Raw genomic sequence first — 111,409 nt, forward strand, 5'->3', positions numbered from 1 at the left:
AGAGATGCGGATCGCCCTGTGGACGGCGAGGTGCACCATCTCGGCGGAGTTCGCGACGGGCCGTCGACCCTCGATCTCGGCGGCGAGGACCGGGGGAAACGTGTCAGGCACGTCGTACTGGGCGACCACGATGCCGCGGCCGCTGCGCCGTCCGTTCCGGCGCAGCAGTCCGATGCCGAGGATCGGGCCACCGATCGCGAGCAGCACGGCGAGACCCGCGACGGGATACGGCGCGACGTCGGTCATCGGATCCGGCTGGCGTGCTGGAGCCTGGGCGAAGGTTCCCGCCTTCATCGGGAAGGCGACGGTGACACCGGATCCGGCGGGGACGTTCTCCTGCGTCACGGCGAACCCGGTCCCAGAGGCGGGGGAGAGCGTGCAGCGGGTGGTGGAGTCGACGGGCCCGGCGTAGCAGGAGGGGGCGCCGATCATGGCGGCATCGACGTCCGGGGCGAAGGAGAGCTCGGCGGAGAAGTGCGCGATCGGCTGCGCGGAGTTCAACGGGAGCAGGTTCCAATACCACTCGTCGATTGCCCGGTCGGTGGGCCGATGCACGACATCGCGCATCGTGTAGCGGATCACATAGGTGTTGCGTCCGTGCGCGAACCTGTCAGGATCGCCGATCTTCAGTTGCCGCTCGCCGTCGTCGGTCTCGCTGTCGTCGTACGGCACCGCCTTGCCTGCGCCGTCGGTGATCGAGACGACGTGCAGCCCGAGTGGCGCGCCCTCGTACCAGGTGGGCAGGCCTCGGAGGATGCCGTGGTTCTGGTCGAAGTCGGGGAACTCCGCGACGAGCGTCTCGGTCACCGCCAGCATCGCGCGGCCGTCGGCGTCGCGGCTGAGCAGATACCGCGCGTCCCAGGACGCGTAGGAGAAGTCGTTCGTGTCGGCGTGCGCGGCGGGTGCCGCCAGCAGTGGGGCCAGCACGAGGGCGAGGGCGCCGAGCAGGGTGAGCAGCCGGGCGCGCAGTCGAGCCGTCATGCCAGCCAGACTATCCGTCTCACCCGTCGCCCCGAGGTCGTCCGCGAGCGGGCGCGCTGTGCGCGTGCCCGCTCCCGCACGCGAGGATCAGTGCAGCGCACTCGTCTCGATGATCGTGCGCAGCGCCGCCTCGTCGTTCGCGATCTCGGTGACGCGCTGCGGGGCCGCGAGCAGGGCCTGCAGCTCGTCCGACAGCGGCAGCTCGATCCCGAGCGCTTCGGTGATGGTCTCGCCGAACTTCTCCGGCTTGGCGGTCTCGAGCACGAGCATGGGCACGCCGTCCTCGATGAACGTGCTCGCGACCTTCACGCCGTCGGCGGTGTGCGGGTCGATGATCGTTCCGCTCGCGTCGTGCACGGCGCGGATCGTGGCGAGCCGGTCTTCGTGCGTGCTGGTGCCGCTCACGATCCCGAACTCGTCGGCGAAGCGCGGCAGATCCGCGGTGAAGTCGAAGACGCCGGTGCGGGCGAGGTCGTCCCAGGCCCCGACGACGCGCTGCGGGTCGCGGCCGACGAGGTCGTAGATGAAGCGCTCCAGGTTCGATGCCTTGGAGATGTCCATCGACGGGCTCGACGTCGCGAGCGTCTGTGCCGCGCTGCGCGGACGGTAGAGCCCGGTGCGGAAGAACTCGTCCAGCACGTTGTTCTCGTTCGCGGCGAGCACGAGACGGCGGATCGGCAGGCCCATGCCGCGCGCGAAGAAGCCGGAGAGAATGTTGCCGAAGTTCCCGGACGGCACCGCGAAGGACACCTCGAAGCCGTCCCGCTCGGCAGCGGCGAGGCCGTCGGTCGCGCGCAGCCACGCCCAGAAGTAGTAGACGACCTGCGCGGTGATGCGGGCGAGGTTGATCGAGTTGACCGCGCCCAGGTGCTGCGCGTTCTTGAAGTCGAGGTCGCCGGCGAGGTCCTTGACCAGGTTCTGGCAGTCGTCGAAGACGCCGTCCACGGCGATGTTGTGCACGTTCGCGTCCTGCAGCGAGTACATCTGCGCGCGCTGGAACGGGCTCATCCGTCCCTGCGGCGAGAGCATGAAGACGCTGATCCGGTCCTTGCCGCGGAGGGCGTGCTCGGCCGCCGAACCGGTGTCGCCCGAGGTGGCGCCGACGATGTTCAGCACGCCGCCCGTGCGCTCGAGGGCGTACTCGAGCGCCTGCCCGAGGAACTGCATCGCCATGTCCTTGAACGCCAGCGTCGGCCCTTCGGAGAGCCCGACGAGCGTGATCCCGCCGCCGATCGGCGTCAGCGGCACGGGCTCGGCGAACACCGCGGGGGAGTACGCCGCCGCGCACAGCTCCGCCAGATCCTCGCGCGGGATGTCGGTCGCGAACAGGCCGAGCACCTCGGTCGCCAGCTCCGCGTAGTCGAGTGCCCGCCAGGACTCGAGGGTCGCCGCGTCGACCTCGGGCAGCCGCTCCGGGACGAGCAGGCCGCCATCGACGGCCAGGCCCTCCAGGAGCGCCTCGCTGTAGGTCTTCGGCTCCCCGCCACCGCGGGTGGAGATGTACTGCACGAGTTGCTCCTCGATTCTCGGGCGTCTCGGATCCGCTCGTAGGGGGTGCGGATCCGCGTGCATCGATTCTCGCAGGTCCGTCACAGCCCTGACGCCCCTGTGTCGCCGTGCTAGCATGACGGCATGCGCGCAGGCGGTCTGCTCCTTCTTATCTGCCGCGACGAGTCCCGTCTCTGAGGGCCCCACTCGTCGCGGTGTTCGTGTTGGCCCGCTCCCACACTTGAAGCGACGAGAAGAGCAACCCTCATGAAGAACAACCAGCGCCCCACCTCGATGCCGGTCCACAAGTACCGGCCGTACCACGAGCAGATCGCCGTCGATCTGCCCGACCGCACCTGGCCCTCGGCCCGCATCACGAAGGCGCCGCGCTGGTGCGCGGTCGACCTGCGCGACGGCAACCAGGCCCTCATCGACCCGATGTCCCCTGAGCGCAAGCGCGTCATGTTCGAGCTGCTCGTCGGCATGGGCTACAAGGAGATCGAGGTCGGCTTCCCGTCCGCGAGCCAGACCGACTTCGACTTCGTGCGCCAGCTCATCGAAGAGGACCTGATCCCGGACGACGTCACGATCCAGGTCCTGACGCAGTGCCGCGAGCACCTCATCGAGCGCACCTACGAGGCGATCGCCGGCGCCAAGCAGGCCATCGTGCACTTCTACAACTCCACCAGCGTGCTGCAGCGCGAGGTCGTGTTCCGTTCCGACCGCGAGGGTGTCAAGCAGATCGCGCTCGAGGGCGCGCGCCTGTGCCGCGAGTTCGAGAAGCGGATCCCCGACACCGAGGTCTACTACGAGTACTCGCCGGAGAGCTACACCGGCACCGAGCTGGAGTACGCCGTCGAGGTCTGCAACGAGGTGCTGGAGATCCTGCAGCCGAGCCCCGGTCGCAAGGTCATCATCAACCTGCCGGCCACCGTCGAGATGGCGACCCCCAACGTCTACGCCGACTCGATCGAGTGGATGAGCCGTCACCTGAACCACCGCGAGAACGTGATCCTCTCGCTGCACCCGCACAACGATCGCGGCACCGCCATCGCCGCCGCGGAGCTCGGCTACATGGCCGGCGCGGACCGCATCGAGGGATGCCTGTTCGGCAACGGCGAGCGCACCGGCAACGTCGACCTCGTCGCGCTGGGCATCAACCTGTTCACGCAGGGCATCGACCCCGAGATCGACTTCAGCGACATCGACCAGGTCAAGCGCACCGCCGAGTACTGCAACCAGCTGCCCGTGCCCGAGCGCAGCCCCTGGGCCGGCGATCTCGTCTTCACCGCGTTCAGCGGATCCCACCAGGATGCGATCAAGAAGGGCTTCGAGGCCATGGCCGCGAAGGCCGAGGCTCAGGGCGTCACGGTCGACGACATCGAGTGGGGCGTGCCCTACCTGCCGGTCGATCCCAAGGACCTGGGCCGGTCGTACGAGGCAGTCATCCGGGTCAACTCGCAGTCCGGCAAGGGCGGCGTCGCCTATCTGCTGAAGACGGACCACGCGCTCGACCTGCCGCGCAAGCTGCAGATCGAATTCTCCGGCGTCGTGCAGGGCAAGACCGACGCCGAGGGCGGCGAGGTCACCAGCGAGCAGATCTGGGAGATCTTCACCGACGAGTACCTGCCCGCGTCGGCCGACGACGCCAAGTGGGGCCGGTTCGAGCTGCTCGGCACCCGCACGAACAGCGACATGTCCGGCGAGGTCACCCTCGACGTCGTGCTGCGCGACGACGAGGAGCGCGTAGAGGCCGAAGGCCGGGGCAACGGTCCGGTTGCGGCGTTCATCGAGGTGCTGCGCGAGCGCGGCTTCGACATCGCCCTGTACGACTACGTCGAGCACACTCTGTCGACCGGTGGCGACGCCCAGGCGGCCGCCTACGTCGAGCTGCAGGTCGGCGACCAGCGCCTGTGGGGCGTCGGCATCGACGGTGACATCTCCACGGCGTCGCTCAAGGCGATCGTGTCCTGCGTGAACCGTTCCATCCGTGCGCGGGCCGCCGCCGAGGCGGACCTCGTCAGCGCCTGAGCGCCCGCGCGAAGCTTCTCCGCACCGTCACCCCGTGTGCGGAGGATCCGTCCGCGGCGCAACCGTCCGCGTGACTGCGCCTGCGCCGCGAGTCCGGCAGAACCTGCCGAGCCCGGGGCGCAGGCGTGTCTCAGGGGCGGATGATCGGGATCATCCCGGTCTCGGCGGCGACGCGCCGGCGATACAGGGCGCGCTGCTCGGGCAGCGACAGGTCGAAGACCACGGCGAGCACGCGGATGATCGCGGTCAGGACGATGCCGATGATCGCGGCCGGCACGATGCCCATGCCGAGTGCGTGCGCGACCACGATGAAGGCGCAGCCCGCGCCGGCGGCGACCGCGTAGAGGGAGCCGACGTGCATGATCGACACCGGCAGGCCCATGAGCATGTCGCGGAGGACACCTCCGCCGGCGGCGGCGCAGACGCCGATGAACACAGCGGGGACCTCGGGCAGGCCGAACGCGATCGCCTTGCTCGTGCCGAAGGCGCCGAACATGCCGATCACCACGGCGTCGAGGCCGACGACCACGGCGTTCAGGCGCTGGAAGAGGCCAGCGAGCAGCATGCCGATGAGCGCCGCGCCTCCGGCGGTGAGCAGGTACCAGTTGCTGTGCAGCGATGCGGGCGGCTGGCCCAGCAGGATGTCGCGGATGAGACCGCCGCCCATGCCGATCATGATCCCGATGATGGCCACGCCCAGCAGATCCAGGCGGCGTTCACCCCGGAAGCCGCTCGCGAACATGGCGCCCTGCACGCCGCCCAGGCCCACGCCCAGCAGATCGGCCCACAGCGGGATGGTGAAGGTCGGTTCGGTCACAGCTCTATTGTCCCCGGGAGTGGGATGATCGAGGAATGCCCACCTACCGAGACGAAGCGGTGATCCTGCGCACCCACAAGCTCGGTGAGGCGGACCGGATCGTCACGATGCTCTCGCGTGCACACGGCAAGGTCCGGGCCGTGGCGAAGGGGGTGCGCCGCACCTCGTCGAAGTTCGGCTCGCGTCTCGAGCCGTTCATGGTCGCGGACGTGCAGCTGTACCAGGGGCGTTCGCTCGATATCGTGCAGCAGGCGGAGTCGCTCGGATCCTACGGCGCCGACATCGCCCTGCACTACGACCGCTACACGGCGGCGAACGCCATGGTCGAGACGGCCGATCGGCTGAACGACGCCGAAGCGACGCCCGAGCAGTATCTGCTGCTCGTGGGCGGGCTGCGGGCTCTCGCGCGCGGCGAGCACGCCTCCCGCAGCATCCTGGACTCCTACCTGTTGCGCGTCATGGCGCTGTCGGGCTGGGCGCCGTCGTTCGACGACTGCGCGCGCTGTGCGAAGCCCGGATCGCACACGGTGTTCGTCGCCCAGATGGGCGGCATCGTCTGCGATGAGTGCGCACCCGCGGGCAGCCCGCGCATCCCCGCCACGGCGCTCGATGTGCTGCGCGCCCTGATCGCGGGGGACTGGGAGCGGGTCGACTCCGCCTCCGTCCGCGACACAGCCGCCGCATCCGGCCTCATCGCCGCATACGCCCAGTGGCATCTCGAGCGGGGGATCCGCTCGCTTTCGCTCGTGGAGGGAACCCGTTGAGCCCCAAGCCGTACACGCATAAGGACGCCGTCCCGTACCGTCCCCTGGACTGGACCGGAGTGCAACCGCCCGCGTTCCCGGCCGTGCCGAACCATGTCGCGATCGTCATGGACGGCAACGGCCGCTGGGCGAACCGCCGCGGACTCAACCGTATCGAGGGGCACAAGGCGGGGGAGGAGGTGCTGCTCGATGTCGTCGCCGGCGCCATCCAGGCCGGCGTCAAGCACCTCAGCGTGTACGCGTTCTCCACCGAGAACTGGGCGCGTTCTCCCGAGGAGGTGCGCTTCCTCATGGGCTACAACCGCGACGTGCTGCACCGTCGCCGCGACCAGCTCAACGAATGGGGCGTGCGGATCCGCTGGGCGGGGCGCAAGCCGCGCCTGTGGGGCTCCGTCATCAAGGAGCTGGAGTACGCGTCCGAACTGACGCGCGGCAACGACACCCTCACGCTCACGATGTGCATCAACTACGGCGGACGCGTGGAGCTCGTGGACGCGATGCGCGCGATCGCCGAGGACGTGAAGGCAGGGCGGATGCGCCCGAGCGCGATCACCGAGAAGGCGATCCGCCGGCACCTGTACATCCCGGACATGCCGGATGTGGACCTGTTCCTGCGCAGCTCGGGAGAGCAGCGCACCTCGAACTTCCTGCTGTGGCAGTCGGCCTACGCCGAGATGGTGTTCCTCGACACGCTGTGGCCGGACTTCTCCCGCGAAGAGCTGTGGCGTGCGATCGGGATCTACCTCGCCCGGGACCGTCGTTTCGGCGGTGCTGTCGACACGCCGGATGAGGTCGTTTCCGGTCGGTGAACCGGGGAGGGGAGCGCCGTCGCGAACCGTGCTCGGTCGGGATCCGGTAGAATAGACCCTGCGAAGGGGAGTATTCCGACTTCACGCGATCGTCATCACGAGGCCCGCCGCCGGGCCTCCGGGCGCGTGACCGCCGTTCGGCGGGGAAGAGACTTTCGGCCGTTGACCGACCCCCTCGAAAGGCCCTTGTGGACGTTCCCGTCTGGTTCGAAGTCGTCTCGCTCGCCGTCCTGCTGCTGATCCTGATCGGCGACCTGCTGATCGTGCGCTGGCGCCCGCACATCCCCTCCACCAAGGAGTCCACGCTCTGGGTGGTGTTCTACGTCGCGTTGGCGCTCGGTTTCGCGGGGCTCCTGCTCGCGGTCGCGGGCGGCCAGCATTCGGGGGAGTTCCTCACCGGCTGGGCGCTGGAGTACAGCCTCTCGATCGACAACCTCTTCGTGTTCGTGCTGATCATGGCCCAGTTCTCGGTGCCGCGGAAGCTGCAGCAGGAAGTGCTGATGGTGGGCATCATCATCGCCCTGGTGCTGCGCGGCGTCTTCATCCTGCTCGGCGTCACGATCATCGAAAACTTCGCTCCGGTCTTCTACCTCTTCGGCGCCTTCCTCATTTGGACCGCGATCCGTCAGGCGATGCCGGAGAAGGCACAGGAGGACGAGACAGCCGCGAAGGAGAGCTTCGCCGTCCGCCTGGTGCGCCGCATCGTTCCCGTCAGCGATGAGTTCGACGGTCCGAAGCTGCGCACTATGGTCGACGGCAAGCGGGTCTGGACGCCGATGATCATCGTCTTCGTCACGATCGGCGTGACGGATCTGATGTTCGCGATCGACTCGATCCCGGCGATCTTCAGCATCACGCAGAACAGCTTCCTGGTGTTCACCGCGAACATCTTCGCCCTGATGGGGCTGCGCCAGCTCTACTTCCTGCTCGGCGACCTGCTCGACCGGCTGCGCTACCTGCACTACGGCATCGCCGTGATCCTCGCCTTCATCGGCGTGAAGCTCGTGCTGCATGCGATGCACGAGAACACCGTCCCGTTCATCAACGGCGGCCAGCACATCGAGTGGGCGCCCGACGTGCCGATCTGGCTGTCGCTCACCGTCATCGTCGTCGCGATGCTCGGCGCGACCGGAGCGAGCCTGATCGCGTCGGGGCGCGAGAAGCGTCAGGAGCGCGCGCTCGCGGAGTGACCCGTCCGGTGCTTCGCCCGGCTCAGGGTGGGTGGGAAACACCCACCCTGACCGGGGGTAAACTCGTTGCCATGCAGGCGGTGCAGCTTCTCCTTAGCAGCCGCGGCGAGACCTCGATCTAGGCCTCTCTCGCCGCGGAGTCTCGCGTGGGCCGCACCTTGACCCTCTGGAGAAGCAACGCATGAATGACGCAGCCCCCCGCCCCCGGACGCTGGCCGAGAAGGTCTGGGACGACCACCTCGTGGTGAAGGGCGAGAACGGCGAGCCCGACCTCATCTACATCGACCTGCACCTGGTGCACGAGGTCACCAGCCCTCAGGCCTTCGACGGGCTGCGGGCCGAAGGGCGCCCGCTGCGCCGGCTCGACCTGACGATCGCCACGGAGGACCACAACACTCCGACGCTGGCCATCGACAAGCCGATCGCCGACCTCACCAGCCGCACGCAGATCGAGACGCTGCGCCGCAACGCTGCGGAGTTCGGTGTCCGCTTGCACTCGCTGGGCGACGCGGAGCAGGGCATCGTGCACGTGGTCGGACCGCAGCTGGGGCTGACCATGCCCGGCATCACCGTGGTCTGTGGCGACTCGCACACCTCCACGCATGGAGCATTCGGCGCCATGGCGTTCGGCATCGGCACCAGCGAGGTGGAGCACGTCATGGCCACCCAGACGCTGCCTCTCAAGCCTTTCAAGACCATGGCGATCACCGTCGAGGGAACGCTGCGCCCCGGCGTCACCGCGAAGGACATCATCCTCGCCGTGATCGCCAAGATCGGCACGGGCGGCGGACAGGGCTATGTGCTCGAGTTCCGCGGCAGCGCCATCCGCGCCCTCTCCATGGAGGGGCGCATGACGATCTGCAACATGTCGATCGAGGCCGGCGCCCGCGCGGGCATGGTCGCCCCGGACGAGACCACCTTCGCGTACGTGCAGGGCAAGCCTCACGCGCCGCAGGGGCAGGACTGGGATGACGCGGTCGCGTATTGGCGCACGCTCCCGACCGATGAGGGGGCGACGTTCGACGCCGAGGTGTTCATCGATGCCGACGAGCTGGAACCGTTCGTGACCTGGGGCACCAACCCGGGCCAGGGCAGCTCGCTGTCCTCCGCGGTTCCGGACCCCGCGCAGATCGCCGATGCCAACGAGCGCAGCGCGGCCGAGCGGGCTCTCGAGTACATGGATCTGACGCCGGGTACTCCGCTGAAGGACGTGAAGGTCGACGCCGTGTTCATGGGATCCTGCACGAACAGCCGGATCGAGGATCTGCGCGCCTTCGCGTCGGTCATCAAGGGCAAGAAGAAGGCCGAGGGCGTGCGCGTCATGGTCGTGCCCGGATCCGCCCGTGTTCGCCTGGAGGCCGAGGCGGAGGGTCTGGACAAGGTCTTCACCGAGTTCGGCGCCGAATGGCGGTTCGCGGGCTGCTCGATGTGCCTGGGCATGAACCCCGACCAGCTCGCGCCCGGTGAGCGCTGCGCGTCGACGAGCAACCGCAACTTCGAGGGCCGCCAGGGTAAGGGCGGGCGCACTCACCTCGTCTCGCCCCTCGTCGCGGCAGCCACCGCCGTGCGCGGCACGTTGTCCAGCCCGAGCGACCTGGAGGTCGCCGGATCAGTCGAAGCGCCCGTCGCGGCCGGATCGGAGGCCTGAGCATGGAGAAGTTCACCACCCACACCGGTGTCGCAGCGCCGCTGAAGCGATCCAACGTCGACACCGACCAGATCATCCCGGCGGTCTTCCTCAAGCGGGTCACCAAGACCGGCTTCGAGGACGCGCTCTTCCACGCCTGGCGTCAGGACCCCGGGTTCGTGCTCAACCAGGAGCCGTTCCGGAACGCGTCCGTGCTCGTCGCAGGCCCCGACTTCGGCACCGGATCCAGCCGTGAGCACGCCGTCTGGGCGCTGCGCGACTACGGATTCAAGGTCGTGCTGAGCCCCCGTTTCGCGGACATCTTCCGCGGCAACTCGGGAAAGCAGGGTCTGCTCGCCGCGACCGTCGACGAGGCCGACATCGAGCGGATCTGGGCGCTGATCGACGAGGATCCCGGGAAGGAGATCACGGTCGATCTGGAGGCGCGCACCGCCACGATCGGCGACTTCCAGACCTCCATCGGGATCGACGATTACACTAGATGGCGGCTCCTCGAAGGGCTCGATGACATCGGGCTCACGCTGCGCAACGAAGACAAGATCGCGCAGTTCGAGGCCCGTCGCGAGTCGTGGCGGCCACGTACGCTTCCTGTTCTCTGAATCGGACGCGGCCGTGAGCCTAGGGCATCCGCCCGGCGGCTCCGGCCGCGCTCGTTCCACAAGAAGAGGCCCTGAATGACGACACCGCTGCACGAGACCACGCTCGCTTCGAAGCCTTCGGGCGATGTCCTGGCAATCCGCGGCGGACGTCCACTGCACGGCAGGGTGGACGTGAAGGGCGCGAAGAATCTCGCGACCAAGGCGATGGTGGCCACCCTCCTCGGCGAGACCGCGAGCACCCTGCGAGACGTCCCCGACCTCTCCGACGTCGCCGTTGTCCGCTCGCTGCTCGAGGTGCACGGCGTGCGCGTCACCGAGGGCGACGAGCCCGGCGCGCTGATCTTCGACCCGAGCGACGTCGAGTCGGCGCACTTCGAGGAGATCGACGCCCACGCGGGCGCCTCCCGGATCCCGATCCTGTTCTGCGGCCCGCTGCTGCACCGCCTGGGCCAGGCGTTCATCCCCGACCTCGGCGGCTGCCGCATCGGCGACCGCCCGATCGACTTCCACCTCGACGCGCTGCGCAAGTTCGGCGCGACCGTCGAGAAGCTGCCCAGTGGCATCCGCCTGTCCACGGGCGGCAGCCGTCTGCACGGCGCCAACATCCATCTGCCGTACCCGAGCGTCGGAGCGACCGAGCAGGTCCTCCTGACCGCGGTGCGCGCGGAAGGCACGACGGAGCTGCGCAACGCGGCCATCGAGCCGGAGATCATGGACCTGATCGCGGTGCTGCAGAAGATGGGCGCGATCATCTCCTACGAGCCCAACCGGGTGATTCTCATCGAGGGCGTGGAGAAGCTGCGCGGTTACGATCACCGCTCGATCTTCGACCGCAACGAGGCTGCGTCCTGGGCGTCGGCGGCGCTCGCGACCGACGGCGAGATCTTCGTCGGCGGCGCCAAGCAGCAGGAGATGCTGACGTTCCTCAACGTCTTCCGCAAGGCCGGCGGCTGGTTCGACGTACGCGAGGACGGAATCCTGTTCCGCCGCGACGGAGAGCTCAAGCCGGTGATCGTCGAGACCGACGTGCACCCGGGCTTCATGACCGACTGGCAGCAGCCTCTCGTCGTCGCGCTCACGCAGGCGAACGGTCGTTCGGTGGTGCACGAGACGGTGTACGAGAACCGGATGGGCTTCACCGGCGCACTGATCAAGATGGGCGCAGACATCGTCGTGCACCCGCACGGCCTGCAGGACGGCCCGCGACGCGTTGCGCGCCGCGACCTCGAGCAGGCGGCGGTCATCACCGGCCCGACCCCGCTGCACGGCGCAGACATCGTGGTGCCGGACCTGCGCGGCGGCTACAGCCACGTCATCGCCGCGCTCACCGCGACCGGCGAGTCGAGGGTCTCCGGCGTCGACATCCTCAGCCGCGGCTACGAGAAGTTCCTCGACAAGCTCACCGCACTGGGCGCCGACTTCGACGTGATCGGCTGACATGCGCGCGACCGCCGAGAAGACACGCCCGAGCCTGTTCTGGTTCCTCGGGGTCTTCGTGGTGCCGTTCGTCTCGTTCCTGGCGAAGATCCGAATCCGCGGCGCCGAGAGGCTGCCCCCCGAAGGCGCCTTCGTGCTGGCGCCGAACCACTACTCGGAGTTCGACCCGCTGATCGTCGCGGTCGCCGTGTGGCGGCTCGGCCGCGCGCCCCGTTTCATGGCGAAGGAGAGCCTGTTCCGCGTGCCGGTCCTGGGCTGGGCGCTGCGCGGCACGGGGATGATCCCCGTGGCCCGGGCCTCGTCCGCAGCGGCGGCGAAGCAGACGCTGGTGCAGTCCGAGGAGCTCGTGAAGCACGGACGCGGGGTCATCGTCTACCCGGAGGGCACGCTCACCCGGGATCCGGAGCTGTGGCCGATGCGCGGCAAGACCGGTGCCGTCCGTCTCGCCCTCGCCGGCGAGATCCCGCTGATCCCGATGGCGCAGTGGGGCACGCAGAACATCATGGGCCGCTACCAGAAGGGCCTCCGCTTCTGGCCGCCGCGCAAGAAGGTCGACGTGCTCATCGGGGATCCGGTCGACGTCTCCGACCTGTACGGTCGAGGAGGCGAGCGTGCCGCGCTCGTGGAAGCGAACGACCGGCTCATGGCCGCCATCACGGTGCTCCTGGAGGAGCTCCGCGGCGAGAAGGCTCCCGCCGAGCGGTGGAATCCGACCGAGCACGGCCAGAAGGAGACGGGGCGTCTTGACTCCTAGGAACGCGGCCCCGCGCACCGCCTCGATCCCGCTCGGGCCGCGCGTGACGGTGATCGGTGCCGGGAGCTGGGGGACCACCTTCGGAAAGATCCTGGCCGACGGCGGCGCGCAGGTGACGATGTGGGCGCGCCGACAGGAGCTGGCCCACGAGATCGCCGAGGCGAAGCGCAACTCGCAATACCTCTCTGGCATCAACCTGCCACGATCGATGACGGCCACGCATCACCTGGCCGAGGCGATCCAGGGCGCCGAGCAGGTGTACCTCTCGGTGCCGAGCCAGACGCTGCGGGAGAACCTCAAGGCACTGCGTCCGCTGTTGCAGAACTCCGACGTCCCCGTGGTCAGCCTCATGAAAGGCGTCGAGAAGCGCACCGGCCTGCGGATGAGCCAGGTCATCGAGCAGGAGCTGCGCTGCGACCCCGACCGGATCGCGGTCGCGAGCGGCCCCAACCTGGCGCTCGAGATCGCGCGCGAGCAGCCCACCGCGGCCGTCATCGCCTCCAACAGCCAGGAGACGGCCGACATCGTGGCGCGCACCGCGCGCAACCACTACTTCCGCAGCTTCGTGAACACCGACGTGATCGGCACCGAGTTCGGCGGCGTGCTGAAGAACCTCATCGCCGTCGCCATCGGCATCGTCGACGGCGTCGGCTACGGCGAGAACACCAAGGCGTCGATCATCACGCGGGGTCTGGTCGAGATGACCGACTTCGCGGTGGCGAACGGCGCACAGCCGGGGACCCTGCAGGGTCTGGCCGGCCTCGGCGATCTGATCGCGACGTGCCAGTCGCCGCTCAGCCGCAACAACACCGCCGGGCGCCTGCTCGGTCAGGGATACAGCTTCCAAGACGTGGTCAAGCAGATGCAGCAGACAGCCGAGGGACTCGCGTCCGTCGCGCCGATCCTGCAGCTGGCCCGCGCCGCCGGCGTGGAGATGCCGATCGTCGAGCAGGTGAAGATGGTGCTGGACGGCACCATGGATCCGCGCGACATCGCCCCCCATCTGACCACCGACGACGACACCCCGCAGGGGGAAGGGACGGGCAATGGACAAGCAGACGGTGGTGGTGCTCTTCGGAGGGCGCTCCAGCGAGCATTCGATCAGCTCCGCCACGGCGGGAGGGGTGCTGCGCGCCCTTGACCGGGAACGCTACGACGTCATCCCCGTCGGGATCACCCGTGAAGGAGCGTTCGTCCTGGAGGACGACGAGCCGGACAAGTTCCCGCTCGACGCCGCGCATCTGCCCGAGGTCGTGGACAACGGCACTCGGATCCAGTGGCCGGAGCCCGGCGGGATCCGCACGCTGCGCGTGACGCGCGCCGACGGCACGATCGAGGACCTCGGTGCGATCGATGTGGTGCTGCCCCTGCTGCACGGTCCGCACGGCGAGGACGGCACGCTGCAGGGCTACTTCGACACGCTCGAGGTGCCGTACGCCGGCGGCGGGGTGCTGGATTCCGCGCTGTGCATGGACAAGCACTTCATGAAGGTCGCGCTGCAGGCCGCTGGCATCGCCGTGGCGCCCTGGATCACCGTGCGCGCGCGGCAGTGGGCGCAGGATCCCGAGAGCGTGCGCGCTGCCGCGGCCGGGCTCGGATCGCCGCTGTTCGTGAAGCCGGCCCGTGCCGGGTCGAGCGTCGGTGTCTCGAAGGTGACGGATCCCGCGGAGTTCGACGAGGCCATGCGGATCGCTCTGGCCGAGGACGACAAGGTGCTCGTGGAGACCGGAGTGGTCGGCCGCGAGATCGAGGTGGCGATCCTCGAGGGCGCGGAAGGGCCGCGCGCTTCGGTGCCGGGCGAGATCGTGCTGACGTCCCGGGGCTTCTACGACTTCGAGGGCAAGTACCTCGGCGGCGACGGTGTGGACGTGGTCTGCCCGGCGGAGCTGGACGAGGCCGAGATCGTGGCGATCCAGGACGCCGGCGTCAGCGCGTTCGAGGCGGTCGACGGACGCGGTCTCGCCCGCGTCGATATGTTCCTCACCGCCGATGGCGCGCTCGTGGTGAACGAGCTGAACACGATGCCCGGTTTCACGCCGATCTCGATGTTCCCGAAGTGCTGGATCGCCTCGGGGCTCAGCTATCGCGACCTCATCACGGAGCTGATCGAGGCGGGTCTGCGGCGCTGAGCCGCCCTCTTGCGCGCTCCTCGGCGCGGGGGGCATCCTGGCATTCTGCGACGCCCGTGCTGAGGGGAGGATGCGGTGGACATCATCGCGCTGACCTCCTTCCTCGCGGTGGTCCGTCATCGCCATTTCGGGCGCGCGGCGGCGGAACTCGGGGTGTCGATCTCGGCCGTGACCAAACGGGTGCAACGGCTGGAGGCGGAACTCGGGATCCCGCTCATCGAGCGGGACTCCGGGGGCGTGTTCGGGCTCACCGCGGCAGGGCGCCGGTTCCTCCAGTTCGCGCCGCGGGTGCTGGAGGCTGCTCAGGCCGCGCAGCTCGCGGCCGTCGCGGAGCCGGCAGAGCGATTGCGCGTGGCGTTCCCCGCTGGCGTGGATGCGGTGGCCCCGCTGATGCCGGCTGCACTCGCGACGCTCGAACTCGCCCTCTCGCACGCCTATCCCGGCGTCGGGGTCGTGCTCGTGCCGACAGCATTCGAACGGCTGGATCCTGACCTGGCCGACGGCACCGTCGACGCCGCGCTCACGTTCGGCGTCTCGGAGTCCGAAGAGGTGTCCTCGACACGGCTCGGGGAACTGCGGCGCGTCGGCCTGATCCCGACCGGACACCCCTACACCCATCGACGCAGCGTGCCGGTGGCGGAGTTCGCCCGGCAGCCGCTGCTGTACTCTCCGGAGCTGCCGGCGAGCTACATGGATCCGTTCGTCCTCGCGGACGTCCGACCGCTCGCCGACGCGGCGCTGGTCCGGCTGCCGGCGTCGCGAACGTCGGACGTCGCCGGGCAGCTGCTCGTGGGGCCCGGGATCACTGTGGTTCCTGCTGCCCTGGTCGCGGCCCTGCCGCCCGCGTTGAAATGGGTCGAGCTCGACGGTGTTCCCGCGTGCTGGTACTACATGCATCGTCGGTCAGCGGACGTCAGACCCGAGCTCCTGGCGATGATCGCGCTGTTCGCAGACTTCACCGAGGCGATCACCCGGGCCGCACCGTCCGCGCGACGCTGACCGATGCCGGGCGTTCGTCCGCTGTTTCCGCAGAGGAAACGATCCCGCGGACCACCGGCTGCCCTGATAGAACGTCAGCATGATCCGGCCGCGATGTGCGGCGCGGCGTCGTGGGGCGCGAGAAGGAGCGGTCATGAACGCGACGAGGCGAACAGGAGTGGTGCTGCCGATCGCGATCGGCGCGGTCGGGGGCCTCGGCTGGGCCGCCTCCATGCGCGGCATGATGGCGCAGCTCGCCGGCTTCGAGTCGGAGTTCCATTGGCTCGGAACGTTCGGCTTCATCCTGGTGCCGGGGACGATCATGGGCGCTCTGTTCGGCTGGGCCTTCGCCCGCCGGATCGTGGGCCGCCGGCGTAGAGCAGCCTGGCTGACGCTCGCGCCGTTCGTCATGCTCGCGGATCCGGCGACCCTGCCGCTGCTGGCGGCGTTCATCGGCGCCGGCTTCCTGTTCTCCGACCGAAGCCGGCCGTGGGTGCGCCGGCTCGCCGGGACCTCCTCGTTCGTGTTCCTGGCCGCGGTGCCGATCGGTGCGGCGTTCGTCATCGGCGTCACGACGCCGCACGGCGCATGGCTGACGATTCAGCTCGCCACGCTGATCTGGATCCCGGCGCTCGCCGAGATCCTCCTGCAGCACCGGCGCGATGACGATCATCCCGCGGTCGATCCGGTACCGACGGCGTCGTTGACGGGAGTGGCGGGCGCGCCCGACTGAACCGTCCTGAGCGCTCGCGTCAGCCGGCCGGAGTCGGAGCCGGTGTCGCCGTGTCCGCCCCGGGCCGATCGGTGCAGGCGTGCGTGGCGGGGATGGTCGCGATCGCCGCAGCGAGGCTCTTATTGCCGATCACGTCATTGGCGCTGACACCCTTGCCCGGTGCATCGGGCTTGCTGTTGATGTAGAGCTGCACGGCGGGCTTGCGGCCGTAGGTGGTCAGCGTGAGATAGGGGCTCTTGGAGTCGTCCACGAGCCAGTCGATGCCCTGCAGGGAGATGCACTGCAGAGCGCTCGTCGGCTCCGCCTCCGGCAGGCCGCAGGTGAGCAGCACCACGGAGGGGTCGCCCCACGCCGCGGTGGCCTGGGCATCCGTCCAGCGCCGGTCGTGCCCGTCGATCGACGGGACGTTGCTCAGCCGCACCGACACGTCCGCGCAGCGCGGGTCGTTCGCGTCGTCCGCGGGGTTCAGATGCACCGTCGAGCTGCACCCGGCCAGCAGCGCCGTCGCGAGCACGAGGACGGTGGCGACGGAGAGACGGCGGGGCATCCCTCCAGGCTACCGTTGAGAGCATGGTGGACCTTTCAGCTCCCGGATCCGATGCGGCCGCGGAGGCTCCGGTGTCCGACGATCCCATGATCGGCGAGGTGAGCGAGGGGCGCGTGCTGCGCACGATCCTGGCGCGCACGCCCGTGGGTCGGGACACCCTGCTCGGCCCGGGAGACGACGCCGCCGTGATCGCGGCGCCCTCGGGGTCCGTCGTCGCGACCACCGACACGCTCGTGGAAGGGCCGGACTTCCGCGCGGCCTGGTCGAGCGGTTACGACCTGGGGTGGAAGTCGGCGGCCGTGAATCTCGCGGACATCGCCGCGATGGGGGCGCGCCCGACGGCGCTGCTCGTGGCGCTCGCGGTGCCGAAGGATCGTCGGCTCTCCTTCGTCGCCGCGATCGCCGACGGCTTCCGCGAGGCGTGCGCCGCGCTCGCTCCGGGATGCGCGGTCGTCGGCGGCGATCTGACCGTGTCGGCGACGCTGATGATCGCCGTGACGGCGCTCGGGGACTTGGAAGGGCGTGCGGCTGTCACCCGGGCCGGCGCCCGAGAGGGGGATGTTCTCGCGATCGCGGGCGAGATGGGCCTCGCCGGGCATGGCCTGTCTGTGCTGTTCCGGCGCTTCCACCCCGACGGCGTGGCGGTGCCGGTGGTCGCCGCCGCCCTGACGGAGGGCGAGGCCGATGCGATCGCCGCCCAGTTGCGCCCCGCGCCGCCGATCGGACTCGGCCCGATGGCCGCGATCGCCGGAGCCACCGCGATGATGGACGTCTCCGATGGCCTGGCCTTGGATGCGGGCCGCATGGCCGAGGCCTCCGGCGTGACGCTCGCTCTGGAGCGGTCTGCCCTGGGGGCGCATCCGCACCGGGCGCTCGCCGGCGGCGAGGACCACGCCCTGCTCGCCACGTTCCCTCCGGGGATGCTGCCGCCGGGCTTCCGGCGGATCGGATCCGTGGTCGCGGCCGTGACCGACGCTCCGGTGCTGTGCGACGGCGAGCCGGTCGGCCCGCTCGGCTGGGACCCTTACCGCGATGCGGGAGCCGACGCTCCGCACTGATCGACGGTCAGGACGCGCCCGGCTCCGCCCACCACAACGCGGTGTCTCCGTAGGCCTTCTCGCGGATGAGGGCGAGGCCGGCGGCGGCGAGATCCGGCGGAGTGGAGCGCTTCGCGCGCTCGATGACGACGACGGCGTCGGGGGAGAGCAGGGGAGCGAGCGCTACCAGGTCGGCGTTCATCTCGGCGTCGGTCAGATCATAGGGCGGGTCGGAGAAGACCAGGTCGAACAGTCCCGTGGCGCGGACGAGGTATGCATGCACGGAGGACTCCTGCACGGTCGTCCTCCCCGCGGCGTCCCCGCCCAGCGCCCTGGAGACGGCAGCCGCATTGCGGCGGATCACGGCTGCGGCGCCGCGTCCTCGTTCGACGAGCACGGTGCTGCGGGCGCCGCGACTGAGCGCTTCCAGGCCCAGGGCGCCGGATCCGGCGTACAGGTCGAGCACGCGCGCATCGGCGATCGCGTCCATGGAGGCGAGAGCGCCGAACAGCGACTCGCGCACCCGATCGCTCGTCGGCCGCGTCCCCTGTCCCGGCACTTCCAGGCGGGTGCCGCCGGCGGATCCGGCGATGATTCTCGTCACCTGTTCACCTTATGCGCCGCGACTCATTCGCCGCGGAGGGCACGGAAGGGAGCAGGATAGGAGCGTGCCCGAGAGCCTCGCCGATCTGACCCGCATGCCGCAGCCGCAGTTCATCGAAGCGGGGGAGGGCGTCGCGATCGCCACCTACGTCTGGGGAGAGCTCGAGGGCCCTGTGGTGCTCATCGTGCACGGCTTCGCCTCCAGCACGCGCGACAACTGGGTGCTCACCGGGTGGATCCGGATGCTGCAGCAGGCAGGCTACGGCGTGCTCGGTGTCGACCAGCGCGGGCACGGCGCGAGCGAGAAGCCGCACGATGCCGTCGGCTACAACGTGCGCACGCTCGCATCGGACGTCGAGCAGGTCCTGGACACCTACCTCGTCGACGACGCATTCTACGTCGGCTATTCGCTGGGAGCGCGGGTGGGCTGGCAGGTCCTTCAAGACCTCGGCGACCGGATCCCGCGGGCGGTGCTCGGCGGCGTGCCGGACGGGATCCCGCTCGGCCGGCTCGATCTGGACCAGGTGCGCCGCTTCATCGACGAGGGCACGCCGGTCACGGATCGGGTCACGCAGAACTACATCGCGCTGACGGAGCGCGTCCCCGGCAACGACCTGAGCGCGCTGATCGCGCTCGCCCAGGGCATGCGGGAATCGGGATCGATGGATCCGGACCCCGCGACGGCGCCGACGCAGCCGGTGCTCTTCGCGACCGGGTCCGAGGACGCCGTGATCGCTGGTTCCGTGCGACTCGCGGAGGCGACGCCGCAGGGACGGTTCTTCGAGATCCCCGGCCGGCATCACTTCAACGCACCGGGGTCGAAGGCGTTCCGGGAGGCAGCCCTGGAGTTCCTGCAGGAGAACTGACCAGGCGCTGCCCCGGGTCGTGGACGAGGGCGGTGTCCGCGCGCCGTTCTAGACTTCTGAGCATGCCGCTCCGTCTCGACTCGCCGCTCGCTGTCGCGGTCGGCGACGGGAATGCGAAGACGCTGCAGAAGGCCTTCGGCATGAGCACGGTGTGGGATCTGCTCTCGCACTACCCGCGCCGGTACGCCAACCGAGGCGAGCTCACGCCGATCCTCGATCTCCCGAAGGGTGAGACGGTCACGATCGTCGCCGAGGTGATGAAGGTCGACGTCCGCGACATGAAGAATCGCCGCGGGGCGATGATGACGGTCGACATCGGCGACGGCGTCGGCCGCATGGTGCTGACGTTCTTCGCCAAGTTCCGCGGACAGCTCGAATGGCGCGAGAAGGAGCTGCGGGTCGGCAGGCGCGGGGTGTTCACCGGCAAGGTCGGCGACTACCGCGGCGTGACGCAGTTCGCGCACCCGCAGTACGAGATGTTCGACGATGAGCTGCGCGCGCGCACTCAGGCCGATGTGCTGGTGACCACGCCGCTGCCGATCTACCCGGCCACGGCGGCCCTCACCACGTGGCAGATCGAGAAGATGATCGGCACGGTGCTGGACGAGCTCGGGCCGGTGCCGGAACCGGTCCCCGATGCGGTGCGCCTCCAGGAGGGGCTCCTCGACGCCCGCGCTGCGCTGGAGCGCATCCACCGGCCGAGCACCAAGGACGAGATCGCTCCGGCGATCCGCACGCTGCGGATGCACGAGGCGCTCACTCTTCAGACGGCGCTCATGCAGCAGCGCTATCTCGTGCGCATGCTCGACGCCACCGCTCGCCCGGCGAAGCCGGGCGGGCTGCTGGAGCGCTTCGACGCCGCGCTGCCGTTCGAGCTCACGCCCGACCAGGAGTCGGTGGGCGAGACGATCGCCGCGGATTTGGTCGGCGGCGCGCCCATGAACCGGCTGGTGCAGGGAGAGGTCGGATCCGGAAAGACGCTGGTCGCGCTGCGCGCCATGCTTCAGGTCGCTGAGACGGGCGGTCAGGCGGCGCTGATCGCGCCGACCGAGGTGCTCGCGGCTCAGCACCTGCGTTCGATCACGAAGATGCTCGGGCCGAAGCTCGCCCCCCTGGTGATGCCGACGCTGCTCACGGGGCAGATGTCCGCGCCCGAACGGCGCAAGGTTGCGCTGCGCGTCGCGGCGGGCCAGGCACTCATCGTGGTGGGCACGCATGCACTGCTCGGGGAGAAGACGACCTTCGCCGATCTGGGGCTCGTGGTGGTCGACGAACAGCATCGCTTCGGCGTCGAGCAGCGGGAAGCGCTGCGCGCCAAGGGCACCAGCCCGCACGCGCTGGTGCTGACCGCCACCCCGATCCCGCGCACGGTCGCGATGACCGTGTTCGGCGATCTCGACATCTCAGTGATCCGCACGATGCCGAGCGGGCGCGCGGGCATCGAGACCTTCGTCGCGCCCCTCGCCGACCACCCCGGCTGGTTCACCCGGGTGTGGGAGCGCGCCGCGGAGGAGATCGAGAAGGGGCGCCAGGTGTTCGCCGTGTGCGCCGCGATCGATACCGATGACGGCGCGGAGGAGGCGGACCAGGAGCACTTCGCGGATGAGGAGCAGGAGAGCCGCGGACCGCGCTGGGGGGTGGTGCAGCTGCTGGCCGCGCTCAGCACGCACCCGAAGCTGGGCGCGGTGCGCATCGCCGGTCTGCACGGCCGTATGGCCGCGGACGAGAAGGACGCGATCATGCAGGCCTTCGCCCGTGGCGAGATCGACCTCCTCGTCGCGACCACCGTGATCGAGGTCGGTGTCGACGTGCCGAATGCCTCGACCATGATCGTGCTCGAGGCCGACCGTTTCGGTGTCTCCCAACTGCACCAGCTGCGCGGCCGCATCGGTCGCGGCGGGGTGCCCGGCCTGTGCCTGCTGGTCACCGAGGCCGAGCAGGGCACGCCGGCCCGCGACCGGGTCGATGCGGTGGCCGCGACGCTCGACGGCTTCGTCCTCGCCGAGGTCGACCTCGACCTGCGCGGCGAGGGCGACGTGCTCGGAGCGCGCCAGTCGGGTGCGAAGTCGTCGCTGAAGCTGCTGCGGGTCATCAAGGACGCGGATCTGATCGCCCAGGCCCGTGCGATCGCCGAGGAGATCATCGAGGCGGATCCCGCGCTGCAGCAGCACGACGGGCTGCGCGCGGCGATGGCGCAGCGCCTCAGCATCGACGATCGTGCCGCCCTCGCCAAGAACTGACTCCTCCCGCGCGGCCCCCTGAGCGCGTCGGAGGGCGCTCGTCGAACGGCGCATGCGGCTGACGCAGAGATCCGCGCCGCTAGGCTGGGCGCATGAGCGCTCGGATCGCCGTCGTCCCCGGTTCCTTCGACCCGCCGACCCTCGGCCACCTGGACGTCATCCGACGCGCCGCCGCCCTCTACGACGAGCTGCACGTGCTGGTGGTGCACAACCCCGACAAGCAGGCCATGCTGCCGGTGGCGCAGCGACTCGCACTGCTGGAGGAGTCGATCGCAGAAGCCGGCGTGACGGGCACCGTCATCGTCGGATCCTGGAGCATGGGTCTGCTCGTCGACTACGCCCGCGATGTGAACGCGGGTGTGCTGATCAAGGGCATCCGCTCGCAGGTCGACGTGGCGTACGAGTCGCCGATGGCGATCGTGAACCGCCACCTCGCCGACATCGAGACCGTGTTCCTGCTGCCGGATCCGGCGCACGCCCTGGTCTCCAGCTCGCTCGTGCGGCAGGTCGCCGCGCTCGGCGGTGACGTGTCCCCGTTCGTGCCGCCGGCCGTCGCGCGCTTCCTCGACACCGGTGCCCGCGGTATCTGAACGGCAGCCCGCCGGTCCCTGAGCCATCGGAGGGCCCGGCCTCCGCCCAGGTGCGCCCAGTAGACTGAACCGGTGAAGACCCGACGCAAAGGACCATTCTCGCTGTCCGCGCACGACATCGTTCGTCGACCCGGTGAGATGCGAGAGTTCCGGATGACGATTCCTCTGCCTGAGCAGTGGGGCGAGGGTCTCGTCTCCGTCGAGAAGGGCGAGGGACTCGATCTCGACGTCCGGCTGGAGTCCGTGCACGAGGGGATCCTTGTCACCGGCGAGGTCGATTCGACGTACCGCGGAGAGTGCGGTCGATGCCTGAATCCGATCGAAGAGCCTGTCGAAGTCGAGTTTCAAGAGCTTTTCGCGTACCCTGGAGAGGAAGCGAACGACTTCGAGGTTCAAGACGACCACGTGGATCTTGAAACTCTGGTCAGGGACGCGGTGGTTTTGGCGCTCCCGTTTCAGCCGGTGTGTCAGCCGGATTGCCCTGGACTCGACCCCGAGACCGGCGAGCGGCTGACCGGAAGCGCCGGGAAAGAGCAGGACGCTCCTGTCGATCCTCGATGGGCCGCGCTCCAGCAGATCACAGACCACGACGGCACCGTCGAAAAGCAAGCAGCGGAATAGCTGCGCGCCCAGAGCACAGAAAGTAGCAAACCATGGCCGGTAACCCCCCGAAGCGCAAGGTCTCCCGTTCGAACACCCGCTCGCGTCGCGCGCAGTGGAAGGCGGAGGTTCCTGCCCTCGTCAAGACCATCGAGAACGGCAAGGTCGTCTACAGCCGTCCTCACCAGGCGAAGGTCGTCACGGACTCGCAGGGCACCGAGCTGTTCCTCGAGTACAAGGGCCGCAAGGTCGCCGACGTCTGATCGATCCGTCGATCATGGCAGAAGTCCCCGTGGGGACGCGCCCGCTTTCTGAGCAGCTCGGGGTCGACATCGACCCCGAGCTGCTTCAGCTTGCGCTCACGCATCGCTCGTACGCGTACGAGAACGGCGCCATCCCGCACAACGAGCGTCTCGAGTTCCTCGGCGACTCCGTGCTCGGCCAGGCTGTGACCGTCATGCTCTACACGACGCTCCCGGACCTCGACGAGGGGTCCCTGGCGAAGCGGCGGGCGAGTGTGGTGTCGACCGTCGCGCTGGCAGAGGTCGCCCGTGGCATCGGCCTCGGCGCGCACATCCTGCTCGGAAACGGCGAGGAGCGCACCGGCGGTCGCGACAAGGACTCGATCCTCGCCGACACGATGGAGGCGGTGTTCGGGGCCACCTACCTGTCCGCAGGTCCCGAGGCGGCGACGGCGCTCGTGCTGCGGCTCATCGAGCCGCTCTTCGCCGACCCGGAGCGGTACGGCGCGGCGATGGATCCGAAGACCGCGCTGCAGGAGCTGTCCGCGCATCGCGGTCTCAGCGCTCCCGTGTACGAGGTGGTCTCGACCGGTCCCGATCACGACCGTCGCTTCACCGCGACTGTGACGACGGGCGACCTGGCCAGCACAGGCACGGGCACGAGCAAGAAGACGGCCGAGATGGCCGCGGCGCTGGCCGCCTGGCACGCGCTCAGCGACCGTGCCTGAGCTCCCCGAGGTCGAGGTCGTCCGCGCCGGCCTCGCTCCGGCGATGACCGGCGCACGCATCGTCTCGGTCGCCGTACACGACGAGCGTGCCCTCACGCGGCACGTCGCAGGCGCCGCCGACTTCGTCGCGCGGCTGGAGGGTACCGAGGTCGCGACGGTGGCTCGCCGGGGGAAGTTCCTCTGGATGCCGCTGACGACCGACGGCACCGACGGACGCTCGGCGATCGTCGGGCATCTCGGCATGTCGGGACAGCTGCTGCTGCGCCGTCCGGACGCGGCCGCCGAGCGGCACGAGCGGATCCGGCTGTTCATCGAACATCCGCAGCACGGCGAGCTGGCCGTCGTCTTCGCCGATCAGCGCACCTTCGGATCTCTCGCCGTGGATGAGCTGGTGGCGACGGCCGATGGACGAGCCGCGGGCTGGGGGAGTGACGCAACGCTCCTTCCGTCGCAGGTCGCGCATATCGCGCGGGACCCCATGGATCAGGCGTTCCAGGGTCAGGTGTTCCGCAGCGCGCTGCGGACGCGATCGAGCGCGATCAAGCGTGTGCTGCTGGACCAGAACCTCATCAGCGGTGTCGGCAACATCTATGCCGACGAGTCGCTCTGGGCTGCCCGTATCCATCCCGAGACCCCGGCCTCCGCACTGTCCACTGTGGCGGTGAACCGCCTGTTGGCCGAGGTGCGCGCAGTGCTGGGGAAGGCGCTGGCCGAGGGCGGCACCAGTTTCGACGCCCAGTACGTCAACGTCAACGGCCAGGCCGGTTACTTCGCGCACTCGCTGAACGCCTACGGTCGTACGGGTCAGCCGTGCCCGCGCTGCGGGGGCCCGATCCGCCGCGACGCCTTCATGAACCGCTCGAGTCATTTCTGCCCGCGATGCCAGAGGAAAGCTCCCACCCCGAGCGCCTGACGCGCGCGGGGTTCCCTCGCTGAGGTGCTCGAGTCTGTGGATGCGGGTCAAGCGCGTCGAGCGCCGGGGCGTCGCGCATCGGGCTCTCTCTGATTTCCTCTATCGACTCCCGATATAGCAGAATAATCCTCGAAATTCGTTGTGCTCCGCACCAAGCTCCAACCCAGATCGAAAGGTTCACGCTCATGCGGTCCATCAAGAATTCCGGATCTCGCGCCGGCAGCCGGCTCTCCCGCACGGCATTTCGCGCTGCTCCCGCTCTCGCCCTGGTCGCCGTGTGCACGCTGGGTATCGCTGCGCCCGCGAACGCAGTTCCGGCCTCGGGGTCTGCGCAACTGACGGCATCCGTGCACACGGGGAAAGGCCCGTCCAAGCCGGGTGGAGGAACCACGACCTCAGCGGTGAAGGCTTCTCTCTTCGCGACGAACAGCGATGCGAAGGCAGTCCCGAGCTGGGTCGGGACGCAGAGCACGTTCCACTCGGGGATCCACGACCTGGCCGTCGCCGATGGCAAGGTCTTCGCCGGCTACGGCGATTACAACATCAACACCGGGCCGGTGAGCCTGAACTCGTACTCGATCGCGACCGGAGCCGAGAAGCACGAGGTCACGGGCATGCCGGCCGAGGAGATCCACACCCTGCGGGTGTGGGACGGCAGGGTCTACGCCCCGAACATGGACCCGCGGGTCAGCTGGACGTCGCCGGCGAACTACGGCCTCTACGACTCGGCGACGCATCTCGGCAGCTATGTGGCGAACACCCCGTTCGTGCACGTGTTCGACTCCGCCGAACTCGGAGGCGAGCTGTTCCTGGCCGGTTCGATTCAGAACCCGGACAAGGCCGAGTACGGGCCGACGAACACGATCGCCGCGATCAAGAAGTCCGTCGACGGCGGCGCGACCTGGACCATCGAGCGCACCGCGGCGGACGATCCCACGGTACTGGCGACCTATCCCGGTGACGGCGAGTACGCCCGCTACTACTGGATGTCCGTCGTGGGCGGGAAGCTCTACACGCGGGCGAGCACGATGTCGGCCACGGGTGCCGCTTCGCTGGCGTTCCAATACCCCGGCAAGGACGGCGTGCAGCACACGGCGTACAACAACACGGGGCTCGACGTCTACACGCCCGGATCCGGCTGGAGCACGGTGGACCCGGGCCCGGTCATCGCCACGCTGCCGCACCCCTACCACGCGGATGCAGTGGGCTCGAAGATCGTCTTCTCCAAGTCGACGCTCCGCGGCGACGTGGTCTCAGTGAACGGCTCGGCCGGCCTCGCGGCCTTCGACACGACCACGGGGAAGTACACCACCATCTCGGGCCCCGGACTCAGCGCCGTCCTGGACACCTACCAGGATGGCGGCACCACGTACATGCTGGCGAACTCGCTGACGGCTCCGGCCGTCTACTCGTCCACGGATGGGTCGACCTGGACGAAGCGGGCGGATGTGAGTGGGATCACCGGCAATGCCGAGAGCATCGCCGTCTCTGGAAGCACGGTGTTCATCGGTACGGGGGCGGCGACCATCTACAAGGCGACTCTGCCGAACTGAGGGTCCTGAGACAGATCCAGAACCGTGGTCAGCGGAGAAGAGCGCTCCTGGGACAGCTAGTGCGTGCCCTTGATGACGAAGTAGGAACCGCGGATCTCGCCCGCGAGCTTCGACCGCTGCCGGGCGAACTTGAAAGCCGACAGCTCTTCGGGGATCTCCATGCCGAGCGACAGCTTGAAGCCGACCGCGCGCTTGCCTCCGTCGGCGATCGTGTACATCACGTTGATCGCGAGCCCCGAGGCGTAGAAGACGTAGCCGAATCGGATCCCGTCCGCCTCGAAGCCGCTGACCTCGAGTGCGGGACTCGCGATCACGATGCCGCGCTCGTCACGCAGGATCTCGGTGACCCAGTGGAGCGTGTCCGGATCCTCCTCCGGCGTGCTCACGGTGAAGGGCGTGCCGTACTTATTGGTGATGTACCGCGCCTCGTTCGCGCGCAGGCCGGCCAGCGCCTCGGCGATGGGCGAGGACTCGAGGCCCGCGGTCGAGACGCTGACGAAGTCGACGATGCTGCTCATGGGGTGCTCCTCGGGTCGCTGGCGGGACGGATCCATTCTGGGCCCCATCCGCATCGCGTGCATCCGGTGCCGGTGCCGGTGCCGGAGCGGGGAGCGGGGGAGCGCTCCCCATCGTCATCGTGGCACTCGTCGCCTAGCGTCGAGGTATGACGCGGAACAAGACCTGGATCCTGTTCGACATCGGCGGAGTGCTCGAACTCGTCGACGACGGACCCTGGCAGGAAGAGCTCAAGAACAGGTGGGGCGGCCCGGGCGGACCTCACCCGGCCGGAGTACGACGAGCGTCTCGCCGCCGCCGGGCTTCCGCGCATCGACATCGAGCAGGGCCGGGCTGCAGAGTACTGGGACGGCTTCGCGCGAACGCTGGGGTTCACTCCTGCACAGCAGGAAGTCGCGCTCGCTGAGATGTGGGACGCCTACTGCGGGGAGGCGAACACGGCGCTGATCGACTACGCGCGCGGGCTGCGCGGCCGCGCCGGAGTCGCGATCCTCTCGAACTCGGCGGACGGCGCTCGCGAAGAGGAGGAGCGCCGCCATCGCTTCTCCGCCGTCTTCGACTCGATCTGCTACAGCCACGAGATCGGCGCCAACAAGCCGGATCCCGAGGCCTACACCGCGGCGCTGACCGCCATGGGCGCCGACCCGGCCGACGTCTTCTTCATCGACGACCGCCGGCAGCAGATCGACGGCGCCGCCCGCATGGGCATCCGCGGCATCGTGCATGTCGACAACGCGACGACGATCGCGGCCATCGAGGACTTCCTGACGGCCGCGACCGGATCCTGAGATCAGAGTGCTCAGCCCACGAATGCCCGCATGAGCAGCGGTCGGGTGAGCCTGGTCGCGATCCACACCAGGGCGATGCCGGCGGTCAGGACCGCGGCGATCGTCGCGATGGACAGCGGTGCCGTGATCAGCGCCATCCCGAGCAGCGGGAAGATGAGCACGGCCGCGCAGAGGGCGGAGCCCAGGGTCGTGATCAGCAGCGGCGACATCACGGCGCGGCGTCGTGCGGCGTCAACCGTGTCGGCCGGTACACCGAGGTAGTGCAGACTGCGGTGCAGATCGCGCTGGTCGAGGATGTCGGAGGCCTGCGTCACGGCGACGGAGCAGCCGACCATGAGGAACGACGCGACCAGGGTGATGACGAGGCCCGTGCGCATGTCCGTGACCAGCATCAGCTGTTGTTCCGACGGGTCGCCCGAGCTGATCACATCCATCAGGGCGACCCCGGTACCGGCGAACACGGCCATGAAGCTGGCCATCGCCACCCCGCTGACCTGACGCCATGCCCCCTTCGGTTCATCCAGCACGATGCGCGCCGCGAGCAGCCGCGACGGGGTCTTCGCCCCGCGCAGCTGCACCCGGGCGCCGACTTTCAACACCCACGGACCGATGAGGTTCAGCACCAGCAGCCCGGCGCCGAAGATCGCGACGAGACCGGTGATCATGGCGATCGCGCCGCCGATCCCGGGGACGATCCGGCCGGCGACGAATCCTGCCGCGACGACGGCGATCGCGATGACGGCGCGCACCCCGTGCGGCGTCGGCGGTGTGGTCCTGGTGCGCACGCCGAGCGGTGAGATCACCACGCGGCGCAGCCCGACGATCGCGCTCACCGTCGCGAGCAGCACCGTGCCGGCCGCGATCGCCGCCATCAGCCCCGGCGACAGCAGCACAGCCGAGCCCAGTGGCGCGCCGCGGAACGGGATGAAGCCGACGAGCGGCGCGAGACCGAGGGCCAGCACCACGCCGCCGAGAACGCCGATCACCGCGACCAGGGTCGACTCGACCACGGCGACGACGCCGACGCCGAACCCCGTGACGCCGAGCAGGCGCAGCGTGGAAAGTCGCTCGTCACGGCGCCGGGCGGAGAGCCGGGCCGCGGCACCGCCCAGGGTGGCGAGCGGCAGCACTAGCAGCACGAGGGCGACCGCTGCAAGGATCTGGTAGATCGTCGCGTCCTGGTCGGTCCACCGCCAGAACGCCTGCGCGCCGCCGACAACGGTCAGCACGAGCGCGGACACGACGGCGAATGCGATGGCGGGGATCACCACGACCGCGGCGGAACCCGGAGCGGGCCGCAGCAGCAAACGCAGCGTCGCGGCGTTCATGCGTTCACCACCGAGCCCAGCACTCGCCCGTCGCGGACGGCGATCGTGCGCGAGCAGCGCGCCGCGACCTGGGGATCGTGCGTGACGACGATGAGCGTGCGCCCCTGCCCCGTCGTCGACCAGAGCAGCGCGTCCATGACCTCCGCCGAGGTCGCTGAGTCCAACGCGCCGGTCGGCTCGTCCGCGAACACCACGCTCGCTCCGGTGACCTGGGCGCGGGCGATGGCGACGCGCTGCGCCTGCCCGCCCGAGAGCTCGCCGATGCGGCGGTCCTTCATGCCCTGCAGCCCGAGCGCTGCGAGCCACCCCGCCGCGCGCTGTGTCGCCTCCGCACGCGAGACCCCCGTGATCATCGCCGCGAGCGCGACGTTCTCCACCGCGGAGAGCTCGGGCATCAGCAGCCCCTGCTGAAACACGAATCCGAACGACTCGCGACGCAGGCGGGATCGCGCGGACTCGCCCAGCGCACTCACCTCGACGGAGCCACCGGCGGGCGGCAGGAACATCACTCGGCCCCCGTCGGGCCGGGTGATCCCGGCGAGCGCATGCAGGAGAGTCGTCTTGCCCGATCCGGATGCCCCCATGATCGCGACGGATTCCCCGGAGGAGATCCGCAGGTCCACTCCGGCCAGGGCGCGAGTGGATCCGAACGACTTGATCAGGCCATGTGCTTCGATGACTGCTGTGCTCATGCCTCCAGCCTGGTCGGCGAGACCCGATGGATCATCGGCCCCCGGAGTGAGGATCGCGATGCGACGTCATCCTCCGGGATGATCCTGGACCGAGGATCAGTCCAGGACCTTCTTCCACGCACCGCCGTGGGCGATCGGGACGAATCCGAGCTGCTCGTTGATGGACAGCATCGGGCGGTTCTCCTCCGCGTTGTAGGTGACCACGCGGGCCGACCTCGGAAAGCGCTCATGCCAGGAGAGCAGGCCCGCCGTCTTCACGAGCAGGCCGAGCCGATGGCCGCGGTGCGCGGCGAGCACGAGGGTGTCGTTCTGCTGCGTGACGCTGTCCTCCGGCCCCTTGAGGGAGAGCTCGTTGTATGCGCAGAGCTCACCAGTCGCGATGTGCTCGGCCACCGTCACCTGCACAGTGTGACCCATGTCGAGCCAGCGGGTGTCCTGTTCGCGGACGCGATCCGCGTCCCAGGTCTCTTCGGGCGAGCCCATCGCCGCGTCCGGCGCGTCGGTCGACATGCGGGACTTCATCCACGCGTACCCGTCGAGCCGTTCGTCTGGGGTCGGCAGCAGCCACTGCACGACGCGGTATCCGGATGCGGCCTCCTCGGCGGCGGCGCGCAGTGCCGGCAGGTGGTCGTCTTCGCCCCAGCGATACTCGCTGACGCGATCGACCTGCTCCAGGGTCCAGCCCTGTGCGAGCAGGAAGCGTGCGGTGTGGTCGCGCGGGACGCTGCCGAATCCGGTCGGCGATACCAGCGCAGGCTCGTCCGCCGGGAGATGCTCCGTCCACACCTGCAGCGTGTGGACGCCGTCGGCGCGGGCGAGCTGCTCCAGGTGAGCGGCGACCGCGGTGGCGAGGCCTCGGCCCTGCTCCTCGGGGAGCACGCTGATCGCCATCGTGGCGGTGTCGCCTTCGCCGTCGCGCGAGATGTTCAGGAGAGCCACGCCGACCGTGCGCGGCCCGATGACGATCCGCCATTGGCGTCGCTGCGAGTACGCGTCCGAGGTGAGCAGCGGCAGCAGCTCCTCCGGGGTGAAGCTGTCGTCATCCCGGCCCGATGCCGCTTCGAGGCAGCGATTGCGCACCTCGGCGTAGTCGCGGAACGGGCCGGGCGAGCCCGCATCCGCCCGTGCGGGGAGCACGAGCGGATGCAGGGTCGCACCGGCGGGCAGGGAGATGATCGGGTCGTCGATCCGAGAGCCGGTCATCAGAGGACCTGCCGAGTCGCCGTGCGAGCCAGGCGGTCGGCCTCGTACTGCTCCAGCATGCGGAGGCGACGTGCCTCGGCCTGGGCGGCGTGAGCCCGGTCCTGCATCGACGGCCGTGACCGCACGATGAGGTGCAGGGCGACGCGCAGGGCCACACGCTGGGTGAGCGACAGGTTGCGCAGCTCCTCCTCGCGGGGGAGCTGGATGGACAGGTCACGCTCGGGGAGAGCGCGCTGCTTCGACTCGGTGGGAGGCGAAGCGTGCAATGCGGTATTCACGGTGATTCGCTTTCGTTGGTCGTGCCGGAAAGGCGGTTTCGCTCCACGGCAGGGTCGTCCGGTGGGACGCCGCGACGTGTCACGGGTGAGGGGACGGATCCGAGACGAAATGTCCGGATCTGCACGGATCCAAGGACACGGTGTCCCGGATCGGGTGGGCGATCGAAGATCGACGCGGAAATCGCGGATCGGATCGCAGACGCACGGAGCGTCAGGCCGGCCTGTGGCCGGGGCGAGGGGAGAGGCGCCTACTACGCGGCGAAACGCTCGCGGAGGCCGGCGGAAGTCGCCGAGGACGCATCGATCCCACGTGCTGGGTTGATATCAGTGCGAGTAATCATGTCGGCAACCTCCTTTCTCGGCTCGGGTTGTCACGCTAGCGGAGCTTCACAGAAGACGTCAAGCCGACACTCAGAAATCCCTGGACCTCGGGCGTTTCCCGCGCGGCCGCAGGGAGCACCGCGATAGCGTAGACGCCGTGAACTCCGCCGATCCCCGAGCGTGCCCATGCACCTGAAGAGCCTGACCCTCAAGGGGTTCAAGTCCTTCGCGCAGCCGACCACGTTCGCCTTCGAGCCGGGCGTCACCTGCATCGTCGGGCCGAACGGATCCGGCAAGTCGAACGTCGTCGACGCGCTTGCGTGGGTCATGGGGGAGCAGGGGGCGAAGACTCTCCGCGGCGGCAAGATGGAGGACGTCATCTTCGCCGGCACGTCTACGCGTGGTCCGCTCGGACGCGCGGAGGTGCAGCTCACGATCGACAACAGCGATGGGGCTCTGCCGATCGAGTACGCCGAGGTGACGATCAGTCGCGCCCTGTTCCGCAATGGATCGAGCGACTATGCGATCAACGGCGAGAACTGCCGCCTGCTCGACGTGCAGGAGCTGCTCAGCGACTCGGGGCTCGGCCGGGAGATGCACGTCATCGTCGGTCAGGGGCGCCTGGACACGGTGCTGCAGGCCTCGCCCGAGGATCGGCGCGGCTTCATCGAGGAGGCCGCGGGCATCCTCAAGCACCGGCGCCGCAAGGAGAAGACCCTCCGCAAGCTCGACGCGATGGAGACCAACCTGACCCGGCTCAGCGACCTGGCGGGGGAGATCCGTCGCCAGCTGAAGCCGCTCGGTCGTCAGGCCGAGATCGCTCGCGAGGCGCAGACCATCGCGGCGGTCGTGCGCGACGCCAAGGCACGGATCTTCGCCGACGATGTGGTGACGCTGCGCACGGCGCTCGCCGACCATACCCGCAACGAACACGAGCGCCATGCCGAGCGCGTGGTGCTGAGCGAGCAGGGTGACCGCGTCCGGGCCGAGATCACCCGGCTCGAGGCCGTGCAGAACTCCGTGGCGGTCGACGAGGCGCGGCGGATCTCGTTCGGTCTGGAGCAGGTGCAGGAGCGCATGCGCGGTCTGTTCACCCTCGCGAATCAGAGACTCGCGCTGCTCGGATCCGACGACGATGATGCCGCAGTCACGGCCGTCACCGTCACCCAGGCCACGATCGACGAGGCGAAGCACGAGGCCGAGGAGATCTCGTCGAACATCGGCCGCGCGCAGGACGCCGTGCACGAGGCGACCCGCGAGGTCGCGAATGCGCGGGCGGAGCTGGACGCGCTCGATGTCGACATCGCAGAGCAGAGCGCGCTGGTCTCTGCGCACGACATGCGTCTGACCACCCTGCGCGGGCAGGCGGAGGCCGCCGCGTCCGCTTTGGCCGCCGTCCGCGGCGCGGTGCTCCGGCAGGAGAACGCGCTGGAGGCCGCGCACGAACGCCGTCGCGAAGCCGCAGAGGCACGTGAGCGGATCGAGGAAGGTGAGGCGCCCGAGGGCACGGCCTCGGAGCACGCCGAGACCTATGAGCGAGCGCAGGCCCGGGCTGTCGCGGCCGAGACCGCGCTCGGCGAACTGCGCGAGCGGCTGCACGCCGCCGAACGCGAGTCCGAGGCGCTGACGGCGAAGGCCGCCGCGCTGAGCAGCGCCATCGCGGTCACGGGCGGCGCCGCGGAGATCGTCGCCGCGGGATTCGCCGGCGTGCGAGGGGTCGTCGGCGACGCGGTGCAGGTCAAACCGGGGTTCGAGGCCGCGATCGCCGCAGTGCTCGGTCCGCTCGCCGAGGGCGTGCTCGTGGACGACGTGGCGGCGGCCTTCGCCCTCGCCGGGGACGACGCGACGGCCGGCGTCTACGACTTCGTCATCGCCGAAGGAGCAGCCGTATCCGTCGTCGACGCGGGGATCGCGGGGGCGACGCCCGCGGTGCAGGTCGTGACCGCTCCGGCCGGCATCATCGGCGTCCTCTCGCACGTCGTCGTCGTGGAGGATCTGGCGTCCGCCCGTGCCGCGCATGCGGCCGCCACGGCCGCCGCCGGCGTGCCGCTCACGATCGTCACCCGCGCCGGCGAAGTGCTCACGGCGCACACCCTGCACACCGGATCCGGAGGGGAGCGCTCCCGGCTGGAGCTCGTCGCGGAGCGCGATGCGGCCGTGGAGCGCCTCGACGAGGTACGGGTTGTCGTCGACTCGTTGCGCGAAGCTCGCGAGGATGCGACCGAGACGCTGGAGACCGCGCGACGTACGTCCCGCGACGCGTTGCGCACGCTGCGCGAGCACGATGCGGCGCTGGCCGCGCACACCGAGCAGGTCAACAGGGTGGCCGTGCAACACGAGTCGGCCATCGCCGAGTGCGAGCGCCTCGAGTCGGGGCTCGCTCAGGCGCAGTCGGCTGTCGCCGACGCGGAGTCGAACGCGGATGCGGCGAAGAACGCGCTCGCGGCGGCCGAGGCTGCACCGCGCCCCGTCCTCGACGCTTCGGCACGAGACGGCCTGCTGGAAGCGCTCGAGGCCGCGCGGGAAGCGGAGATCGAGGCGCGCCTCGGTGTCGAGACGATGCGTGAACGCGTGCGCGCCGCCGAGGCGCGGGTCGCGTCGCTGGAACGGCAGCGCGAGCGGGAGCGCGAGGCAGCGGCGGAGGCCGCACGACGCGCCGTGGTGCGTCGTGCCCAGCGCGAGACGGCCTCCGGGGTCGCCGCCGAGCTGCCGCGCATCATGGACTCCGTGGATCGCTCGGTCGCGGAGGCGCGTCTGGCGCTCGCGGCCGCGGAGTCCGCCCGTTCCGCCCAGAACGAGGAGCTGGGCGAGCTGCGCCGGCAGGATTCCTCGATCCGGGAGCGCCTGGCGGGCCTCACCGAGAGCGTGCACGGCCTCGAGCTGCAGATCCACGAGAAGAAGCTGCACCTGTCCAGCCTGCTCGAGCGCGTGCAGTCCGAACTCGCTCTCGACGAAGATATTCTGATTGCGGAATATGGTCCTGATCAGTTGGTTCCGCGCGATTCAGGTGCGGCGGGCGATGCCAAGAGTCTGCTCGCGGCCGCCGTGGCCGAAGAGGCAGCGCAAGGCGCCGAAGGAGATGAGATCGGCGACGAATCCGTCCGCGACGTGAGCGCGCCGACCGCGAGCGGCATCCCGTTCGACCGTCGTATCCAGCAGCGCCGGCTGCAGGAAGCGGAACGCAAGCTCGCCCAGCTCGGCCGGGTGAATCCGCTCGCCCTCGAGGAGTTCGCGGCGCTCGAGCAGCGGCACGCCTTCCTCACCGAACAGCTCGCCGACCTCACCAAGACCCGGCAGGATCTGCTCACGATCATCACCGAGCTCGACGAGCGGATGCAGACGATCTTCGCCTCTGCGTTCGAGGACACGCGGCAGGCGTTCGGCGAGGTCTTCCCTTTGCTGTTCCCGGGCGGCGCGGGGAGCATCTCGCTCACGAATCCCGACGATCTGCTGAACACCGGCATCGAGGTCGCGGTCCGCCCGGTCGGCAAGAAGATCGAGCGGCTCTCGCTGCTCTCCGGCGGGGAACGGTCGCTCGCCGCCGTCGCTCTGCTCGTGGCGATCTTCAAGGCCCGCCCCAGCCCGTTCTACATCCTGGACGAGGTCGAGGCGGCGCTCGATGACGCCAACCTCGGTCGGCTGCTGACGGTGTTCGAGCAGCTCCGCGCCAGCTCGCAGCTGCTCGTGATCACGCACCAGAAGCGCACCATGGAGATCGCCGACGCGCTGTACGGCGTCTCGATGCGCCAGGACGGTGTGTCGGCGGTGGTCGGACAGCGCGTCGGGGATCGCGCGGCCGCTGCCGTCTGAGCCGAGACGCTGAACAGCGGGCCGCGCCCTCGGCGAACACGCCGCGTTCGCCGGGTCGCTCCCCGTAGGCTGGAGCCATGGCGGAGAAGTCCTGGTCCCTCGGTCGCGCATTGCGCGGCATGTTCGTCAAGCCCACGATCGACGAGGAGACCTGGGACGATCTTGAGACCGCGCTGCTGACCGCCGACTTCGGCCCGGACATCACCGAGCGACTGGTCGACGAGTTGCGCGCCAAGGTCGAGAAGTACCGCACCACGGATCCGAAGGATCTGCAGCGCATGCTGCGGGAGACGCTCGAGGAGCATTTCGCGAAGTTCGACACCACGCTCAAGCTCACGGAGCGGCCGGCGGTCGTGCTCGTCGTCGGCGTGAACGGCGTGGGCAAGACCACCACGATCGGCAAGTTCACGAAGTTCCTGCGGGGCTACCAGCGCTCGGTCGTCGTGGGCGCCGCCGACACCTTCCGAGCGGCGGCCGTCGAGCAGCTGGCCACCTGGGCGCAGCGCGCAGGCGCCGCGATCGTGCGACCGCAGCAGCACGGGCAGGATCCGGCTTCCGTCGCGTTCCAGACCGTGGACTACGCCAAGCGCGAGGGCACGGAGATCGTCATCATCGACACCGCGGGGCGGCTGCACACGAAGGGCGGGCTGATGGACGAGCTGTCCAAGATCCGCCGTGTCGTGGAGAAGCAGGCGCCGATCAGCGAGGTGCTGCTCGTGCTGGATGCGACGACGGGCCAGAACGGGGTCATGCAGGCGGAGGCCTTCCTCGAGCACGCCGGTGTCACAGGGCTCGTGCTCACCAAACTCGACGGCTCCGCGAAGGGTGGATTCGTGCTGGCGGTGCAGGAGCGCACAGGCATCCCGGTCAAGCTCCTCGGCCAGGGCGAGGGCATCGACGACCTCACCGGCTTCACCCCGCACGTGTTCGTGCAGGCGCTCGTCGGGTCCTGATTCCACGATGGCGAAGAACCTGTCGGCGGCACGCGCGCCACGGACTACCGCCCCGCGCACAAGGCTGGTTTTATAGCGGTATGGCGATCGAACACGACTTCTTCGGACTGCTGTCCTCAGGACCGGACGGATCGATCTTCTGGTCCGAGACGGTGGAGTTCGGCGACCATGCCCTCACCGTAGACCTGACCGCGCCCGATCAGGAGGATGTGTCCCCGGAGTCCCTCGACATCGCGGCCGCGTTCGTGTCGGGCCTGGAGGCGATCGACGACAAGGCCCGCCGCGGCATGCTCGCCGAGGTCGACGACCGCACCAGCGAGGTCACCGAGTACATCCTGCAGCAGCAGGAGGAGTACGGCGACGAGCTCACCGACTATCTCGTCGATGTGAGCGGCGACGCCGCCGTCGACATCATCCGCTCGCTCCGATTGATGAGCATGACGCTGCTGGTCGACGAGCACGGCGGGAGTGAGCCGTTCGCTGTGCTCGAATACGCCCTCGACGCGGACGGCGCGGACGACGTGCTGCTGGTGAACTTCGGATCCGACGGCTCGGTGCTGTCGGTCATGAGCGCCGACTGAGCCCGAGCGCCGGCCGGGCCGGTCGCCCTCCGAAGGGGGGAAGTACGGACCGCCGGACGGGAGTGGCCCCCCTGCTCCCCGCCCGGCGATCCGCGTCTCAGACGGCCTGCGCGAAGCCGAGGTCTGCGCTGGCGGCGATGTGAGCCAGGTGCGGCGGGATCTCGCGGCCCTTGGACACCATGGACTGCGCCCAGAGCCGTCCCGCGCGGTAGGACGAACGCACCAGCGGGCCGGCGAGCACGCCGAGGAAGCCGATCCGCTCCGCCTCCTCCTTGAAGGCGACGAACTCGTCGGGCTTCACCCACCGCGACACCGGAAGGTGGCGGGGAGTGGGGCGCAGGTACTGGGTGATCGTGATGATGTCGCAGCCGGCGTCATGCAGGTCCTGCAGCGCCTGCACGACCTCCTCCGGCTCCTCGCCCATGCCGAGGATCAGGTTCGACTTCGTGATGAGACCGGCCTCATGTCCCTGCGTGATGACGTTGAGGGAGCGCTCGTACTTGAACGCCGGGCGGATCCGCTTGAAGATGCGCGGCACCGTCTCGACGTTGTGCGCGAACACCTCGGGACGCGCGTCGAAGATCTGCCCGAGGAAGGCCGGATCCGCGTTGTGCTCGTTCGCGAGCAGCTCGACACCGGTGTTCGGGTTGAGTTCGTGGATCTTGCGCACCGTCTCGGCGTTGAGCCACGCGCCCGTGTCGGGCAGATCATCGCGGGCGACACTCGTGACCGTGGCGTAGCGCAGACCCATCTGCTGCACGCTCTCGGCCACGCGGCGCGGCTCGTCGGTGTCGTAATCGGCGGGCTTGCCGGTGTCGATCTGGCAGAAGTCGCAGCGCCGCGTGCATTGCGAGCCACCGATGAGGAAGGTGGCCTCCTTGTCCTCCCAGCACTCGAAGATGTTGGGGCAGCCGGCCTCCTGGCACACGGTGTGCAGGCCCTCGTCCTTCACGAGCGAGTGCAGGGCCTTGTACTCCGGCCCCATCCTCGCCTTGGTCTTGATCCACTCCGGCTTGCGCTCGATCGGGGTCTCCGCGTTGCGGATCTCCAGGCGCAACAGCTTGCGGCCCTCGGGAGTGGCGCTCATGCTGCCACCTCCGTCGCATACTCCGCAGCGAACGCCATGGCGACCGCGTCGGCGATGTCCGCCGGCGCGATCTCCCGCCCCACCACCTCGCTGACCGTGGTGACGCCGGCATCGGTGATGCCGCACGGGATGATGCCGCGGAAGCCCGCGAGCGTGTTGTCGCAGTTGATGGCGAAGCCGTGCATGGTCACGCCCTGCTGCACGCGCACGCCGATCGCCGCCACCTTGTCCTCACTGAGCGGCCGGCGCACCCACACGCCGCTGCGACCATCGACCTGGTATCCGTCCACGCCGAGCGGGCGCAGCACGTCGATGAGCAGGCGCTCCAGGCGGCGGACGTGGGCGACCACGTCCATGGGCTCCGGCAGGCGGACGATCGGATAGCCCACCAGCTGGCCGGGGCCGTGCCAGGTGATCTTGCCGCCGCGGTCGACATCGACCACGGGAGTGCCGTCCTGAGGTCGCTCCTGGGGCTCGGTGCGCTTGCCGGCCGTGTAGACGGCCTCGTGCTCGAGCAGCAGCAGCGTGTCGGGGCGGGTGCCGGCGACGACCTCGGCATGGATCCGGCGCTGTAGATCCCAGCCGTCGAGGTAGGGGACGAACGCGGGGGCGAGGCCCACCGTCTGGATGTCGAGCATGGCCGATCCTTCTGATCGAGTTGTTGTATGCGGTTCAATAATAGGGGTGAATGGTCGGATGAGCGCATCGCGATACGGTGTGGTGGTGACCACCCCTGCCCGCGGCGTCGGCCGCCCCCGGGTCTCCTCACGCGAGACGATCGCCGAGGCGGCCTGCGAGCTGTTCCTGGAGTCCGGGTACGAGGGGACCTCGATCGCCGGCATCGCACAGCGCGCAGGCGTGAGCCGGTCGAGCTTCTTCAACTACTTCTCCTCGAAGAGCGATGTGCTCTGGTCGGGTTTCGACGAGCGCCTGGATCGGGCCGTCGCGGCGCTCGCGGAGCCGGATGCGGGAGCGGACTCGGCCCGGATCGAGACGATCCTGACCGCGATCCTGCAGAGTCTCGAGCCGGATCCGCTGGCGCTCGCGTTCGGCAACGCACAGGCCATGGGTCTCGGCGATGAGCTGCAGCGCGAATCCGCGCTGCGTCAGGGCCGGCTCGCCGCCGCGCTCTCCGAAGCCGCGCGTGGTGCCGGCGTCGAGCGGATCCGCGCCGACGTGCTCGGCGCCGCCTACGCGGTCGTCGTGCTGTCGTCTCTGCGCGTCTGGGCAGAGGGTGGCGCGGGCCACGGATCGCCGCTCGCGCAGCTGCAGCACGCGCTGCCGCGCATCGCCGACCTGCACTGGGGCTGACGCGCCGCGGACGGGGGATCCGCTCGCGTAGAATCGGAGCACCATGGCTACATTTGGCACGCTCTCCGATCGGCTGACCGAGACCTTCCGCAACCTGCGCACGAAGGGCAAGCTGTCCGCCGCCGATGTCGACGGCACCGTCCGCGAGATCCGTCGCGCTCTGCTCGACGCCGACGTCGCGCTTCCCGTCGTGAAGGACTTCACGGTCAAGGTGCGCGAGCGGGCGCTGGGCGACGAGGTCAACAAGGCGCTGAACCCCGCGCAGCAGGTGGTGCAGATCGTCAATGAGGAGCTCATCGCGATCCTCGGCGGTCAGCAGCGCCGTCTCGAGTTCGCGAAGAACCCGCCGACTGTGATCATGCTCGCCGGCCTCCAGGGATCCGGAAAGACCACGTTCGCCGGAAAGCTCGCCAAGCAGCTGCAGGGCGAGGGGCACACGCCATTGCTCGTCGCCGCCGACCTGCAGCGTCCGAACGCGGTGACCCAGCTCACCGTCGTCGCGGAGCAGGCGGGCGCCACCATCTACGCCCCGGAGCCCGGCAACGGCGTCGGCGACCCCGTGCGCGTGTCGCGCGACGGCGTCGAGCACGCACGCCGCCAGCAGCACGACATCGTCATCATCGACACCGCCGGACGCCTCGGCGTCGACGCCGAGCTCATGAAGCAGGCCGCCGACATCCGCGCCGCGGTGAACCCCGACGAGGTGCTGTTCGTCATCGACGCGATGATCGGTCAGGATGCGGTCAACACCGCCAAGGCGTTCCAGGACGGCGTGGACTTCACCGGCGTCGTGCTCTCCAAGCTCGATGGCGATGCCCGCGGTGGTGCCGCGCTTTCGGTCGCCTCGATCACGGGCCGGCCGATCATGTTCGCGTCGACGGGCGAGGGTCTCGACGACCTCGAGCCGTTCCATCCCGACCGCATGGCGAGCCGGATTCTCGACCTCGGCGACATCCTCACCCTCATCGAGCAGGCTCAGAGTGCGTTCGATGAAGCTGAAGCGCTCAAGGTCGCTGAGAAGCTTGCGACCGAGACCTTCACGCTCGAGGACTTCCTCGAGCAGATGCAGCAGCTCAAGAAGATGGGCTCGATGAAGAAGATGCTCGGGATGCTCCCGGGCATGGGCCAGATGAAGCAGCAGCTCGAGGACTTCGACGAGCGCGAGATCGACCGCACCGAGGCGATCATCCGCTCCATGACGCCGGGGGAGCGCCGCAACCCCAAGGTCCTCAACGGCTCCCGGCGCCTGCGCATCGCGCGCGGTTCGGGCATGACCGTGACCGACGTGAACCAGCTCGTGCAGCGGTTCGAGCAGGCCGCGAAGATGATGAAGACCGTCGCCCGCGGAGGCACCCCGAACATCCCCGGCATGGGCCCGGTGCCCGGCATGGGGCGCCCCGGCGCCTCTTCGAAGCGCGGCAAGAAGGGCAAGGGATCCGGATCCCGCTCCGGCAACCCGGCCAAGCGCGCGGCAGAGAACGCGGGCATCGCCACCGGCGAAGCCGGGACCGGATCGGGATTCGGTCTGGGTGGCCGGCCGGCGCCGAGCGAGGCCGACATGGCTGAGATCCAGAAGCTCTTCGGCAAGAACTGACGTCGACGCTCGCGGGCGCCGTGGCCGATGCGGCCCGGCGCCCGCGGCGTGTCCGGCGACGGCGGCGGATACCCAGAACCTCGCATCGTTGTGCGCCGCGACCACCGACGCGCCGGATTCGAGCTTCGCATCCGAACACTAAAGCGTTATAGCCTGGACGCGGCTTCGCGTCTCCAGTGACGGGACGCGGATCCGCCACGCAACGGAGCGCAACCTGGAGGGTGCATATGGCTGACCTGAACCGCAGAACATTCCTGACCGTCGGAGGTGTCGGGCTGGCAGCGCTGCTCGCCGGGGCGCCGGGGATCGCCCACGCGGCGGCGCGTCCGGCCGCGGGAACCGATGCCGCCGCACCTGTGCCGGCATCCGGGGGAACGCCGCCCGGGCCCTATACGTTCGGCTGGGCCGCTGATGATCTGCTCGCCTTCGACCCCGGCACGACGCCGTGGGCGCGGCACCTGCGCTGTCTGATCCCACGGGCCACGCGCATCGCGCCCTTCGCCGCCACGCAGGCGCATCCGGATCTCGACCCCGCCGTGCAGCTGTCCACGCTCACGATCGACGACGCGGGGAGCATCTACGAGGGCCACAACCAGGCGATCGGCCTGGAGGCGCAGGTGTACACCCAGCGGTACTGGTCGTACATCGACATCTGGGGCACCTGGCACGGACAGGTCAAGGGGCCGGCACCCATCGAGATGATCGATGGGCAGCGTGCCCCCGGACGTCCGTACGGCGTGATCGACATCCCGAATCCCGGCTGGACCGAGGCCGCGCATAAGAACGGCGCGCGCTCCATCGGTGGCTGGTTCTGGCCGCGCCCCGTCGACTTCGACGCATTCCTCGTGCAGTCCGGCGACGGATCCTTCCCCGTCGCGGACAAGATGATCGAGATCCGGAAATACTTCGGATTCGACGGCCTGTTCCTCAATCAGGAGGGCAGCGTCAGCGCGGCGCAGATCAAGAAGTTCCAGGACTTCCTGCGTTACCTCAAGCGCGCGGATCCCGATTTCTATCTGCAGGGCTATGACTCGGCGGACTTCGACAGCGGCGAGGTCAGTTATGAGAACAGGCTGAGCGAGAACAACCTGCGCTGGCTGGGCACGCCGGACGCGCCCATCTACGATTCCCTGTTCATGAACTACTGGTGGCAGGCGACCACCGGCGGCGCAGACCGCGATCTCAGCAAGAGCGCCGCATCAGCCGTCGCCGCGGGCTACGACCCTCGCATGGTGGGCTTCGCCGGCGTCGAACACCAGAAGGGCGGGTTCCGGCCCGAAGAGGACTTCGGCAGCGTGGCGGGCCCGGGTCGTCCTGCGCCGACCTCGGTCGCGCTCTTCGTGGACTCCCAGATCTGGCTGAACGGATCGTGGGACGGCACCACGTCCACCGCGGAGGGGCGCGCGACGTACCGCGACTTGGAGCAGCGGTTCTGGTCCGGCCCGACAGGGAACCCGGGGACGTCCGGACGGCTCGAGCCCCGCACGCCCCCGTATCGCACCGACACCCTCGACTACCGGCAGTGGGATGGCATCGCGCACTGGATCACGGAGCGTTCGCCGTACGGCAGCCTGCCGATCGCCACCGACTTCAACGTGGGCGCCGGATCCGCATTCTTCCTCGACGGAACGAAGGTGCGTGACGGCGGCTGGGACAACATGGGCTGCGCGGATCGGGCGCTGACCTGGCAGTACTGGACCGAGGGTGACCTCGTCGTCACGCTGGACGAGTCGGCCAGCTACGGCAGCGGGCACAGCCTCGCTCTGCGCGGCGGGGGCGTGATCCACCTGTTCAAGACCGACCTGACGGCCGCGAAGGCGATGTCGGTCGACGTCCGCGCGCAGGGGTTGCAGACCATCGACATCGGGATCACGTGGCAGGATGCACCGTCCGAGATCGACTGGCAGTCGCTGGCGAAATCGGCGTCCGCGGACTGGGGCGGCTGGACCGGCGGGATCGAGATGCACGGGAGACGCGTCGCGCGGATCTCGCTGCGCACCAGTGGCGATGGCCGTCTCGGACGCGTGTCGCTGCGGGAGGCCGGCAAACCGCTGAAGCCATTGACGCCGACCGGCTTCCAGGTCGCCGACGCGGGGGATGCCGGAGACGGGCGACGGCATCTGAGCTTCGCCTGGGATCTCCAGGCCGATGCCGTCGGCTACGACGTGCTGCAGATCGGGGACGGCGGCACCACCTGGCTGGGCCGCGTGCACCGCGACGTGTTCTTCGCCGAGGCGGTGGATCTCGCCGGAGGGCGGCAGTTCCAGCTCGTCGCATTCGGCGGCGACCTGCACCGCAGTGCTCCCGTGAAGGCCGCGTTGACCCCCTGATCCATCCCGTTGGAGACATGAGAAAGGCGGGCCCGGAGGATCGTTCCTCCGGGCCCGCCTTTCTTCGTGCGTCAGATCACTTCACGTCGTCGTCGACCCAGTCCATCGACTTGGTGACGGCCTTGCGCCACAGCCGGAGCTGTCGGTCGCGCTCCGCGGCGTCCATGCTCGGCTCCCAGCGACGGTCCTCCTGCCAGTTGGCGGAGAGGTCGTCCAGGCCGCTCCAGAACCCGACCGCGAGGCCGGCCGCGTAGGCGGCGCCCAGCGCGGTCGTCTCGGCGACCACGGGGCGGACCACCGGGACGCCCAGCACGTCGGCCTGGAACTGCATGAGCGCGTCGTTCGCGACCATGCCGCCGTCGACCTTGAGCTCGGTGAGGTCCACTCCGGCGTCGGCGTTGACCGCGTCGAGCACGTCGCGGGTCTGGAACGCCACCGCCTCGAGCGCGGCGCGCGCGATGTGGTTCTTGTTCGCGTAGCGGGTCAGACCCACGATCGCGCCACGGGCATCCGGACGCCAGTACGGCGCGAACAGACCCGAGAACGCCGGCACGATGTACACGCCGCCGTTGTCCTCGACCTGGCGGGCCAGCTCCTCCACCTCGGGGGCGGAGTCGATGATCCCGAGCTGGTCGCGCAGCCACTGGATGAGGGATCCGGTGACCGCGATCGAGCCCTCCAGCGCGTAGTGCGTCGGGCCGTCGCCGAGCTTGTAGCCGACGGTCGTGAGCAGCCCGTTCTTCGAGTGGACGATCTCCTCGCCCGTGTTGAAGATCAGGAAGCAGCCCGTGCCGTAGGTGTTCTTGCTCTCGCCCGTGTTGAACGCCGCTTGTCCGAACGTCGCCGCCTGCTGGTCGCCCAGGATGCCCGCGATCGGGGTCTCGCGCAGCAGCGACGAGTCCTCGGCAGCGCCGTACACCTCGGAGGACGAGCGGATCGACGGCATCATCGACTTCGGCACGCCGAAGGCCTCCAGGATGTCGTCGCGCCACTGCAGCGTCTCCAGGTCCATGAACATGGTCCGTGACGCGTTGGTGACGTCGGTCGCGTGCACGCCGCCGTTCACACCGCCGGTGAGGTTCCACAGCACCCAGGAGTCGGTCGTGCCGAAGAGCAGGTCGCCGGCCTCGGCCTTCGCACGTGCGCCCTCGACGTTCTCCAGGATCCAGGCGATCTTGGTGCCGGAGAAGTAGGTCGCCAGCGGCAGACCGACGATCTGCTTGAATCGCTCGACGCCGCCGTCGGCCGCGAGGCGGTCGACGATGGGCTGCGTGCGGGTGTCCTGCCACACGATCGCGTTGTACACCGGCTTGCCGGTGGTCTTGTCCCAGACCACGGCGGTCTCGCGCTGGTTGGTGATGCCGACCGCGGCGATGTCGTGGCGGGTCAGGTGCGCGCGCGTCAGAGCGAGGCCGATGACCTCCTGGACGTTGGCCCAGATCTCCGACGCGTCGTGCTCGACCCAGCCGGCCTGCGGCAGGATCTGCTCATGCTCCTTCTGACCGGTGGCGATGATGCTGCCCTTGCGGTCGAAGATGATGGCGCGGCTCGAGGTCGTGCCCTGGTCGATGGCGATGACGTAATCAGCCATGTGCAGTTCTCCTTTGAATAGCGGTTCGGGTTACTTCGCGAGGTGCAGGAGCACCGGAGCGAGGAGAGCGGCGATGGTACCGCCGATGAGCGGGCCGACCACCGGAACCCACGAGTACGCCCAGTCGCTCGAGCCCTTGCCCTTGATCGGCAGGATCGCGTGAGCGATGCGCGGGCCGAGGTCACGGGCCGGGTTGATCGCGTAGCCGGTCGGGCCACCGAGCGAAGCGCCGATCGAGACGACGAGCAGGGCGACGGGCAGCGCCGTCAGCGGGCCGAGGCCTCCCGGCGTGCCGACCTTGACGTCGCCGTAGTCGGCGAACGCGAAGATCACGAACACCAGGACGAACGTGCCGATGATCTCGGTGACGAGATTCCAGCCGTAGGAGCGGATCGCAGGGCCCGTCGAGAAGACGCCGAGCTTGTTCGCCGGGTCGGGCTCCTCATCGAAGTGCTGCTTGTACGCCAGCCAGCACAGCACGGCACCGATGATCGCACCGAGCAGTTCCGCGCCCGCGGCGACGGCGAACTGAGCGAACGAGATCTTGTTCGCGACCAGAAGTCCGATGCCGACGGCCGGATTCAGGATGGCTCCGGAGTAGGCGGAGACGAGCACGCCGGCGAAGACCGCCAGGCCCCATCCCCAGTTCACCATCAGGAAGCCGCCGCCCAGACCCTTGTTCTTCGCCAGGGCGACGTTGGCGACGACACCGCATCCGAGGAGGATCAGCATCGCCGTTCCGACGAGTTCGGACAGGAAATAGAGCCCCATATTCACTTCAGGCATGTCTCCATTGACCTTTCGCAGAGCATCGGCCCCTCTGCCGATGCGGTGTTCGAGTAGACGCCGAGGAGGGCGGCGGCGGAACCCCGTTACCCGCGCGTGCGGGCGACGAGGGACAGTCCGTGCCGGGTGTTCAGCAGTTCCCGGGTCAGTTCGATCTCGTGGGCAGCGCGTGCGCGGTCCCAGCCCTGCAGCGGCGCGAGCGCCTCGGCGACCTCTTCGAGGATCTCCTCGGTGACGTCGCCGGTGAACGCCAGGCTGGTGCGGCGCAGGATGACATCCTCGAGGCGCACGATCAGCTCGTTCTGCACCATCCATTCGAGTTCGCGCGTCGAGAGCTGCCCACCGGCAAGCGGGGCGTCCGGGCCCTGCTCGACGAATGTCCACACCTCGGCGGCGCGGGTGCCATAGCGCTTCAGCAGCTGCTCGGCGCGCTCGCCGGCGCCGGGCAGGTTCTTCGCGATCCAGGCGACGCGCGCCGCGTCGTCCTGCGGGTAGTCCTTGCCGCCACCGATCGCCCGACCCAGGGTCGACACGACGCGCGTGCGACCCAGCAGCTCCAGGATCCGGTCGGAGAGCGACTCGCCGAGGGCGCGGAACGTGGTCCACTTGCCGCCGACCAGGCTGAGATGCGGGACGGCGCGGCTGTCGTCGACCTCCACGCGGTAGTCGCGGGAGACGAATCCGGGGGCGGTGTCCTCATGGCGGGGAAGGGGGCGGATCCCACTGAAGCGATACACGATCTGATCGCGGTTCACGTCGATCGTCGGGAAGACGTGGTGCACGAGGTCGAAGAAGTAGTCGATCTCCTCCTCGGTGCACAGCGGCACCTCGCGGGGGTCGGCGTCGATGTCGGTGGTGCCGACCATCACCTTGCCCTTGAGGGGGTAGATCAGCACGATGCGGCCGTCGGAGTGCTCGAAGAAGATCTCACGGCCCCGGGTCGCGGCGTGCAGCTCGGGGTTGTCCAGAACGATGTGCGACCCCTTGGTGCCGCCCATGAAGCGGGTCAGCTCGCCCATGGCCTCGTTCGTGAGGTCGGTCCACGGGCCCGAGGTGTTCACGACGACGTCCGCGGCGATCGGGAACTCGGTCCCGCTCTCGCGGTCGCGCACGAGCACCGCGTCCCCTTCGTGTCCGATGGCCTCGACATAGTTCAGCGCCACTGCACCGGGGTGCGCCGCACGACCGTCCTGCAGCACGTCCAGCGCGAGGCGCTCGGGGTCGTGCATGGAGGCGTCGTAGTAGGTCGCGGTGTACTTGATCTTCGGATCCATCGAGGGGAGCTCGGCGAGCGACTTCTTGCGGCCGAGGAACTTGTGCCGCGGGACCATGCCGCCGTCGCGCGAGAAGGTGTCGTAGATGGTCAGGCCCATCTTGATGAGGAAGGCGCCGCGCTCCTGCGGCTTTCCGGACTTGTGCGTGAGGAACCGCAGCGGCGCGGACAGGATCCCCGAGAAGGTCGAGTAGATCGGGATCGTCGTCTCGAGCGGCTTGACGTAGTGCGGGGCGATCTTGAGAAGGCCGTTGCGTTCGGTGACCGACTCCTTGACGAGGCGGAACTCGCCGTTCTCGAGGTAGCGGATGCCGCCGTGGATCATATGGCTCGAGGCGGAGGACGCTCCCGAGGCGAAGTCGCCGCGCTCGACGAGGACCACGTCGACTCCCTGCAGAGCGAGGTCGCGGAAGGTGGAGATCCCGTTGATCCCGCCGCCGATCACCAGCACGGTGGTGCGGCCCGCTTCGCGGACGCGAGTCACCTCGGGGCGTTCTGCGGCATTGTGGACGTGGTCGGTCATCTTCGTCTCCTTCCGGATTTCTCACAGCATTCCCCCAGCCGCCCGTATGGTCAAGCGCCGTGCACGAATGTGCAAGAATCGGTCGAATCGATACGCGAAGGGCTCGAAATGGTTGAACGGAAGCGCCAGTCGAAGGCGGTCGCGGCCCTCACCGCAGCCCGGCTCTACTACCTCCAGGACAAGACGATGGATGTCATCGCCGACGAACTCGGGACCTCCCGTTCCTCGGTGTCCCGCCTGCTGAGCTATGCACGTGAAGTGGGGCTCGTCGACATCCGCATCAACTCTCCCCTCGAACATGCGGGGGAGCTCGAGCAGCAGCTGCACGACCGTCTGCACGTGACCGCGCACGTCGTGCCGATGCCGGAGAGCGTGACCGAGGTGGAGCGTCTCGAACGCGTGGCGCTGACCGCGGGCCGCCTGCTCACGCAGATCATCGACTCGAACATGGTGGTCGGGCTCGCCTGGGGTTCGACGATCAGCGCGGTCAGCCGCGACCTCGGGCAGAAGGAGACCCGCGGCACGACCATCGTCCAGCTGAACGGCGCCGGGAACACGCTGACCAGCGGCGTGGAGTACTCGAGCGAGATCCTGCAGCGCTTCGGTTCCGCCTTCGGCGCTCAGGTGCAGCAGTTCCCCGTGCCCGCCTTCTTCGACGACCCCCGCACACGGGAGGCGATGTGGCGCGAACGCAGCACGCTGCGGGTGCTGGATCTGCAGGCGAAAATGGACCTCGCCGTGTTCAGCGTGGGTTCGCCGAGCGCCGAAGTGCCCAGCCGGGTCTATGTGGGTGGCTATCTGGGCCGGGACGACTATCGGAGCCTGCGCGAGGATCGAGCGATCGGCGACGTGGCGACGGTGTTCTTCCGTGCCGACGGCACCTGGAAGGACATCGCGGTGAACGCCCGTGCGACCGGGCCCGGTCTGGACCGACTGCGCCGCGTCGCGCGGCGATTCTGCGTCGTGGCGGGGGCGCAGAAGCTGCCGTCGCTGCAGGCGGCGATCGGGGCGCGGCTGGTCACCGACGTGGTGCTCGATGAGGGGCTCGCGCGCCAGCTCGTGGAGGGCTGACCTTTCGAGAGCCGCGGCATCGCCGTCGGAGAACCCGGGCTCGTCCCGCTCAGAGCGTCTCGGGGCCCGAGCGGAACTCGCGGATGAGGTGCTCGACGACCTCGTGCAGATCGCCGCCGGTCGCGTCGGCCACGGCGACCTGGCGCTCATAGCTCGCGCCGCCGTGCAGGATGTCGGCGACCCCGCCGAACTGCGCCGAGCACTGCAGATCCGCCGCCACCGGCGCGAGCCGTTCCAGCTCCTCGGTCAGATGCTCCCGCACCGAGCGCTGCGCACCGTCGGCCGACACGATGAGCTCGGCATCGAGTCCGTAGCGGGCCGCACGCCACTTGTTCTCGCGGTGGAACCACGGCGCGAGCGGAGTCAGCGTCCGTCCCTCGTCGAGATCACGGGAGAACGACTCCACCAGCACCTGGGTGAGGGCGGCGACCGCGGCGAGCTCGTGCAGGGTCGACATGCCGTCGCAGGCGCGCACCTCGATCGTGCCCCAGCGCGGTGCGGGGCGGATGTCCCAGCGCACCTCGGTGGCATCGGACATCACCCCGGTGCGCACCATGTCGTCGAGGTAGCCCTCGTAGGCCGCCCAGTCCGGGAGCGGCCAGGGCAGGCCCGCCGTCGGCAGCTGCTGGAACACGAGGGCGCGGTTCGAGGCATAGCCGGTGCGCTCTCCGGCCCAGAACGGGCTCGAGGCGGCGAGCGCCTGCAGATGCGGCAGATACGAGGTGAGTGCGCCGATGATCGGCAGCACCTTGTCGCGGTCTTCGACCCCGACGTGCACATGGATGCCCCAGATCATCATGTTGCGGCCCCACCACTGCGTCTTCTCGATGAGCGAGTGATAGCGTGTCTTGTCGGTGACCTGTTGGTCGTACCACTGCGCGAAGGGGTGGCTGCCTGCGGAGAGCAGTTCGATGCCGGCCGGATCTGTCGCGGCGCGGACGGCCGCGATCGCGGCGGCGATGTCGGCCACGGCGGCGGAGACGGTGGATCCGATGCCGCTCGTGACCTCGATCGTGTTGGTCAGCAGCTCGCCGGTGACGGTGTGCCGCTCGTCCGCGCTCGCCCCCTCCAGATCGCGCAGCAGCTCGGGAGCACGCCCGACCAGATCACCGGTGGCCGGATCGGCGAGCATGAGCTCCCACTCCAGTCCGACCGTGGAACGCGGCGAGGTGGCGAACTCGATCGGCATGGGGCCTCGATTCGGTGCAGGAGGTCGTCGGCCAATGATGGCATGCACGGCGCTAGCATGTGCCGTATGACGTTTTGCGACGGGTGCCGCGCATGAGTGCCGGCTCCATTCTCGTTCCTGCGGAGAGTCTGCGCGAGCAGGTGGAGCGCATGATCGGGGCGCGGATCGTGTCGGGGGAGACGCCCCCAGGAGAGGTGCTGACGGTGCCCACCCTGGCCGGCGATTTCGGGGTGAGTGCCACCCCCGTGCGCGAGGCGATGCTGAATCTCGCGCGGCGCGGCTTCCTCCGGCCCATCCGCAACCGCGGCTTCCAAGTCACCGAAGTCTCCGCCGACGAGCTGAACCAGCTCACCGACGTGCGTCTGCTGCTGGAGGCACCGCCGATGCGGCGCGTCGCCGGGGCGATCGACGAGGCGCTCGAGAAGGAGCTCCGCGAGCTCGCGGAGCGCATCGTGGCGGCGGGACAGGAACGCCGCTTCGAGGAGTACCTCGAGGCCGACACGACCTTCCACCTGCGCATCCTCGCGGTCACGGGAAACCAGAAACTCGTCGACACCGTGCGTGAACTCCGTCAGCAGACCCGCCTTGTGGGGCTCGTGCGATTGGCCGACTCCGACACCCTCATGCCCACCGCGCGAGAGCACGCGGAGCTCGTCGATCTGCTCGTCGCCGGAGACGGCGACGGTGCGGAGGCGCTCATGCGCCGGCACCTGGGCCACGTCGGCGGTGTGTGGAGCGGGCGCGAGGAGAACTGAGCCAGGACCCCCTTCCGCTGAGCCTTCCGTATGAGTAATGTGTCACATGGTATTCACCACGAATGCAATGTCGCATCCAGGAGGTCCTCACATGCACACCCGAACCACACGCGCCCTGCGCGCACTTTCCGTCGTCGTCGCAGCGGGCGCTCTGCTCGCCACCGCCGGCTGCTCCGGAGGTCTCGCGAGCGGCGGCGACAGCGGATCCGGAGGCGGATCCGGACCGATCAAGCTCGGCATGCTCGCGCCGTTCTCGGGCAGCGAGTCGGCGTTCGGCAACTACATGAAGAACGGCGCGCAGCTCGCCATCGACGAGATCAACGCGGACGGCGGCATCGACGGGCGCAAGCTGCAGCTCGAGGTGCAGGACGACGCGTGCGATGCGACCACCGCGGTCGCCGCCGCGAACAAGCTCGTCACCGACGGCGTCGTCGCCTCGGTCGGCGGGTACTGCTCGGGCGCCACGCTGCCGACCCTGCCGATCTTCAACGAGGCGAAGATCCCGACGGTGATCCCGGCGGCGAACTCCAACGAGCTCGTGAAGCAGAAGCTCCCCGGCGTGTTCCTCATCAACGGCACGGGCACCCAGCAGGCCGCGTCGGCGGTGAAGTACGCGCAGAAGTCTGGAGCGAAGACCGTCGCGGCGATCAACGATGCGACCGCCTACTCGAAGGATCTCGCCGATTCGTTCGCGCAGCAGGCGAAGGACGCGGGCCTCACGGTCGACTTCAATGCGGTGATCACGCCCGGTGAGAACGACTACTCCGCCGTGGCGACCCAGCTCTCCGGCGCCAAGCCCGACCTCGTGTACTGGACCGGGTACTACCAGGAGGGCGGTCTGATCGCCCGTCAGTCCAAGGACGCCGGCTTCAGCGGGTCCTTCCTCGTCGGCGACGGATCGGTGGACGCGAAGTTTGCCGAGATCGCGGGCAAGGGTTACACCGAGAACGTGCTCGGCACCTTCACCCAGACGCCCGACATGCTCAAGGGCGCCGAGAAGTGGATCGCCGACTACAAGAAGCTCGCAGGAGCCGACCCCGGTCCGTACTCGACCCAGTCCTACGACGCGGTCAAGGTGGTCGCCGAGGCGATGAAGACGGCCAAGGGCACGAAGTTCGACGGTGTGGTCAAGGCGCTCGAGGGACTCAAGGACTTCAAGACGCTCGCAGGTCCGCTCACGTTCATGCCCGACCACACCCGGTCGGGCGGCGGCTTCGTGATCGTCTCGATCGATCCGTCCTCCGGCCAGTTCGTCCTCAAGGACGACCTCCAGGGCTGAGCCGACCGCGGGGGCGATCTTCGCGGATCGCCCCCGTACGGCCTTCGCTCACCCCGGAAAGGACATCCTCGTGATGCAACTCATCTGGAACGGCCTCATCGTCGGCTCGTTCTACGCCCTCGTCGCGCTCGGATACAGCATGGTCTACGGGATCATCAAGCTGCTCAACTTCGCGCACGGTGACATCTACATGCTCGGCGCGTTCGCCGGCTTCGCGACGCTCTCGGCCTTCGGGATCTCGAATGAGAGCTCGATCCCGCTGCTGCTGGTGATCCTGCTGCTGTCCATGGTGACCACCGGCCTCATCGGAGTCGGCATCGAGCGGATCGCCTATCGTCCGCTGCGCAAGAGCCCACGGCTCGCCGTGCTGATCACCGCGATCGGCGTCTCGTTCACCCTGGAGTACGCCGTGCGGCAGATCTTCGGGCCGAACCCCGAGGCGTTCCCGGTGCGGCTGGAGTCCGCCGGCTTCGACTTCCTCGGCATGCGGATCACCCCGGCGCAGATCGTGCTGGTCATCATCGCCGCGGGCCTGATGCTCGTGCTCGCGCACATCGTCGAGCGCACCCGTCAGGGCAGGGCGATGCGCGCGATCGCGCTGGACCCGCAGGGCGCGCAGCTCATGGGCATCAACGTGAACCGCGTGATCGCGACCGTGTTCTTCATCGGATCCGCCCTCGCCGGAGCCGCCGGCGTGATGGCCGGCGCCTACTACGGCTCGATCGACTTCCTGATGGGATTCATCATCGGTCTGAAGGCGTTCACCGCGGCGGTCATCGGCGGCATCGGCAACCTCTACGGCGCGATGCTCGGCGGACTCCTGCTGGGCCTGCTGGAGTCGTTCGGATCCGCATGGTTCGGCGGCGAATGGCGCGACGTGTTCTCGTTCGCGTTCCTCATCCTTTTCCTCACCTTCAAACCGACGGGGCTGCTCGGCGCCCGCGTCGTCGAGAGGATGTGACATGTCCGGCACCGCAACCCCAGGCTCCGTGACCTCGGCGCTGCGCGACGCGAAGCTGCGCGCGCCCTCGCCGCTGTTCGACCGTCCGTCTGCGCCCCGCGGCGTGCTCTCCTCGCAGCAGGGCTTCCTGCGCGCCCTCGGCGGGGTGTGCATCGTGCTCCTCGCCGTGCTCCCGTTCATCGATGCCTCGCGGTACACGATGTCGATCGCGACCAGCGCGCTGATCTACGTGATGCTCTGCATGGGGCTCAACGTCGTCGTCGGCTACGCGGGTCTGCTGGACCTGGGCTACATCGCCTTCTTCGCAGTCGGCGCCTACGTCTCGGGCATCCTCACCACCGTGGTCGGGCTTCCCATGTGGATGGCTCTTCCGGCGACGATCCTGTGCTGCATGGTGGCCGGCGTCATCATCGGCGCACCGACGCTGCGTCTGCGCAGCGACTACCTCGCCATCGTCACACTCGGCTTCGGCGAGATCATCCGGATCACGGCCAACAATCTGAAGATCACCGGCGGCCCTTCCGGCATCCACGGCATCCCGACGTGGAGCTTCGGCGGCTGGAGCTTCGCCGACGGCCTCACGATCGGCGGACTCGTCTTCCCGCAGCGGGTGCTCTTCTACTACTTCGTCGCGGCGATCGTCGTGCTCGTCGGCGTGATCGGCGCGGGCCGGCTCGCCAAGGGCAAGATGGGGCGCGCCTGGAAGGCGGTCCGCGACGATGAGGACGCCGCCGAGGCGATGGGGATCAACACCTACCTCGCGAAGATCTCCGCCTACATCATCGGCGCGGTGTGGGCCGGTGTGGCGGGGCAGCTCATGGCGACGCACCTCAGCGCGATCAGCCCGAACAGCTTCCAGTTCCTCTACTCGGCGCTGATCCTGATGGCGGTCGTCCTGGGCGGCATGGGTTCCACCCCCGGTGTGATCATCGGTGCGCTGTTCGTCTCGCTCGCCCCGGAATTGCTGCGCGACTTCTCGGAATGGCGCTTCCTCATCTTCGGCCTGCTGCTCGTCGTGGTGATGCTGTTCCGCCCGGCGGGGCTCTGGCCCTCCACGGCGATCCTGCCGTGGCTGAAGAAGCGGAGACCCGTGCCGCCGCCCACCCAGGGCTTCCTGTCGCCGGTGCCGGTCGACGAGGATGAGACGCCGGTCGAGGCGGAGGACGCGACGGCGGAAGAGGGTGAGACGCGATGAGCGCGCTGCTGGAGGTCTCGGACCTGCGACTGCAGTTCGGCGGCGTGAAGGCCGTCGACGGATTGAGCTTCTCCGTGCAGGAGGGCGAGATCCTCGCCGTCATCGGGCCGAACGGAGCGGGGAAGACGAGCGCGTTCAACTGCATCTCGGGGTTCTATCTGCCCACGTCCGGATCCGTCGTATTCGACGGCAACGACATCGTGCGCCAGGCACCGGGTTTCTTGCGGAAGCTGCGCCTGGTGGACCTGCTGCAGAGCTTCGGCCTCTACCGGGTGCTGCCGTCGCGGGTGACGAAGTGGGGGATGGCGCGCACGTTCCAGAACCTGCGGCTGTTCCGCGAGCTCAGCGTGCTGGACAACGTCAAGACCGCCATGCACGCGAACCTGCGCGAGGGCTTCTGGGCGACCTTCCTGCACACTCCCGGTTACCGCCGTGCCGAGCTCGCCTGTGCCGAGGCGGCGCGCGGCTGGCTGGACTTCGTCGGCTTCACGGACGACGAGAACCTCTACGTGACGCAGCTGCCGTACGGCGAGCAGCGCCGCGTGGAGATCGCACGGGCGCTGGCCACGAGTCCGAAGCTGCTGCTGCTGGACGAGCCGGCGGCGGGTCTGAACTTCAGTGAGAAGCAGGCGCTCATGCAGCTCATCCGGCGCATCCGGGACCTCGGCGTCGCGGTGGTGCTGATCGAGCATGACATGGGGCTGATCATGGAGCTCGCTGAGCGCATCGTTGTGCTCAACTACGGCAAGGAGATCGCCGTCGGAACGCCGGAGCAGATCAAGCACGACCCGATCGTGATCGAGGCGTACCTCGGTGTCGAGGACGAGCCGCTGGACGCCACGAAGCTGCAGACCGGCACGGTGGACCTGTCCCGGCTCGAAGGCGACGGCACGACGAAGAAGGGGAAGCGCTCATGAGCTCGCTCACAGTCCAGGCGGCAGACGTCTACTACGGCCGCGTCCACGCGCTGCGAGAGCTCAGCTTCGACGTGCACGAGGGCGAGATCGTCTGCCTGCTCGGCAACAACGGCGCCGGCAAGTCGACCACGATGAACATGCTCTCCGGGCTCGTACGGCCCAAGAGCGGCACAGTGCGCTGGGGCGACATGGACCTCGCCACCGCGAAGCCGTGGGACATCGTGGCCGCGGGACTCGTGCACGTGCCGGAAGGACGGCGGATCTTCTCCACGATGACGGTGCACGAGAACCTTCTGCTCGGCGGCTACACCGTGCGGGACCAGAAGCTGATCGCCCAGCGCGTCGATCAGGTGTACGCGCTCATGCCGAGACTGGCTGAGCGCCGCAAGCAGCAGGGCGGCACGCTCTCGGGCGGCGAGCAGCAGATGGTGGCGATCGGGCGCGCGATCATCGGAGGTCCGAAGCTGCTGCTGCTGGACGAGCCATCCATGGGGCTCGCACCGCTCGTCGTGAAGCAGGTCATGGAGACGATCCAGGCGGTGAATGCGCACGGCACGACCGTGCTGCTCGTCGAGCAGAACGCGCGCGCTGCGCTGCGGATCGCGGACCGCGCCTACGTGGTGGAGACCGGCAGGGCGACGCTCTCCGGCTCGGCCGCGGAGCTGGCCGCCGACGCGCGCGTGGTCGACGCGTACCTCGGCGGCTGAGGATGAGGGTCGTCGTGATCGGCGCCGGGGCGATCGGCGCGGCATGCGCACTCGCCTTGACCGAAGCGGGCGCCGAAGTGATCGTCATCGATCGCAGCGGTGTCGCGGGGGAGACCTCGAGCCGGTGCGAGGGGAACATCCTCGTCTCCGACAAGGAACCGGGACCGGAGGCCGGTCTCGCGATCGAGGCGAACCGCGCCTGGCGCGCCCTGGCCGAGCGCCTGGACGCGGATCGCGTTCCCGGTCAGCCCGCGACCGAGTTCGAGGCGAAGGGCGGCATCGTCGTCGCCTTCCCCGGGGGCGCCGACGCGCTGAGGTCCTTCGCGGTCTCGCAGCACGGCATCGGCATCCGCGCCGAAGCGCTCGAGGAGGCGGCCGTGCGCGCCACCGAGCCGCACCTGAGCCCGGAGATCGCTCTCGGCGTGCACTACCCCGACGATGCGCAGGTGCAGCCGAGCCTCGCCACGCAGGCGATGCTCGCCCGTGCGGTGCACCTCGGCGCGCGGCTGATCGTGGAAGAGGTCGTCGCGGGCGTCGTCGTGGCGGGACGTGCGACGGGGGTGCGAACGGCAGGCGGGCTGGTCGAGGCCGACGCCGTGGTCGACTGCGCCGGCCCCTGGGCGGGAGAGACGGCGGCGCTGTTCGGCAGCGTGCTGGACATCCGGCCGCGCCGCGGCACGATCCTCGTCACGGCGGCGATGCCGCAGCGGGTGTTCCACAAGGTCTACGACGCCGACTACGTGAGTGCAGTCGGATCCGGCGACGCCGCGTTGCAGACCTCGACCGTGGTCGAGTCCACGCCGTCCGGCACCGTGCTGATCGGATCCAGCCGGGAGCGCGTCGGTTTCTCGGGCGACGGCCTGCTCGCGCCGCTGTCCGAGATCGCCGCCAAGGCGACGCGGCTGTTCCCCTTCCTGCGCGACACCATGCTGCTGCGCACCTACTACGGTTTCCGCCCGTACGCGCCGGACCATCTGCCCGCGATCGGCGCCGACGCCACCATCGCCGGACTCTTCCATGCGGCGGGGCACGAGGGGGCGGGCATCGGACTCGCGCCGACCACGGGCGCACTCATCGCGCACGCCGTGCTGGGTACTCCCGCGCCGTTGGATCCTACGCCGTTCCTGCCCTCGCGGGCGAGCCTGCAGGGCTCCGACGGGCGGGGCCAGGGCGGCGTCGAGAGAGGCAGTACGGGCGCACCAGGAAAGGAGGCCGCCGCGTGAGCGTGCAGATCATCGTGGACGGCGCCGCCGTGCAAGGGCGGGACGGGCAGACCATCGCCGGTGTGCTGCTGGGCGCCGGCCGGCGCACATGGCGCACGGCGGCGGGCGAGCCGCGGGGCATCTTCTGCGGCATGGGCATCTGCCAGGACTGCATCGTCACGGTCAACGGCGTGGAGGGCGTCCGCGCCTGTCAGCGCGCGGCGTGCGAGGGCGACGTCGTGGAACGGGAGGGGCGGGCATGAACGCGCGACGCGTGGTGGTCATCGGCGCCGGGCCTGCGGGGCTGGCCGCGGCTGCGGCCGCGGTCGAGGCAGGTGCCGTGGTCACGGTCCTGGACGAGGGGGAGCGCATCGGCGGGCAGTTCTGGCGGCACCACACCGAGATCACGGATCCGCACCTGCAGCACCAGACCGAGCGGTTCGGGTCGCTGAGGGAGCGGCTCGAGGGCGCGCGCGTGCTCTCCTCCGCCTCGGTGTGGCGCATCGAACCGGGGGCTCCGCTGCGCGTGCACGCGCTCATCGGACCCGCGGACGCCGCCCAGCGCCGCGGTGAGACGGTCCTGGCCGACGCCCTGGTGATCGCCACCGGTGCGCACGACCGCGTGCTGCCGGTGCCCGGCTGGACCCTTCCCGGCGTGACCTCGGCCGGCGCCGCACAGGCGCTCGCGAAGCGCGACGGGGTGCGGCTCGGCACGCGCACGGTCCTCGGCGGGGCGGGCCCGTTCCTGCTCCCCGTCGCGCAGAGCATCGGCCGCGTCGGAGGGGAGGTGGCCGAGGTCGTGGAGGCGGCGAGCATCACGGCCGTCGCGCGAGGCTGGGGGCGGCGCCCGTGGGAGCTCGCCGCCGCGACCGCCAAGTCCGGGGAGCTCGCCTCGTATCTCGGCTCGCTCGCGGCGCACCGCACGCCGTACCGCTTCGGCGCGGCGGTCACGCGCATCCACGGCGGCACAGCCGTGGAAGCGGCGACCGTGCAGCGCATCGACCGGGACTGGCGCCCGATCCCGGGCAGCGAGCGCACGATCGAATGCGATTCCGTCGCGCTCGGCCACGGCTTCACCCCCCGGCTCGAGGCGGCGATCCAGGCAGGATGCGAGATCGGATCCGACCGATTCGTGCGCGTCGGGTCCCAGCAGGACACGAGCGTCGAAGACGTCTACGCCGCGGGGGAGATCACCGGCATCGGCGGGGCCGACGCGGCGCTCGCCGAGGGGGCGGTGGCAGGTCTCGCCGCGGCCGGGGTCGCCCCGGTGGACATCCGATACCGGGCGCCGCTGGCCGAGCGCCGTCGCATGCGCGCCTTCGCCGCCCGGCTTCAGACGCATCGGATCGGATCCGGCTGGACCGCCTGGCTGGACGCGGAGACCATCGTGTGCCGCTGCGAATCGGTGCGCCGGCGGACGCTCGACGAGTATGCCGACGTCTCGTCGCGGGGGATGCGTCTCGCCACGCGTGCGGGTCTCGGCGCATGCCAGGGGCGCACCTGCGGCCGCAGTGTCGAGGACATCGTGGGCGCGCTGGTCGGCTACGACCGCCGTCCTGTGCTGTCCTCGGTGCGGATCGGCGAGCTCGCCGCGACCCGCTCGGACCTCGCGGACTGACCCACATGGAGGATCTTGTTCACTCGTTGTAGTGGGTGATATGTTACATACTACCGCGACGAAGACGTCGCGACGCATTTCGGAGTGGTCAGCGACCAGCCGACGAGCAGCACACGGACCACCCACGAGAACCCGGCCACGGCGGCCGGGCACAGGAGAGAATGGACATCGCAATGACTGAGCAGACCATGGACCTCGGCGGCGTCGTCGTCGCGACGACCCTCGCGTTCACCGAGGACTCCTCGGCGCCCGCAGGCCTCGCCGTCGACTACGACAAGTTCGGCGAGCACGTCGACTTCCTGATGTCCAACGGCTGCCGCGGTGTCGGTCCGAACGGCTCGCTCGGCGAGTACTCCTCGCTCACCGACGAGGAGCGCCGCAAGGTCATCCAGGTCGCTGTCGAGGCCGTGGACGGCCGTGGCATCGTCATCGCCGGCGTGCACGGCGTGGGCAGCCACCAGGCGCGGAAGTGGGCCGAGCTGGCTCGCGAGGACGGTGCGGACGGCGTGCTGCTGCTGCCGCCGACCATCTACCGCGCCAACGAGGGCGAGGTCATCGCGCACTACGAGGAGGTCGCGAAGGCCGGTCTGCCGATCATGGCCTACAACAACCCCTTCGACACCAAGGTCGACCTGGTGCCGGCGCTCGTGGCGAAGCTCGTCCAGATCCCAGAGGTCGTGGCCATCAAGGAGTTCTCCGGCGATGTGCGCCGCGTCTACGAGATCAAGGAGCTCTGCGACATCGACATCATCGCGGGGGCCGACGATGTGCTCTTCGAGCTCATGGTGAACGGCGCCGTCGGCTGGTTCGCCGGCTACCCGAACGCGTTCCCGCGCGAGGCGGTCGAGCTCTACAACCTCTGCGCCGACGGCAAATGGCACGAGGCCAAGGCCCTGTACGAGCAGCTCGTCGCCGTGTTCCGCTGGGACTCGCGCACCGAGTTCGTGCAGGCGATCAAACTCTCCATGGACATCTGCGGCAATTCCTACGGCGGCCCCACCCGTCCGCCGCGCGGCCCGCTGAGCGCCGAGCAGCGCGCACAGGTCACCGCCGATACCGAGCGCGCCCTGGCTGCCCTCGCCGCGCGCTCGGCGGTCGTCGCCTGATGCGCACGCCGTCCGTGCTCCGGCGTCTGCACGCCCGGCCCGCCGGAGTCCGCTGATGCGCGCGCGCCGGGTGCTGCAGGCCGTCGACTCGCACACGGAGGGCATGCCGACCCGCGTCGTCACGGGCGGTGTGGGCCGGATCCCCGGCGCGACGATGAACGACCGCCGCCTGTACGCGATGGAGCACCTCGACGGGCTGCGCGGCTTCCTCATGAACGAGCCGCGCGGGCACGCCTCGATGTCGGGCGCGCTCCTGCAGCCGCCGGCGCGCGACGACGCCGACTGGGGCGTGGTGTTCATCGAGGCATCCGGATTCCTGCCGATGTGCGGGCACGGCACGATCGGAGTGGCCACCGTGCTGGTGGAGACCGGCATGGTCGAGGTCACGGAGCCGGTCACCGAGATCCGGCTGGACGTTCCGGCGGGGCTCGTGATCGCGCGTGTCTCGGTCGAGGACGGACGCGCCGTGAACGTCACGATCGAGAACGTGCCCAGCTTCGTGGACCGTCTCGACGAGAGGATCCAGGTGCCCGGGACCGGCGAGATCACCTACTCGGTCGCGTTCGGCGGCAACTACTACGCACTCGTCGACCTCGACGAGGTCGGGCTGCCGTTCGATCGCGCTCGGCAGGGCGACATCGTCCGCGCCGGCCTGCAGATCATGGACGCGATCAACACGCAGGCCCCACCGGTGCACCCGCTGCTGGAGGGGGCGAACCACGTGCACCACGTGGAATTCATCGCGCCAGGATCCGACGCTGTCCGCTCGCGTCACGCCATGGCCATCCACCCCGGCTGGTTCGACCGGTCGCCCTGCGGCACCGGGACGAGCGCCCGCATGGCCGAGCTGCACGCTCGCGGTGAGCTCGCACTGGACACGCCGTTCGTGAACGAGTCGTTCATCGGCACGGAGTTCGTCGGCCGGCTGGTCGGCGAGACGAGCGTGGGCGACAGGCCCGCCGTGATCCCCACGATCACCGGCCGAGCCTGGGTGACCGGGCTCGGCCAGTACATCCTCGACGGGGACGACCCGTTCCCCGAGGGCTTCGTCTTCTAGGAGGAGATGCATGTCTGAGAGCACGCCCACCGTGTCCGAGGTCGCCGCGCGGGCCGCGTCCGCGGCCCGCGCCTTCGCCGCCACGTCGCCGACGGATCGCGGCGCCGCGCTCGTCGCGGTCGCCGACGCCCTCGACGCGCACGCGGGAGAACTCATCGCGATCGCGATGGGGGAGACCGGCCTCACCGAGGCGCGGCTCACGGGCGAGGTGAAGCGCACCTCCTGGCAGCTGCGCCTGTTCGCCGACACGATCGCCGGCGGCGCCTACCTCGACGCGCGGATCGACGCGGCGGATCCCGACTACGTGATCGGCCCGCGTCCGGACGTCCGCCGCGTGCTGGAGCCGGTCGGACCGGTGCTGAACTTCGCGGCGTCGAACTTCCCGTTCGCGTTCTCGGTCGCCGGCGGAGACTCCGCGGCGGCCCTCGCCGCGGGCTGCCCGGTCGTGGTCAAGGCGCACTCGGGGCACCCCGAGCTGTCCCGGCGCACAGCCGCCATCGCCGCGGCGGCACTCGAAGGCGCCGGGATGCCGACGGGCGTGTTCCAGCTCATCGAGGGGCAGCAGAACGGCGTCGACCTGCTGCAGGACGAGCGGATCCGCGCGGGGGCCTTCACCGGCTCCACGCACGTCGGGCGTCTGCTCGCGGACATCGCCGCCGCCCGCCCACGGCCGATCCCGTTCTACGGCGAGCTGGGCAGCGTGAATCCGGTGTACGCGACATACGCCGATGCCGAGCTGCTGCAGGGCTTCGTCGCGTCCGTGGCCGGATCCGCCGGTCAGCTCTGCACGAAGCCGGGCTTCCTGTTCGTGCCGGCCGACGCCGACCTGTCCGCGGTCGCACCCGCGGTCGGGGGTGTGGCAGAGCACCGCCTGCTGAACCCCGGCATCGGGCGGGCGTTCGAGGGCCGCAGGTCCGCCGTGCTCGGTGCGGAAGGCACGACCGTCCTCGCCGAGGGCGAGGTCCACGAGGACGAGGAAGGACAGCGCCACGCCACGCCCACGGTCGTCGCCGTTGACCTCGAAACGCTCCGCTCGCACCGAGAGGCACTGCTCGAGGAGTCGTTCGGACCGCTGTCCATCATCGTGCGCTACACCGACGCATCGGCGCTGCCTGCGGTGCACGAGGAGCTGTTCCCCGGCAACCTCACCTCCACCGTGCACGCGCGTCCGGCCGAGCTGGCCGACGGATCCCTGGACGTGCTCGTCGACGCCCTGGCCGCCACGAGCGGCCGCGTGCTGTTCGGCGGCTGGCCCACGGGCGTCTCAGTGACTCCGGCGATGCAGCATGGCGGCCCCTACCCTGCGACGACCACCGATGCGACCAGCGTGGGCACGGCCGGCATCACCCGGTTCCTGCGTGGAGTGGCGTATCAGAACGCGCCGCAGGAGCTGCTTCCGCCGCCGCTGCGCGACGACAACCCGTGGCACGTGCCGCAGACCCGCAGCGAGGCCGGCCGCTCCACCGAGTGGGGTGCGTTCGCCCGCTGAGGCGCGAGCACGAGTGAGGCGGCCGGCCCGACGACGGGCGGCCGCCCCTTCTCCGTCCTCGGCGGATCATCTCTGCCGCCGGCGGATCAGCCGACGGCACGCCCGGCGCGCACCACGAGAGCGCGCGCGTCCTGCTCCCACAGCGCCGAGGGCTCGGCCAGGGGGTCGGCCGTCAGCAGTACGGCGTCGCCGTACGCGCCGAGGCCGAGGTGTCCGGCGCGCTCGTCGCGGATGAGGGCGGCGTTGACCGTGGTCATCGATCGCAGCGTCTCCGCCGCGCCGGCCGCCTCGACCTGCAGACGCACCCCGCAGAGCTGATCGTCCTCGAGCTCGCCCATGAGATCGGTGCCGAAACCGACCGAGACGCCGGCGGCGAGTGCGAGACGCACTGCCTCCTGTCCGTGCGAGAGGACCTCGGCGTTCTTGGCGAGGGAGACGGCGTTGAGGCCGATCCCCGCACCGCGTCGGTCCATGGCGTCGTAGGCGGCGAGCGTGGGAACGAGGAAGGCGCCCGCTTCGGCCATGCGCTGCGCCGTCGGGGAGTCGATGAGGTTGCCGTGCTCGATCGACCGGACGCCGTTGTCGATCGAGTGCCGCACCGCCTCCGCGGAGTACGCGTGGGCGGCGACGTAGGACTGCTGCCGGGTGGCTTCGGCGACGACGGCCCGCAGCTCCTCCTCGGAGTACTGGGGCACCCGGATCGGATCCGTCAGCGAGAACACTCCGCCGGACGTCATCACCTTGATCGCGTGTGCGCCCGTGCGCAGCCGGTTCCGGACGGCGAGGCGCAACGGTTCGACCCCGTCGACGATCTCGCACATGTGTCCGTGCGTGAAGCAGATGTCGATGTGCGCGGAGCGGGGGTCTCCGTGGCCGCCGGTCTGACTCAGCGCGGGACCGGTGAACAGGTAGCGCGGCGCGTCGAAGAGGTCGGCATCGATCGCGCGCGCGAGCCCGATGTCGCCTCCTGCCACGTCGCGCACGGTGGTGAAGCCGCGTCTCAGGGCCGCTCCGAGACGGCGGGTCGCGTTGATCGCGGCGAAACTCAGCGGGCCGCGCTCGTCTTCGAGGCCATCCTGACTGGTCGCGTAGGCATGGAAATGCGCGTCGATCAGGCCGGGGATGAGCCACTGGCCGCGGCCGTCCACGGTCGTCGCACCGTCGGCCGGGCGATCGGCGACCCCGCCGTCGACGATGTGCAGATCGCGTTCCTCGAAGCGCTCGCCGTTCCAGACGGCGGCTCCGAGGATGCTGAGGGATCCGGTGCGCATAGGTGCTCCTTTGCAGTGATCAGGGGGAGGGACGGGACGGCCGGGCCAGGACCCCTCACGACAGGACGGGCCCCGGACGTCAGCGCAGGCTGAACCCGGCGGGCAGCGGGTCGCCCTCGTCGAGCTCGAAGGCGCAGGATCCGACCCGATGCGCGAGGCCGCGCACTTCGGGGATCACGCCGTCCGCGGTGCGCTCGGCGACGCTCGCGTGGAAGCGGGTTCCGAGGATCGAGTCGTGCGTGAGCTCTTCGCCGTCGCCGAGCACGCCGGATGCCGCGAGCAGCGCCACACGGGCGGCTGTTCCGGATCCGCACGGGCTGCGATCCACCTCGCCGTCGGCGAACACCGTCACATTGCGCTGCCAGGGGCCGCGCTCGGTGCGTCCGAGGTCGTCGACCAGGATGGTGCCGTAGACGCCGCTCAGGCGCGCGTCGTCGAGCTGGGCGGCCGGATGCTCGTTCAGCGCCCACTTGATCTCGCGCCCGATGCGGATGAGGTCGGCGGTGTGCTCCGGGAGCACGGACAGGCCGACCGCGAAGGCGGGCAGCGTCGCGTACACGGCGCCGCCGAAGATCAGGTCGATGTCGACCGGCCCGTGCGACGTCTCCAGGGAGATTCCGCGCGCGAGCACCCGCGACTCCACGTTGCGGAAGACCACCTCGGTGATCCGGCCGCCCTGCTGTCGCACGCGGGCCTGCACGCGACCGCTCGGCACATCGATCGTGACCGTCGTCTCGCCGTCCGGATCCGAGGGCACGCGACCGGTGCGCACCGCCCAGGCGCCGAGTGCGATGGTGCCGTGCCCGCACGCGGTGGAGAAGCCGTCCTTGTGCCAGAACAGCACGCCGAAGTCGGCGCCGGCGTCGTCGGGCGGCGTGAGGAAGCCGCCGTACATGTCGTCGTGGCCGCGGGGCTCGAGGCAGAGGAAGCGTCTGACGCCGTCCGCCTCGCCGTTCATCGCGTCGACCCGGCGCTCGGCGACGGTGGCACCGTGGGTCGGCACGCCCTCGACGATCCGGAACGGCTCTCCGGCGGTGTGCCAATCCTCCGTGATCATGGTCATCATCGCTCCTCTCCGGTGCGGACTGCGCGGGCGGCGACCGCCAGATCCTGCCACCCCATGCCGCACGTCTTCACGATCCTCGGCCGGTCCTTGGCGGGGGAGACCTTCCCCGTGAAGAGCTCATGCATCGTGACGAGCTCCTCCGGCCGCAGCGCGCCGGAATCCAGGGCACGGATGACGTCCCCGGCCTCCGTCGCCGCGACGCGACGGCTCTCCACCACGACCTGACCGCGGCCGAGCAGAGCGGGCGGCAGCTCCGCCTTACCGGGCTCGTGCGAGCCGATCGCGACGACGGTGGCGTCTGTGCGCACCGCGTCGGCGGCGAAGAGCGGATCCGTCGCCGTGGTCGCGCACACGATGAGGTCGGCGGCGGCGAGGTCCGCGACGGATCCGACGGCGACATCCGCCTCCGTCGCGAAGTCCCGGGCGTGGGCGACGGCATCCGCGGCCTTGGCCGGATCCCGTCCGATCAGGCGCACCGTTCGGAGCGCGCGCACGGTGCAGAGCGCCCGGACGTGCTGCACGGCCTGAGGTCCGGTGCCGAACACGACGAGGTCGCCGGCATCGGGGCCGGCCAGCGCGTCCACCGCGGCGGCGCTGACGGCCGGCGTGCGCAGAGAAGTGAGAGCCGTGCCGTCCATGACGGCGATCGGCGCGAGCGTCGTGCCGTCCAGCACCACGTAGACGGCCTGGATGCGGTCCCGTCCGTGTGCCGGGTTGTCCGGAGCGACGGAGGCGAGCTTCTGTCCGGCCATCCCGCCGAAGGCGGCGGGCATGAGCAGCAGCTGCCCGTGCGGGATATCGAGGATCGTGCGGGGCAGATCGTCCTCGGGGTCGAAGCCGCCGCGGAGCACCTCGCCGACGGCCCGGATCGCGTCGGCCATGCTCACGCGGGCCGCGAGGGTCGCCGCATCGATGAGGGCGAGATCGGCGATCACATCGGACATGCCCTCACTCTACCCAGTAATATGTCATGCAGTACAGATCGCATGGCAGTCGAACCCACCGTGATCCGCGTCGTTTCGCCTCAGGGCCGCGGATCTGGCAGAATGGACAGCTGGATCACCGCTCGACCCTCTATCCGGCCGTGATCCACCCGCAGAGCTTCCACCGGGTGTGCACCCCACGCTCCAGGTGATCAGTTCGTCTTCCTTCCACACCATTCAGGAGAATCGTGGCTGTCAAGATTCGTCTCAAGCGCCTGGGCAAGATCCGCGCGCCGTACTACCGCATCGTCGTCGCCGACTCGCGCACCAAGCGCGACGGTCGCGTGATCGAGGAGATCGGCAAGTACCACCCCACCGAGGAGCCCTCGTTCATCGAGGTCGACTCCGAGCGGGCGCAGTACTGGCTGTCGGTCGGCGCGCAGCCGACCGAGCAGGTCGCCGCCATCCTCAAGATCACGGGCGACTGGGGCAAGTTCAAGGGTGACAAGGACGCGAAGTCCACCCTCAAGGTCGCCGGCGAGAAGGTGGCCTTCGAGGCCGACTCCTCCAAGAAGTCGGTCATCAAGCCCAAGGTCGAGAAGAAGGAGGCTCCCGCCGAGGAGGCTTCCGTCGAGACCGCCGCCGAGGACGCAGCCGACGCTGCGACCGACGCGGAGTAATCCGTCGTGCTGGCTGCCGCGCTCGAGCACATCGTCTCGGGGATCGTCGATCACCCGGAGGATGTGACCATCACCGCCACCTCGTCGCCCCGCGGCGACGTCCTCGAGGTGCACGTGCACCCCGATGACCGAGGTCGCGTGATCGGGCGCGGCGGCCGCACCGCCAAGGCCCTGCGGACGCTGATCACCGCGCTCGCGGACGGACGTCGCGTTCGCGTCGACGTCGCGGACGACTGAGCGTGGCCACCACCGACCGCCCGTCAGGCCGCAACCAGCTGCGCGTCGGGCGCCTCGTCAAGGCGCACGGCCTCAAGGGCGCGCTCAAGCTGGAGCTGTACACCGACGATCCGGCCGGGCGCTTCGTGCCCGGCGCCGAGTTCACGTTGCAGGTGCCTGAGGCATCTCCGTGGCACGGCAAGTCCATCACCGTCCGCGAGCACCGGGTGATGAACGGCAGCTCCGTCGTGTTCTTCGAGGGCGTCGATGACCGCACCGCGGCCGAAGGCCTGGTCAAGGCGATCCTGTGGATCGACCAGGACGAGACCGAGGAGCCCGAAGACGACGCCTGGTATGACCACCAGCTCACCGGGCTGGACGTCGTCCGCGATGACGTCGTCGTCGGGCGCGTGATCCGCGTCGATCACCTTCCCGCGCAGGATCTGCTCATCGTCCGGCCTGCATCGGGGAACGGATCCGAGATCATGGTGCCATTCGTCTCGGCGATCGTGCCGACCGTGGACATCGCCGCCGGACGCATCGTCGTGACGCCGCCCGCCGGACTGTTCGAGGAGCTCGCGGACGAGGACGCACCCGCCGACGCCTCCGAGCAGGACGCTCCCGGTGCGGATTGACGTCGTCTCGATCTTCCCGTCGTACTTCGACGGGCTGACCCTCTCGCTGCTGGGCAAGGCGCGCGACAGCGGGATCCTGGACCTGAACGTCCACGACCTGCGGGACTGGACGAGCGATCGGCACCGCACCGTCGACGACACGCCCTACGGGGGCGGCGCCGGCATGGTCATGAAGCCGGAGCCCTGGGGGCTCGCGCTCGAACAGCTCGCGGCCGAGCCCGCTCGCACGGCTTCTGTTCCGGAGCCGCTCGACGCTCGCCCCACCATCATCTTCCCGTCACCGGCGGGCGAGGTGTTCCGGCAGTCGACCGCGCGCGAGCTCGCCGACCGCGAGCATCTGATCTTCGGCTGCGGCCGTTACGAGGGCATCGACGAGCGCGTGTTCGAGGAGGCCGCAAGCCTCGGCGAAGTGCGCCTGATCAGTCTCGGCGACTACGTGCTGAACGGGGGAGAGGTCGCCGTCATGGCGATGATCGAGGCGATCGGCCGGCTCATCCCCGGTGTCGTCGGCAACCCTGAGAGCCTCGTCGAGGAATCGCATGAGGATGGCCTGCTCGAGTACCCCTCCTACACGAAGCCGTCGGTCTGGCGCGAGCGCGAGGTGCCGCCGATCCTACTGAGCGGGAACCACGGCGCGATCGCTGCCTGGCGTCGGGAGCAACAGCTCGAGCGCACCCGCCGCCGCCGCCCCGACCTGCTGTCCGACGAGGGCTGAGCGCCGTCCCGCGCTGCCTCATGGCGACCGACCGGAGGCGGATCGGGATCCTGACGGACCTTCTCAGAGCAGGCGCTCTGTTCCGTGGGCGAGTTCGAAGACGATCCCATGCGGGTGGCGCAGCGCGAGCGTGTCCGCATGCCCGTACCCGAGCATGGCGCCGCGCAGCAGCCGGCCGATCATCTCGTGCGTGACGAGCAGCGGTGTCCCTTCACCGGCCCAGGAGCACTCCTCCAGCGCCCGGAGTGCCCGCGGTCGCGCCGACGCGTAGCTTTCGCCACCGGGGAACGCCCATCCGTATCGGTTCTCCGACCGCAGGGCGCGGACACCGGGGTGGGTCTCATCGATCTCATCCCAGGTGCGCCCCGCGAAGGTCCCCAGATCCACCTCCGCGAGTTCGTCGACGACGACCACGGCCACATCGAGGTGTTCGGCGACGATCTCCGCGGTGCGTCGTGCGCGTCCCAGCGGACTCGTGCAGATCAGCCCGACGCCTGAGCTTTCCAGCTGCCGTGCGATCGCATGCGCGTGCTCGATGCCGGCGGAGGTGAGTGGGGAGTCGAGCCGACCTTGCATCCGGCGCTCGAGATTCCACTCGGTCTGGCCATGCCGCGCGAGGAACAGGCGATCCGGCATCCGTGCGGCGAGAGGCATGCCGACAGAATGGCACAGCACCCGCTTCGGCACAGCGGCCGCTCGGCTCCGGGGTGCGCCTCAGCGCGTGCGCATCCGGGATCAGTCGACGCCGAGGAACGTGCGGTCGGTGAGGATGATCGGGCCGTCCTCGGTGATCGCGACCGTGTGCTCCGAGTGCGAGCCACGGGAGCCGTCGGCACTGCGCAGCGTCCAGCCGTCCGGGTCGGTGACGAGCTCGTCCGTGGTCGCGAGGAACCAGGGCTCCAGCGCCATCACGAGGCCGGCGCGCAGCGGGAAGCCGCGTCCGGGCCGGCCGTCGTTGGGCACGTGCGGGTCGCCGTGCATGATGCGGCCGACGCCATGCCCGCCGAAGTCCGTGTTGATCGAGTAGCCCTCGCCGTGAGCGACGGCGGCGATCGAGGCCGAGATGTCGCCGATCCGGTTGCCGACCACGGCCGCCGCGATCGCGGCATCCAGGGCGCGCTCGGTCGTGTCGATGAGGCGAAGGTCCTCATCGCGCGGGGTGCCGACCACGAACGACACGGCGGAGTCGGCGACCCAGCCGTCGACGGAGACGGCGAAGTCGAGGGAGACGAGGTCGCCGTCGCGCAGTGTGTAGTCGTGGGGCAGTCCGTGCAGCACGGCGTCGTTCACGGACGTGCAGATGACCTTCCCGAACGGGCTCGCGCCGAACGAGGGGTGGTAGTCGATGTAGCAGGACTCGGCACCGGCCTTGCGGATCATGTCGTGCGCGCGCCGATCGATCGAGAGCAGGTTCGTGCCCACCTTGGTCTCGGCACGCAGCGTCGCCAGCGTCTCCGCCACGAAGCGTCCGGCCGCCCGCATCTCCTCGATCTCGGCGGGGGTGCGCAGTTCGATCATTCCCAGTCCTCTCGTCTGGTCCATTCTCTCCTACCTCTCTGGCGGCCGACGCCTCTCCGCCGGCGACGCTCACAGCGAACGCGCGGATCCGCGTCGGTGCCCCCGACGTAGCATCGCGGTATGTGGATCCGGCGCGCTTTCTTCTCCTGGCTGTTCCCGGCCGCCCTGGTGCTGCCGCTGTGGCTGTTCATCGGCTGGGGTGTGTTCCAGGCCGGAGGCTGGGCCTTCCTCTGGGTGCTGTTCGTCGCTCTGCCCTCGGTGCTCGTCGGTGAGGTGGCGTTGGGGTTGCTCGTGCGCGCGCGCCCGACCGTCCGAGAGGAGCGCGCGGTCTCCTGGCGCGACGTCATCGGGTTCACCGTGTGGCATGGCCTCACGATCGCCTTGGGCTTCTTCCCGCAGAGCGCGTTTGGCTGGCTGCTGACCGGCACCATCGTGGCGTTCCTCGGCCTGTTCTGGTCGACCCTCTGGCAGCTCTGGAAGGACCTGGCGGAGCGCGGCAGGGCCGCATTCGCGATCGACGGCGAAGCGATGCGCGCCGCGGCATACGGGGATCCTGGCGGCCCTGAGCGAGAGCGGATGTCGCAGCAGGGAGACGTCTTCGTCATCACGGAGACGGACCGTTCAGGGGCCTGACGCCCGGAGCGCGCGGCCGCGGTCTTCCTCGCGCCCCGGGCGCGACCTCTCCGCGCGCTGAGCCGCGGGCCGGGAGGGGCCGATCCCGTTTTGGTGCTGATCCGGTTCCATGGCAGAATGGTTCTTTGTGCCGTGACCCGGTTCTGCCTCAGGGGAACCCGCGGGCGCTCAGCGCTCCGTTCGGCACACAACACTCCTTTCACCCCTTCCTACATGCATGCGACCTGAGGCGAATGCAGAGAGAGACGATCATGCAGATCCTCGACGTCGTCGACGCGGCTTCGCTCCGCTCCGACATCCCCGACTTCTTCCCCGGCGACACCGTCAAGGTGCACGTCAACATCATCGAGGGCAGCCGCTCCCGTATCCAGGTCTTCCAGGGCGTCGTCATCGGCCGCTCGGGCGACGGTGTGCGCGAGACCTTCGTGGTCCGCAAGATCAGCTTCCAGGTGGGCGTCGAGCGCACCTTCCCGGTGCACTCCCCGGTGATCGACCACATCGAGGTCGTCACCCGCGGCGACGTGCGCCGCGCCAAGCTGTACTACCTCCGCAACCTGCGCGGCAAGAAGGCGAAGATCAAGGAGAAGCGCGACGCGCGCTGACCCATCCGCTTTCGAACAAGCGCCCCGAGACACGGTTCCCGGGGCGCTTGTTCGTTCCCTGGACATGAGAAGCTGGAAGGCGCCGTCAGTCGACGGCCGAGGCCTGTGAAGGATGGCGCATGACGGAAGAGCTCGCGGCGGCCGGACCCGCCGACGCGGTGCGGGAGCAGGCGACGCCGCGACGACGCGGCTGGGTGATCTTCCTCCGCGACGTCGTGGTGATCCTGCTCATCGCGGTGCTGGTCTCCTTCCTCGTGAAGACCTTCGTGGTGCGCAGCTTCTACATCCCGTCCGGCTCGATGGAGAACACGCTGCTCGTCAAGGACCGCATCCTCGTCGATGAGGTCACTCCGCACTGGAACGGCTATCACCGCGGCGACGTCGTGGTCTTCAAGGATCCGGGCGGCTGGCTGCCGCCGGCGCCGCCGCAGCCGCCGCGGTCCCCGCTGTTCGAGGCCGGGGAATGGTTCCTCACCCTGATCGGGGTCGCCGCCCCCGACTCGGACGACCATCTGGTCAAGCGCCTCATCGGCCTTCCGGGTGATCATGTCGTGTGCTGCAACTCACTGGGCCAGCTCACCGTGAACGGCGCTCCGATCGACGAGTCGTCGTATCTCAAACCCGGCGTGGGCGACGCACGCGCGTCCAGCATCCCGTTCGATGTCACCGTGCCCAAGGGCGCGGTGTGGGTGCTGGGGGACAACCGCACGCGCTCCGAGGACTCGCGCTATCACCAGGATCAGCCCGGGGGCGGATTCGTGCCGATGCAGAACATCGTCGGGCGCGCATTCCTCACCACGTGGCCGTTCGACCGGTTCGGCCTCGTCGACGGTCACTACGCCGTGTTCAACGGGGTGTCGAAGCCGAAGCCACAGGAGCGCCGCCGTGGCGGTCGTCGAGCCTAGCCTGGTCCTCGAGCGGCGGCTGCTGCGGGAGCACTCCCATCTCATCGCCCTGGACGAGGTCGGGCGAGGAGCGCTGGCCGGCCCGGTGGCCGTCGGCGCGACCGTGGTGGACGCGGCCGCCGCACGACGGCGGGTGCCGCAGGGATTGCGCGACTCCAAGCTGGTGCCGGAGAAGCGCCGGCCCGAGGTCGCCGACCGTGCCGGCGCCTGGGCGCCTGCGAGCGCGGTGGGCTGGGCCTCGAGCGCCGAGATCGACGAGGTCGGCATCATGCGCGCATTGGGCCTCGCCGCGTCCCGTGCGATCATCGCGGCTTGTGGGGACGCCTGGGAGGCCTCGACGGCGCTCGTGATCCTCGATGGCAACCACGACTACGTCTCTGCCGTGCATCCCGGGCGCCTGAACGTGCGCTCGATCATCAAGGCCGACCGGGACTGCGCGTCGGTGGCCGCGGCCTCGGTGCTGGCCAAGGTGGCACGCGATGCCCTCATGGTCGACCTGGCGCCCGAGTTCCCGCACTACCAGTGGGAGCGGAACAAGGGTTACGCGAGCATCGAGCACCGCGAGGCGATCCGTCTGCGCGGGTTGACCCGCCACCACCGCTTGTCCTGGGCGATCGCCGACGCGCCCACGCTGTTCTGACCGCGCGCGAGGATGCGGCCCCGCGGATCCCGCTCTCGTAGGATGGGGGGATCATGGATGACGACGCCTTCGACGACTACGACCGTGAGCTCGAGCTCGCCCTGTACCGCGAGTACCGCGACGTGGTCCTGCAGTTCCAGTACGTGGTCGAGACCGAGCGCCGTTTCTACCTCGCCAACGAGGTCAACGTGGTGCGCCGGGACACCGAGCATGACTTCTACTTCGAAGTGTCCATGAATGACGTCTGGGTGTGGGACATCTACCGCGCCGACCGCTTCGTGAAGTCCGTGCGCGTGCTCACGTTCAAGGACGTGAACGTCGAGGAGCTGTCGCGCCGCGAGTTCGAACTGCCGCAGGAGCTCTCACTCGACGGCGAGTGATTCATGCCGTGGCGGGCGCCCTCTGGCCTGACCGCTGCCCCTCCCGCGATCTTCCTCCCCAGGCGGATGATCCCGCCGATTGCGCACGGGTTGCGTGAACGGCGCTCCACGACGCCGCAGCGGCGGTCAGGCTGTCGATCATGGCAGCCAAAGACGATCTCGGACGCGCGGGGGAGGACCGCGCCGCAGCGCACCTGACCCGACTCGGATACCGGATCCTCGACCGCAACTGGCGGTGCGATCAGGGTGAGCTCGACATCGTCGCGCAGCGCGATGGCACGCTGGCGTTCGTCGAGGTGAAGACTCGGCGCACCCTCGACTACGGACACCCGTTCGAAGCGATCGACGAGCGCAAGCGGCAGCGGCTGTGGCGACTGGTGCACGTATGGGTGCGGGAGCACCCGATGGCGAGCCGGGGGCAGGCGCTGCGGCTCGAGGCGATCGGGATCGTGGGCGCGGATCCGGCGATCGGAGTCCTCGAACACCTGCAGGATCTGCGATGACCGCGCGCACCTGGGCGGTCGCCCTGACCGGGCTGAACGGCCACATGGTGGACGTCGAGGCGGATCTCTCGCAGCAGACGCCGGGGTTCGATCTCATCGGGCTTGCGGACCGCGCGCTCGGCGAGGCGGTGCGCCGTGTGCACAACGCCTGCCGCAACAGCGGCCTCGACCTGCCGCGGCGCAAGCTCACGGTGAACCTGTCGCCCGCCGGCCTGCCCAAGCACGGGGCCGCGTTCGATCTCGCGATCGCGATCGCGGCGTTCGGCACGACCGGATCCCTCGATGAGGTCTCGCTCGCTCGCACGGTGCATCTGGGCGAGCTCGGACTGGACGGGCGGCTGCGCCCGATTCCCGGGGTGCTACCGGCGCTGCATGCGGCGCGGAAGGCCGGGTTCGAGCGGGCGGTGGTGCCCGTCGCGAATGAGGCCGAGGCCCGGCTCGTACCGGGGCTCGAGGTGCACGCGGCCGTGAGCCTCGCCCACGTGGCGTTGCTGCACGGTGCCGAGCTGGCCGAGCTCGGCGATCCTGAACCGGTGCTCGCCGCGGCGACACCGGCGCGGAGTGGTCCTGCGCCGGAGCTGGCGGATGTGATCGGACAGGACGAGGCGGTCGCCGCCCTCGTGGCCGCCGCGGCGGGAGGGCACCACCTGCTCCTGTCCGGTCCGCCCGGCGCCGGCAAGACCATGCTGGCGCGCAGGCTCGCCGGGATCCTCCCGGACCTCGACGAGGAGCTGGCCCTCGAAACCGCCTCGATCCGTTCGCTGATGGGGGAGAACCTCACCCGCCTGGACCTCCGGCCGCCGTTCGTCGCGCCCCATCACAGTGCGTCGATCGCCGCCATGATCGGCGGCGGATCCCGAGCGGCCCGGCCAGGTGCGATCGCCCGAGCCCATGGCGGGCTGCTCTTCCTCGACGAGGCGGCCGAGGCCCCGGGCGGTGTCCTGGACGCGCTCCGGCAGCCACTGGAAGCGGGGATGATCGAGATCCATCGCGCCGAGTTCACGACGCGCTTCCCCGCGCGGTTCCAGCTGGTGCTCGCCACGAATCCGTGCCCTTGTGGAGCCTTCGGCGTGGTCGGCGAGGAGTGCATCTGCCCTCCCTCCGCGATCCGGCGCTATGCGGCACGGCTGTCCGGTCCGATCCGGGACAGGCTCGACATCGATGTGCGGGTCGCCCGTGTCTCGGCCGCCCAGGTCAGCACGCAGGAGCGCGGCACGCTCTCGACGGCCGATGCGCGCGGGCGGGTCGAGGAGGCGCGGGACCGCGCTGCGCGGCGCTGGAGGGGCACGCCGTGGCGGCTCAACGCGCACGTGCCAGGCACATGGCTGCGCCAGGGAGATTTCCGGCTCCCCGCCGAGGCGCGGGCGCCGTTGGATCGCGCGTTGCAACGCGGGGCCCTCACGCTGCGCGGATACGACCGGGTCCTGCGGCTGGCGTGGTCGGTAGCCGACCTGGCGGGGGCGGACGCACCGGGGCTCGCCCATGTGGGGCGCGCCCTGTTCCTGAAGAAGGGGATGACGGCATGAGCGCGACGGAGCAGACCACTGCGGCGGGGAGCGCCGCGGAGCGCAGCGAGCGGCGCGGACCGGGCGGCGGAGCGCTCGCGGCACGGTTGCGCGCCTTCCGGGAGGACGAGCGCTTCCTTGAGGCGGCCACCCGTGTCCGTCCCGATGCGGAGCGGCCCGAGGTGCGTGACGGCCTGATCTGGAATCTCATCACCGAGCCTGGCGACGGCGTCGCGGGCGCGCTCGTCGCCGCGCTCGGGCCCCAGGAGGCACTGGACCTCATGGCGAGCGGTGAGGGGGATCGCCAGGATGGCGTGGACGACCGCCCGGCAGCGGGAGCGCTGCGGGACGGGCGGCGACGCTGGGCTCCCCGGCTCGACCCGCTGCCGCATCTCGGAGCGCTGCGGACCGCAGCACGCATCGGAGCGAGCCTTCTGCTGCCGCCCGATCCGGAATGGCCCGCGTGCGCAGCAGATCTGGGTGCGCATGCCCCGCACGCGCTGTGGCTGCGTGGCGATCCGACGGTGCTGACGGGAGACGGCGTCGCGCTCGTCGGCGCCAGGGCCTCGTCGAGCTACGGCGAACACGTCGCGGGGGAGCTGGCGGCCGAGCTCGCCGCAGAGGGGCGCGTGATCTTCTCCGGAGGCGCGTACGGGATCGACGGTACGGCGCACCGCGCCGCGCTTCGTGCCGGAGGAAGGACGGTGGCCGTGCTCGCCGGAGGGGTGGATCGGCCTTACCCGAGCGGGCATGCGCAGCTGTTCGAGCGGATTCTGACGAGTGGCGCGCTGGTGAGCGAGGTGGCCTGCGGCACTGCCCCGACCAAGTGGCGGTTCCTGGCACGCAACAGGCTGATCAGTGCGCTCTCCGCCGCGACGGTCGTGGTCGAGGCCGGGCACCGCAGCGGGTCCCTGAACACGGCGGGGCACGCGGCCGCGCTCGGCAGGCCGCTCGGCGCCGTACCGGGTCCGATCACCTCGACGGCGTCCGCGGGCTGCCACCGGCTGCTGCGCGACTACGACGCGCGCTGCATCACGTCCGTCGCCGACGTGCGCGAGCTGCTCGGGGTCGCCGCGGTGACGCCGGCGACGGCCTCGGAGGATCCGGACATGGTGCGCCTGGCCGACGAGCTGAACGTGCGCACGCCACGCAGCAGCACGCAGCTCGCGCAGCGCAGCGGGCTGAGCGCGGATCGAGTCGAGGCGCTCCTCGGCATCTTGGAGCTGGATGGCAGCGCGGTCCGCTCCGAGCACGGGTGGCGCAGCATCCTGCAATGAGAGGTCGTGGTGCCCGCGCGTGCTCCCGCCGGTGCAGAGCCGGGGAGCGCATGCTGGAGTCATGCGCGTATCCGAGGCCGCCACGGCGTTCACGACGCACCTCGCCCAGGTGCGGCGGCTGTCGCCGGCGACGGTGCGCGCGTACCGGTCGGATCTGGCCGATCTCGCGGCGTCGACGGCGGATGCGGCGCTCGACGACGTCGATCTCGAGGCGCTGCGGGACTGGCTGTGGCGAGCCACGCAGCGGGGTGACGCGCGATCGACCCTGGCTCGACGGACGGCGGCGGTGCGCTCGTTCTTCGCCTGGGCCGCCGAGGCCGGGCTCATCGCGCACGACCCCGCGCTGCGCCTCGTGACACCCAAGCGGGGGCGCACCCTGCCGGCGGTGGCATCGGCCGACGCGATGCGCGTGCTGCTCGACGAGGCGCGCGACGCCGCACTCGACGGAGATCCTGTCCGCCTTCGCGACAGCGCGATCCTGGAGCTCCTGTACGGATCGGGCATGCGCGTCTCCGAGTTGTGCGGGCTCGCCGTCGACGACGTCGACCTCGACCGAGGCACCGCCCGCGTGCTCGGCAAGGGCGACAGGGAGCGCGTCGTGCCGTTCGGCGCGCCGGCGCGTGATGCGGTCGCCTCGTACCTGCGCCGCGCCCGACCCGTGCTCGTCGCACGCGCGGAGCGGCCAGGCCCTGCGCTGTTCCGCGGTGCGCGCGGAGGAGCCCTGGGACCGCGCGCGGTGTACGAACTGGTCGCCCGTGTGCTCGCGCCCGTGATCGGCGCGGAGACCGTGGGACCCCACGCGCTCCGCCACTCCGCTGCCACGCACCTGCTCGACGGTGGAGCGGACCTGCGCGCGGTGCAGGAGATCCTCGGGCACGCGAGTCTGGGGACAACCCAGATCTACACGCACGTCTCGGCGGAGCGCCTCGCGGCGAGCTACCGCCTCGCGCACCCACGGGCGTGACGGACGCACGGACGCGCGTCGCCATCATGCCCGTGGCAGTGGTCAGCAGCCGTCGGTCCCGCAGGGCAGCAGCACCGCGCGCGGCACGTCGCCGAACAGCAGCATGGGGTTGATGTAGACGCCGTTCCAGCGCACACCGACGTGCAGGGCACCGGCGGGCGTATGCCCGCCGGTGGACAGGGTCGCGATGACCTCCCCTCGATGCACGATCGTGCCGGGGGCCAACTCCGACTGCACGGGCTCGAACGTCGTGACCAGGCCGTTGCCGTGGTCGATCGTCAGCAGCGGACGGTCGACGACCACGCCTCGGAACGCGATCACGCCGTCGGCCGGTGCTCGGGCCCCGCCTGTCGCCGCGATGTCCATGCCGCGGTGCCCGGGTCCGTAGTCGTGCGCGGGGGCCCGGAACGGCACGAGCACCGAACGCGCGCCCTCGACCGGCCAGAGCCAATCGTGGTCCGGCAGCGAGGAGGAGCCACCCGCCGAAGCGCGCCCCTCCGCTGCCGGACCAAGGCCCGGAGTCGCGGGACCAAGGCCCGGAGTCGCGGGACCAAGGCCCTCCGCTGCCGGACCAAGGCCCGGAGTCGCGGGACCAAGGCCCGAAGCTGCCGGACCCCGGCCCGAAACCCGCGAACTCACCTCGACCTGACCGACGTCGCCGGTGCGTGCAGGACCTCCAGCCGCGACCACCGCCGGCGTCGCCGCCGAAAGCACCACGGGAAGCAGCCCGCCGAGCAATGCGGCCGCCACCGCGAGCAGCCCGAGCGGCGGACGCCCGCCGCGATTCGGGGAGGCAAGGCGGCGAGGAGAGTGCATCCTCCGATCCTCCGCCGTGCGGCGTTCGCTCAGTGAGTCTTCCGCGCAATCGGTGCACAGCCTGCGCACCGGCGGGATTGTGCGGACGGATCGCGCGTGTTCCGGCGTCGCGACCCTGATATGCTTGCACGGCACCCCGTCTGTCGGGGTGACTACGCGTGCCCACAGCGTTCAACGTGGCGAACACTCCACAGGTCTCTCGCAGGAGAGCGGAGTGTGCGCCGGGCACCAGGATCGCCGATCACCCGATCGGCAGCACAACCTCAACGAACAAGGAGTACGACCATGGCCGTCGTCACCATCCGCCAGCTGCTCGACAGCGGCGTTCACTTCGGACACCAGACCCGCCGGTGGAACCCGAAGGTGAAGCGCTTCATCCTCACGGAGCGCAGCGGGATCCACATCATCGACCTGCAGCAGTCGCTGGGCTACATCGACAAGGCCTACGACTTCGTCAAGGAGACGGTCGCACACGGCGGCACCATCCTCTTCGTGGGCACCAAGAAGCAGGCGCAGGAGATCCTCGCCGAGCAGGCCACGCGCGTGGGGCAGCCCTACGTCAACCAGCGCTGGCTCGGTGGCCTCCTCACCAACTTCACCACCATCGCGAAGCGTCTCGCCCGCATGAAGGAGCTCGAGGAGCTCGACTACGAGAACCCGGCCGCATCGGGCTTCACGAAGAAGGAGCTGCTGCTCAAGAAGCGCGAGCTCGACAAGCTGCACAAGTCGCTGGGCGGTATCCGCAACCTGACCAAGACCCCGTCGGCCCTGTGGGTCGTCGACGCCAAGCGCGAGCACCTCGCCATCGACGAGGCCAAGAAGCTCGGCATCCCGGTGATCGGCATCCTCGACACCAACGCCGACCCGGACGACTTCCAGTACCCGATCCCCGGCAACGACGACGCGATCCGCTCGGTCTCGCTGCTGACCCGCATCATCGCCGACGCCGCGGCCGAGGGCCTGCAGCTCAAGCACAACCCCGAGGTCGGCGACGCCGAGCCGCTCGCCGAGTGGGAGCAGGAGCTCCTCGAGGCCCCCGCCGCCGACGAGACCCCCGCGGCCGAGGTCGTCGAGGGCGCAGCCGCAGAGGTCGCCGCGACCGAGTCCGCTGCGGACGAGGCCGGCGCCGAGGCGCACGACGAGACGATCGCCGCTGCTGCCGACGAGACGGTGGCCGAGGTCGCCGCCGCCGAGTCGACCGACAAGTAATCGCCTATCGGTCATCTGGCAGAAGCCAGCTGACCGGCATCCACCACGCATACATACGAAGCAAGGAGCCACCACAACATGGCCAACTTCACCATCGCCGACATCAAGGCGCTGCGTGAGCAGCTCGGAACGGGAATGGTCGACACCAAGAAGGCGCTCGAAGAGGCCGACGGAAACGTCGAGAAGGCCGTCGAGATCCTTCGCCTGAAGGGTGCGAAGGGCAACGCCAAGCGCGCTGACCGTTCCACCAGCGAGGGCCTGGTCGTCGCCCGCGAGCAGGACGGCGCCGTGACGCTCGTCGAGCTCGCCTGCGAGACGGACTTCGTCGCGAAGAACGAGCGCTTCATCGCGCTGGCCGACAAGGTCGCCGATGCAGCCGCCGCCATCAAGGCGGACAGCGTCGAGGCCGCCCTCGCGGCGGACGCCGGCGGTCAGACCGTCGAGCAGCTGATCTCCGACGAGGCCGCGATCATCGGCGAGAAGGTCGAACTGCGTCGCGTCGCCACCATCTCCGGCGAGCGGACCGAGGTCTACCTGCACCGCACGAGCAAGGATCTCCCGCCGCAGATCGGCGTCGTCGTCGCCTACACGGGTGACGACGCGGAGACCGCTCGCAGCATCGCGCAGCACATCTCGTTCGCGAACCCCTCCTACCTCACCCGTGAGGACGTCCCGGCTGCGGACGTGGAGAAGGAGCGCGAGATCGTGACCGAGATCTCCCGCAACGAGGGCAAGCCCGAGGCCGCCCTGCCGAAGATCGTCGAGGGGCGCGTGACCGCGTTCTTCAAGCAGGTCGCCCTGCTCGAGCAGGACTACGCCAAGGACAACAAGCTGTCCGTGGGCCAGGTCGCGAAGGACGCCGGTCTGAACGTGACCGGCTTCGCCCGCTTCAAGGTCGGCGCGTAACAGCATCGAAGGGGTTCGGATCCACCAGGATCCGGACCCCTTCGTCATGCCCCCGCTCCTGCACGGGGGGCTGCAGACGATATCTTTTCCCAGACGAGAGGAAGTACTCCATGACCGAACGACAGGGGCGACGACGCGTCGTCCTCAAGCTCTCCGGTGAGGCCTTCGGCGGCGGCCAGCTCGGGGTCAACCCCGACATCGTCAGCCAGATCGCGCGAGAGATCGCCGCGGCCACCGACCGGGTCGAGATCGCCGTCGTCGTCGGCGGCGGCAACTTCTTCCGCGGAGCGGAGCTGAGCCAGCGCGGCATGGATCGTGCCCGCGCCGATTACATGGGCATGCTGGGCACGGTCATGAACGCGCTCGCGCTGCAGGACTTCCTCGAGCAGGCGGGCGCGTCGCCGCGCGTGCAGTCCGCGATCGCCATGACCCAGGTCGCCGAGCCGTACCTGCCGCTGCGTGCAGAGCGGCACATGGAGAAGAGCCGCGTCGTGATCTTCGGCGCGGGCGCGGGCCTGCCGTACTTCTCCACGGACACCGTCGCGGCGCAGCGTGCGCTGGAGATCGGCGCCGACGAGGTCCTGGTCGCCAAGAACGGCGTGGATGCGATCTACACGGCCGACCCCAAGAAGGACACCTCGGCGGAGCGGATCGAGGAGATCACCTTCCAGGACGCGCTCGTGCGCGGCCTCAAGGTCGTGGACTCCACGGCGTTCAGCCTGTGCATGGACAACGGCATGGACATGCGCGTGTTCGGCATGGAGCCCGCGGGCAACATCACCCGCGCGCTACTGGGCGAACCGATCGGAACCCGCGTCATCGCCTGAGAGCATCGGATCCCCGGGCCGCGCCGCTGGGCGTAGGGCCGGGGATCCGCACATCCTCCCCGATAGACTTGAATCGCAACCCCCTGACGAATAGGAGTCACCGTGATCGCGGATGTCCTCGCCGACACCACCTCCCGCATGCAGCGCGCCGTCGAGGCCGCCAAGGAGGACTTCAGCACGGTGCGCACCGGCCGTGCGAACCCGCAGATGTTCCAGAAGGTCCTGGTGGACTACTACGGCACGCCGACTCCGCTTGCACAGCTCGCATCGCTCGCCAATCCGGAGGCGCGCTCGCTGATCATCACCCCTTATGACAAGACCGCGCTCAAGGCCATCGAGCAGGCGGTCCGCGACATGCCGAATCTGGGCGCGAACCCGACGAACGACGGCAACATCGTGCGCGTCACGATGCCCGAGCTCACGGCCGACCGTCGCAAGGAGTACGTCAAGCTCGTGAAGAGCAAGGGCGAGGACGCGAAGGTGCATGTCCGCGGCATCCGGCGCAAGGCGAAAGATGAGCTGGACGGCCTGAAGAGCGACCTCGGCGAGGATGAGATCGCTCGCGGCGAGAAGGAGCTCGACGCCCTCACGCGCCAGCACGTCGACCTCATCGACGAGGCTGTCAAGCGCAAAGAGGCAGAGCTGCTCGAGGTCTGAGACCGCCTATGAGCACCCCTTCCGGCGACGAGGACGCGTCGAGGATCCCTCCGAGACCACCGCTTCCGTCGCGCATCCATGACGCTGAGCAGCGCCGCGACGACGAGATCCCACCGCCGCGCGGCCAGGAGAGTCCGGCCCAGCGCAGCGGCGAGAACCTGCAGGCGCAATTCCGTGCGAAGAAGGCTGAGATCGAGACGCATGTCTCGCACGCTCGTGACCAGCTGGATCAGGCGAACGAGCGCATCAAGGAGCGCACCGGGCGCGACCTCGTCGTCGCGACCGGCGTCGGCCTGCTGATCGGCGGTGTGATCCTCGCCTCCCTGCTGCTGGCGAAGTGGTCGTTCGTGGCGATCGGCCTCGCGATCATCCTGATCGCCGTCTGGGAGCTCGTGCTCGCGCTGCGCAGCGGCGGACGCAAGGTCGACCTGTGGCCGCAGCTCGTGCTCGGGGCGGCGCTGGCGGCGGGCGGCTATTTCGCCGAGGCCTGGCTGACCTGGGTGATGCTGTTCGTCGCCGTGTTCGGCGTCGTCGTGTGGCGTCTGGTCGCTCAGATGGTCGCAAAGGACGGGCGCACCTACGGCGACGTCCTCACCGACGCCCTGGCCGGCGGGTTCATCCAGGTGTATGTGCCGTTCCTCGGCGCGCTGATGCTGATGTTGCTGCGTCAGCCCCGCGGAGAGTGGTGGGTGCTCTCGCTCATCGTGGTCGTGGTCGTGGCCGACACCTGCGCCTACGCCTCAGGCCTGCTGTTCGGGCGTGGCGGGCGTCATCCGATGGCGCCTCGCGTCAGCCCCAAGAAGACGTGGGAGGGCTTTGCCGGTGCGGTCCTCGGATCTCTGGTCGCCGGTGCCCTCGTCGGCGTCTTTCTCCTCGGCCTGCCATGGTGGGCCGGCCTCATCGTCGGCGCAGTCCTCGTGGCCTCCGCGACGATCGGCGACCTGGGGGAGTCGCTGCTCAAGCGCGATCTCGGAATCAAGGACATGAGCTCCTGGATCCCCGGGCACGGCGGTCTGCTCGATCGGCTCGACAGCATGCTCCCCTCCGCTGTGGTCGCGCTCGCCCTGTACCTCCTTCTCACCCCTCTGGCGGCAGCATGACCGATTCCGCACGAACCGATCGCGACGCCTCCGGCGCCGCGCCGAGCTTTCCCGTGCTCCCGCGAAGGGAGAAGGGCTATCAGCGCGCCGCTGTCGACACGTTCCTGCTCCGCGCGCGTCGTGCGTTCGAGGACGAGGCGGACGGAATCGGATCCTCCGACATCCGCGCGGCCTCGTTCCCGTTGGTGCGGGGCGGCTATGACATCGCCGCCGTCGACGCCGCGCTGGCCAGGGTCGAGGAGGCATTCGCGCAGCGCGAGCGCGCCCTCGTCGTCTCCACGGACGGCGCCTCCGCCTGGGTCGGGCGGGCGCGCACCGACGCGCAGGTGATCCTGGACCACCTCACCCGACCGCAGGGGCACAAGTTCGCCCGCACCGGGATGCTGACCTTCGGATACCGCGTCGACGAAGTAGATCACGTCGCCAAGCGCATCGTGCGCTTCCTCCGCGACGGCGACGCGCTGACAGCGGAGCAGGTGCGTCAGACCGCGTTCCGGATGCAGCGCCGCGGCTACCGCGAGGAGCAGGTCGATGCGCTCCTCGACGCGACCATCGACGTGCTGCTCGCGATCCGTTGAGCGATTCTCATGGCGAATTCAGGTTCGGCTGGCTAAACTCGGACCCATTGTGACTCCCGATAACGATTCGATTGCGGCGCGCCCCCGAACCGCCGTGCAGAACGACGCAGCCACAGCTCCCCGTCCGGTGGCGAATGCACGCCCCGGTCGGAGTGCGACCTCCGCGGTGCTCGCAGGGCTCGCCGTGGTCGGATTCTCCGTCGCGATCGTGGCTCCCGCCGGGTTCGCGATGTCGGCCTCGGAGCCCGCCCACGCCGCGGCGACCACGGCCTATTCGCTGGCGGCCCGCGACGCGCAGAACATCACCGTCTCCGTGCACGGCGTGACGCCCACCACGCAGACGCGCGATGCGTTCGACGTCTATGTCGCGCCGAAGCCGACTCCGACGCCTGAGCCGGTGGTCGCATCCAGCGATGACTCCTCCTCTTCTTCCGGTTCATCGGGGGATGCGGGACCGATGTACTACAGCGGCGGCGGCGCGCCGGCGGAGTGGATGGCCGCAGCGGGCATCGCATCCAGCGACTGGGGTTACGTCGACTACATCGTGAGCCGCGAGAGCGGTTGGAACCCGAACGCCACCAACAGCGGATCCGGCGCGTGCGGTCTGGTGCAGGCGCTGCCGTGCAGCAAGGTGCCCGGGAACGGCTATGACCCCGTCGACAACCTGCGCTGGGGCAACGGCTACGCCGTGGGCCGCTACGGCAGCTGGGGCGCCGCCGTGGCGTTCTGGTCCGCCAACAACTGGTGGTGAGCGGCGCTCACCCATGCCACGCCCGCATCGACGACGTCAGGAGCGCCCGCAGGAGGATTCGCTCGACCGGCTGATCGCCGGATGGAAGCGTACAGAGGCGCGGGGCGGCTCGGAGTGGTACGTCCAGCCTCTGACGGCGGCGCAGGCGCAGAAGGAGTACGTGTGCCCGGGCTGTCGGAGCGTGATCCCTGCGCGCACCGCGCATCTGGTGGTCTGGCGCGCGGACGGCGTGCTCGGTGACGCGGCCGACCTGGCCGCTCGGCGGCACTGGCACAACGGCTGCTGGAACAGGAGCTGACGTGGAGATCCGCGGACCTCGCCCTCTGCCCGCGCGACGCGAGGACATCGAACTGCGCACCGCGGACGGGCTGCGCCTCGTCGGCGAACTCGCCATGCCGCAGGCCGCGGATCCGGTGGCGACGCTCGTCACGCTGCATCCGCTGCCCACCGCGGGCGGCTTCATGGATTCGCACATCCTGCGCAAGGCGGCGGCACGGCTGCCGGCGCTGGCCGATCTCGCCGTGCTGCGCTTCAACACACGCGGTACGAGTTCGCCGAGAGGCTCGAGCGAGGGCGTCTTCGACGGCGGAGCGGCGGAGCGCCACGACGTGACCGCGGCGATGGCGTTCGCGCGGGAGCGCGGCCTGCCCCGGCCATGGCTCGTGGGCTGGTCGTTCGGCACCGAGCTCGCGCTCAAGTACGGCCGCGAGCACGACATCGAGGGCGTCATCCTGCTCTCGCCGCCGTTGCATCGCGCGACCGCCGACGAGGTGGCCGCCTGGGCGCACGACGAGCGGCGCGTGGTGGTCCTGGTCCCCGAGCTCGACGACTATCTGCGTCCGGCCGAGGCCGCGGCGCGGTTCGCAGCGATCCCGCACGTCGAGCTCATCGCCGTGGACGGTGGCAAGCACCTCTGGGTGGGTGAGAGTCAGACTCGTCGCGTGCTGGACGAGATCGTCTCGGCGGTGAACCCCGCCGCACTTCCGCTGCCGCGCGAGTGGCCCGCGGCCTGAGGGCGGCTATCTCTCGTTCATCCTCGGGATGAGCACCTGGCGGTAGATGATCAGGATGCTGGCCGCGACCGGGATCGCGATGAGCGCGCCGAGCAGGCCGAGCAGCGCGCCGCCCGACAGCGCCGCGATCACGACCACGGCTCCGGGCACGGCGACCGCGCGGTTCATCACACGCGGCGAGATGACGTAGGCCTCGATCTGCATGTACACGAGGTAGTAGGCGGCGGCGATCAACCAGGCCCACGGGGGAGACCCGAGCCCGGGGATCAGGCACAGCAGCACGATGAGCGTCGAGCCGGTCAGGGTGCCGACGAGCGGGATCAGGGAGAAGAAGAACGCGATCACTGCGAGCACGATCGGGAAGGGCGCCTGGATGATCGACAGGAAGATGAAGCTCAGCACGCCGTTGATCACGCCCATGGCGACCTGGCCCATGACGTAGTGCCCGACCGAGGCGGTGATCTGCTCGGCGAGATCGATGAAGCGGTCGCGCTTGGAGGCGGGGACGACCTGGTACACGGCGCCCTTGAGCGACGGGATCGCCGCCGTGAAGTAGATCGTCAGGATCAGCACGATGAACGTGCCGCTGATCCCCGCGAAGAGGGCACCTCCGACCACGATCACGCCCTGTCCGATCGAGCTGCTGATATCGCCGAGGTTCTTGTTCAGCCAGTCGTTGACATAGCCGAACACGGTGTCGACGTCGAGATTGGGGAGCAGCCCCTCCAGCCAGTGCTTGAAGTCGGCCATGGCCGTGCCGCTGTTCACGATCTGCGTGATCTGCTGAACGAGCTGGGAGATCTGGGTCACCAGGATGGGGATCACCATCAGCACGATGCCCGCGAACACCCCGAGCACGACCAGGATCGTGATCAGCACGGCCGCCCACCGAGGCAGACGGCGACGGGTCAGCCAGCTCACCATCGGATCCAGGCCGAGGCTCAGGAACAAGGCTGTTCCGACGTACAGCAGGATCGTGGACAGGGATTGCACGCTCTGGATGAGCATGATGCCCAGGCCCACGCCGAGGGTCGCCACCAGGGCGGTGCGGAACGGGTTGTGCAGCTTCATGGGATCCTTCGGGCTGGGCTCTTCAGCGTAACCGGCGCAGCTCACAGAGCCTCAGAGCATCGCCGAACGGCCGTGGCTGAGCGCGCCGAGGGGCCTCTCGTGGCATCCATACAGGTCGTTTCGCTAGTCTGAAACGTCGAGCGGAGATCCCGGGCGCCTGCCCGAGGATCGCGGAGGAGACTTTTCGTGCGTTTTGTATGGGCTGTTCTGGCCTTCGTGCTGGCGGCCGTCCTGATCGGGACGGGCATCGCGCAGCGGACCATCTTCCTCGGCCCGAAGGACGTCGCGGCCGAGCTGGCCGTGAAGGCCCCGCAGGCGTACACGGTGATCGACTCCGCCGTCCTCCGTGCCCACCCGGGGGAGCAGACGCTCGTCGCCCACGGTGACGGCACGATCTTCGTCGCTCAGGCGCGCACCGCCGATCTCGAGGCCTGGCTGAGCGACGCCAGCTACAACCGGATCTCCCTCGCCAAGAACGGCACCACCACCGCGAAGGTGATCGAGCCGACCGTCGCGAGCGACGGCGCGAAGGACGTTCAGCGCAACCCCGCCGGATCCGATCTGTGGCTGGACAGCTTCACCGACAAGAACTCGCTGGTCGATCGGATGCAGGTGCCCGACGGCGTGAGCGTGCTGGTCGCCTCGGACGGGAAGGCCGAGGCGCCCACCGATGTGGTGCTGAAGTGGCCCCTCGACACCGCGACGCCGTGGGCAGGGCCGCTCATGGTCGCGGGAGGCATCCTCTTCCTGGTCGGGCTGGTGCTGTACGTGCTCGCGATCCGGCATTCGCGCAGGGGCCGTGGCCCGCGCCGCAAGGCCCCGCCGCCCCTTCCGGTGACCGAACCCATCGACGTCGCGGACCGCGCCGCCATCGACGCGGCCCCCGAGGCCGACCCCGCTCCAGCCGGGGACCAGGCGTCGCCGGAGCCCGATCAGGCGTCGAGTCAGGACGGCGTCGTGCGCGAGCGCCGTGCCATGGGTCCGAGGCGTCGACGGGCGCTGCTCCTGCTGCCCGCGGTCGGCGTGACCGCCGCTCTGCTCAGCGGTTGCTCGCCGGACATCTGGCCGCATCCCGCGACCTCGCCGACGCCGACGCCGACCGAGACCCAGGCCGTCGAGGCGGGCCAGCAGGCTCCCGCCGTCACCGAGGCGCAGGCAGCACGGATCCTGGAGAGCATCTCGGGCACGCTCGCCGACGCCGACAAGAACCTCGACGCGGCCAAGGCGGGGACCCGCCTGGAGGGCGCGGCCCTCGAGGCGCGCAAGACCGCATATGCCGTGCGCAAGAGCGTCGCCGACTTCTCGCTGCCGGCGACGATCCCGGCCGACAAGGTCAAGATCCTCGTGCCCCAGGCGTACGACTCGTGGCCGCGCACCGTGCTCATGCTCGTCGAGCACGGCAGCGACGACAAGGTCGCCCCGCTGATCATGATGATGACGCAGCCGGATCCGTGGTCCGACTACAAGATCTCCTCGGTCGCCGAGATGCAGGCGTCCGCGAAGCTGCCCAACATGGCTCCTGCGTGGCTGGGCGCCAAGCTCACCCCGCCGGACTCGCCGTTCCTCGTGGCCGCGCCGGATGAGCTGGCCGCGGAGTTCGCGAACGTGATCGATCAGGGCGAGAAGAGCGAGTTCTACGACAAGTTCGACAAGTCGGCGCTCGCCTTCGCCAAGTCCGTGCAGGACAGCCGGGCGACCGTGCTCCAGGCGCTGAAGGACAAGGGCGCCGACGCCACGTCGAGTCTCGCCTTCGCCGCCACCGCCGGCGCCGGCGCGCCCGTCTCCATGTCGAGCATCGACAGCGGTGCGATCGTCTCGGTGACGGTCGACGATTCGCAGACGATCAAGCCGACCAGCGCCGACGCCTCGATCAAGAACGTCGACACGAACGGCACCGTGGTGAATGCTCCCGCGAAGGCTCTGACGGGCGTGGACGAGTCGAAGACGGGCTTCGTGTCCGTGTACGGGATGCAGCTGTTCTTCGCCGTGCCCGCGCAGGGATCCGACGACAAGATCACGCTGCTGGCAGCGTCCCAGCAGCTCCAGAGTGTGACGGAGATCAAATGACCGAGCTGTCCGCCGCCGCCCTCCGCGGCGCTGTCGACCTTTCCTCGCTGCGCAATCGCCCGGCCGCACCTGCATCAGGTGCTCCGGACCAGGAGCAGGGCCCGGTGGACGGCGCCGCGATCCCGCTGGTCGTCGACGTCACCGATGCCACCTTCGGGCAGGTGCTGGAGCTGTCGCAGCGCGTTCCCGTGGTCGTCGACCTGTGGGCCGAGTGGTGCGGCCCGTGCAAGCAGCTCAGCCCGGTGCTGGAGAAGGTCGTCACCGAGCTCGCAGGCCGCGTCGTGCTCGCCAGGGTCGACGTGGACGCCAACCCGCAGCTCGCCCAGGGGTTCCGCGCGCAGTCGATCCCGATGGTGGTGGCGCTCGTGGCGGGTCAGCCCGTGCCGCTGTTCACCGGCGCCGTGCCCGAGGAGCAGGTGCGGGAGGTGTTCGCGCAGCTGCTGCAGCTGGCGGCGCAGCACGGCGTGACCGGGACCATCCCGGTCGGCGAAGCCGCTGCCGGGGACGATGCGGCAGAGCCGGTCGAGCAGCCGCTGCCACCGCTGCACCAGGCGGCGTTCGACGCGATCGAGCGCGGGGACTTCGCTGCGGCGATCGAGGCGTACGAGAAGGCTCTGGCGGAGAATCCGCGTGACGAGGAGGCCCGATCGGGCCTCGGGCAGGTCCGGCTGTTGTTCCGCACCCAGGATCTCGACCTGAACGAGGCGCGCGCCGCGGCTGCGGCTGCGCCGACGGACATTCCCGCGCAGTTCGCCGTGGCAGACCTCGACGTCGCAGGCGGCCACGTGGCCGATGCGTTCGACCGGCTTCTCGACTTGTTCACCGCGGTGCCGGCCGACGAGCAGGGCGTCGTCCGCGAGCGCCTCGTCGAGCTGTTCGGCCTGGTCGGCGACGCGGATGCGCGTGTCGTCGCGGCGCGTAAGCGCCTCGCCACACTGCTGTTCTGAGCGGTGCTGCGGCGGCGGTCAGCCGTTGTCCCGCAGCGTCCGCACCCATTCCTCGGTCTCGTGCGGGTGCGTGAACCGCAGGATCGGCAGATCCGGATGCTCTGCGGCGATCTCGGGCATGCGGTCGCGCCACTTGTGCAGTGTCGTGGTCTGCCAGCGCAGGATGTTCTCCTCGGGACCGTGGCGGAGCATGTCCCAGAGCGGCTTCTCGCGGTTGCCGTTCCACAGCTCGGTGCGGCGCACGCTGCGGGAGATCGTCCGCCACAGCAGACGCGTGCGCACGATGCGATACGGATAGTCGAGCCAGATCACCAGGTCTGCGCGCGGGGCGAGGATCGGATCCGTGCCTCTGCTCGAGTACTGCCACTCCGTGACCCAGCTGTCGGTCGCGGCGAACTCCCGTACGTCGTCGAGAAATGTGGGACGCGGAGTCCAGTCGGGCCCGTGGAACAGCGCGTCCATCTCGACATGGCGCAGCCCCAGTGTCGCTGCCAGACGGCGTGCCAGCGTCGTCTTCCCGCTCCCGGTCACGCCTGCGATGAGAATCCGCCGCGGCGCGGGGGCGGGGTCGGCGGGCACCGGAAGAGGCTAGCATCCGGAATATCCCCGGGAACATGCGGTTGAATCGATGTGTGAGTGAACCCATCTCGATCGACATCTGGTCCGACATCGCCTGCCCCTGGTGCTACATCGGCAAGCGCAATCTCGAGGCGGGTCTCGCCGCCACCGCGGAGGACGAGGACGCGCCGCAGGTGTCGATCACGTTCCACTCCTTCGAGCTCTCGCCGGACACTCCCGTCGATTTCGAGGGCGACGAGGCCGACTTCCTCGCCGGCCACAAGGGGATGCCGCGCGCTCAGGTGGAGCAGATGCTCGACCGCGTGACCGGCGTCGCCAAGGAAGCCGGGCTCGACTACCGCTTCGACCTGCTGCAGCACACGAACACCGTCAAGGCGCACGAGCTCCTGCATCATGCCAAGGCACAGGGACGCCAGCACGACATGGAGGAGCGGCTGATGTCGGCCTACTTCCTCGAGGGACGCCACGTCGGCCGCATCGATGATCTGGCCGATCTCGCCGCCGAGATCGGTCTGGACCGTGAGGCCGCGCTCGAGGCCCTGCAGACGGAGCGGCACCTGGCGGACGTGCGTCAGGATCAGGCGCAGGCTCAGGCCTACGGCATCCAGGGCGTGCCGTTCTTCGTGATCGACGGGCAGTACGGCGTCAGCGGCGCACAGCCGCCGGAGGCGTTCGCGGGCGTGCTGCGCGAGCTGTGGGCGAAGCGCGGCGACACCGCCGAGGTGCTCGAGGGCTGACGCCCCGCCGCCCCCTTCCGATCAGGTGGCGGGGGTGGTCAGGTCAGGGCGTCCTCGATGGCCGCGACGATCTCGGGGTCGTCGGGGACCTGGCGCGGACGGAAGCGCCGCACGGATCCGTCCGGGGCGACGAGGAACTTCTCGAAGTTCCACTCCACCCGCCCCGCCTTGCCGTGACCGTCCTCGGTCTGCTTGAGGGTCTTGTAGAGATCGGCGGCGCCGCGCCCGTTGACCTTGACCTTGTCATTGATCGGGAACGAGATCCCATACGTCGTGGAGCAGAATTCGAGGATCTGGTCCACGGATCCGGGTTCCTGCCCGAAGAACTGGTTGCAGGGGAACCCGACCACGGTGAGGCCCCGGTCGCCGAACCGGCGCTGCAGCTCCTCGAGCTGCGCGTACTGCGGCGTCAGTCCGCACTTCGAGGCGACGTTGACGACCAGCACGGGGCCGGTGCCGTAGTCGTCGAGGGTGCGGGTGCCGCCGTCGGCATCGGTGAAGGGGATCTGGCGCAGCGAGGTGTCGGACATATCCCCAAGCCTAGGAGCGACGGGGATCGGAGGCTTCGGATCTGGGACAATGGACAGGATATGACTCTCGCCCCTGCCTCCGTCCGGCCCCTGCAGATCGGTCCGCTGCGCATCGACGTCCCCGTCGTGCTCGCGCCGATGGCGGGCATCACCAACACCGCGTTCCGTCGCCTGTGCCGCGAGTACGGCGCGGGGCTGTACGTCAGCGAGATGATCACCTCGCGGGCGCTTGTGGAGCGCAACGCGATCACCATGCGTCTCATCCAGCATCATGAGAGCGAGACGCCGCGATCGATCCAGCTCTACGGGGTGGATCCGGCCACCATCGCCGAGGCCGTGCGGATCATCGTCGCGGAGGACAGGGCCGACCACATCGACCTGAACTTCGGCTGCCCCGTGCCCAAGGTCACCCGCAAGGGCGGGGGAGCGGCGCTGCCGTGGAAGATCGGACTGTTCGCCGACATCGTCGACCGCGCCGTCAAGGCCGCGGGCGACGTGCCGCTCACCGTGAAGATGCGCAAGGGCATCAACAAGGATCACCTCACGTTCCTCGACGCGGGCCGTGCCGCAGAGGACGCCGGGGCCGCCGCGGTCGCGCTGCACGCGCGGACGGCGGGGGAGTACTACTCCGGACATGCGGACTGGTCGGCGATCGGCGAGCTCAAGCAGGCGGTGACCTCGATCCCGGTCCTGGGCAACGGTGACATCTGGAGCGCGGACGACGCGGTGCGGATGATGACCGAGACGGGCTGCGACGGTGTCGTGGTCGGCCGTGGCTGCCTCGGCCGACCGTGGTTGTTCGGCGAGCTCGCCGGCGCCTTCGGTGACGAGAACGCGGTGCAGGTCGACGCGACCCTGGGCTTCGTCAAGGACGCGTTCCGCCGGCACGCGGAGCTCCTGGTCGAGTTCTTCGAGGACGAGGACCGAGGCTGCAAGGACGTGCGCAAGCACGTCGCCTGGTACTTCAAGGGCTACCCGGTGGGCGGCGAGACGAGGGCAGCCCTCGCCCGCGTGTCGACTCTGCAGGAGATCGACGACATCCTGGGCACGCTCGGAGACGCGCCGTATCCGGGTGCGCCAGCCGAGGGCCAGCGCGGTCGCGCGGGCACGCCGAAGCGCACGGCGCTGCCGGACGGATGGCTGGATTCGCGCGAGGTCGCCTCCGAGGTCACCGACATGATGCGCGGCGCCGAGGTCGAGAACAGTGGCGGCTGAGGACGTCGTGCGCGTCGATGGCTACGACGCGCACGACGCCGCCCGCTTCTTCGCCGAGACCCACCGCTCCGAACGGGACGACTTCGCCCGGGACCGCGCGCGGGTTCTGCACTCGGCGGGTCTGCGCCGTCTGGCGGCGAAGACCCAGGTGCTGAGCCCGGCGAGCACCGCGGACTTCGCCCGCAACCGTCTCACGCACTCGCTAGAGGTGGCGCAGGTGGGCCGCGAGCTCGCGGTGGCCCTGGGAGTGTCCGCCGATGTCGTCGACACCGCATGCCTCAGCCACGACCTGGGGCACCCGCCGTTCGGGCACAACGGGGAGCGCGCGCTCAACGACTGGGCCGAGGACATCGGCGGCTTCGAGGGCAATGCGCAGTCGCTGCGGATCCTCACGCGCCTCGAGGCGAAGGTGCTCGACGACCGCGATCGCTCGGTCGGACTCAACCTCACCAGGGCCAGCCTCGATGCGACCTGCAAATACCCCTGGACCGTCGACAGCCCTCTGCCCGATCCCGGAGGCCGGCTCAAGTTCGGCGTGTACCCCGACGATGAGGACGTGTTCCGCTGGATGCGTGAGGGAGCACCGGGACGCCTGCGCTGCATCGAGGCGGAGATCATGGATCTCTCCGACGACATCGCCTACTCGGTGCACGACTTCGAGGACGCGATCGTCAACGGGTACCTGGATGTCGCCCAGCTGGCGGATCCGGCCGAGCATCACGCGCTGGTCGGGCGCGTTCAGCAGTGGGTCGGATACGACTTCACCCGCGAGGATCTCGCCGACGCGCTGTACCGACTCACCCGGCAGCCGATGTGGTTGAGCTCCTTCGACCGGTCGCGGCGTGATCTCGCCAGGCTGAAGAACCTCACCAGTGACATGATCGGCCGCTTCGCGCGCGCCGCGGTGTCCGCGACCCGAGAGGCATATCCGGGCACGAGTCTCGCCCGGTACAGCGCGCACGTGGTGGTGCCGAAGGTGATCGAGGCCGAGATCGCTGTGCTCAAGGGGATCATGGGGCAGGCGATCGTCACGATCGACGCCCGTCGCGGCGTCTACAAGGAGCAGCGCCGGGTGCTCAAGCGCCTCGCCGACGCGCTGTGGTCCACGGATGCCCTGTGGACCGCAGGCGCCGACGTGCTCGAACCGGCCTTCGCCGCGGACTTCCACGCGGCCGGATCCGATGCAGAGCGCGCCCGAGTGGTCGTGGATCAGGTCGCCAGCCTGACGGATCAGACCGCGGTGGACTGGCACAACCGGCTGGTCGGGGACATCGACCCCGCCGAGGTCGGCATCTGGTCGCCCCGGCACGCCAGGCCGCGTTCTGCGCACACCCCCCGGGCTGCGCTCGTCGACGTCGAACACGGCGGGCGCTGATGCCCCGGATCCTGCAGGCCGACGTCGACGAGGTCAAGTCGCGCACCAACATCGCCGACATCGTGGGGGAGCGCGTCTCGCTGAAGTCCGCGGGGGTGGGCTCGATGAAAGGCCTGTGCCCGTTCCACGACGAGAAGAGCCCCAGCTTCCATGTGCGCCCGCAGGTCGGCTACTACCACTGCTTCGGCTGCGGCGCCTCAGGGGACGTGTACTCGTTCCTGCGCGAGATGGACCACGTCAGCTTCACCGAGGCGGTGGAGCGCCTCGCCGGTCGCGTCGGATACACCCTGCACTACGAGGACGGCGGTCCCGCGCCGGAGACGAGCGGGCGCAGCCGGCTCTACGCCGCGAACACGGCGGCCGCGGAGTTCTTCCGCGGCCAGTTGCTCAGCCCGGAGGCCGAGTCTGCGCGCGCGTTCCTCGGCCAGCGCGGGTTCGACGCGGGGGCCGCCGCCCATTTCGGCGTGGGTTACGCACCGCGCGGCTGGGACGGCATGCTCAAGGCGCTCAGCGCGCAGGGGTTCACCCGCGACGAGCTCACCGCGGCCGGACTGGTCTCTGCGGGCCAGCGCGGCGTGTACGACCGGTTCCGCGGCCGGGTGGTGTGGCCGATCCGTGACGTGACGGGCCAGACCATCGGGTTCGGCGCCCGCAAGCTCTACGACGACGATCAGGGTCCGAAGTACCTGAACACCCCGGAGACGCCGATCTACAAGAAGGCCCAGGTGCTCTACGGACTGGATCTGGCCAAGCGCGACATCTCCCGCGGCGATCCCAAGCGCGTCGTCGTGGTCGAGGGGTACACCGACGTGATGGCGTGCCACCTCGCCGGCGTCACGACAGCGATCGCCACCTGCGGCACGGCCTTCGGGGCCGAGCACATCAAGCTCCTGCGCCGGGTCATGGGCGACGACTCCTCGGCCGGCGAGGTCGTGTTCACGTTCGACGGCGACGAGGCGGGCCAGAAGGCGGCGCTGCGCGCCTTCACGGAGGACGACAGGTTCAACGCGCAGACCTTCGTCGCCGTGGCACCCGACGGGCTGGACCCGTGCGATCTGCGCCTGCAGCGCGGTGACCAGGCCGTGCGCGGCCTCATGTCGGCCAAGGTGCCGATGTTCGAGTTCGTGATCGATCGGAAGATCGCCTCGTTCGATCTCGGCACTGCGGAGGGGCGCGTCGGCGCACTGCGCGCGGCGGCACCGATCGTCGGCGAGATTCGCGACGCCCTGCTGCGTCCCGAGTACGAGCGAATCCTTGCCCGCCGGCTCGGCATGGACCCCACGGACGTGCATGCGGAGGTACGCCGCCATGAACGCCGCCGTCAGGGCGATGCGGGAACCCGAGAGCAGCGGACCACGACAGCGGCCATGGGCTCGCATCCCGGCGCGCTCGACGGCCCCTCCGCGCCGGTATCCATTCCGGTGGTGACGCTCGCCACGCTTCCGCGCACGGGGGAGGCCTCACTCGAGCGCGACGCGCTCATGGGAGCGCTGCAGTACGGGCATCAGCTCGATCCGGAACTGCTGCAGCGCGCGATGACCGCGCCGTTCTCCGTGCCCGCCCTGGACGCCGTGCGCGAGGCCGTGGCGCAGATCTCCGACCGGCAGCGACCGGGCTGGGCGCTGCAGGCCGTGGACGCCGTGCGGGAGCCGTATCGCGGACTGGGTGGTGAGCTGCTCATGGCCGCGTTCCCCGCGCGGGACGAGCAGGGCGCCCGAGCATCCGCGACGGACCTCTGCCGCCGGCTCATCGCGCGCGGCTTGGAGCGGGAGAAGCACGAGTTGCTGGGTGCGATCCAGCGCCTGCCCGCCGATTCCGAGGGCGCCCGTTCGATCGCGCGTCGCATCGTCGAGATCGACGCTGAGCGGCAGCGCTTCATCGAGTACTGAGGCCCGCCGCGGTCCAGAGCGCCGAGCCCGCAGGCATCGGGCAGGATGGGTGCATGGCACGTGCGACGGGGGATGCATCCACCGCGATCGTCTGCGAGGACATCGTCATCGACCGGATCGGGCACTCCGCTCCCACCAGGGCGATCGATGGCGTGACCTTCGCATTGCCCGCGGGGGAGCTGATGTGCATCGCCGGTGCCACCGGAGCCGGGAAGTCGACGCTGGTCGGCGCCCTCGCCGGCGCCGCCGACCCCTCGATCCGGGTCGTCGGTGGATCCGCGACGGTATGCGGCGTCTCGGTGCGCCATCCCGGACGCCGGCTGCGCGAGTTGACGTATCGGGCCGGCTATCTCCCGCAGAACGCCGGGGCTCTGCTCACTCCGCAGCTGACCGTGCAGGAGATCATCGCAGAGCCGATCCTGCAGCGCGAGCGGCGCGTGAACGTGAAGGCGCTGGCGATCCGGGTGGCGACGCTGCTGGACGAACTGCACCTGCCTCTGGGCCTCGCCGCGTCGTTTCCGTATGAGCTCAGCGCGGGCATGCGCCAGCGCGTCGCGATCGCCCGCGCCCTGGTGCTCGATCCGACCGTGCTGATCGCCGACGAGCCGCTCGCGAACCTCGACCTGGAGGTGCGGCCGGTCGTGTTCGCCGCGATCACGCGCCGTCGCACCGAACGCGGGATGGCGGCGCTCCTGGTCAGCAATGACGCGGCGTTCGCACGCGAACTGGGCGCGGAGACGCTCATGATCCGCGAGGGCCATGTGGTCGCACGGGGCGCGGGCGCGGATCTGCTCTGGACCCCGGGCACCGAGCACCCGCGCTGAGTGGTCCCGGGATGAGGTGAGCCGTAACGCCCGACGACCCTGAATCGCCGCGGCTGTGCCCGCTCGGGAACGACGAAGGCCCCGTCGTGAGACGGGGCCTTCGAGGGGATCGCTCCCCGGCTTGGACTCGAACCAAGAACCTGCCGGTTAACAGCCGGCTGCTCTGCCAATTGAGCTACCGAGGAATGCTTCCCGCTGCGCGGGCAACTCGTCAACTATAGCAAAGGTTGCGTCCCGACTCCGCCACGGCACGACGCCCGGGCGCGTCGTCGCGCATGTCGTGAACGACGGAAGGGCCCGCCGCAGCGGGCCCTTCCTAAGACGCGGCTTCCGGTGCGCTCAGCGCGCGGATCCCTTGAGGGAGCCCGTCGTCTGTCCGGCCGGGTCGCTCACGATGCACTGGACGAGACGGTCGTTCATCTCCTCCCACGTGTCCTTCGTCGGCGTCATGTACGCGACGTCGAGCGTCGAGTCGTCGTACGCGATGCCGATGAATGTCGTGAAGGCGTCACCAGCGCACTTCTCGACCTCCTTGTCGATCGCGGCGGAGTCGTACTCGCCGTCGGGGAGCTTGAACTCGTAGAAGACCTCTTCATCATGCGGCTTGTCGCACGGGACGACGTCGGTGTCGCTGACGGTCGTCCCGGAATCGCTCATCTTGCAGTCGCCGAGCTTGAGATTGAAGATGCCGATGCTCGAGCTCTGGGTGACCTGGGCCTTGTCGTCGCGCGGCGCGTCGCCGCCCCCGTTGCCGAGGATGCTGCCGATCACGCTGCAGCCGCTGAGCCCGGCGGCCAAGACCAGCGCAGAGCCGACGACGGCGACGCGGCGGAGAAGAGCGCGGTCGTTCATGGGAATTCCCCCTCTAGAAGCTATGAATCCACGCAGAACGCGGGAACGGTACGAACGTACCGGTGCGGAAGAGGAAATCTCAAACCTGCGCGAAAGATGCGCTGTCCTGGGGAATTTCTGTGCCGAGTGGAAGTTCTCGGGTTCAGCCTTCGAGATCGTCCACGCCGGGCAGCCAGCTGGCGCCGGGGCGGCCCCAGCCACGCTTGCGGGCGATCTTCTGCACGGTCTTCCAGTCGCCGTCGTCGAGGCGATCGACGTAGAGGATGCCGTCGAGATGGTCGAACTCGTGCTGCATGATGCGGGCGCGCCAGCCGTCGACCTCGATACGCACCGCGTCGCCGTTCAGGTCCATGCCGGTCACCAGCACTCGCTCCGAGCGGCGCAGCGGGAACCGCTCGCCGGGGAAGGACAGACAGCCCTCGGACTCGAGGTCCGGGTCGGGGGAGCCAGGCTCGAGGGGCGCCATCCAGAGCACAGGGTTGATGATCTCCCCGCGCCACGGGTTCTCGTCGTCGTCCACATACGAATAGACGTAGATCCGCAGGCCGACACCGACCTGCGGCGCGGCGAGTCCGACGCCGGGGGCGACGTCCATGGTCTCGTGCATGTCCGCCACCAGAGTGCGGATCTCATCGGTGATCTCGCCGACCGGATCGGCGGGGGAATGCAGAACGGGGTCGCCCATGATGCGAATCGGAAGCACAGCCACGCGTCAACCCTAGTCGGCGGCGGGCGGCAGGTAGGCTCGAAGGGTGCTGGAGAACGTGACGCGGACCATGGGGACGGCCGACGTCGGCGAGCATCTCGCCGGGGTGTTCCAGAACCCCGGTCTGCTGATGGGCATCCCTCTCGCCCTCGCCGGAGCTGTGTTCATGTCGCTCGGCGCGCAGTACCAGCACCGCGGTGTGGAGAAGGTGGAGCGACTCAGCGGCTCCGACGCCGCCACAGGCCTCAGCTGGGCGCAGGTCCGCGGGCTGCTCACACGCCCTTCCTGGATCATCGGCACCCTCATGCTGGCACTCGCCATCGTCTGCCAGCTGGCTGCGCTCACCAAGGCGCCGTTGATCGTGGTTCAGCCGCTCGGCGCGATCGCGCTCGTCATCACGACGCTGCTGAACGCCCGGGTGACGGGCGTCGCGCCGACCAAGCGCTCGCTCGTCTCGATCTTCGCGTGCGTGGGCGGCATTTTCATCTTCGTGCTGTTCGCGGCCCTGTTCGCCGTGGAGCGCGAGATCAGCGAGATCCAGCTGTTCACCATCCTCACGATCCTGCTGGTCGTCATCATCGTGCTCGGCACCTGCTGGCTGATCCTGCGGCGCCGTATGCGTGCGCTCTTCTATGTGACCGGCGCCGGCATCCTCTACGGCTTCGTGGCCACGCTCGCCAAGGCCGTGATCAGCCGGATCCAGTTCGGGCAGTTCGACTGGCTCACCGCCGTGTGCGTGATCGCCCTGATCGCGGCGGGTGCCGCAGGCGCCTACTTCGTGCAGACCGCGTACGGCTCCGGTCCGCCGGATCTGGTGATCGCCGGGCTCACCGTGGTCGACCCCATGGTGGCGGTGCTGATCGGGCTGCTCGTGCTCGAAGAGGGAGCAGCGGCGCCGCCGTGGGTGTTCATCGCTTTCGGGGTCTCCGGCGCGATCGCGGGCTGGGGCGTGGTCACGCTCGCCCGCTATCATCCGCAGGTCATCAGCGAGAGCCAGGAGCTGCCGATCACTCGGGGCAGTTCCGGCGATGCGACGCCCTCCGGCGCGCGCGAGGAATCCGGATCTTCGACGACGCAGACGCCGCCCAGCGGGGCCGCGTCGCAGGCTGCCGCGCCCTCGGCCTCGCCCGGGCGTGCTTCCGAGGGTGCTCCGGGTCATCATCCCGATGCGCCGGAGTGGCCGTCGAACGTGGCCCCGTTCCGCCGTGAAGACGCTCCCCGCGCCGGCGGAGACGCCGATGAGCGCGGGAACGGATCCTCAGGGGCCTGAGCGGGAACCGGATCCGGCCCTGCGGGGTCGGTCAGTAATCGATGTCGATGAGGTCGGGTGCGACCTCGGCGGCCGCTGCCTCGTCGACGAAATACACGGTGCGCTTGCGCCCCTTGGCGCCGGCGGCCGGCACGTTCTCGTAGTTCGCCCCCGCCAGGGCGAGACCGAGTGCCGAGGCCTTCTCCGCGCCGGTGAGCACGAGCCACACCCGCTTGGAGGCGTTGATCACCGGACGGGTCAGTGTGATCCGCTCTGGTGGCGGCTTCGGCGAGTTCCGCACCGGCAGCACCGCGGCGTCGGTCACCGTGATCTCCGGGTGGTCCGGGAAGAGCGAGGCGATGTGCCCGTCGGGGCCGACGCCGAGGAAGCACACGGCGAACGACGGCCAGGCACGCTCCGCATCGCCGAAGCGCGCGAGCTCCGCCGCGTAGGCCGCGGCGCCCTCGTCCAGACTCAGCCCCGCATCGCTCGCCGCCATCTCGTGCACGTTCTCCGGCGGGACCGGGATGCGGTCCAGCAGCGCCGCCCGCGCCTGTCCCGCGTTGCGGTCGGGATCGTCCGCCGGCACGAAGCGCTCGTCGCCCCACCAGAAGTGCACGAGCGACCAGTCCACCTCGGACGCGCGCGGGTGCTCCGCGACCGCCCGCAGCACAGCGGTTCCCATGCTGCCTCCGGTGAGGGCGATGTGGGCGAGCCGCCCGTCCCTGATGCGTGCGTGCACGCGGACGAGGAACCGATCAGCCACGATGCCGGCGAGAGACGCCGGGTCCTCGCCGATGACGACCCGCTTGGCGGGGGAATCCGCAGCCATCGTCAGGCCACCGGCTCCGGGGCCTCGAGCAGCTCCCAACCCTCGGTGATCACGCGGCCGTAGAGCACGTCGGGGTCGAGGCGGCGCAGCTCCTCGGCAAGGCACTCGCGCAGCGTGCGCCGCGGCAGGTGCAGCTCGTGGTCGGGCTGCCCGGGCTGGGTGAGCACGGCGGATCCCGGTACAGGGCGCTCCAGCAGGATGTCGCCGTTCGCACGGGTCAGGCGCACCGACTTGATGCCCTCGTGCCACACCTCAGGGCTCTCATACGCCCAGCGCACCGGCACATCGAGAGCGAGGCGCAGCCAGCCGGCCAGAAGCGCCGTGGACGGCGAGGCGGCGGACCCGCGTACCTCGATGGCCGTGACGTCTTCGTACGGCGGCTGATCCAGCACCGCCGCGAGCTGCTCGCGCCAGTGCGTGAGTCGGGTCCAGGCCAGGTCGGTGTCCCCAGGCACGTGCGTACGGCCGAGAACTTCGAGCTGAGCGCGCACGTCCTGCGCGGTAGCGGCATCGGTGATGCGGCGCTGCGCGATGCGGCCCAGGGGAGAGGCCGCAGGTGCTTCCGGAGCCTCGCGCGGCCACCACACCACCACGGGGGCGTCGGGCAGCAGCAGACCCGTGACGAGGCTCTCCTCGTTGCTCGCGGCGTCGCCGAAGGCGTGCAGCACGACGACCTCGCTCGCACCGGCGTCGCCGCCGACGCGGATCTGCGCATCGAGGTGGGAATCTCCGTCGCTCGTGGTCAGCACGATCACCCGCATCGGGTGCTCGCGGGATGCGTCGTTCGCGGCGTCGATGGCGGACTCGGCGACATCGTCGGTCGCGGCGATGATGAGCGTGAGCACGCGGCCGAGGGCGACGACGCCGCCCTCCTCGCGGGCCTTGACCAGGTTCTTCGCGACCTGGCTGGTAGTGGTGTCGGGCAGATCGATGATCACGGGCGCCTCCAGACACGTCCGTCGCGGGCGAGCAGGGCGTCGGCGGATGCCGGTCCCCAGGATCCGGGAGCGTACTGCTCCACGGGACCGCCCTCGGCGGCCCAGTACTGCTCCACGGGGTCGAGGATCTTCCAGCTGAGCTCGACCTCCTCATGGCGCGGGAACAGCGGCGGGTCGCCGAGCAGCACGTCCAGGATGAGCCGCTCGTACGCCTCGGGGCTGGCCTCGGTGAAGGCGTGTCCGTAGCCGAAGTCCATCGTCACGTCGCGGACATTGCTGCCGCTGCCCGGGACCTTCGAACCGAAGCGGAGGGTGACGCCCTCGTCCGGCTGCACACGGATGACCAGCGCGTTCTGGCCGAGCTCGGAGGTCTGTCCACTGCCGAAGAGGTGCTCCGGGGCGCGCTTGAAGACGACCGCGATCTCGGTGACGCGGCGGCCCAGACGCTTGCCGGTGCGCAGGTAGAAGGGCACCTCCGCCCAGCGCCGGGTGTTGATCTCGAGCTTCACCGCGGCGTAGGTCTCGGTGGCGGATTCCGGATCCATGCCGTCCTCGTCGAGGAACCCGGTGACCTGCTCACCACCCTGCCAGCCGCCCGCATACTGGCCGCGAGCCGTCGCGAGAGAAAGGTCGTCGGGCAGCGACACCGCCGCCAGCACCTTCTCCTTCTCGGCGCGCAGGTGCTCTGCGGACAGGCTGATCGGCTCCTCCATGGCGGTGAGGGCCAGCAGCTGCAGAAGGTGGTTCTGGATGACGTCGCGGGCAGCGCCGATGCCGTCGTAGTAGCCGGCACGGCCGCCGACGCCGATGTCCTCGGCCATCGTGATCTGCACGTGGTCGACGTAGTTGCGGTTCCAGATCGGCTCGTACAGCTCGTTCGCGAAGCGCAGCGCCAGGATGTTCTGCACCGTCTCCTTGCCCAGGTAGTGATCGATGCGGAAGATCGAGTCGGCCGGGAAGGTGCCCTCGAGCGCGTCGTTCAGCGCACGGGCCGAGGCCAAGTCGTGCCCGAACGGCTTCTCGATCACCACCCGGCGCCAGTGGTCGGCGTCCTCGTGGCCCTCGACGAGCCCCGAGTCGCGCAGCTGCTGCGCCACGAGCGGGAACTGGTTCGGCGGGATCGACAGGTAGTAGGCATGGTTGCCCATGGTGCCGCGTTCGACGTCGAGCTTCTCGACCGTCTCGCGCAGGCGTCGGAACGCGTCCGGGTCGCCGAACTCGCCCGAGACGAACCGGATGCCCTGCAGCAGCTGCGCCCACGTCTCCTCGCGGAACGGGGTGCGCGCATGCTCCTTGACGGCGTCGTAGACGACCTGGGCGAAGTCCTGGTCCTCCCAGTCGCGGCGGGCGAAGCCGACCAGGGCGAACCCGGGGGGCAGGAGGCCGCGGTTGGCGAGGTCGTAGACGGCGGGCATCAGCTTCTTGCGCGACAGATCGCCGGTGACGCCGAAGATCACCAGAGCGCTGGGCCCCGCGATCCGGCTCAGCCGGCGGTCGTCGGGATCGCGCAGCGGGTTGCGGCCGCGGGAGACGGGAACAGTCATCAGTGGGGGATTCTCCTGAGTGCTCTGTGGAATGCCTACTGCGCGGCCTCGAAGAGGTCGAGCACATCGTCCTGGGGTTCGGTGATCGTCAGGGTCACGACGGGGCGGCCGTGCGCGGCGAGCACACCGGCGTCGCCCGCGGCCTGTGCCTCGATGAGCTGGCCGAACGTGAATGGACGATCCGGGATCTCCAGATCCAGGTCCGTACGCTCCAGGATCTGCAGGAACACGCCCTGGGCAGGACCGCCCTTGTGATACTGACCCGTCGAATGCAGGAACCGCGGGCCCCAGCCGAAGGTGGTCGGACGTGCCGAGTCCGCGGCCACAAGTTCGCGCAGGCCCTGCAGCTGCGGCATCTCGAGGCGGTTCACGTAGGCCTGGATGGACACGTAGCCATCCGTCGGCAGCGTCTGCCACAGAGCGTCGAGCACCCCGGCGATCGTGCCGGACGTGAGCAGAGAGGCGTCGGACGCGCGCACCTCGACGCCGTCCTGCACGAAGGCTGCGGGCGACGGCTCCGGGCGCGCGTCCAGCAGCCCACGGGTGGCGACCTTCGCCGACTCCACGTCGGGCTGGTCGAACGGGTTGATTCCGAGCAGGTAGCCCGCGACAGCGGTGGCGTGCTCCCAGACCACGAACTGCGCGCCGAGCGTGCCGCTGACGAGGATCTCGCCGGGGTGGCGTTCGCGGAGGTGGAACTCGTCGGCATCGTCGACGAGGCGCACCAGCTGCAGGTCAACCGGCCGGTTCTCCACCTCGGGGGAGACGGGGAGCAGGACCACAGGAAGGATTCCCGTGCCCTCCTTGCCCGTCGACTCGGCGACGAGCTGCTCGATCCAATCGGGCAGACCCACGATGTGGGTGCCGTCGGTGATCAGACCCAGCTTGTCGCGGCGCGGCCCGCCCGGGGCCTGTGCGCTCGCGGCGATCGCCGCGCCGAGCAGCAGCGCCGGATTCTCGGCGGAGTCGATCGCGACCTGCAGCAGCGTGGCTTCGGCCTCGTCGAGCAGCTCGGTGATGTCCACGCCGGCGAGACCCGACGGCACCAGCCCGAATGCGGTGAGGGCGGAGTACCGGCCGCCGACGTTCGGATCGGCGTTGAACACCCGGTAGCCGGCGGCGCGCGCCGACTCGTCGAGAGGCGAGCCGGGATCGGTGACGACGACGATGCGCTCGACGGGGTCGATGCCGACATCGCTGAATGCCGCCTCGAACGTGCGGCGCTGCGAGTCGGTCTCGACCGTGGAGCCGGACTTGGACGACACCACGAGCACCGTGTCGGAGAGTCCTGCGTCGATCGCCGCGAGCACCTGCCCGGGCGAAGTCGAGTCGAGGATCGTGATGTCGATGCCGGCGGTCTGCGAGATGACCTCGGGAGCGAGTGAGGATCCGCCCATCCCCGCCAGCACGACCCGGGTGATGCCCTTCGCCGCGAGGTCGGCTCGGAGTGCCAGGATCTCCGGCACCAGGGGGCGCGAGACGCTCACGGCGTCGACCCAGCCGAGGCGGATGCTCGCCTCGGCCTCGGCGGCTTCGCCCCACACGGTCGGATCGCCGTTGGTGATCCGGGAGGCGATCAGCTCGCCCACCAGGCGCGGGACGACCTCGTCGATCGCCGCCTTCGGCGCCCCGGACGTGTGGATCTCGAAGCTCACCGCTGGGCTTCCAGTCCTTCGCGGACCTGGCCGAGCAGCTCGTGCCAGGAGTCGATGAACTTCGCGACGCCCTCGTCCTCGAGCACCTGGGTCACGTCGTCGAAGTCGACGCCGACCGCGGCGAGACCGGCGAACACCGCGCGGGACTCGTCGTAGGTACCGGTGACGGTGTCGCCGGAGACGACGCCGTGGTCGAAGGTCGCCTCGAGCGTCTTCTCCGGCATCGTGTTGACGACGTCGGCTGCGACGAGCTCGGTGACGTACAAGGTGTCGGGCAGCGCCGGGTCCTTCACACCTGTGGAGGCCCAGAGCGGTCGCTGGCGATTCGCACCGGCGGCGAGCAGGGCCGCGGCGCGGTCGCCCGCGAAGGTCTGCTCGTACAGCTCGTACGCGAGGCGAGCGTTCGCGAGACCAGCCTTGCTCTTGAGCGCGATGGCCTCGTCCGTGCCGATCGCAGTGAGGCGCTTGTCGGTCTCGGTGTCGACGCGCGACACGAAGAACGACGCGACCGACTGGATCGTCGAGAGGTCGATGTCGGCGGCCTTCGCCTGCTCGAGGCCCGCGAGGTAGGCGTCGATCACCTCGGCGTAGCGCTCCAGGCTGAAGATCAGCGTCACGTTGACGCTGATGCCGGCGGCGATCGCCGCCGTGATCGCGGGCAGCCCGGCCTTCGTCGCGGGGATCTTCACGAGCAGGTTCGGGCGATCGACCTTGGCCCAGAGCTCCTTGGCCTGAGCGATGGTGCCTTCGGTGTCGTGCGCGAGGTCGGGGGAGACCTCGATCGACACGCGGCCGTCGATGTGCCCGGTCTCCTCCCACACCGGGCGGAACACGTCGAGGGCGTCGCGGACGTCCTGCGTGGTCGCCTCGAAGATCGCCTCTTCGGCGCTTGCACCGGAGGCGGCGAGCTGCGCGACCTGACTGTCGTACGAGGTGTCGTCGGGGTTGGTGATCGCGTTCGCGAAGATCGTCGGGTTGGTGGTCACACCCACGACGTTGCGCGTGGCGATGAGCTCGGCGAGGTTGCCGGACGTGATGCGGCTGCGGGACAGATCGTCGAGCCAGATGCTGACGCCTGCGGCGGAGAGGGCTGCGGTGGGGGTGGTCATGCGGATCTCCTCTTACGTATTGCTCAAGCGGCCGCGGAAGCGGCGATGGTCTCGTGGGCGGCCGCGATGACGGCCTCCGTGGTGATGCCGAACTTCTGGAACAGGGTCTTGTAGTCGGCGGAGGCCCCGAAGTGGTCGATTCCAACCGAGCGGCCGGTCGAGCCGACGATGCCGTGCCAGCTGAGGGTGGATCCGGCTTCGACCGAGACGCGAGCCTTGACGCCCGACGGCAGCACCGCCTCGCGGTAGGCCTCGTCCTGCTCGGCGAACCACTCCAGGGACGGGGCGGACACCACGCGGGCGTTGACGCCCTCGGCGGCCAGAGCCTCGCGGGCGGCGACGGCCAGCTGCACCTCGGATCCGGTCGCGATGAGGATGACGTCCGGCGTGCCGTTCGGAGCCTCGGCCAGGACGTATGCGCCTCTGACCGTGTTCGACGCCGCGGCGAAGGTGTCACCCGATGCCTCGCCCGTGCCGCGCGCGAAGTTCGGTACGTTCTGCCGGGTCAGCGCGATGCCGGTGGGGCCGCCGTGGCGGCGCAGGATCTCCAGCCAGGCGGCGGCGGTCTCATTGCCGTCGGCCGGGCGCACCACGGTCAGGTTGGGGATCGCGCGCAGCGAGGCGAGCTGTTCGATCGGCTGATGCGTGGGGCCGTCCTCGCCGAGTGCGACCGAGTCGTGCGTCCACACGAACACGCTCGGCACGTTCATGAGCGCGGCCAGGCGCACCGCGGGGCGCATGTAGTCGCTGAAGATGAGGAACGTGCCGCCGAACGGCCGGGTCGGGCCGTGCAGCACGATACCGTTCAGGATCGAGCCCATGGCGTGCTCGCGGATGCCGAAGTGCAGCACGCGACCATAGGGGCTGCCGTCCCAGTCGTGGGTCGACCAGGTCGCGGGGATGAAGGACTTGGCGCCTGCGATCGTCGTGTTGTTGGATCCGGCCAGGTCGGCGGATCCGCCCCACAGCTCGGGGAGCTCGGGGGCGAGGGCGTTGATGACCTTGCCGGACGCCGCGCGCGTCGCGAGTTCGGTGCCCGCCTCGAACACGGGCAGCGCGTCCTCGATGCCCTCGGGCAGCTTGTGTGCCTCGAGCCGGTCCAGGAGCGCCTTGCGCTCCGGGTTCGCCGCGGCCCAGGCATCGAAGTCCTGCTGCCACGCGGCGCGCTCGGAGGCGGCGCGGGCGCCGAGCTCACGGGTGTGCTCGATCACCGCGTCCTCGACGACGAACGACTTCTCCGGATCGAAGCCCAGCACGACCTTGGTCTCGGCGACCTCGTCCGCGCCGAGGGCGTTGCCGTGCACGGACTCGGTGCCCTTCTTGTTGGGCGCCGGCCAGCCGATGATCGTGTTCAGGATGATCAGAGACGGCTTGGAGGTCTCCGCCTTGGCCTGCTCGATCGCGTCGAAGAGCTCCTTCACGTCCTCGACGTAGGTGCCGGTGCGCACCCAGTCCACGTGCTGCACCTGCCAGCCGTACGACTCGTAGCGCTCGCGCACGCCCTCGGTGAAGGCCACGTTGGTGTCGCCCTCGATCGAGATGCGGTTGGAGTCGTAGATGGCGATGAGGTTGCCGAGCTGCTGGTGGCCCGCGAGCGAGGAGGCCTCGCTCGTCACGCCTTCCTGCAGATCGCCGTCTCCGGCGATCACGTAGACGTAGTGGTCGAAGGGGCTCGTGCCGGCGGCGGCCTCAGGGTCGAACAGGCCGCGCTCGTAGCGGGCGGCGTAGGCGAAGCCCACCGCCGAGGCGAGGCCCTGGCCGAGCGGTCCCGTCGTGATCTCCACGCCCTTGGTGTGGCCGTACTCCGGGTGGCCCGGGGTCAGCGAGCCCCAGGTGCGGAGCGCCTCGAGGTCGGTCAGCTCGAGGCCGAATCCGCCCAGGTAGAGCTGGATGTACTGCGTGAGGGAGGAGTGCCCCACGGACAGGACGAACCGGTCGCGCCCGATCCAGTGGGTGTCGGCGGGGTCGTGGCGCAGGACGCGCTGGTAGAGCAGATAGGCCACGGGGGCCAGGCTCATGGCCGTACCCGGATGACCGTTCCCGACCTTCTGCACGGCATCCGCCGCCAGAACCCGAGCGGTGTCCACCGCGCGCCGATCGATCTCTTCCCACAGCAGTTCCGACACTCCAGAGCCCTTTCGAAGACAGTGTGTGCGCCCGCTGTCTGCGCGCCACCCGCGACATCACGGAAGGGCTGGCACGTTGACGGGCGCGCGAGTGTTTTCAGCATAGTGCGGACGCATCGCCGTGTGCCCGGTCACGACACATTGTTGCGCGACGCGCCTCGCAGCGGTGCTCGGGGCGGGAAGGAGGGGCGGGCCGGACCCGCACCGTGGCGTAGGATGAATGAGTTCCTGTGTGCGCATGAAGGAGGCGGTCAGCATCGCGACCACCATCGAGTCCGTCGCCGCCGAGCGCTCTCTGAAGCGGACCATCAAGGCCTACGTCGAGCTGACCAAGCCCCGTGTGCTCGAGCTCCTGCTCGTCTCCACCGTGCCGGTGATGTTCCTCGCGCAGCACGGCCTGCCGAACCTGTGGCTGGTCGCGGCCACGGTGATCGGCGGATCCCTGAGCGCCGGATCCGCCGCATCCTTCAACATGTACATCGATCGCGACATCGATGCGCACATGCACCGCACGGAGAAGCGCCCGCTGGTGACCGGCGAGGTCTCCCCGCGCGGAGCCCTGGTGTTCTCCTGGGTGCTCGCCGTCGCCTCCACCGTCTGGCTCTGGCTGACCACGAACTGGGTCGCCGCCGTGCTCTCCGCCGCCGCGATCTTCTTCTACGTCGTGATCTACACGATGATCCTCAAGCGCCGCACCGAGCAGAACATCATCTGGGGCGGCATCGCCGGATGCTTCCCCGTGCTCATCGGCTGGGCGGCTGTCACCGGATCGCTGGACTGGCCGGCCTTCGTGCTGTTCGTGCTGGTGTTCCTGTGGACTCCGGCGCACTACTGGCCGCTGTCGATGAAATACAAGGACGACTACGACGACGTCGACGTGCCCATGCTCGGCGTCACCCGCTCCGCATCGCAGGTGGGGCTGCAGGTCATCCTGTACGCGTGGGCGACCCTGGCCTGCTCCCTGCTGCTGATCCCGGTGGCTGGGATGGGCCTGGTCTACACCGTGTCGGCGCTGGTGTTCGGCGGGTGGTTCGTGTACGAGTCGCACCGGCTGTACGCGCAGGCGGTGAAGGGCGCATCGGCCAAGCCGATGCGCGTCTTCCACGCCTCCATCACCTACTTGACGCTGATCTTCGTGGCCGTCGCGATCGATCCGTTGCTGCCCTTCTGAGCCTCCTCGGTCGTCGCCTCGTCGGCTTCGGTCTCGATCTGCTGCTCCCGCTCGATCTCGTGCGGCGCGACAGGTGCGTCGAGCGCCCCCTCGGGGTCGAGTTCGGGCTCCGGCCCGAGGTCGACGTCGTCGAACGCGAGAGGCGCCCTGTCGACGGGCTGCGCCGTGGCGGCGCCGAGCAGGGTGGAGAGGACCGTGAGCGCGAGGGCGAGCAGCACGCCCAGCGCACCCGCCCCGATCAGGGCCGAACCGAGCACGATCCAGGACTGACCCCCGTACACCTCGAGCCCGGTCGCACTGCCGTCCTTGAGGGTGGCGGTCATGGTGCCGAGATGGTCGAGGACGGTGAGAACCCCTGCGGCGATGAGGCCGATCGAGGCGACGACGAGGATCCAGAACGGGAGGCTGCGATTCAATGCGCGTGTCATGGACCCAGCCTCACGGGCGAACTCGTGCGTCCGGTCTGCATCGCCTATGAGGCCGGTATGCGTCCGACGCCGACGCGATCCGCTGCACCACGCACGTGCGGATCAGGGGGAGAGGTCCCGGCGTCCCTGCGCCGGGACCCGCGTCCCCAGCACGCAGGTGAGGATCCGTCCCTGATCCCGAACATCCTGCTAGCGTCCAGAACACATTCCAACTGACCTGATCAGGACGGCGCAAGGACCGGTTCGCGCGCTGTCCGCAAGAGGACATGACATGAGCGACGACGAGCTGCTGGATCTGCTGCTGCGCGAGCGCCCCTTCGACGTGCATGCGGTCGTCGCGCGTTCCGGGCTCGACCACGGACTCGCGCTCGCGAGTCTGGAGCGCCTTGCCGAAGCGGGAAGCCTGTCGTTGCAGGACGAGCTGATCCTGCTCAACCCCCCGGTGCACGCCGCGGCGATCGCGATCGAACGGGTGCTGCAGTCCGAGCGCGCCCAGGCGCAGTCCCGCAGCGACCAGCTCGCGGCGATCGTGGACGCCGTGGCCCGTCGCACCTCGTCCTGGAACTTCGGCGAGGCGGTGGCTCAGGACCGGCTCTCGCTGCAGAGCGCCCACGGCCCGCACGCCGCCGAGGACCTGTGGTTCGCCGTCCAGGCATCCCGGGTGGGTTCCAGTGGTCGGGTGCGGGCCGTGCTCACCGACCTCGACCGGTATCGCGCGAGCAGTCCCGAGCGCAGCAGGGCGTTCGCCGCGGCGATGTCGACATACTCCTCGGTGCAGGCGATCATCCCTGCGATGCCGCTCGACGAGCAGCTGTCCGCCATGGTGCGCGCGTTCGGGGACTCCGGTGTGGAGTTCCGCATGCTGCCGGATCCGCCGAGTTGGTTCTGGGTGGACGACCTGGATGTCACCGGGGTGCCGTTGGTGTGGGGCGAGACGGCGCCCCAGAGCGTGCTCGCCGTCGCGAGCCCTGTGATCGCCGGGATGGCGAAGGCCTACTTCGCGGAGCTCTGGCAGCAGGCCAGTCCGGTCGAGAAGGATCCGGGCGGGTACGGACAGCTGCTGCACCGGATGCGACGGGGGATGACCCTGGACGCGGCGTCGCGCTCACTCGGGATCACGCCGCGCACCGGGCGGCGCAGGATCGCGGCGGCGATGGAGCGTTACGGTGTGGTGACACTGTTCGCCCTCGGGGTCGCCTGGGCGCAGGACGGCAGCCCGGGAGCCGAACGGAGTGCCGGCTGACGGACGACGGGGTCAGCCGCGAGTGCGCGAGGACCCGGCGTCCGCGGTGCCCGCGTCCGGAGCGCCGGCGGCTGCGGGCCAATTCGTCCCGGGGCGCTTCAGCCGCAGCACGAGGACCGTGCACGCCGCGACGAGGATCGCAGCCAGCACCATGTGCACGCCCACGGCGAGCGGAGGCAGCGCGTTGCGCGCCTGGTAGAGGCCGACGGCGATCTGCACCAGCTCGATCGCGAGCAGGACGATCACCGCGTTGCGGATCGCAGAGAGCGAGTTCGCCAGGGCGATCACGAGCAAGGCAAGGGTGAGCGCGAACAGGGCGTACGCCGGCCAGGAGTGCACGTGCTCGAGGAGGGTCGCGTCGAAGCCGTTGCGCAACGTCACCGCGGGGTCCCCCGAGTGCGGGCCCGCGCCGGTGGTGAGCACCCCGAAGAGCACCGTCAACGCCAGCACGAACGAGGTGATGTGAGTGAGGATCGCGACGCCCTTCGGAACGGCGCGCACCCGTGTCCCGCGCGGCTGCCGCATCCGCACCAGGAAGGCCGCCGACACGGCGACCAGCACGAGCGACACGAGGTAGTGGAACGCGACCATGTTCGGGTGCAGCTGGAAGATGACCAGGATCCCGCCGACCGCGGCCTGCACCAGCACGCCCGCGAAGATGATCCATGACATGACCCAGAGATCGCGTCGTTCCGCGCGGAAGCGGGAGATGAGCACGATCACGGCAATGGCGGCGAGACCGACGAAGAAGCTGAGTCCGCGGTTGCCGAACTCGATCAGGGAGTGGTAGCTCTGCGCGGCTGTCGGGAACAGCGAGTCCGGCGTGCACAGCGGCCATTTGCAGCCGAGGCCGGAATCGGTGAGGCGCACGGCACCGCCGGTGCCGACGATCGCCACTTCGAGAAGGAACGAGACCCAGGCGGCGATCCGCACGCGGAGGTCGACCCGATCGGGAAGCCAATCATGGACTCGGCCCAGGAATCCGGAGCGGGTACGGCGGGCGGGCGGTGTCACGATCTCGGGCATGGCTCCTCCGGAACCCTTCCGGCGGGCGCACTGCGGCCCGGATGTCGGAGGGAACCTGTAGAATCTCAGGTGTCGGCGATGGTCGCAGGAGCGCGGAATGCGCATGGCTCTGCCATCGACAACAGTTTAGGCGCGAATGCTTTGCGTCCATGATGAGGGCCCAGAAGCGGCACCCGTTCCCCTGCAGACTCGATGGGAGCGACGGTGTGCCGGGGCGGATGAACCGTTACGGCCCAAGAGGAGAGTGTGATGTCGGATGTGCTGATCGACCGCCCGGAGCTGGATGGTCTGGGGGTGTACGAGTTCGGCTGGCACGACACGGATGCGGCCGGCGCGACCGCGCGACGCGGCCTTTCCGAGGATGTGGTGCGAGGCATCTCGGCGCTCAAGAGCGAACCGGAATGGATGCTGAAGACGCGTCTGAAGGGCCTGCAGCTCTTCGGCCGCAAGCCGATGCCGACCTGGGGTGCCGACCTCAGCGAGATCGACTTCGACAACATCAAGTACTTCGTGCGCTCCACGGAGAAGCAGGCGCAGAGCTGGGAAGACCTCCCGGAGGACATCCGCGAGACCTATGAGCGCCTCGGCATCCCCGAGGCCGAGCGTCAGCGCCTGGTGGCCGGTGTGGCCGCGCAGTACGAATCCGAGGTCGTCTATCACCAGATCCGCGAGGATCTGGAGCAGCAGGGCGTCATCTTCATGGACACGGACACCGCGCTGCGCGAGCACCCCGAGTTCTTCGAGGAGTATTTCGGCACCGTGATCCCCGCCGGCGACAACAAGTTCGCGGCGCTGAACACCGCGGTGTGGTCCGGTGGATCCTTCGTGTACGTGCCCAAGGGCGTGCACGTGGAGATCCCGCTGCAGGCCTACTTCCGGATCAACACCGAGAACATGGGCCAGTTCGAGCGCACGCTGATCATCGCCGACGAGGACAGTTACGTGCACTATATCGAGGGCTGCACCGCCCCGATCTACAAGAGCGACTCGCTGCACTCCGCGGTCGTCGAGATCATCGTCAAGAAGAACGCCCGTGTGCGTTACACGACGATCCAGAACTGGTCGAACAACGTCTACAACCTGGTCACCAAGCGCGCCGTCGCGCACGAGGGCGCGACCATGGAGTGGGTGGACGGAAACATCGGCTCCAAGGTGACGATGAAGTACCCGTCGATCTACCTGATGGGCGAGCACGCCAAGGGCGAGACCCTCTCCGTC

General features: G+C 69.5%; 109 protein-coding genes and 1 tRNA gene (2 of these 110 only partly in view). 74 read left to right on the plus strand and 36 right to left on the minus strand.

The genetic code is table 11. The features are described from left to right. Nucleotides 1–981 carry the 5' portion of a DUF2207 family protein gene (locus AC1DCT_RS01315; RefSeq protein WP_477427084.1) on the minus strand. 807 nt of this gene lie to the left of the window's left edge, so only the first 981 of its 1,788 coding nucleotides appear in the window; its start codon is at nt 979–981; the stop codon falls past the left edge of the window. A gap of 87 nt (nt 982–1,068) precedes the next feature. Continuing rightward, nucleotides 1,069–2,490, minus strand: a complete 1,422-nt coding sequence (gene thrC / locus AC1DCT_RS01320; RefSeq protein WP_440731586.1) for a threonine synthase — start codon at nt 2,488–2,490, stop codon at nt 1,069–1,071. 246 nt (nt 2,491–2,736) lie between these two features. Here thrC and leuA point away from each other — a divergent pair, with 246 nt between their 5' ends. Next, nucleotides 2,737–4,500, plus strand: a complete 1,764-nt coding sequence (gene leuA / locus AC1DCT_RS01325; RefSeq protein WP_441975777.1) for a 2-isopropylmalate synthase — start codon at nt 2,737–2,739, stop codon at nt 4,498–4,500. Between the two features lie 130 nt (nt 4,501–4,630). Here the strand turns inward: leuA and AC1DCT_RS01330 are convergent, their stop codons facing one another. After that, nucleotides 4,631–5,317, minus strand: a complete 687-nt coding sequence (locus AC1DCT_RS01330; protein ID WP_440731588.1) for a trimeric intracellular cation channel family protein — start codon at nt 5,315–5,317, stop codon at nt 4,631–4,633. Nucleotides 5,318–5,352: 35 nt separating this feature from the next. Between AC1DCT_RS01330 and recO the strand changes: the two genes are divergently transcribed. The 11 genes from recO to AC1DCT_RS01385 all read left to right on the plus strand — a co-directional run bounded on the left by recO (nt 5,353) and on the right by AC1DCT_RS01385 (nt 16,358). Then, nucleotides 5,353–6,081: a DNA repair protein RecO gene (recO, locus tag AC1DCT_RS01335; protein ID WP_440731589.1), complete on the plus strand. Its 729-nt coding sequence runs from the start codon at nt 5,353–5,355 to the stop codon at nt 6,079–6,081. Further along, entirely contained in the window at nt 6,078–6,890 is an 813-nt protein-coding gene (locus AC1DCT_RS01340) for an isoprenyl transferase (RefSeq protein ID WP_477229193.1), read from the plus strand. Before recO ends, AC1DCT_RS01340 begins: the two co-directional genes overlap by 4 nt. A gap of 188 nt (nt 6,891–7,078) precedes the next feature. Continuing rightward, the gene (locus tag AC1DCT_RS01345; protein WP_477229192.1) at nt 7,079–8,080 is read left to right on the plus strand and encodes a TerC/Alx family metal homeostasis membrane protein; all 1,002 of its coding nucleotides are present in this window, start codon (nt 7,079–7,081) and stop codon (nt 8,078–8,080) included. A 181-nt stretch (nt 8,081–8,261) separates the two neighbouring features. Next, nucleotides 8,262–9,728 carry a 3-isopropylmalate dehydratase large subunit gene (gene leuC, locus AC1DCT_RS01350; RefSeq protein WP_441975781.1) on the plus strand — a complete coding sequence of 489 codons (1,467 nt, stop codon included), beginning with the start codon at nt 8,262–8,264 and terminating at the stop codon, nt 9,726–9,728. Nucleotides 9,729–9,730: 2 nt separating this feature from the next. Next, a complete protein-coding gene (leuD, locus tag AC1DCT_RS01355; RefSeq protein ID WP_440731594.1) occupies nt 9,731–10,327 on the plus strand; it encodes a 3-isopropylmalate dehydratase small subunit in 597 nt (198 codons plus the stop codon). 75 nt (nt 10,328–10,402) lie between these two features. Then, nucleotides 10,403–11,764, plus strand: a complete 1,362-nt coding sequence (murA, locus tag AC1DCT_RS01360; protein WP_477427087.1) for a UDP-N-acetylglucosamine 1-carboxyvinyltransferase — start codon at nt 10,403–10,405, stop codon at nt 11,762–11,764. 1 nt (nt 11,765) lies between these two features. Further along, nucleotides 11,766–12,518: a lysophospholipid acyltransferase family protein gene (locus AC1DCT_RS01365; RefSeq protein WP_477427089.1), complete on the plus strand. Its 753-nt coding sequence runs from the start codon at nt 11,766–11,768 to the stop codon at nt 12,516–12,518. Continuing rightward, entirely contained in the window at nt 12,508–13,659 is a 1,152-nt protein-coding gene (locus tag AC1DCT_RS01370) for an NAD(P)H-dependent glycerol-3-phosphate dehydrogenase (protein WP_441975784.1), read from the plus strand. Before AC1DCT_RS01365 ends, AC1DCT_RS01370 begins: the two co-directional genes overlap by 11 nt. Then, nucleotides 13,565–14,647 (plus strand): D-alanine--D-alanine ligase family protein, encoded by a 1,083-nt coding sequence (locus AC1DCT_RS01375; protein WP_477427091.1) that lies wholly within the window; start codon nt 13,565–13,567, stop codon nt 14,645–14,647. The genes AC1DCT_RS01370 and AC1DCT_RS01375 overlap by 95 nt, the downstream gene beginning before the upstream one ends. Nucleotides 14,648–14,722: 75 nt before the next feature. Continuing rightward, entirely contained in the window at nt 14,723–15,646 is a 924-nt protein-coding gene (locus AC1DCT_RS01380; protein ID WP_477427092.1) for a LysR family transcriptional regulator, read from the plus strand. A 133-nt stretch (nt 15,647–15,779) separates the two neighbouring features. After that, on the plus strand, nt 15,780–16,358 hold the full coding sequence (locus AC1DCT_RS01385; protein ID WP_477427094.1) for a hypothetical protein: 579 nt from the start codon (nt 15,780–15,782) through the stop codon (nt 16,356–16,358). Between the two features lie 19 nt (nt 16,359–16,377). Here the strand turns inward: AC1DCT_RS01385 and AC1DCT_RS01390 are convergent, their stop codons facing one another. Next, nucleotides 16,378–16,905, minus strand: a complete 528-nt coding sequence (locus AC1DCT_RS01390) for a DUF3515 domain-containing protein (RefSeq protein WP_440731600.1) — start codon at nt 16,903–16,905, stop codon at nt 16,378–16,380. Nucleotides 16,906–16,928: 23 nt separating this feature from the next. Here AC1DCT_RS01390 and thiL point away from each other — a divergent pair, with 23 nt between their 5' ends. Next, complete coding sequence (thiL, locus tag AC1DCT_RS01395) at nt 16,929–17,963, plus strand: thiamine-phosphate kinase (protein WP_477427096.1); 1,035 nt, start codon at nt 16,929–16,931, stop codon at nt 17,961–17,963. A 7-nt stretch (nt 17,964–17,970) separates the two neighbouring features. Here thiL and rsmD read toward each other — a convergent pair whose 3' ends face one another. Beyond that, nucleotides 17,971–18,546 (minus strand): 16S rRNA (guanine(966)-N(2))-methyltransferase RsmD, encoded by a 576-nt coding sequence (gene rsmD, locus AC1DCT_RS01400; RefSeq protein ID WP_477427097.1) that lies wholly within the window; start codon nt 18,544–18,546, stop codon nt 17,971–17,973. A gap of 94 nt (nt 18,547–18,640) precedes the next feature. On the opposite strand from rsmD, the gene AC1DCT_RS01405 reads away from it, so the two are divergent. The 8 genes from AC1DCT_RS01405 (at nt 18,641) to AC1DCT_RS01440 (ending at nt 26,277) form a co-directional block, all read left to right on the plus strand. Further along, complete coding sequence (locus AC1DCT_RS01405; RefSeq protein ID WP_440732420.1) at nt 18,641–19,411, plus strand: alpha/beta fold hydrolase; 771 nt, start codon at nt 18,641–18,643, stop codon at nt 19,409–19,411. Nucleotides 19,412–19,473: 62 nt separating this feature from the next. After that, nucleotides 19,474–21,651, plus strand: a complete 2,178-nt coding sequence (locus AC1DCT_RS01410; RefSeq protein WP_477427099.1) for an ATP-dependent DNA helicase RecG — start codon at nt 19,474–19,476, stop codon at nt 21,649–21,651. 92 nt (nt 21,652–21,743) lie between these two features. Then, the gene (gene coaD, locus AC1DCT_RS01415) at nt 21,744–22,241 is read left to right on the plus strand and encodes a pantetheine-phosphate adenylyltransferase (RefSeq protein WP_440731604.1); all 498 of its coding nucleotides are present in this window, start codon (nt 21,744–21,746) and stop codon (nt 22,239–22,241) included. 138 nt (nt 22,242–22,379) lie between these two features. Continuing rightward, the gene (locus AC1DCT_RS01420; RefSeq protein ID WP_440732421.1) at nt 22,380–22,862 is read left to right on the plus strand and encodes a YceD family protein; all 483 of its coding nucleotides are present in this window, start codon (nt 22,380–22,382) and stop codon (nt 22,860–22,862) included. 32 nt (nt 22,863–22,894) lie between these two features. Then, nucleotides 22,895–23,104: a 50S ribosomal protein L32 gene (gene rpmF, locus AC1DCT_RS01425; RefSeq protein WP_477229184.1), complete on the plus strand. Its 210-nt coding sequence runs from the start codon at nt 22,895–22,897 to the stop codon at nt 23,102–23,104. 14 nt (nt 23,105–23,118) lie between these two features. Beyond that, nucleotides 23,119–23,811, plus strand: coding sequence for a ribonuclease III (gene rnc / locus AC1DCT_RS01430; protein ID WP_441975791.1), 693 nt, complete (start codon nt 23,119–23,121; stop codon nt 23,809–23,811). Continuing rightward, nucleotides 23,804–24,724, plus strand: a complete 921-nt coding sequence (gene mutM / locus AC1DCT_RS01435) for a bifunctional DNA-formamidopyrimidine glycosylase/DNA-(apurinic or apyrimidinic site) lyase (RefSeq protein ID WP_477427100.1) — start codon at nt 23,804–23,806, stop codon at nt 24,722–24,724. Before rnc ends, mutM begins: the two co-directional genes overlap by 8 nt. Nucleotides 24,725–25,125: 401 nt before the next feature. Further along, nucleotides 25,126–26,277, plus strand: coding sequence for a hypothetical protein (locus AC1DCT_RS01440; protein WP_477427102.1), 1,152 nt, complete (start codon nt 25,126–25,128; stop codon nt 26,275–26,277). Between the two features lie 56 nt (nt 26,278–26,333). Here AC1DCT_RS01440 and AC1DCT_RS01445 read toward each other — a convergent pair whose 3' ends face one another. Next, nucleotides 26,334–26,795, minus strand: a complete 462-nt coding sequence (locus AC1DCT_RS01445; RefSeq protein ID WP_477427104.1) for a phage tail protein — start codon at nt 26,793–26,795, stop codon at nt 26,334–26,336. A gap of 405 nt (nt 26,796–27,200) precedes the next feature. Here AC1DCT_RS01445 and AC1DCT_RS01450 point away from each other — a divergent pair, with 405 nt between their 5' ends. Then, nucleotides 27,201–27,581: an HAD-IA family hydrolase gene (locus AC1DCT_RS01450; RefSeq protein ID WP_477427106.1), complete on the plus strand. Its 381-nt coding sequence runs from the start codon at nt 27,201–27,203 to the stop codon at nt 27,579–27,581. An 11-nt stretch (nt 27,582–27,592) separates the two neighbouring features. On the opposite strand, the gene AC1DCT_RS01455 is transcribed toward AC1DCT_RS01450, so the two are convergent. From AC1DCT_RS01455 to AC1DCT_RS01470, 4 genes are all read right to left on the minus strand, one after another. Continuing rightward, nucleotides 27,593–28,909 (minus strand): permease, encoded by a 1,317-nt coding sequence (locus AC1DCT_RS01455; protein WP_477427108.1) that lies wholly within the window; start codon nt 28,907–28,909, stop codon nt 27,593–27,595. Then, the gene (locus AC1DCT_RS01460) at nt 28,906–29,601 is read right to left on the minus strand and encodes an ABC transporter ATP-binding protein (RefSeq protein WP_477427110.1); all 696 of its coding nucleotides are present in this window, start codon (nt 29,599–29,601) and stop codon (nt 28,906–28,908) included. Before AC1DCT_RS01460 ends, AC1DCT_RS01455 begins: the two co-directional genes overlap by 4 nt. A 96-nt stretch (nt 29,602–29,697) precedes the next feature. Beyond that, complete coding sequence (locus AC1DCT_RS01465) at nt 29,698–30,804, minus strand: GNAT family N-acetyltransferase (protein WP_441975797.1); 1,107 nt, start codon at nt 30,802–30,804, stop codon at nt 29,698–29,700. After that, a complete protein-coding gene (locus AC1DCT_RS01470) occupies nt 30,804–31,082 on the minus strand; it encodes a hypothetical protein (protein WP_440731613.1) in 279 nt (92 codons plus the stop codon). Before AC1DCT_RS01470 ends, AC1DCT_RS01465 begins: the two co-directional genes overlap by 1 nt. Before the next feature lie 507 nt (nt 31,083–31,589). Between AC1DCT_RS01470 and smc the strand changes: the two genes are divergently transcribed. The 3 genes from smc to AC1DCT_RS01485 all read left to right on the plus strand — a co-directional run bounded on the left by smc (nt 31,590) and on the right by AC1DCT_RS01485 (nt 36,747). After that, nucleotides 31,590–35,213: a chromosome segregation protein SMC gene (smc, locus tag AC1DCT_RS01475; RefSeq protein WP_477427740.1), complete on the plus strand. Its 3,624-nt coding sequence runs from the start codon at nt 31,590–31,592 to the stop codon at nt 35,211–35,213. A 77-nt stretch (nt 35,214–35,290) separates the two neighbouring features. Continuing rightward, nucleotides 35,291–36,166 carry a signal recognition particle-docking protein FtsY gene (gene ftsY, locus AC1DCT_RS01480; protein WP_440731614.1) on the plus strand — a complete coding sequence of 292 codons (876 nt, stop codon included), beginning with the start codon at nt 35,291–35,293 and terminating at the stop codon, nt 36,164–36,166. An 80-nt stretch (nt 36,167–36,246) separates the two neighbouring features. Further along, nucleotides 36,247–36,747 (plus strand): DUF2004 domain-containing protein, encoded by a 501-nt coding sequence (locus AC1DCT_RS01485; RefSeq protein ID WP_440731615.1) that lies wholly within the window; start codon nt 36,247–36,249, stop codon nt 36,745–36,747. A gap of 97 nt (nt 36,748–36,844) precedes the next feature. Here the strand turns inward: AC1DCT_RS01485 and lipA are convergent, their stop codons facing one another. Beyond that, on the minus strand, nt 36,845–37,834 hold the full coding sequence (lipA, locus tag AC1DCT_RS01490; RefSeq protein ID WP_477427112.1) for a lipoyl synthase: 990 nt from the start codon (nt 37,832–37,834) through the stop codon (nt 36,845–36,847). Next, entirely contained in the window at nt 37,831–38,472 is a 642-nt protein-coding gene (lipB, locus tag AC1DCT_RS01495; RefSeq protein ID WP_440731617.1) for a lipoyl(octanoyl) transferase LipB, read from the minus strand. The genes lipA and lipB overlap by 4 nt, the downstream gene beginning before the upstream one ends. Nucleotides 38,473–38,530: 58 nt before the next feature. On the opposite strand from lipB, the gene AC1DCT_RS01500 reads away from it, so the two are divergent. The 3 genes from AC1DCT_RS01500 (at nt 38,531) to AC1DCT_RS01510 (ending at nt 43,069) form a co-directional block, all read left to right on the plus strand. Beyond that, nucleotides 38,531–39,145 carry a TetR/AcrR family transcriptional regulator gene (locus AC1DCT_RS01500; RefSeq protein WP_477427114.1) on the plus strand — a complete coding sequence of 205 codons (615 nt, stop codon included), beginning with the start codon at nt 38,531–38,533 and terminating at the stop codon, nt 39,143–39,145. Nucleotides 39,146–39,188: 43 nt separating this feature from the next. Beyond that, nucleotides 39,189–40,739, plus strand: coding sequence for a signal recognition particle protein (ffh, locus tag AC1DCT_RS01505; protein WP_477427116.1), 1,551 nt, complete (start codon nt 39,189–39,191; stop codon nt 40,737–40,739). A 227-nt stretch (nt 40,740–40,966) separates the two neighbouring features. After that, nucleotides 40,967–43,069 (plus strand): endo-beta-N-acetylglucosaminidase, encoded by a 2,103-nt coding sequence (locus AC1DCT_RS01510; RefSeq protein WP_477427118.1) that lies wholly within the window; start codon nt 40,967–40,969, stop codon nt 43,067–43,069. Nucleotides 43,070–43,145: 76 nt separating this feature from the next. Here AC1DCT_RS01510 and glpK read toward each other — a convergent pair whose 3' ends face one another. The 3 genes from glpK to AC1DCT_RS01525 form a co-directional block, all read right to left on the minus strand. Continuing rightward, complete coding sequence (gene glpK / locus AC1DCT_RS01515; RefSeq protein ID WP_477427120.1) at nt 43,146–44,660, minus strand: glycerol kinase GlpK; 1,515 nt, start codon at nt 44,658–44,660, stop codon at nt 43,146–43,148. A gap of 30 nt (nt 44,661–44,690) precedes the next feature. Then, the gene (locus AC1DCT_RS01520) at nt 44,691–45,446 is read right to left on the minus strand and encodes an MIP/aquaporin family protein (RefSeq protein WP_440731622.1); all 756 of its coding nucleotides are present in this window, start codon (nt 45,444–45,446) and stop codon (nt 44,691–44,693) included. 86 nt (nt 45,447–45,532) lie between these two features. After that, the gene (locus AC1DCT_RS01525; protein WP_477427122.1) at nt 45,533–47,242 is read right to left on the minus strand and encodes a glycerol-3-phosphate dehydrogenase/oxidase; all 1,710 of its coding nucleotides are present in this window, start codon (nt 47,240–47,242) and stop codon (nt 45,533–45,535) included. Nucleotides 47,243–47,350: 108 nt separating this feature from the next. Between AC1DCT_RS01525 and AC1DCT_RS01530 the strand changes: the two genes are divergently transcribed. After that, nucleotides 47,351–48,313, plus strand: coding sequence for a sugar-binding transcriptional regulator (locus AC1DCT_RS01530; RefSeq protein ID WP_440731624.1), 963 nt, complete (start codon nt 47,351–47,353; stop codon nt 48,311–48,313). A 49-nt stretch (nt 48,314–48,362) separates the two neighbouring features. Here the strand turns inward: AC1DCT_RS01530 and AC1DCT_RS01535 are convergent, their stop codons facing one another. Next, nucleotides 48,363–49,502: a glutamate--cysteine ligase gene (locus AC1DCT_RS01535; protein ID WP_440731625.1), complete on the minus strand. Its 1,140-nt coding sequence runs from the start codon at nt 49,500–49,502 to the stop codon at nt 48,363–48,365. Between the two features lie 92 nt (nt 49,503–49,594). Between AC1DCT_RS01535 and AC1DCT_RS01540 the strand changes: the two genes are divergently transcribed. The 12 genes from AC1DCT_RS01540 (at nt 49,595) to AC1DCT_RS01595 (ending at nt 61,788) form a co-directional block, all read left to right on the plus strand. Further along, entirely contained in the window at nt 49,595–50,257 is a 663-nt protein-coding gene (locus AC1DCT_RS01540; protein ID WP_441975803.1) for a GntR family transcriptional regulator, read from the plus strand. A 91-nt stretch (nt 50,258–50,348) separates the two neighbouring features. After that, complete coding sequence (locus AC1DCT_RS01545; protein ID WP_440731627.1) at nt 50,349–51,536, plus strand: branched-chain amino acid ABC transporter substrate-binding protein; 1,188 nt, start codon at nt 50,349–50,351, stop codon at nt 51,534–51,536. A 73-nt stretch (nt 51,537–51,609) separates the two neighbouring features. Then, nucleotides 51,610–52,497 (plus strand): branched-chain amino acid ABC transporter permease, encoded by an 888-nt coding sequence (locus tag AC1DCT_RS01550; RefSeq protein WP_440732423.1) that lies wholly within the window; start codon nt 51,610–51,612, stop codon nt 52,495–52,497. Nucleotide 52,498: 1 nt separating this feature from the next. Continuing rightward, nucleotides 52,499–53,692 carry a branched-chain amino acid ABC transporter permease gene (locus AC1DCT_RS01555; RefSeq protein ID WP_477427124.1) on the plus strand — a complete coding sequence of 398 codons (1,194 nt, stop codon included), beginning with the start codon at nt 52,499–52,501 and terminating at the stop codon, nt 53,690–53,692. Continuing rightward, entirely contained in the window at nt 53,689–54,609 is a 921-nt protein-coding gene (locus AC1DCT_RS01560; RefSeq protein WP_477427126.1) for an ABC transporter ATP-binding protein, read from the plus strand. The genes AC1DCT_RS01555 and AC1DCT_RS01560 overlap by 4 nt, the downstream gene beginning before the upstream one ends. Then, the gene (locus tag AC1DCT_RS01565; protein ID WP_440731630.1) at nt 54,606–55,316 is read left to right on the plus strand and encodes an ABC transporter ATP-binding protein; all 711 of its coding nucleotides are present in this window, start codon (nt 54,606–54,608) and stop codon (nt 55,314–55,316) included. The genes AC1DCT_RS01560 and AC1DCT_RS01565 overlap by 4 nt, the downstream gene beginning before the upstream one ends. Before the next feature lie 2 nt (nt 55,317–55,318). Continuing rightward, complete coding sequence (locus AC1DCT_RS01570; protein ID WP_477427128.1) at nt 55,319–56,539, plus strand: NAD(P)/FAD-dependent oxidoreductase; 1,221 nt, start codon at nt 55,319–55,321, stop codon at nt 56,537–56,539. Next, complete coding sequence (locus tag AC1DCT_RS01575) at nt 56,536–56,781, plus strand: (2Fe-2S)-binding protein (RefSeq protein WP_477427130.1); 246 nt, start codon at nt 56,536–56,538, stop codon at nt 56,779–56,781. The genes AC1DCT_RS01570 and AC1DCT_RS01575 overlap by 4 nt, the downstream gene beginning before the upstream one ends. Continuing rightward, the gene (locus AC1DCT_RS01580) at nt 56,778–58,136 is read left to right on the plus strand and encodes an FAD-dependent oxidoreductase (RefSeq protein WP_477427131.1); all 1,359 of its coding nucleotides are present in this window, start codon (nt 56,778–56,780) and stop codon (nt 58,134–58,136) included. The genes AC1DCT_RS01575 and AC1DCT_RS01580 overlap by 4 nt, the downstream gene beginning before the upstream one ends. Before the next feature lie 173 nt (nt 58,137–58,309). Next, nucleotides 58,310–59,242: a dihydrodipicolinate synthase family protein gene (locus tag AC1DCT_RS01585; protein ID WP_477427133.1), complete on the plus strand. Its 933-nt coding sequence runs from the start codon at nt 58,310–58,312 to the stop codon at nt 59,240–59,242. A 55-nt stretch (nt 59,243–59,297) separates the two neighbouring features. Then, a complete protein-coding gene (locus AC1DCT_RS01590) occupies nt 59,298–60,299 on the plus strand; it encodes a proline racemase family protein (protein ID WP_440731635.1) in 1,002 nt (333 codons plus the stop codon). 10 nt (nt 60,300–60,309) lie between these two features. Beyond that, the gene (locus AC1DCT_RS01595; protein WP_477229164.1) at nt 60,310–61,788 is read left to right on the plus strand and encodes an aldehyde dehydrogenase family protein; all 1,479 of its coding nucleotides are present in this window, start codon (nt 60,310–60,312) and stop codon (nt 61,786–61,788) included. Between the two features lie 86 nt (nt 61,789–61,874). Here the strand turns inward: AC1DCT_RS01595 and AC1DCT_RS01600 are convergent, their stop codons facing one another. The 3 genes from AC1DCT_RS01600 to AC1DCT_RS01610 all read right to left on the minus strand — a co-directional run bounded on the left by AC1DCT_RS01600 (nt 61,875) and on the right by AC1DCT_RS01610 (nt 65,069). Then, a complete protein-coding gene (locus AC1DCT_RS01600; RefSeq protein ID WP_477427135.1) occupies nt 61,875–63,059 on the minus strand; it encodes a metal-dependent hydrolase family protein in 1,185 nt (394 codons plus the stop codon). 79 nt (nt 63,060–63,138) lie between these two features. Next, entirely contained in the window at nt 63,139–64,122 is a 984-nt protein-coding gene (locus AC1DCT_RS01605; protein WP_477427137.1) for a proline racemase family protein, read from the minus strand. Next, nucleotides 64,122–65,069: an ornithine cyclodeaminase family protein gene (locus AC1DCT_RS01610; protein ID WP_477427139.1), complete on the minus strand. Its 948-nt coding sequence runs from the start codon at nt 65,067–65,069 to the stop codon at nt 64,122–64,124. The genes AC1DCT_RS01605 and AC1DCT_RS01610 overlap by 1 nt, the downstream gene beginning before the upstream one ends. Before the next feature lie 227 nt (nt 65,070–65,296). On the opposite strand from AC1DCT_RS01610, the gene rpsP reads away from it, so the two are divergent. Genes rpsP through trmD form a run of 4 tightly spaced genes read left to right on the plus strand, consistent with a single transcriptional unit; the run spans nt 65,297 to nt 67,294 of the window. Continuing rightward, nucleotides 65,297–65,728 (plus strand): 30S ribosomal protein S16, encoded by a 432-nt coding sequence (gene rpsP, locus AC1DCT_RS01615; protein WP_441975815.1) that lies wholly within the window; start codon nt 65,297–65,299, stop codon nt 65,726–65,728. Nucleotides 65,729–65,734: 6 nt separating this feature from the next. Continuing rightward, the gene (locus tag AC1DCT_RS01620; protein ID WP_045273224.1) at nt 65,735–65,965 is read left to right on the plus strand and encodes an RNA-binding protein; all 231 of its coding nucleotides are present in this window, start codon (nt 65,735–65,737) and stop codon (nt 65,963–65,965) included. Nucleotides 65,966–65,967: 2 nt separating this feature from the next. Then, nucleotides 65,968–66,579, plus strand: a complete 612-nt coding sequence (gene rimM, locus AC1DCT_RS01625) for a ribosome maturation factor RimM (RefSeq protein WP_440731641.1) — start codon at nt 65,968–65,970, stop codon at nt 66,577–66,579. Beyond that, nucleotides 66,569–67,294, plus strand: a complete 726-nt coding sequence (gene trmD, locus AC1DCT_RS01630) for a tRNA (guanosine(37)-N1)-methyltransferase TrmD (protein ID WP_477427141.1) — start codon at nt 66,569–66,571, stop codon at nt 67,292–67,294. Before rimM ends, trmD begins: the two co-directional genes overlap by 11 nt. A gap of 63 nt (nt 67,295–67,357) precedes the next feature. Here trmD and AC1DCT_RS01635 read toward each other — a convergent pair whose 3' ends face one another. Then, entirely contained in the window at nt 67,358–67,948 is a 591-nt protein-coding gene (locus AC1DCT_RS01635) for a histidine phosphatase family protein (RefSeq protein WP_477427143.1), read from the minus strand. Between the two features lie 81 nt (nt 67,949–68,029). Further along, nucleotides 68,030–68,812, minus strand: a complete 783-nt coding sequence (gene map / locus AC1DCT_RS01640) for a type I methionyl aminopeptidase (RefSeq protein ID WP_441975819.1) — start codon at nt 68,810–68,812, stop codon at nt 68,030–68,032. A gap of 120 nt (nt 68,813–68,932) precedes the next feature. Here map and AC1DCT_RS01645 point away from each other — a divergent pair, with 120 nt between their 5' ends. The 9 genes from AC1DCT_RS01645 (at nt 68,933) to AC1DCT_RS01685 (ending at nt 76,221) form a co-directional block, all read left to right on the plus strand. Further along, nucleotides 68,933–69,445: an MFS transporter permease gene (locus AC1DCT_RS01645; protein ID WP_477427145.1), complete on the plus strand. Its 513-nt coding sequence runs from the start codon at nt 68,933–68,935 to the stop codon at nt 69,443–69,445. Nucleotides 69,446–69,696: 251 nt separating this feature from the next. Next, nucleotides 69,697–70,047, plus strand: coding sequence for a 50S ribosomal protein L19 (gene rplS / locus AC1DCT_RS01650; RefSeq protein WP_440732424.1), 351 nt, complete (start codon nt 69,697–69,699; stop codon nt 70,045–70,047). A gap of 119 nt (nt 70,048–70,166) precedes the next feature. After that, nucleotides 70,167–70,952, plus strand: a complete 786-nt coding sequence (gene lepB, locus AC1DCT_RS01655; RefSeq protein ID WP_477427147.1) for a signal peptidase I — start codon at nt 70,167–70,169, stop codon at nt 70,950–70,952. Continuing rightward, the gene (locus tag AC1DCT_RS01660; protein WP_441975821.1) at nt 70,933–71,592 is read left to right on the plus strand and encodes a ribonuclease HII; all 660 of its coding nucleotides are present in this window, start codon (nt 70,933–70,935) and stop codon (nt 71,590–71,592) included. The genes lepB and AC1DCT_RS01660 overlap by 20 nt, the downstream gene beginning before the upstream one ends. Before the next feature lie 53 nt (nt 71,593–71,645). Beyond that, entirely contained in the window at nt 71,646–71,972 is a 327-nt protein-coding gene (locus AC1DCT_RS01665) for a DUF2469 family protein (RefSeq protein WP_045273217.1), read from the plus strand. Nucleotides 71,973–72,112: 140 nt separating this feature from the next. Further along, nucleotides 72,113–72,475, plus strand: coding sequence for a YraN family protein (locus tag AC1DCT_RS01670; RefSeq protein WP_440731648.1), 363 nt, complete (start codon nt 72,113–72,115; stop codon nt 72,473–72,475). Then, nucleotides 72,472–74,001, plus strand: a complete 1,530-nt coding sequence (locus AC1DCT_RS01675; RefSeq protein ID WP_477427149.1) for a YifB family Mg chelatase-like AAA ATPase — start codon at nt 72,472–72,474, stop codon at nt 73,999–74,001. Before AC1DCT_RS01670 ends, AC1DCT_RS01675 begins: the two co-directional genes overlap by 4 nt. Next, nucleotides 73,998–75,257: a DNA-processing protein DprA gene (dprA, locus tag AC1DCT_RS01680; protein ID WP_477427151.1), complete on the plus strand. Its 1,260-nt coding sequence runs from the start codon at nt 73,998–74,000 to the stop codon at nt 75,255–75,257. Before AC1DCT_RS01675 ends, dprA begins: the two co-directional genes overlap by 4 nt. A gap of 61 nt (nt 75,258–75,318) precedes the next feature. Next, nucleotides 75,319–76,221, plus strand: a complete 903-nt coding sequence (locus tag AC1DCT_RS01685) for a tyrosine recombinase (RefSeq protein WP_440731651.1) — start codon at nt 75,319–75,321, stop codon at nt 76,219–76,221. Nucleotides 76,222–76,263: 42 nt separating this feature from the next. Here the strand turns inward: AC1DCT_RS01685 and AC1DCT_RS01690 are convergent, their stop codons facing one another. Beyond that, complete coding sequence (locus AC1DCT_RS01690; RefSeq protein ID WP_477427153.1) at nt 76,264–77,037, minus strand: murein hydrolase activator EnvC family protein; 774 nt, start codon at nt 77,035–77,037, stop codon at nt 76,264–76,266. A gap of 285 nt (nt 77,038–77,322) precedes the next feature. Here AC1DCT_RS01690 and rpsB point away from each other — a divergent pair, with 285 nt between their 5' ends. From rpsB to AC1DCT_RS01735, 9 genes are all read left to right on the plus strand, one after another. Continuing rightward, the gene (gene rpsB / locus AC1DCT_RS01695; protein WP_441975824.1) at nt 77,323–78,246 is read left to right on the plus strand and encodes a 30S ribosomal protein S2; all 924 of its coding nucleotides are present in this window, start codon (nt 77,323–77,325) and stop codon (nt 78,244–78,246) included. Nucleotides 78,247–78,324: 78 nt separating this feature from the next. Then, nucleotides 78,325–79,152 carry a translation elongation factor Ts gene (gene tsf, locus AC1DCT_RS01700; protein ID WP_440731654.1) on the plus strand — a complete coding sequence of 276 codons (828 nt, stop codon included), beginning with the start codon at nt 78,325–78,327 and terminating at the stop codon, nt 79,150–79,152. Nucleotides 79,153–79,262: 110 nt separating this feature from the next. Beyond that, nucleotides 79,263–79,979: a UMP kinase gene (gene pyrH, locus AC1DCT_RS01705; RefSeq protein ID WP_440731655.1), complete on the plus strand. Its 717-nt coding sequence runs from the start codon at nt 79,263–79,265 to the stop codon at nt 79,977–79,979. A 102-nt stretch (nt 79,980–80,081) separates the two neighbouring features. Further along, nucleotides 80,082–80,636 carry a ribosome recycling factor gene (gene frr / locus AC1DCT_RS01710; protein WP_045273202.1) on the plus strand — a complete coding sequence of 185 codons (555 nt, stop codon included), beginning with the start codon at nt 80,082–80,084 and terminating at the stop codon, nt 80,634–80,636. Between the two features lie 8 nt (nt 80,637–80,644). Beyond that, nucleotides 80,645–81,736 carry a phosphatidate cytidylyltransferase gene (locus tag AC1DCT_RS01715; protein WP_477427155.1) on the plus strand — a complete coding sequence of 364 codons (1,092 nt, stop codon included), beginning with the start codon at nt 80,645–80,647 and terminating at the stop codon, nt 81,734–81,736. Then, nucleotides 81,733–82,314, plus strand: coding sequence for a DivIVA domain-containing protein (locus AC1DCT_RS01720; RefSeq protein WP_440731657.1), 582 nt, complete (start codon nt 81,733–81,735; stop codon nt 82,312–82,314). The genes AC1DCT_RS01715 and AC1DCT_RS01720 overlap by 4 nt, the downstream gene beginning before the upstream one ends. Nucleotides 82,315–82,441: 127 nt before the next feature. Beyond that, a complete protein-coding gene (locus AC1DCT_RS01725; RefSeq protein ID WP_440731658.1) occupies nt 82,442–83,065 on the plus strand; it encodes an aggregation-promoting factor C-terminal-like domain-containing protein in 624 nt (207 codons plus the stop codon). A gap of 13 nt (nt 83,066–83,078) precedes the next feature. Further along, entirely contained in the window at nt 83,079–83,363 is a 285-nt protein-coding gene (locus AC1DCT_RS01730) for a hypothetical protein (RefSeq protein ID WP_440731659.1), read from the plus strand. 1 nt (nt 83,364) lies between these two features. Next, the gene (locus tag AC1DCT_RS01735) at nt 83,365–84,078 is read left to right on the plus strand and encodes an alpha/beta hydrolase (RefSeq protein ID WP_477229151.1); all 714 of its coding nucleotides are present in this window, start codon (nt 83,365–83,367) and stop codon (nt 84,076–84,078) included. A 6-nt stretch (nt 84,079–84,084) separates the two neighbouring features. Here the strand turns inward: AC1DCT_RS01735 and AC1DCT_RS01740 are convergent, their stop codons facing one another. Then, complete coding sequence (locus AC1DCT_RS01740) at nt 84,085–85,149, minus strand: AI-2E family transporter (RefSeq protein ID WP_440731661.1); 1,065 nt, start codon at nt 85,147–85,149, stop codon at nt 84,085–84,087. Between the two features lie 186 nt (nt 85,150–85,335). Between AC1DCT_RS01740 and AC1DCT_RS01745 the strand changes: the two genes are divergently transcribed. Continuing rightward, nucleotides 85,336–87,216, plus strand: a complete 1,881-nt coding sequence (locus AC1DCT_RS01745) for a DUF8094 domain-containing protein (RefSeq protein WP_477427156.1) — start codon at nt 85,336–85,338, stop codon at nt 87,214–87,216. Next, entirely contained in the window at nt 87,213–88,163 is a 951-nt protein-coding gene (locus AC1DCT_RS01750; protein ID WP_477427158.1) for a tetratricopeptide repeat protein, read from the plus strand. The genes AC1DCT_RS01745 and AC1DCT_RS01750 overlap by 4 nt, the downstream gene beginning before the upstream one ends. Before the next feature lie 18 nt (nt 88,164–88,181). On the opposite strand, the gene AC1DCT_RS01755 is transcribed toward AC1DCT_RS01750, so the two are convergent. Next, on the minus strand, nt 88,182–88,742 hold the full coding sequence (locus AC1DCT_RS01755) for a P-loop NTPase family protein (RefSeq protein WP_477427160.1): 561 nt from the start codon (nt 88,740–88,742) through the stop codon (nt 88,182–88,184). Between the two features lie 53 nt (nt 88,743–88,795). Between AC1DCT_RS01755 and AC1DCT_RS01760 the strand changes: the two genes are divergently transcribed. Next, nucleotides 88,796–89,479 (plus strand): DsbA family oxidoreductase, encoded by a 684-nt coding sequence (locus AC1DCT_RS01760; RefSeq protein WP_477427162.1) that lies wholly within the window; start codon nt 88,796–88,798, stop codon nt 89,477–89,479. A gap of 38 nt (nt 89,480–89,517) precedes the next feature. Here the strand turns inward: AC1DCT_RS01760 and AC1DCT_RS01765 are convergent, their stop codons facing one another. Then, entirely contained in the window at nt 89,518–90,009 is a 492-nt protein-coding gene (locus AC1DCT_RS01765; protein WP_477229150.1) for a glutathione peroxidase, read from the minus strand. Between the two features lie 60 nt (nt 90,010–90,069). On the opposite strand from AC1DCT_RS01765, the gene dusB reads away from it, so the two are divergent. The 4 genes from dusB to AC1DCT_RS01785 are packed head-to-tail and all read left to right on the plus strand — an operon-like array spanning nt 90,070 to nt 95,312. After that, the gene (gene dusB, locus AC1DCT_RS01770; RefSeq protein ID WP_440731667.1) at nt 90,070–91,224 is read left to right on the plus strand and encodes a tRNA dihydrouridine synthase DusB; all 1,155 of its coding nucleotides are present in this window, start codon (nt 90,070–90,072) and stop codon (nt 91,222–91,224) included. Next, entirely contained in the window at nt 91,214–92,599 is a 1,386-nt protein-coding gene (locus AC1DCT_RS01775) for a deoxyguanosinetriphosphate triphosphohydrolase (protein ID WP_440731668.1), read from the plus strand. Before dusB ends, AC1DCT_RS01775 begins: the two co-directional genes overlap by 11 nt. After that, on the plus strand, nt 92,599–94,488 hold the full coding sequence (gene dnaG / locus AC1DCT_RS01780; RefSeq protein WP_477427164.1) for a DNA primase: 1,890 nt from the start codon (nt 92,599–92,601) through the stop codon (nt 94,486–94,488). Before AC1DCT_RS01775 ends, dnaG begins: the two co-directional genes overlap by 1 nt. A 53-nt stretch (nt 94,489–94,541) precedes the next feature. Next, a complete protein-coding gene (locus AC1DCT_RS01785; protein ID WP_440731670.1) occupies nt 94,542–95,312 on the plus strand; it encodes an ATP-binding cassette domain-containing protein in 771 nt (256 codons plus the stop codon). A gap of 112 nt (nt 95,313–95,424) precedes the next feature. Here the strand turns inward: AC1DCT_RS01785 and AC1DCT_RS01790 are convergent. From AC1DCT_RS01790 to def, 3 genes are all read right to left on the minus strand, one after another. Beyond that, nucleotides 95,425–95,497, minus strand: a tRNA-Asn gene (locus AC1DCT_RS01790). A gap of 154 nt (nt 95,498–95,651) precedes the next feature. Further along, a complete protein-coding gene (locus AC1DCT_RS01795) occupies nt 95,652–96,164 on the minus strand; it encodes a septum formation family protein (RefSeq protein ID WP_441975842.1) in 513 nt (170 codons plus the stop codon). Nucleotides 96,165–96,306: 142 nt separating this feature from the next. Beyond that, entirely contained in the window at nt 96,307–96,873 is a 567-nt protein-coding gene (def, locus tag AC1DCT_RS01800; RefSeq protein ID WP_440731672.1) for a peptide deformylase, read from the minus strand. Nucleotides 96,874–96,916: 43 nt separating this feature from the next. Here def and AC1DCT_RS01805 point away from each other — a divergent pair, with 43 nt between their 5' ends. Next, complete coding sequence (locus AC1DCT_RS01805) at nt 96,917–98,140, plus strand: DMT family transporter (RefSeq protein ID WP_440731673.1); 1,224 nt, start codon at nt 96,917–96,919, stop codon at nt 98,138–98,140. A 31-nt stretch (nt 98,141–98,171) separates the two neighbouring features. Here AC1DCT_RS01805 and pgl read toward each other — a convergent pair whose 3' ends face one another. From pgl to tkt, 6 genes are read right to left on the minus strand one after another with little or no spacing between them, the layout of a single operon-like run. Beyond that, the gene (gene pgl / locus AC1DCT_RS01810; RefSeq protein WP_441975843.1) at nt 98,172–98,951 is read right to left on the minus strand and encodes a 6-phosphogluconolactonase; all 780 of its coding nucleotides are present in this window, start codon (nt 98,949–98,951) and stop codon (nt 98,172–98,174) included. Between the two features lie 2 nt (nt 98,952–98,953). After that, nucleotides 98,954–99,889 (minus strand): glucose-6-phosphate dehydrogenase assembly protein OpcA, encoded by a 936-nt coding sequence (locus AC1DCT_RS01815; protein ID WP_440731675.1) that lies wholly within the window; start codon nt 99,887–99,889, stop codon nt 98,954–98,956. Continuing rightward, nucleotides 99,886–101,433: a glucose-6-phosphate dehydrogenase gene (gene zwf / locus AC1DCT_RS01820; protein WP_233309394.1), complete on the minus strand. Its 1,548-nt coding sequence runs from the start codon at nt 101,431–101,433 to the stop codon at nt 99,886–99,888. Before zwf ends, AC1DCT_RS01815 begins: the two co-directional genes overlap by 4 nt. 35 nt (nt 101,434–101,468) lie before the next feature. After that, on the minus strand, nt 101,469–103,088 hold the full coding sequence (locus tag AC1DCT_RS01825) for a glucose-6-phosphate isomerase (protein WP_477427166.1): 1,620 nt from the start codon (nt 103,086–103,088) through the stop codon (nt 101,469–101,471). Continuing rightward, entirely contained in the window at nt 103,085–104,197 is a 1,113-nt protein-coding gene (gene tal, locus AC1DCT_RS01830; protein ID WP_477427168.1) for a transaldolase, read from the minus strand. The genes AC1DCT_RS01825 and tal overlap by 4 nt, the downstream gene beginning before the upstream one ends. 23 nt (nt 104,198–104,220) lie before the next feature. Beyond that, nucleotides 104,221–106,323, minus strand: coding sequence for a transketolase (gene tkt, locus AC1DCT_RS01835; protein ID WP_477427170.1), 2,103 nt, complete (start codon nt 106,321–106,323; stop codon nt 104,221–104,223). A gap of 238 nt (nt 106,324–106,561) precedes the next feature. On the opposite strand from tkt, the gene AC1DCT_RS01840 reads away from it, so the two are divergent. Beyond that, nucleotides 106,562–107,494 carry a heme o synthase gene (locus tag AC1DCT_RS01840; RefSeq protein ID WP_477229335.1) on the plus strand — a complete coding sequence of 311 codons (933 nt, stop codon included), beginning with the start codon at nt 106,562–106,564 and terminating at the stop codon, nt 107,492–107,494. Here AC1DCT_RS01840 and AC1DCT_RS01845 read toward each other — a convergent pair. After that, on the minus strand, nt 107,440–107,922 hold the full coding sequence (locus AC1DCT_RS01845; RefSeq protein ID WP_441975846.1) for a dinucleotide-utilizing enzyme: 483 nt from the start codon (nt 107,920–107,922) through the stop codon (nt 107,440–107,442). The two genes, AC1DCT_RS01840 and AC1DCT_RS01845, sit on opposite strands and share 55 nt — an antisense overlap. Before the next feature lie 271 nt (nt 107,923–108,193). On the opposite strand from AC1DCT_RS01845, the gene AC1DCT_RS01850 reads away from it, so the two are divergent. Beyond that, nucleotides 108,194–109,165, plus strand: a complete 972-nt coding sequence (locus AC1DCT_RS01850) for a hypothetical protein (protein ID WP_477427172.1) — start codon at nt 108,194–108,196, stop codon at nt 109,163–109,165. 12 nt (nt 109,166–109,177) lie between these two features. Here the strand turns inward: AC1DCT_RS01850 and AC1DCT_RS01855 are convergent, their stop codons facing one another. After that, nucleotides 109,178–110,191, minus strand: a complete 1,014-nt coding sequence (locus AC1DCT_RS01855; protein WP_477427173.1) for a COX15/CtaA family protein — start codon at nt 110,189–110,191, stop codon at nt 109,178–109,180. Between the two features lie 249 nt (nt 110,192–110,440). Between AC1DCT_RS01855 and sufB the strand changes: the two genes are divergently transcribed. Continuing rightward, nucleotides 110,441–111,409: the 5' portion of a Fe-S cluster assembly protein SufB gene (gene sufB, locus AC1DCT_RS01860; RefSeq protein ID WP_440731682.1), read on the plus strand. Its footprint extends 450 nt past the window's final position; 969 of the gene's 1,419 nt are visible here — the first part of the coding sequence; it begins with the start codon at nt 110,441–110,443; its stop codon lies beyond the right edge, outside the window.

This window comes from Microbacterium sp. 10L49, assembly GCF_056395125.1.

What these genes read in the sequence shown, in the direction of transcription:
- glpK (WP_477427120.1), bottom strand. Translation starts at nt 44,660, where the DNA reads ATGGCTGATTACGTCATCGCCATCGACCAGGGCACGACCTCGAGCCGC.
- AC1DCT_RS01570 (WP_477427128.1), top strand. Translation starts at nt 55,319, where the DNA reads ATGAGGGTCGTCGTGATCGGCGCCGGGGCGATCGGCGCGGCATGCGCA.
- AC1DCT_RS01690 (WP_477427153.1), bottom strand. Translation starts at nt 77,037, where the DNA reads ATGCACTCTCCTCGCCGCCTTGCCTCCCCGAATCGCGGCGGGCGTCCG.
- AC1DCT_RS01500 (WP_477427114.1), top strand. Translation starts at nt 38,531, where the DNA reads ATGAGCGCATCGCGATACGGTGTGGTGGTGACCACCCCTGCCCGCGGC.
- rpsB (WP_441975824.1), top strand. Translation starts at nt 77,323, where the DNA reads ATGGCCGTCGTCACCATCCGCCAGCTGCTCGACAGCGGCGTTCACTTC.
- tal (WP_477427168.1), bottom strand. Translation starts at nt 104,197, where the DNA reads ATGACCACCCCCACCGCAGCCCTCTCCGCCGCAGGCGTCAGCATCTGG.
- smc (WP_477427740.1), top strand. Translation starts at nt 31,590, where the DNA reads ATGCACCTGAAGAGCCTGACCCTCAAGGGGTTCAAGTCCTTCGCGCAG.
- tsf (WP_440731654.1), top strand. Translation starts at nt 78,325, where the DNA reads ATGGCCAACTTCACCATCGCCGACATCAAGGCGCTGCGTGAGCAGCTC.
- ftsY (WP_440731614.1), top strand. Translation starts at nt 35,291, where the DNA reads ATGGCGGAGAAGTCCTGGTCCCTCGGTCGCGCATTGCGCGGCATGTTC.
- AC1DCT_RS01720 (WP_440731657.1), top strand. Translation starts at nt 81,733, where the DNA reads ATGACCGATTCCGCACGAACCGATCGCGACGCCTCCGGCGCCGCGCCG.
- AC1DCT_RS01580 (WP_477427131.1), top strand. Translation starts at nt 56,778, where the DNA reads ATGAACGCGCGACGCGTGGTGGTCATCGGCGCCGGGCCTGCGGGGCTG.
- murA (WP_477427087.1), top strand. Translation starts at nt 10,403, where the DNA reads ATGACGACACCGCTGCACGAGACCACGCTCGCTTCGAAGCCTTCGGGC.
- pyrH (WP_440731655.1), top strand. Translation starts at nt 79,263, where the DNA reads ATGACCGAACGACAGGGGCGACGACGCGTCGTCCTCAAGCTCTCCGGT.
- rnc (WP_441975791.1), top strand. Translation starts at nt 23,119, where the DNA reads ATGGCAGAAGTCCCCGTGGGGACGCGCCCGCTTTCTGAGCAGCTCGGG.
- AC1DCT_RS01405 (WP_440732420.1), top strand. Translation starts at nt 18,641, where the DNA reads ATGCCGCAGCCGCAGTTCATCGAAGCGGGGGAGGGCGTCGCGATCGCC.
- AC1DCT_RS01785 (WP_440731670.1), top strand. Translation starts at nt 94,542, where the DNA reads ATGGCACGTGCGACGGGGGATGCATCCACCGCGATCGTCTGCGAGGAC.
- AC1DCT_RS01750 (WP_477427158.1), top strand. Translation starts at nt 87,213, where the DNA reads ATGACCGAGCTGTCCGCCGCCGCCCTCCGCGGCGCTGTCGACCTTTCC.
- AC1DCT_RS01520 (WP_440731622.1), bottom strand. Translation starts at nt 45,446, where the DNA reads ATGCCTGAAGTGAATATGGGGCTCTATTTCCTGTCCGAACTCGTCGGA.
- AC1DCT_RS01510 (WP_477427118.1), top strand. Translation starts at nt 40,967, where the DNA reads ATGGCTGACCTGAACCGCAGAACATTCCTGACCGTCGGAGGTGTCGGG.
- dprA (WP_477427151.1), top strand. Translation starts at nt 73,998, where the DNA reads ATGAGCGCGACGGAGCAGACCACTGCGGCGGGGAGCGCCGCGGAGCGC.
- AC1DCT_RS01390 (WP_440731600.1), bottom strand. Translation starts at nt 16,905, where the DNA reads ATGCCCCGCCGTCTCTCCGTCGCCACCGTCCTCGTGCTCGCGACGGCG.
- AC1DCT_RS01410 (WP_477427099.1), top strand. Translation starts at nt 19,474, where the DNA reads ATGCCGCTCCGTCTCGACTCGCCGCTCGCTGTCGCGGTCGGCGACGGG.
- AC1DCT_RS01550 (WP_440732423.1), top strand. Translation starts at nt 51,610, where the DNA reads ATGCAACTCATCTGGAACGGCCTCATCGTCGGCTCGTTCTACGCCCTC.
- leuD (WP_440731594.1), top strand. Translation starts at nt 9,731, where the DNA reads ATGGAGAAGTTCACCACCCACACCGGTGTCGCAGCGCCGCTGAAGCGA.
- ffh (WP_477427116.1), top strand. Translation starts at nt 39,189, where the DNA reads ATGGCTACATTTGGCACGCTCTCCGATCGGCTGACCGAGACCTTCCGC.
- AC1DCT_RS01465 (WP_441975797.1), bottom strand. Translation starts at nt 30,804, where the DNA reads ATGACCGGCTCTCGGATCGACGACCCGATCATCTCCCTGCCCGCCGGT.
- AC1DCT_RS01565 (WP_440731630.1), top strand. Translation starts at nt 54,606, where the DNA reads ATGAGCTCGCTCACAGTCCAGGCGGCAGACGTCTACTACGGCCGCGTC.
- AC1DCT_RS01715 (WP_477427155.1), top strand. Translation starts at nt 80,645, where the DNA reads ATGAGCACCCCTTCCGGCGACGAGGACGCGTCGAGGATCCCTCCGAGA.
- AC1DCT_RS01540 (WP_441975803.1), top strand. Translation starts at nt 49,595, where the DNA reads ATGAGTGCCGGCTCCATTCTCGTTCCTGCGGAGAGTCTGCGCGAGCAG.
- AC1DCT_RS01590 (WP_440731635.1), top strand. Translation starts at nt 59,298, where the DNA reads ATGCGCGCGCGCCGGGTGCTGCAGGCCGTCGACTCGCACACGGAGGGC.
- AC1DCT_RS01555 (WP_477427124.1), top strand. Translation starts at nt 52,499, where the DNA reads ATGTCCGGCACCGCAACCCCAGGCTCCGTGACCTCGGCGCTGCGCGAC.
- AC1DCT_RS01420 (WP_440732421.1), top strand. Translation starts at nt 22,380, where the DNA reads ATGCGAGAGTTCCGGATGACGATTCCTCTGCCTGAGCAGTGGGGCGAG.
- AC1DCT_RS01845 (WP_441975846.1), bottom strand. Translation starts at nt 107,922, where the DNA reads ATGACACGCGCATTGAATCGCAGCCTCCCGTTCTGGATCCTCGTCGTC.
- rpmF (WP_477229184.1), top strand. Translation starts at nt 22,895, where the DNA reads ATGGCCGGTAACCCCCCGAAGCGCAAGGTCTCCCGTTCGAACACCCGC.
- AC1DCT_RS01675 (WP_477427149.1), top strand. Translation starts at nt 72,472, where the DNA reads ATGACCGCGCGCACCTGGGCGGTCGCCCTGACCGGGCTGAACGGCCAC.
- AC1DCT_RS01545 (WP_440731627.1), top strand. Translation starts at nt 50,349, where the DNA reads ATGCACACCCGAACCACACGCGCCCTGCGCGCACTTTCCGTCGTCGTC.
- dnaG (WP_477427164.1), top strand. Translation starts at nt 92,599, where the DNA reads ATGCCCCGGATCCTGCAGGCCGACGTCGACGAGGTCAAGTCGCGCACC.
- zwf (WP_233309394.1), bottom strand. Translation starts at nt 101,433, where the DNA reads ATGACTGTTCCCGTCTCCCGCGGCCGCAACCCGCTGCGCGATCCCGAC.
- AC1DCT_RS01585 (WP_477427133.1), top strand. Translation starts at nt 58,310, where the DNA reads ATGACTGAGCAGACCATGGACCTCGGCGGCGTCGTCGTCGCGACGACC.
- lipA (WP_477427112.1), bottom strand. Translation starts at nt 37,834, where the DNA reads ATGAGCGCCACTCCCGAGGGCCGCAAGCTGTTGCGCCTGGAGATCCGC.
- AC1DCT_RS01840 (WP_477229335.1), top strand. Translation starts at nt 106,562, where the DNA reads ATGAAGGAGGCGGTCAGCATCGCGACCACCATCGAGTCCGTCGCCGCC.
- AC1DCT_RS01365 (WP_477427089.1), top strand. Translation starts at nt 11,766, where the DNA reads ATGCGCGCGACCGCCGAGAAGACACGCCCGAGCCTGTTCTGGTTCCTC.
- AC1DCT_RS01460 (WP_477427110.1), bottom strand. Translation starts at nt 29,601, where the DNA reads ATGAGCACAGCAGTCATCGAAGCACATGGCCTGATCAAGTCGTTCGGA.
- lipB (WP_440731617.1), bottom strand. Translation starts at nt 38,472, where the DNA reads ATGCTCGACATCCAGACGGTGGGCCTCGCCCCCGCGTTCGTCCCCTAC.
- AC1DCT_RS01535 (WP_440731625.1), bottom strand. Translation starts at nt 49,502, where the DNA reads ATGCCGATCGAGTTCGCCACCTCGCCGCGTTCCACGGTCGGACTGGAG.
- AC1DCT_RS01375 (WP_477427091.1), top strand. Translation starts at nt 13,565, where the DNA reads ATGGACAAGCAGACGGTGGTGGTGCTCTTCGGAGGGCGCTCCAGCGAG.
- AC1DCT_RS01450 (WP_477427106.1), top strand. Translation starts at nt 27,201, where the DNA reads ATGTGGGACGCCTACTGCGGGGAGGCGAACACGGCGCTGATCGACTAC.
- AC1DCT_RS01670 (WP_440731648.1), top strand. Translation starts at nt 72,113, where the DNA reads ATGGCAGCCAAAGACGATCTCGGACGCGCGGGGGAGGACCGCGCCGCA.
- AC1DCT_RS01795 (WP_441975842.1), bottom strand. Translation starts at nt 96,164, where the DNA reads ATGAACGACCGCGCTCTTCTCCGCCGCGTCGCCGTCGTCGGCTCTGCG.
- rplS (WP_440732424.1), top strand. Translation starts at nt 69,697, where the DNA reads ATGCAGATCCTCGACGTCGTCGACGCGGCTTCGCTCCGCTCCGACATC.
- AC1DCT_RS01855 (WP_477427173.1), bottom strand. Translation starts at nt 110,191, where the DNA reads ATGCCCGAGATCGTGACACCGCCCGCCCGCCGTACCCGCTCCGGATTC.
- AC1DCT_RS01600 (WP_477427135.1), bottom strand. Translation starts at nt 63,059, where the DNA reads ATGCGCACCGGATCCCTCAGCATCCTCGGAGCCGCCGTCTGGAACGGC.
- AC1DCT_RS01445 (WP_477427104.1), bottom strand. Translation starts at nt 26,795, where the DNA reads ATGAGCAGCATCGTCGACTTCGTCAGCGTCTCGACCGCGGGCCTCGAG.
- AC1DCT_RS01525 (WP_477427122.1), bottom strand. Translation starts at nt 47,242, where the DNA reads ATGACCGACCACGTCCACAATGCCGCAGAACGCCCCGAGGTGACTCGC.
- coaD (WP_440731604.1), top strand. Translation starts at nt 21,744, where the DNA reads ATGAGCGCTCGGATCGCCGTCGTCCCCGGTTCCTTCGACCCGCCGACC.
- AC1DCT_RS01685 (WP_440731651.1), top strand. Translation starts at nt 75,319, where the DNA reads ATGCGCGTATCCGAGGCCGCCACGGCGTTCACGACGCACCTCGCCCAG.
- AC1DCT_RS01635 (WP_477427143.1), bottom strand. Translation starts at nt 67,948, where the DNA reads ATGCCTCTCGCCGCACGGATGCCGGATCGCCTGTTCCTCGCGCGGCAT.
- dusB (WP_440731667.1), top strand. Translation starts at nt 90,070, where the DNA reads ATGACTCTCGCCCCTGCCTCCGTCCGGCCCCTGCAGATCGGTCCGCTG.
- AC1DCT_RS01605 (WP_477427137.1), bottom strand. Translation starts at nt 64,122, where the DNA reads ATGACCATGATCACGGAGGATTGGCACACCGCCGGAGAGCCGTTCCGG.
- AC1DCT_RS01730 (WP_440731659.1), top strand. Translation starts at nt 83,079, where the DNA reads ATGCCACGCCCGCATCGACGACGTCAGGAGCGCCCGCAGGAGGATTCG.
- map (WP_441975819.1), bottom strand. Translation starts at nt 68,812, where the DNA reads ATGATCGAACTGCGCACCCCCGCCGAGATCGAGGAGATGCGGGCGGCC.
- leuC (WP_441975781.1), top strand. Translation starts at nt 8,262, where the DNA reads ATGAATGACGCAGCCCCCCGCCCCCGGACGCTGGCCGAGAAGGTCTGG.
- AC1DCT_RS01385 (WP_477427094.1), top strand. Translation starts at nt 15,780, where the DNA reads ATGAACGCGACGAGGCGAACAGGAGTGGTGCTGCCGATCGCGATCGGC.
- AC1DCT_RS01850 (WP_477427172.1), top strand. Translation starts at nt 108,194, where the DNA reads ATGAGCGACGACGAGCTGCTGGATCTGCTGCTGCGCGAGCGCCCCTTC.
- lepB (WP_477427147.1), top strand. Translation starts at nt 70,167, where the DNA reads ATGACGGAAGAGCTCGCGGCGGCCGGACCCGCCGACGCGGTGCGGGAG.
- AC1DCT_RS01610 (WP_477427139.1), bottom strand. Translation starts at nt 65,069, where the DNA reads ATGTCCGATGTGATCGCCGATCTCGCCCTCATCGATGCGGCGACCCTC.
- pgl (WP_441975843.1), bottom strand. Translation starts at nt 98,951, where the DNA reads ATGGCTGCGGATTCCCCCGCCAAGCGGGTCGTCATCGGCGAGGACCCG.
- AC1DCT_RS01665 (WP_045273217.1), top strand. Translation starts at nt 71,646, where the DNA reads ATGGATGACGACGCCTTCGACGACTACGACCGTGAGCTCGAGCTCGCC.
- AC1DCT_RS01765 (WP_477229150.1), bottom strand. Translation starts at nt 90,009, where the DNA reads ATGTCCGACACCTCGCTGCGCCAGATCCCCTTCACCGATGCCGACGGC.
- AC1DCT_RS01530 (WP_440731624.1), top strand. Translation starts at nt 47,351, where the DNA reads ATGGTTGAACGGAAGCGCCAGTCGAAGGCGGTCGCGGCCCTCACCGCA.
- AC1DCT_RS01485 (WP_440731615.1), top strand. Translation starts at nt 36,247, where the DNA reads ATGGCGATCGAACACGACTTCTTCGGACTGCTGTCCTCAGGACCGGAC.
- recO (WP_440731589.1), top strand. Translation starts at nt 5,353, where the DNA reads ATGCCCACCTACCGAGACGAAGCGGTGATCCTGCGCACCCACAAGCTC.
- thiL (WP_477427096.1), top strand. Translation starts at nt 16,929, where the DNA reads ATGGTGGACCTTTCAGCTCCCGGATCCGATGCGGCCGCGGAGGCTCCG.
- AC1DCT_RS01560 (WP_477427126.1), top strand. Translation starts at nt 53,689, where the DNA reads ATGAGCGCGCTGCTGGAGGTCTCGGACCTGCGACTGCAGTTCGGCGGC.
- AC1DCT_RS01455 (WP_477427108.1), bottom strand. Translation starts at nt 28,909, where the DNA reads ATGAACGCCGCGACGCTGCGTTTGCTGCTGCGGCCCGCTCCGGGTTCC.
- AC1DCT_RS01595 (WP_477229164.1), top strand. Translation starts at nt 60,310, where the DNA reads ATGTCTGAGAGCACGCCCACCGTGTCCGAGGTCGCCGCGCGGGCCGCG.
- AC1DCT_RS01740 (WP_440731661.1), bottom strand. Translation starts at nt 85,149, where the DNA reads ATGAAGCTGCACAACCCGTTCCGCACCGCCCTGGTGGCGACCCTCGGC.
- leuA (WP_441975777.1), top strand. Translation starts at nt 2,737, where the DNA reads ATGAAGAACAACCAGCGCCCCACCTCGATGCCGGTCCACAAGTACCGG.
- AC1DCT_RS01645 (WP_477427145.1), top strand. Translation starts at nt 68,933, where the DNA reads ATGTGGATCCGGCGCGCTTTCTTCTCCTGGCTGTTCCCGGCCGCCCTG.